Raw genomic sequence first — 115,343 nt, forward strand, 5'->3', positions numbered from 1 at the left:
GGGCGGAAAGTCATCACCCTGACAGTGTCCGACGGCCAGTCAACTGCCGAGGGCAAGGTCACGGTGGACGTGCGCGCGCCGGGAGCGCTGCCGCCCCTCGCCAATGCAGACCACTTGGTTGCCGTGGCCGGCGTGGATACCGTGATCGCGCCGCTGAAAAACGACTCCGACCCGCTGGGCGGTGCCCTCCGCCTCGCCCAGGTCACGCCGGACGGGAACTCCACCGCCACCATGGGTGCGGACCAGCAGACGTTCACGTTCAACTCCACGGCCGAGGGCGCCCACTACGTGGCGTACCTCGTCACCAATGGTCCCGCCAGCGCGCAACAGCTTGTTCGCGTGGACGTGGTGTCCGGGGGCAACGACGGCGCCCCTGTCGCCGTGCGCGACACCGCCTTGCTGCCCAGCGGCGGCAGCGTCCTGGTGGACGTTCTGGGCAACGACTCGGACCCCTCCGGCGGCGTGCTTGTGGTCCAGTCCGTCACTGCTGCCGACGGCCTGCCGGTCAGCGTCTCCGTCCTGGACCACTCCGTTGTGCGGATCACGGACATCCGGGCGCAGGGTCAGCTCAGCGTCAAATACACGATCTCCAACGGCAAGTCTTCCGCCGGCGGTGACATTGCAGTCCTCGTGGTACCCGCGCCCGCGAAGCTGCAGGCACCCCAGGCCAAACCGGACGAAGTGTCGGTCCGGATAGGCGACGTCGTCACCATACCGGTCCTGGCCAACGACACCGACCCCAACGGCGGCCAGCTCTCGCTTGAGCCTGAGCTGCCACAGAAACCGGATGACGCCGACGGCCGGATGTTCCGGGCCGGGAACACGTTGCGCTTTATCGCCGGAGACGTGCCCAAGACCGTCTACGCGATCTATAAGGTCACCAACGACTCGGGCCAGGCGGACTCCCAGCAGGTCACCATCCGGGTCCGGGCCCGCGACGACGAACGCAACACCCGCCCGGAGCCCAAGAACCTGACAGCCCGTGTGGTCTCAGGAATGGTGGTGCGGATCCCGGTGCCCCTGGATGGTATCGACTCCGACGGCGACTCCGTCCAGCTGATCGGCGTGGACAAGGCCCCCGCGATGGGAACGGCTGTGGTCAGGGACGGCTACCTGGAGTTCACGGCGACAGGAACGGCCGCCGGCACGGACACCTTCACTTACCGCGTGCGGGACCGGATCGGCGCCGAGAACACCGGGACCGTGATTGTGGGGATCGCTCCGCCCGAGCCGAACAACCAGAAACCCATCGCCGTTGACGACGCCGTGGATGTACGGCCGGGACGCAACATCGCCGTGGACGCGTTAACTAACGACTCGGATCCGGACGGGGACCCGATCGGGCTGGTGTCCAACGCCTTCGAGGCACGCCCGGAACTGCGCGTCGAGACGGCCGACGGCGGCAGGATACTGCTCACGGCGCCGGATACCGCCGGCAACGAGAGCGTCGGCTACAAAATACAGGACGACAAGAAAGCCCAGGGCGGTGCTGTCATCCGGGTCAGGGTCAGCCCAGACGCAACGCTTAAGGCACCGATCGCCAAGGACGACGTCATCACGCCCGCCGAGACACTGGGCAAATCCGCGGTGGACGTGCCGGTCCTGAAAAATGACTCCGATCCCGACGGGGTGGCTTCCGAACTCAAGCTCACCCTGCCGGACGGCAACCCGAACGCGCGCGTCGGCGGCGATGGCAACGTGGTGGTCAGCCTTGCGCCGGCGGACCAGTTGGTTCCTTACACTGTCACGGACGTCGACGGCCAGAGCGCTACCGCTGTCATCTGGGTTCCCGGGCAGGGCGAAGAGCACCCCACCCTGGCCCGCACCGACGTCGTGGAAGTGATGGCCGGGCAGGAAATCACCCTGGACCTGAACGAGTATGTCCGCGTCAGGGAGGGGCGCGAACCGCAGATCACCCAGGCGGACAAAGTCCGGGTTCAGGGCGCCGATCCGCAGAACATCATCGGCGGGGACGCCAGGACGCTGCGTTACTCCGCGCTGAAAGACTACGTCGGTCCGGGTTCAGTCACCTTTGAAGTGACAGACGGCTCCGGTCCGGAAGATCCCCAGGGCCTGAAATCGACCCTGACCATCGTCACCCGGGTCACCCCTGACCCGAACGCGAACCACCAGCCCACGTTCAGCGGCAGCGACCTTGAGGTGCCGACGGCCGAAACAGCCAGCCTTGACCTGGGCAACCTGGCCAGGGATGTGGACGCCGGGGACCAGGAGAAGCTCACCTTCGAGCTGGACGGGACCACCCCCGAAGGCTTCACCGCAACCATTGACGGGCAGACACTTAACGTCCGCTCCGCAGACGGCATCGCCGCCGGCCGCAAGGGGACCATTCCGCTGAAGGTCACGGACGGCCGCTCGGAACCTGCCAAGGCCCAGGTGACGGCCACCGTCGTTGCGTCCAACCGGCCGCTGGCCACCGCCAACGAGGACGTCCTGGACAAGGCCAACGCGGGGCGGACCGAAACCATTAACGTCCTTGCCAATGACTTCAATCCCTTTGACGGCAGCCCGCTGAAAATCGTTTCGATCGCGGTGGAAACCGGATCCGCCGCCGGGCAACCCGTCATCAGCGGAGAATCTGTCACGGTGACGCCGGCGGAAGGATTCAAGGGCGTGATGGTGCTCAGATACACCGTCGCGGACAAAACCGGGGATGCGTCACGCCAGGTGAGCGGGCGGGTCCGCATCACCGTCCGGGACGAACCGGACGCACCCTCGGCCCCCGCCGCAACCGACGTGCGCAGCCGGACGGCGGTACTCAAGTGGGCCCCGCCGTCGGACAACGGTGCACCGATCACCGGCTACACCGTCAGGTCCACCAACGGCTTCGAACAACGTTGTGCCACCACGACCTGCACCCTCAGCGGGCTGACCAACGACGTGAAGTATGTCTTCACCGTGACCGCCACCAACGAGGTGGGAGACTCTCCGGCGTCCCCGCAGTCGAACGAAATCCGGCCGGACGAAAAGCCTTCTCCACCGGAAGCGCCCACCGTGAAGGCGGGTGACAAGGACATGGTCATCAACTGGCCGCCGGCCAAGACCGAGGGCTCGGCCGTCAAAAGCTACAACCTCGAGATTTCACCGCCTCCCGCCGGTGGCGTTGCAGTCAAAAACGGCGTGACCGGCCTGACCTACACCTGGACCGGCCTGACCAACGGGGTCCGTTACAAGGTGCGCGCCCAGGCCGTCAATGAGCTGGGGGCCTCGGACTGGGGCATCTACTCCTCCGAAGACAACCCTGCCGGAGTGCCCGCCGCGCCGGCGGCACCGACCTCCGCCGTGGCCTCCGCCGTGGGAACCACCAATCAGTTGCGTGTTAACTGGACGGAACCGAACACCAACGGCGACGCGATCAGGAACTATTACGTCACCATGAGCGGAGGCGGCGCCACGCCGCAGACCCAGACGATCGCAGGTACCGTTCGCACCGCCAACTTCAGTGCGAACAATTCCGAAACCGAATACACCTTCACCGTGCAGGCCGAGAACAAGGCAGGAAAAGGTGCAGTCAGTCCGCCGTCGGCACCCCGGCGCGCCACCGGCAAACTGGGCCAGGTCTCAGGCGTCACTGTCGCTGCGGCAGACACCGGGGGAGCCGGACGGAAGGTGGCCATCGATTTCAAGGAACTCACGGCTGCCGAACGGAACGGCTCGTCGGTGAATGAGGTCAGCTACAGCTACAACGCCAGCAGCGGTGAAAGCGGTCCCATTACACGGGGGCAGACGGTTGGTGGTTTCACCAACGGCGTCCAGACCACCATCACGGTGATCGCGCACTCAACGGTTGCGCCGAGCTCCAATTCCAGCGCCGGAGCATCAACTACCCCCTATGGGTCACCCGGGACGCCGACAGCCGCAGGCGAAAACGGCCCCATGAACCAAAAGTACGCGACCATGAGCTGGTCCTCACCATCCACCAGCACCAACGATGTCGCCCAGACCAAGATCAACATCAACAACCGCGGCTGGGAGGTGGTGGCGCCCTCCGGGAGCCGGGTGGTCAACACCGAGGGCTACGGCGAGCTGGTGTCCATACAGGTCCAGACGTTCAACTCACTGGGCACCGGGGGCACGGCCCCCGCTGCGATCGCCGCATCCGGCAAACGGGGCGAGTGGATCACCACCGTTGTGAAGGGAACTGACCTGGTCCGCACATGCACGTTCGAATATGGCAAAGCCAGCTACCGGCCCGCGCCCTACTTTGACTGCCAGGGCATCAACAAGGGGGATACCCCGCCCTGGTACTACGTCAACAGTGGCGAGCACATCGTGGTCCGCTGCTACGTGATGATGAACGACCAGTGGACCAACACACCGGACCAGCCCTTCTACCGGATTGAGCCCGGCTCCAACCGGAACGTTGGCTTCTACATGGTGGCAAGGCATTCGCAGCTTGACCTGCCTTACTCCCACGGTATTCCGCTGTGTTGACGCCGGGACTAATTACGCGCTTAACGCCAGGCGGCTGCGATGGGCAGCCCTGCCCATCGCAGCCCCTGACCGGGTTGGGTAGGCTAGCGCGGGGAACAGAGAGCCCTGGACAGGGTCTTTGGACAGGTCGGCCTGGGGGCCGCCATAAATTTGAGGGAAAAGTAACGCTGTGACAACTCTGCTGGGGAAGCTTGGGCTGAAAAAGCGCCGGAACAAACTCGCCAACCGCCACAAGCGGCTGATCGCCGGAACGGCGTTTGGAGCCGCCGTGGTGGTGTTGGTCACGGGTGCTGTGTTGTATCCGGGGTTTAAGACCACTGAGGTGGAGTTGAACGATGGTGGTGTGTGGGTTGTTTCGAAGTCCAAGAATGCTGTGGGGCGGCTGAATTATCCGTCGCGTGTTCTTGATGGGGCGGTGACGCCGGCGAGTACTACGTTTGATGTTTTGCAGCATGCGGGGGATGTGTTTGTTGATGATGAGACGGGTTCGACGCTGAACCAGGTTTCTCCGGCGAACATGCGCCTGGGCGGGGACAAGCAGCTGCCCGGTGCCGCCGAGGTGAGTTTTGGCGCGCAGGTGATCTCGGTGACTGATCCGGCGTCAGGCAAGGTGTGGGCAGTGTCGCCGTCCACGGTCAATGGTTTTGATGAGGAAGCCACGGAACCGGTGATGGTGGGTTCGGAGGGCCTGGTGTCCGCCGTGGGGTCTGATGACCGTATTTACAGTGCGGATCCGAAGTCCGGGGTGGTCACTGTTACCGGCGTGGATGCCAATGGTGAGGTGTCGTCGTCGGAGTCCAGTACGTGGGGCGAGCTGAAGGGCTCGGGGGATTTGCAGATCACGGTGGTGGGGGACCGGCCGGTGGTTCTTGATGCCGGGGCCGGGAAGCTGTTTTTGCCGGGCGGGAAGCGTTTGCAGCTGGATAATGCGCGGGATGCGAAGCTGCAGCAGACTGGTCCGGCGAGTGATGTTGTGGCGATTTCGACGCAGAAGGCGTTGTTGAAGCAGCCGTTGGATGGTTCCACGGCGAAGACTGTGACCTTTGATGGTGAGGGGGTGCCGGCGGCGCCTGTGCAGTTGGCGGGGTGTGTGCATGCGGCGTGGTCTGGTGCGAACAAGTATGTGCGGGACTGCGTGAACGATGTTGATGACAAGAACGTGGATGTGCCGAAGGCGAGTGCGTCGCCGTCGTATGTGTTCCGGGTGAACCGGGATGTGGTGGTCCTGAACGATGTGAACTCCGGGAATGTGTGGCTGGTGAACCAGAACATGCAGCTGGTGAACAACTGGGACGACGTTGTCCCGCCCAAAAACGAGTCCGACGAACAGGACCAGGATTCGGCAGACAACAACACCATCAACGTGCTCCCTGACCGCACCAAACCCAACCGGCCGCCGGAAACAAAACCGGATATTGTCGGCGTGCGCCCCGGCCGTACCACCGTCCTGAGCGTCCTGGACAATGACTCCGATCCCGACGGCGACGTGCTGACCGCCGCCGTCGGAAATGCCGGTCCCAAGGCCGGAAGCCTGGAGAGCATCTATGGCGGCACCGCCTTCCAGATCTCTGTCCCGGCCACGGCAAACCCGGGCACCGAATCCTTCGACTACAACGCGGCGGACGGCCGGGGGCTGTCCGCCGGCGGCCAGGTGACGTTGAGCGTGGTGGGCCCGGACGAAAACCGGCCGCCCCAGTTCAAACGGGGCGGGGACGCCACCACCATGCTCGTCGAACAGGGCAAAACCGTCAGCCAGAACATTCTCACCGACTGGGCAGATCCCGACGGCGACGACCTGGTCCTGATGGATGCCAAGGCTGACAACGACCAGGACCAGGTCAAGGTCCGCCGTGACGGGCTGCTGACGTTCCAGGATTCCGGCGCCACGGCCGGCAAGAAGAACGTCACCGTCACCATCTGGGACGGCCGGGCAACAGTCACCGGAAAAGTAGTGGTCAACGTCCAGCCGCCCGGAGCCCTCGCACCCGTGGTCAATGCCGACCATGTCACAGCAGTGGTGGGCCAGGACCTGGTGATCGCCCCGCTGAAGAACGACGTGGACCCCAACGGTGGTGCCCTGCGGCTGGCCCAGGTGGAGGCCAATGGCCCTGCCGAACTCGGTCCTGTCACAGACGGCGGCACCTTCACGTTCCGCAGCACCACCCCGGGCCCGGTCTACCTTACGTACATTGCCAGCAACGGTCCACAGAGCAGCCAGGGACTCATCCGGGTTGACGTGGAATCGGGCAAGGACGGCGGCGACCCCGTGGCCGTCCACGACGTTGCGCTGATGCCTGTTGGAGGAAGCGTCCTGCTGGATCCGTTGGCCAACGACTCGGACCCCTCCGGCGGCGTCCTGGTCCTGCAGTCCGTCAAGCTTCCGGAGAACACCACCGCGTCCGTCAGCGTGATCGACCACAGCGTCCTGCGGATCACGGACATCCTGGGCACCAAAGACCCGTTCCTCTTTGAGTACACCATGTCCAACGGAAAGAAGTCCGCCACCGGAAGCGTCTCTGTTGTTCCGGTTCCGGCCCCCGCCATCGTGGAAGCGCCCCAGCCTAAACCTGATGAGGTGAACGTCCGCATCAACGACGTCGTCACCATTCCGGTGCTGGATAACGACACCCACCCGCAGGGCGAAAAACTGACGGTTGATCCCGTCCTTCCGCAGGGAGTGGACCAAGCTGACGGCAAGAGCTTCGTTTCGGAGAACACCCTCCGGTTCATCGCCGGACCGCAGCCGAAAACGGTCCGCGCGATTTACAACGCCGTGGATCCGCAGGGGCAGAAGAGCGCCGCGGCCGTCACCATCCATATCCTTCCGCTGGAAGGCGCCGAAAACTCCCGGCCGCAGCCCCGGAACCTGACGGCCCGGGTGGTGGCTGCGGGCACCGTGCGCATCCCCGTTCCGCTGGATGGGATAGATCCCGACGGCGACTCCGTGCAGCTGACGGGCATCGACAGCACCCCGGCCATGGGGACGGCAGCCGTGGGCAGTAATTTCATTGACTTTACGGCTGCCGGCGACGGCGCCGGAACCGACACTTTCCGCTACAAGGTGGTGGACCGGCAGGGCGCCGTCAATACCGGCACCGTAACTGTGGGAATAGCACCGCGGGGGGAAACCAACCAGAATCCCACTCCCGTGGACGACGAGGTCAAGGTCCGGCCCGGGCGGCAGATTGCCGTTGACGCCGCCGGCAACGACACCGATCCCGACGGTGACCTCATCCGGGTCCTCACCGACGGCATCGAGGCCGATCCTGCCCTCCAGGCCACCGTGAGCAAGCAGAGCGGGCGGATTATCCTGTTGGCGCCCAATGCCGCGGGAACGGTCAACGTCCGCTACTCCGTCGCCGATGACAGGGATGCGTCCGCGCAGGCGACCATCCGCATGGTGGTGGACAATGACGTGCCCCTGCAGGCACCCATTGCCCGCGACGACAGGGTGACGTCCGCCCAAACAATGGGAAAGACCGCCGTGGACGTGCCGGTCCTCAAGAACGATGAAGACCCCGACGGCGTGGGGGAGAACCTGAAAATCAGCACGGAGTTGCCGACTGCCCGCCCCGGCGCTGACGGCAACATGATCGTTGACCTGACCGAGCAGCCGCAGCTCATTCCGTACACCGTGGAAGACGTGGACGGCCAGAAGTCGACGGCCATCATCTGGGTACCGGGCATCGGGCAGCAAGTGCCCACGCTCGCGAAGGACGAAGTGATCGAGGTCATCGCCGGTCAGTCGGTCACGGTGGACCTGGACGAATGGGTGAAGGTCCGGGAAGGACGCTCGCCGCGCCTGACCCAGACGGACCGGGTCAAGCTCATTGGCTCCGACGGCAGCGACCCCGGATCCGGAGACGGTACCCAGCTTAAGTACACCGCCGGCGTTGACTATGTGGGCCCCGGCTCGATCAGCTTCGAGGTCACAGACGGAAGCGGCGTGGATGATCCCGCCGGCCTCAAGTCCACCCTGAGCATCCGCACCAAGGTGCTGCCGGACCCCAACCGCAACAACCCGCCGGAACTGCTGGGTGCCAACGTTGACGTTCCCAAGGGGGACGCAGCTACCGTTGACCTGGGCAAGCTGACGGCGGACCCGGACCGCGATGATCTCGAGAAAATGACATACGAGCTGGTGGGAGCCAGCCCCGGCGGATTCGAAGCCGGCATCGACGGCAAATCGCTTAAGGTTTCTGCCGCTGACAACAGCACCTCCGGCACTACTGGCTCAGTCCAGGTCAAGGCCAAGGATTCGCGCGGCCTGGAAGCCACCGCCACCTTCCAGCTGACAGTAACGGCCTCCAACCGGCCAAAGCCGGTGGCCAATGACGATGTGGAGCCCAGCGCCGCGGCGGGGAAGCCGGTAACCGTCAAGGTCCTGGACAACGACGCAAACCCCTTCCCGGAATCACCGCTGAAGATCCTTTCCGCCATCACCGAAACGGGCCAGGGAACTGCCGGGATTTCGGGAGATTCCGTCACGGTCACACCGTCGTCCGGATTCACCGGAACCATGGTTGTGGCCTACACGGTGGCGGACAAGACAGGGGACGATTCCCGCAACGCCACGGCACGTATACGGCTGACGGTGAAGGACGCTCCGATGGCTCCGACGACTCCCCAGGCGCAGAGCGTGGGGGACCAGACTGCACTGCTGACCTGGGGCGCCCCCGCAGACCGCGGCGCCCCGATCACCAAGTACACGGTCTTTGGCGAAAACGGCTTCCAGCAGGAATGCCCGGCGAACACGTGCACCCTGACAGGTCTTACCAACGACACCAAGTACCACTTCCAGGTCACGGCCACGAACGAATTCGGCGACTCCGACAAGTCTCCGGCTTCTGCTGAGGTCCGTCCGGACGTGAAGCCGGATACCCCCCTGGCTCCTGCCCTGAAATTCGGCGATAAGGAGCTCGCCGTCACCTGGGTGGCACCTGCCAGCAAGGGGTCACCGGTCAAGTCCTACGACCTTGAAATCTCTCCGGCTCCCGCCGGACAGAATGCGCAGATCCAGAACCTGACAGCCGTCAGCTATGTCTGGAAGGGGCTACAGAACGGTGTGGCCTACAAGGTGCGCGTGCTGGCCCGCAACGATGCCAAGGACCCGTCCGAGTGGAGCCCGTACTCCGCAGCGGAGGTGCCGGCAGGTCCGCCCGCAACGCCGGCGCCGCCCACCGCATCTGATGCGGGCTCCGTCGGGGCCCAAAGCCAGCTGAAAGTCAGCTGGACCGCACCGAACAACAATGGTGACGGAGTGTCCTCCTACACCCTCACCACGTTGCGTGGCGGAGCTGTGGTCAACAGCCAGCCGGTGACCGTCGGAACCTCGCAGAACGTCACGGTGGATAACTCCGAGGCCAACTACACCTTCACGGTATCTGCCACCAACAAGGCAGGGACCAGCGGGACCAGCAGCCCGTCGGCGGCTATCCGCGCTGCGGGCAAGCCGGGCCAGGTGAGCAGCGGAACGGTGGCGGACACCGGCAACAGCGGCCAGCTGCGTGTGACCTTCGCTCCGCTCACCCAGGCCCAGCGGAACGGATCCACCGAAAGTGAAATCCAGTACACGTACAACGCCGACGGCAGGTCGGGCACTATCCCCGCAGGCGGCGGCCCCATTAATGGACTTACCAACGGCCGCGACATCACGGTCACCATCATCGCCACGTCCACCAAGAACAACGTCTCGGGCGACGCCCAGGCTATAGGTACCGGCAACCCCTATGGACCGCCGAACGCTCCGAGCGTGGACGGCAGGACTTCGGCCACCGGCGACGGCCAGGTTCACTGGACCTGGAACAACCCCAACACGAACGGCCGTCCGCTCAGCCACTACGAGGTGAGTGTGGACGGGGGCGGCTGGCAGAACGTGGGCAAGGCCAACAGCTTTGATGCCCCCGGCGGTGGCTGGAGCAACAGCCGTAACCTGCGTGTCCGGGCCGTGTCCGTGGTGGCCGGTGGCATCGGCGGCCCGGTGAGTTCGACGTCGGGCGCAAATCCCGCTCCGCCGGCAACAACGGTCCGGGTCAAGCCCGCGGACAATAACAGCTGCCCGGGCAAGCCCGGAGTCGCGGACCGCTACAGCAATGTGGGTGGCGACGCCCGCTGCGGTTCGAGTGACGCGAACTGGGTCTCGACGTCCGACGGCTGGATTGTGAGCCAATGCTGGATGAACATCTACGGGTCCAGCGAATCATCCAACCCGCCCAGCTACTACAAGTGGTACCGGATGGAGAACGGCCCGCACCCCGGCTGGTACGTCAAGCTCGCCACCATCGACATCAATGGACCCGACGTTCCCCGGTGCTGACGCCCAGCCCGCCAGTCACTCCGCTACCGTCTCCCCAATCAAGCACCATCAGCAAAGGACCCACTTCATGACAATGACCACCGAGCAGGCCGAATGGTTTGCAGCCACCTTTGAAAAGCTCGTTGCCAACGTTGGACAGGCGGTCCTAGGCAAGGAACACGTCATCCGGCTGACCTTCACAGCCATGCTTGCAGAAGGCCACGTGTTGTTCGAGGATGCGCCGGGGACAGGCAAGACGTCATTGGCCCGCGCATTGGCCGCCACCGTCCAGGGGTCCAACAACCGCATCCAGTTCACCCCCGACCTGCTGCCCTCTGACGTCACCGGTGTGACCATCTACGACCAGAAGACGCAGAAGTTCGAGTTCCACAAGGGCCCCATCTTCAACAACATCGTGCTTGCCGACGAAATCAACCGTGCGTCGCCGAAGACCCAGTCAGCCCTCCTTGAGGTGATGGAGGAATCGCGCGTCACTGTGGACGGTGTCACGTATGAAGCGGGCAGGCCGTTTATGGTTATGGCAACCCAGAACCCGATTGAACAGGCAGGTACCTACCGGCTCCCGGAAGCCCAGCTGGACCGGTTCCTGATCAAGACATCCATCGGCTACCCGGACCACGCCTCCACGGTGAGGCTCCTGGGCGGAGCAAACTTGAAGGACCGGTCCAAGGAACTGTCGCCGGTCATCACCACCCAGGCCGTGGCCGACATGGCTGATCTCGCCGCAACCGTGCACGTGGATACCGCAGTCCTTGAGTACATCTCGCGGCTCTGCGAAGAAACCCGCAACGCACCGGAGACCCGGTTGGGCGTCTCCGTGCGTGGAGCCCTGGCGATGGTCCGCGCCGCAAAGGTGTGGGCTGCCGGACAGGGCCGGAACTTTGTCCTGCCCGACGATATCAAGGAGCTGGCAGCCGTGGTGTGGACACACCGTTTTGTCATGGACCCTGAGGCCGAGTTCTCCGGCGCCACGGCGGAAGCCGTCCTGGTCCGTGTACTTTCTGAGGTTGCTGCCCCGCAGCAGCGCGCCAGCGCCTGACTTCTCCCCAGCCAGACCCACCACCATTCAGCGCGAACGAAGGCACCATTATGTCCAGCGGCCATCCGTTGACCCGGCTCCTTGACCGGCTCCGGCAGCCCTTCCGTAAGGACGGCAGTCCCGGCAGGCTCCACCCCTCGTCCCTGTGGGCAGAAGCAACCGGCACCGCGGGGCTGGCGCTGGCTCCGCTGTGGCAGAGTGTCCGCGGCCACTGGCTGCGGTTCGTGTGGCCAGTCCTGTCGGTGGTGAGCGTCCTCGGCTGGTCGGTGCTTGCCGCCAGCATCGTGCTCTGGATGGCCGGCCAGGCTTTTGGCTGGCAGGAAGCAAAGGCCGCGGCGATAGCGGCCTTTGTCCTGTTTATCATCGCCATCGGCTTTATCCTGGGCCGATCTTCCTACGGAGTTGTCCTGGATCTGTCGCGGACCCGCGTTGCGGTGGGGGACACTGCCGTAGGCAGCATCGCCGTCTCCAACACCTCCGCCCGCCCCCTGCTGCCCGCGGCCCTGGAACTGCCGGTGGGCGCAGCCACAGCTGTCTTCCACCTGCCCAGGATGAAGCCGCAACAGGTCCACGAGGACCTTTTCACCATTCCAACAGCCCGCCGCGCGGTCATTGTGGTGGGACCGGTCCGTTCCGTCCGCGCCGACCCCCTGCACCTGCTGCGGCGCCAGGTGTTGTGGACCGAGCCCGAGGATCTCTATGTCCACCCGCGGACTGTCGCCTTGGCCGGCTCCGCCGCCGGCTTCATCCGCGACCTCGAAGGCATGCCAACAACAGACCTCTCCAGCGCCGATGTGTCCTTCCACGCCCTGCGTGACTACGTACCGGGGGATGACCGCAGGCATATCCACTGGAAGACCACGGCCAGGACCAACAAGCTCATGGTCCGCCAGTTTGAGGAGACCAGGCGGGCCCACCTGGCCATCTCGCTCTCCATCAACACCGATGAGTACGCCTCGGAGCAGGAATTCGAAATGGGCATCTCGGCGGCGGCCTCCATCGGCCGGCAGGCGATCCGCGAGCAGCGCGAGCTGGATGTCCTGACGCAGAAGGGTCCGCTGCGCTGTGAAACGGGCCGGAACATGCTCGATGACATGACAAGGATTGTTGGCGCGCCCATGCGCCGGAACGCCGTCGACCTTGCCCGGACCCTGGCGGACACCGTCCCGAACGCCTCGGTGGTCTTCTTTATCGTGGGCAGCAATGTGACTCCCACCCAGCTCCGCTCCGCCTCGGCATCCGTGCCGCCCGGCGTCCGCAGCCTTGCTGTGCGGCTCCAGACCGGAGCTGCACCGTCGCGGGCCAACATCGCAGACCTGACAGTACTGACCCTGGGCGATCTTTCCGATCTTGCCATCGTCCTGAGAAAGGCGGCCGCATGAGCACGGCGCAGGGCCTCCGCCCACGGACCCAGCGCACCCAGGAAGTGTCGGCCTTTGCCGACGGCCAGCCGGCCTGGCACTTTGTGCTCGACGCCGGTGCCCTCACCGTGCTGCTGGGGCTGGGGGTCCTCGGCTTCAGCCTCAGCTTCGGAGGTGATCCCTACTACCTCGTTTCAGGATTCGGGGGAATCATCCTGGGCCTGGCGATCGCCGCCTGCAATGCCCACCTCAGGCTGGGGCTGCTGATCACCGCAGCACTGACCCTTGCCGCATACCTTTTGTTCGGGACAGCCCTCGCGGTCCCCGGGTCGGCCATCGCCGGATTCATCCCCAGCCTGGACTCGTTGCGGACGCTTCTCCTCGGCGTGGTCTTCGCCTGGAAGGACATGCTCACGGTGGGCGTGCCGGTGGGTACTGCCGGCGGTGTCCTTATCGTCCCGTTCCTCAGTTCCATGGTGGCCGCGGCCGTTGCCGGAATCCTGATCTGGCGGGTCAAAGGCCCCTATTGGCCGCTGCTTCCGGTGCTGGCACTCTTCGTCACCGGCATTGCCTTCAGCACCAACGCCGCCTTCCTGACGGTGGAACGCGGCATCGCGCTCACCGTGGTTGCCATCGCCTGGGCAACTTTCAGGAGGGATGCGTTGCGGCGCAGCGACACGCGGAAGGTTTCGGTCAATCGTCCCGACGGCGACACCGCCACTGCCCGGCGGGCCAAGATCCGCCGGCTTGGCATGGCAGCCGCCGTCATCGCGGTGAGCGTGGCGGTCACCGCCGTGGCTGCGCCCCTGGTCACGGCAGCCGACGACAGGAAAGTCCTCCGCAACGTGGTGGTTCCGCCCTTCGACCCCAAGGACTACATCACCCCGCTTGCCAGTTTCCGGACGTTCGTCAAGGACAAAAAGGACGAAACCCTTTTTGTGGTCAAGGGCCTGCCACGCGACGGCCGCGTGCGGCTTGGTGCGCTGGACGCGTTCAACGGCACCAACTACAACATGGACCCCAACGGCTCCGGCAGCTTCAGCAAGGTGGGGGACACCAAGTCCATCAACACCCTGGCGGACACCTCGAGCGTTGTTCCCACGAACGACTACTCGATGAACATCACCATTGGGGAATACCAGGGGTACTTCGTCCCGGGCGGGCGAAAGACAACCGGCCTCAGTTTTGACGCCGGCGCCTCGGCGGCCGCCTCAGGCCTCTACTTCAACTCGGGCACGGACACCGCAGTGACCACCAAGGGACTGTCCAAGGGTGATTCCTACAGTGTCCAGGTGTCCGATCCCGTCAAGCTCGAGCACGGCCAGTTGACGCAGTACGATTTCGCCAGGGTCACCCTCCCCGATGCGCTGGAGGTCCCGCCCGTGGTGGGATCCCAGGCCAACGACCTCTCGGCAGACGCCCCCACCGCCATTGACCGCGTCCGGCAGATCGAAGCCCACTTCCAGAAAACCGGGGCCTTCAGCAACGGGCTGGTTACCGAGGGCCAGCTGCCCAGCGTGTCCGGGCATGGTTCGGCCCGGATCAGGAGCCTGCTGACCGCCAAGCAGATGCTCGGTGACGACGAACAGTACGCCGTCTCCATGTCGCTGATGCTGCGGCATCTTGGCATCCCCTCCCGGGTGGTGATGGGGTTCTACCCCGATCCCACCAGCCCGGAGAACGGTGCAGGAGAAGTGAAGATTACCGGCAAAGACGTCCACGCCTGGGTGGAGGTGGCGTTCGACCGGGTGGGCTGGGTCAGCTTTGATCCCACCCCGCCCAAGGACAACATCCCCATCCCGCCGGATCCGGAAAACAAGTCCAAGCCCAAGCCCCAGGTGCTTCAGCCGCCGCCGCCGCCGCAGGAACCTGCGGACCTGCCGCCGGACTCCTCCCCGGATGCCCTGGACGCCGACCAGAAGAAAAACAATCCATGGCTCTTTTGGGGAGCCCTGCTTGGCGCCCTGGGAATCGCCCTCATACCTTTGTCGATCCTTGCGCTGCCGCTGCTGCTCATCGCCCTGCTTAAGTCGCGGCGCCGGAAGGCCCGTTTCAGGGCGGGGCACCCGGCCGAGCGCGTCGGTGGAGGCTGGAATGAAGTGGTGAGCCTGGCCACTGACATGGGAGCCGGAATCAACACCCGCTCCACGCGCCGTGAAAGCGCAGTGGTGGTTGCTGAGGCCTTCCCCAAGTCTGCCTCCACCACCACCATGCTGGCCCACCGCGCCGATGCGTCGATCTTCGGGGCGGGGCAGCCGAGCGAGGAAGAAGTCCGGCAGTACTGGACCATCGTTGACGGTTCCCTGAAGGAAATGACCGGAACAGTAGGGTTCTGGCGCAGGCAGCAGGCCCGGTTCTCGCCGCGGTCACTGCTGGCCGATGGCCGCACTGCGCTTAAACTGCGTGGAACCCGGCCGGTCCTGGGCGGCCGAAAACTGCCCGCCGGGGCGGGTTCCGCGCTTGGTTCCGGGCCCGGTTCCGCCGCCAGGGGGCAGGCCGCCGGTAGGGTGGAGAACGGTCCGGAGGCCGCATCATCCAGCGGGTCCCGGGCTGTGGCCGAACAGGACACTGCAGGCTTTGTTGAACCTGATGAGTCCACAGTCCTCAGGAACCCTGGCAGAAAGAACAACACCGAGTCATGACCAACCACGCCGAGCGCTGCCAGCGCTGCCAGCAAGTGATCCGCAGCGGGGCCACGTTCTGTACATCCTGCGGCGCTCCACTGGCCAACAGGGCGGCCCGGAACGAGCGGAACGTGGACCACGCGCAGAGGGCGCTGATGGATCGGCCGGCTGCGCATGCAGGCCAAATTCCCGATACTATCCCGGTAGTAGATCGGGCACCGGCCGACGGCCGGCCCGGACAGCCAGGACAGCCAGGACACTCAGGACGGCCAGGCCACGCACCCGGGGCCAGCGGACACGACGCCGCCGGTCCTCTGGGCTCCGGTCCGGTCCGGAGCGGTCCGGCTGGCCACAGCCCAGGGGGAGGGACAGGCATGGCAGTGAATCTTGAGCTCGTTCCGGCCAGCGCCGGAAAGCGGCTCGGTGCGGCCGTGCTCGACTGGCTTGGTCCGCTCGCCGTCCTTGTGGTGGCATTTGCCATCGGTTTCGCCGGCATCACCCGCACCCAAAGCGGTGGTTTCATCGTCTACGACACGGGCTCGGTGGTGTTGTTCGGTGGCATCGGCCTTGGACTGACCCTGGTCTACCTGTTTGTCCAGCTGGGCATGGAAGGCCGGTCCGGGACGACTATTGGAAACACGGTCATGGGCATCCGGAGCGCCGACAACGACGGTTATGGCCCGGGTGCAGGTGGCATTTTCCTCCGTGGTCTGATCACGGGCGCCGGGATCATCCTGGCCGCCCTCACGGCCATCGCTGTTGTCGTGTTTAAGTGGTTCGATGCCGCCCTCCTGATCCTTGGTCCGCTGCTGCTCATCGGCGCCGCGTGGGCGGTCCTGGTGGTGGTCTCCAACAGGTGGGACCGGAACGGCGGGCTCCGTGGCTGGCATGACAGGGCCGCCAAGACGCTTGTCTTCGACGTCAAGGCAGGACGCAACCCCATCACCTCAGGCGGCATCCAGGGCCCCTACAGTTTCGCGCCCCTGGACCTGCCGCCGGTCCAGCCAGTGGTGTCGCCCGTGGCAGGTGCCATCAAGTCACCCCAAGTCATTAACGCCCAGCTTCCCTTGAATCAGAACCAGAACCAGAACCAGAGCCAGAACCGGCAGCAAAACCCGACGCACAATCCCAACCCGTGGCAGTCGGCATCAGCGGAGCGGCCCGCCCCGTACCAGCCCATGGCCCAGCCTGCTGCACCGCAGCTGCCTGCATCAGTCCAACCGTCCGCGTCACCGCAGCCGTTCCAGCCGGCCCAGGGCGGCGTGGTTCCCCACTCCTCTCCACAGCAGCCCCCGTACCAGGCCACGCCGGCCCTGCCGCAATCTTTCCAGCCGCAGCCGGTCCAGCCGCAGTCCTTCCAGCCGCCCGCCGTCGTCGTTCCTTCGGCTCCAGCTGCCGGCCCCTCCGCCGGAGGGCATCCGGACGATGACCACGACCGCACGCAGATGCGCGGCGGAACCCTGGAGGCCGCCCCTGTGGCCGTCCTGCGGATAAAGCTCGACGACGGCCGCGACTTCCAGCTTGACCGCAACGTCCTGGTGGGACGGAACCCGGTGGGACAGACCGGCGAGCAGCAGGCCCAGCTTCTGGCCATCGACGACCCCAGCCGCTCGATTTCCAAAACGCACCTCCACGTCCTGACCGACGGCGCAGGGATCTGGGTGACTGACAGGAACTCCACAAACGGCAGCGCTGTCACCACCGCGGACGGCCTGCGCACACCACTTCAGCCGGGCGTGCCCGCGTTTGTCAGCCCGGGATCCATTGTTCATTTTGGTGACCGTTCCTTCCACCTAGGACAGGCATGAATTCCCAGCCAGCCAGTATTTCCCCCGACGCCGACCAGGGGGCCGGGCTGAGCCTAAGCTATGGCTACGGGACGGACCGTGGCCTGCGGCGCGAACTGAATGAAGACTCCTTCATCGCGTCCGACCCCGTTTTCGCGGTCGCTGACGGAATGGGTGGCCATGAGGCCGGCGAAATTGCCAGCGGCATGTGCGTCCGTGCCTTGGCGGCGATGCCGCAGCTGGCCACCGGAGAGCGCAGCGTTACCGCGGCGGTCCTCCAGCAGTACCTGGTCCAGGCGGATGGCTCCATTCGCGAAGCCACCGGTGCACGCGCCGGAACCACCCTGACCGGGGCAGTTGTTGTTGAACAGATGGGCATGCCGTACTGGCTGGTCATGAACATCGGCGACTCCAGGACATACCGCCTGAGCCAGGGGCAGTTCGCCCAAATAAGCGTGGACCACTCCGAAGTGCAGGAACTTGTTGACGCGGGCGAAATCACGCCCGAGCAGGCAACAGTCCATCCCAGGCGCCACGTGGTCACGCGGGCGCTGGGAACGGGAACCGACACGGAAGCCGATTACTGGCTGTTGCCCGTCGAGGAGGGGGACCGCATGCTGATCTGTTCAGACGGACTCAATGCCGAACTGACCGATGAACACATGTTCCGCATCCTCAGCACCGTGGGGCATCCGCAGGACGCCGTCGACGCCCTCATCCAGGCCGCCCTCCGCAACGGCGGCAGGGACAACGTCACCGTCATAGTGGTCGACGCCAAGAACGTGATGAACGACGCCGGAATCGCCACCACCGCCCCCAGGCCGGTTGTCGATGCCGAAGACGAAATCACGTTGCCCCGTGCCCAGGTTGTTGACACGCAGGGGCCAGAGGGCGAGCAGAATGAAAGCGAGGAGCCAGCCGATGGCCGCAGGTAGTTACGCGCCGGGAACCTGGCTGGGAATTGTCCGGTCCCGGACGGCCGTCGTTCTGGGCCCCGATACGCAGCCGGCCCTGGTCCAGTCAATGTGGGAGCTGCTGGCGGACGGGCCGGAGGCGCACGAGGTGCTTCATGCCGTCACCAGCAGTTTTGGCGTTTCCCTGTCACAGATCCCTTCGTTCGGAATCGTTGACCTGCGGGACTCGCTCCATGTCTTCCTGCGCGGCGAGCTGGACCTGACCGTCCAGCTTCCAGGCGGCCCCATCGAAGTGAGCGGACGGGACGTGACCACGTGGAATGAGCGACGCTTTGGCGCCCCCGAGTGGTACCGGCTCACCCTTCCCGGCGTTGCTCCTTCAGCCCAGGAATTTCCCCTGGGGGAAGGCGTGGTGCTGCTGAAGTCATTGACGGTGGCCCTGGCCGGCGCTCCTGACGCAGCTGCCCCAAAGCCGGGCGTGGATGCACACACAGGTCTGGCTGGTACTGCGGCAACTGCGCTGGCTTCGCCTGTGCCAGCCTCGCCTGCACCACTCTTGCCTGGACCACTCTTGCCTGAGCCAGCGGCCCCTGAACTTGGCCTGTCTGAAAAGGGAACGGCTGCGGAATCCGATGCCGTTGATGAAGGACAACAGCCTGCTGCTGACGGTGGGGCCTTCGCTGAACCTACGTTGGCTGTGCCCGAAGAAAGTGACACGGTCCTGGAAACAGTCGCCCCGGAACATGGTGCGTCCGCTGAGACCGTCATGGGCGTCCTTGACGAGGATGGGTACTATTCCGCGGAGTTGGCGGATTCGGCCCATCCGGGAGCAGATCGGGTTTCCGCTGCGGAGGAACCGGCGTCCGAGCCAGACCCGGTCCCCGCGAACGAACTGACCGGCACGTACGACCACCTGTGGGAACGCACGGTGGTACGGAGCATTGAAGATGCCGCCGTCCGCGATGACCCTGAAGCGACGGAGGGCGTTGGCCCCGCTTCATCGGCGGGGAAGGTTGGCAGTGCCGCCCTGGAGCTGCCGGCGCAGATGCCGGCGGCACGGGGGCTCCAGGCCGCCGGAAAGCCTGCCCAGCCCGACGGCGCCGCTGCCCCGGAGGCCCGAAGCGCCTTGCCAGGAAATTCCACACCGCCCACCGGCGGCGGGCCGATCAGCAATGACCCGATGACGGGCGGGCTGATCGACTCGGTTCCCTGGCGCACCGGTGGGGCCAATACCAGGAAAGCCGAGGCCCCGCCAGCACTGGATATTCCTTCCGGCGGGCCAGGCCCGGAACTGGCCCCCGGCAGCCGGCAGGACTCCCCGGCGGAGGATCCGGCAGGCCTTCCCGCCGGATTCGACGGAGACCACGACGGCCACACGATCATGAAAAGCGATCTTGCCGGAATGGCTGCCCATCCTGCACCAACGGTTCTTCCGGATGCTGCCGGTCCGCTGGTGCTGGCCCGGGTCTGCAGCCGGGGCCACGCGAACCCACCCACGCATGCGCAGTGTGCCGCCTGCGGGCTGCCCCTGCCCTCCGACGGCGTCCAGGTGTCGCGGCCGCGGCTGGGCCGGATGCGGGTATCCACCGGTGAGGTGGTGGACCTTGACCATTCGTTGGTGATCGGCCGGCAGCCCTCAGTCTCCCGGGTCCAGGGTGGGGTAATGCCCCGGCTCGTCCAGGTGGCGAGCCCCGGCGGCGATATCTCCCGTTCGCACGTGGAAGTCCGGCTGGAAGGCTGGCACGTGATGCTTTGCGACCTCAAGGCCACCAACGGAACGGTCCTGGTCCGGGAAGGCCAGCAGCCGAGGAGGCTGGCCCAGAACGAGATGGCCATCGTGCTCGATGGCGATATTGCCGAACTGGGCGACAACATCTCATTGCGTTTTGAGGAGATTCTTTGAGTTCGAAACGGCCTGTTGCGCCGCCGCCCCACATCCCGGGGTTTAACTACATCAGTCTGCTGGGATCCGGCGGGTTCTCCGACGTCTACCTCTACGAGCAGGACCGGCCGCGGCGGAAAGTGGCTGTCAAGGTCCTGCTGTCCGACCTGAAAACGGACGGCGCGCGGCGGAGGTTCGAGTCTGAGGCCAACCTGATGGCCCAGCTCTCCTCCCACCCCTACATCGTGACCATCTATGAGGCTGAGGTAACCGAGGCAGGACATTCCTACCTGGCCATGGAATATTGCTCCAGGCCCAGCCTCGATGTCCGCTACCGGCGGCAGCGGTTCAGCGTGGACGAAGTCCTGGCCGTGGGCATCCAGGTGGCATCCGCCGTCGAAACCGCCCACCGGGCCGGCATCGCGCACCGGGACATCAAGCCGGCGAACATCCTGGTCACCGATTACAACCGCCCCGCGCTGACGGACTTCGGGATTTCCGGCACGCTGGGCAGCGATGCCGACGACGACGCCGGGATGTCAATCCCGTGGTCCCCACCGGAACAGTTCACCGACGGACCGATTGACGGCGTTTTGGTGGACGTCTGGGCCCTCGGGGCCACGCTGTACACCCTGCTGGCCGGCCGGTCTCCCTTCGTGATGCCCGGGGCCGATAATTCCCAGCGTGAACTGATTTCGCGCATCAGCACCATGGCACTGCCCAGGCTCGGCCGCGCCGACGTCCCGGAATCCCTGGAACTGGCACTCTCCACCGCCATGGCGAAGTCAGCGTCCTCCAGGTACTCCTCGGCCCACGCGTTCGCTCTTGCCCTGCAGCGGATCCAGGCTGAGCTGAACCTGTCAGTCACGCCCTTTGAAGTGCTCGAAGAACCCCACCAGGAGGACGGCCACCCGGACGACGGCTTCGAGGAAACCCGTGTCCGCAGCGTTGCCGCCATCGATCCGGAGCGGACCGGCAGTGCGCCCACCTTCCCGGCACGTACCCGTCCGCAGGGCCCCGGCCCATTCCCGGTGACTGGCCCGCCTGCTGTCAACCCGGCCGCTGCTGGTCCGTCTGCCCCCGTCCAAGCGGGGGACGCGGCCCGGCCCCAGGTCCCGGGCCACCTCTTTGCCGGCCAGCATCCCCAGGGAAACCCGGCGGGCGAGTGGTCGCACGCCACCATGCTCCGTGGCAGCGCCCCCGCCGCCTACGGCACACGCCAGGACGGCACACCGCAGTACGGCACCCCCCAGGACGCGACGGTCCACCGCCCTTCCCTCCTCTCGGCTGACGCAGGACAACATCCAGGACAACAGCACCCGGCAGGGCGGGCGCCGGGCCGGGGAGAACCTGAGCTTGACGCCACCGTGGGCCGGCCGGCCATGCCCCGGGGGGACGCCCCGGGTCCTGCCCCCGCCGACCACGGCAAACGCAACCTGTGGCTCGCGATCACCGGAGGGACCCTGCTGGCGGTCGCCGTCGTCGTGGGAATTGCCTTGTCAGCAACAGTCCCGCCGAAGCCGGTACCCACGGAGCAGGTCAGCAAGCCTCCGGTAGATCCCCTGGATAACGGGACTGTCCCGGACGTCGAGGCACTGGGCGGGTTCCTGGACAGTACAGGAACAGTAAGTTTCAGCTGGAACAATCCCCAGCCGAAACCCGGTGACGTCTTCAAGTGGCGGGTCTTCGCACCAGGGCAGACCGAGGGCGCCTACCAGTCCACTACCTCCTCCTCCGTCCAGGTGAAACCAAATCCCTCGGGAACCACCTGCATCGAGGTGATGTTGGTCCGCAGTGACGGGGCCTCCTCTCCCATGGAAGAAGAAGATTCGGTCCACTGCGTGCCCAACAGCTAGGAATGGCCTGGCCAGCGGACAGGCCGACGAACAACATGCAATGCCCTATGAGGAGGCACGGAAAATGGGGGATCTAGCAATAGATTTCTGTGGTGAGTGGTACGAGCCGTCGGATGAGGATATTTTCAACATCGGGCGTGAAGGCGACCTTGAAGTGGACGACAACCCCTACCTGCATCGACAGTTCCTGCAGGTGGCCCGCTACGACGGAATGTGGTGGCTCAGCAACGTAGGCAGCATGCTCTCGGCCACGGTCGCCGACGCTTCCGGCGGCATGCAGGCCTGGCTGTCGCCCGGGGCCCGCATACCCCTCGTCTTCAGCCACACCAACATCATTTTTACCGCCGGACCCACCACCTATGAGTTCGCCGTTCACCTTAAGACGCCGTCGTTCCGCCAAGAGGCGCGGGACGAAGACAGCAATGGGGACACCACTATCGGCCCCGTGGTGTTCACCGACTCGCAGAAGGCGCTCATCGTGGCGCTCGCCGAACCGATGCTCCGCCGCGAGGGGACTGGATTCAGCGCCATCCCGTCCTCGGCTGCGGCGGCCAAGACGCTCGGCTGGGCCCTGACCCGGTTCAACCGCAAGCTGGACAACGTCTGCGACAAGCTGGACAGGGTTGGGGTGGTGGGACTCCGCGGCGGAGGCGGAAAACTGGCTACAAACCGGCGGGCCAGGCTTGTTGAACATGCTGTTACGTCCCATCTGGTGACCCCTGAAGACTTGTATCTGCTCGAAAAGATGAGGGGCGTGGACGAAGGATGAGAATCCGGCTGACACTTCGCCGGGACCCGGCCGAGACCAAGGACCTCGCGGTCACCGTTGACGGCCTGGCCACCGTGGCGGACACCGCCACTCAGCTGTGGTCTGCAGACCCTGACCGCAAGGGGGTTCCGGCGCCGGAAAACCTTTCCCTGCGGATCGACGAGGCCTTTGTGGCCGGCGGGATGCGCGGCAACGTCCTGACCCGCACGGACAACCTGCTCGAATCAGGGCTGCGGCCGGGGTCGGTTGTTTCACTGACCCAGGTCAGCGCACAGTTTGACGCTCCGGGCGCCAACCGGGGGCCCGCCACGGCCACCCTGCGGATCCTGTCCGGCCCCGACGTCGGCCAGGAGTTTTCCCTCCCTTCAGGCACCAGTTACATTGGCCGGGACCGGGACGTTGACATCCGGCTGACCGATCCCATGACCTCAAAACGCCACGCCCGCATCACGGTAGGCGAAAGCGTCGAGATCGTGGACACCAATTCGGCCAACGGCCTCCTGATGGACGGCCTTCCGGTCACCAGGGCCACGCTTAATTCCTCAGACACGGTGACCCTTGGTGATACCACCGTCACGGTGGTTCCGCTGGGGCGGAACCAGGCGGCAGCGCCGACGTCGCCCCTTGTCGATTTCAACCGGTCACCGCGCGTGGTGCCCTGCTTTGAATCGCCCAAGCGGGTCCTGCCGGCGGGACCCAAACGGCCGGACAACCAGCCTTTCCCCTACATCATGCTGATGGCGCCGCTGCTGATGGGGGCCGTGATCTTCGCGACCACCCGGAACCTGATTTCTGTTGTGTTCATGCTGATGATGCCGCTGTTCGTGGTGGGCCACTACGTCGACCAGAAGATGCAGACCAAGCGCCGGCTCAAGGAACAGCTGAAGCACTTCCGGGAGTCCATGGCCGCGTTCCGCCAGGACATCACCGAACTGCAGCACGTTGAACGCTCCGTCCGGCTGCAGGAGGCGCCGTCCGTCAGCGACACCGTGGATTCCATCTACAAACTGGGGCCGCTGCTCTGGACCCACCGCCCTGAGCACAAGGGCTTCCTGGGCCTGAGGTTTGGGCTGGGCACGGCGCCGTCCCGGGTGGTCCTTGAGGAGTCGTCGAACAACGACACCGAAGTTGAATACATGCGCGAGATCCAGGACTGCCTCAAGCAGTTCAAGGACATCGAGGGCGTGCCGGTGGTCTCCCAGCTGCGGACGGCGGGATCCTTTGGCGTCGCGGGAGCACGCGGACTGGTTGATGACGTGGCCCGCGGCATGGTTTTGCAGCTGGCGGGCCTTCACTCGCCCGCCGAGGCCGTCATTACAGCCATCACGTCAGCCCAGTCCCGCGAGCGCTGGAACTGGCTGCAGTGGCTGCCGCACGTAGGTTCGGGCCACAGCCCGATCAGCGGCGACCATCTGGCTGCAGGCTCAGCGGGCGGTTCCTCCCTCCTGGCCCGGCTTGAGGACCTGGTGGACACCCGTGAGGCGTTGGCTCAGCGCTCCGGCGCTGATCTCCGCCCGGAGCTTGACCCTGCCAAGGTGGAGGTTCCCGTGCCGGTCCTGCCGGCTGTCCTGGTCATTGTGGAGGACGATGCCCCTGTTGACCGCGGACGGCTGACGCGGCTTGCCGAGCGCGGGCCTGATTCCGGGGTGCACGTCATGTGGGTGGCCACCGACATCCAGGCTCTCCCTGCAGCCTGCCGGGATTTTATGGTGGTGGACGGCGATCACGGCACCACCACCGGCCAGGTGCGGCTTGGCCAGCACACCTACCCCGTCAGCTGCGAAAGCCTTGACGCGGATCTCGCCGCCCAGCTGGCCAGGATGCTCTCCCCGGTAGTGGACGTGGGCAAGCCTATGAGTGACGACTCGGACCTGCCGCGCGCCGTTTCCTACGCCACCCTGATCGGCAAGGACTTCCTGGACAACCCGCAGGCCGTGGCGGAACGGTGGAAGGAGAACAACTCGGTCCACGCCACCGCCGTCCAGAACCGCAAGGACAACGGAACGCTCCGCGCGCTGGTGGGTTCAAAAGGCGTTGAACCGCTGTACCTTGACCTGAAGAACGAGGGGCCGCACGCCCTGGTGGGCGGAACCACCGGTGCTGGCAAGTCGGAGTTCCTGCAGTCCTGGGTCATGGGCATGGCCGCCGCCTACAGCCCTGACCGGGTGAGCTTTCTGTTTGTGGACTACAAGGGCGGGGCCGCTTTCGCCGATTGCCTGCACCTGCCGCACACCGTGGGCCTGGTCACCGATCTCTCCCAGCACCTGGTCCGCCGGGCCCTGACCTCCCTCCGGGCAGAACTCCACTACCGGGAGCACCTGCTGAACCGGAAAAAGGCGAAGGACCTGCTGGCACTTCAACGCGAAGCCGATCCTGATGCTCCGCCGTACCTGATCATCATCGTGGACGAATTCGCGGCGCTTGCCACCGAGGTGCCCGAGTTCGTGGACGGTGTTGTGGATGTGGCCGCCCGCGGGCGTTCACTGGGACTCCACCTGATCCTGGCCACCCAGCGGCCCGCCGGTGTGATCAAGGACAGCCTGCGGGCCAACACCAACCTCCGTGTGGCCCTGCGCATGGCGGACGAAGAGGACGCGACCGATATCCTCGGCGTCCCGGACGCCGCCTACTTTGACCCGTCCATCCCGGGCCGCGGCGCCGCAAAGACCGGTCCGGGCCGGATCCAGGGCTTCCAGACCGGTTATGCGGGTGGCTGGACCACGGAGAAGCCGCAGCGGCCCCAGATCGACATCGTTGAAATGGCCTTCGGCTCAGGTCCCAGCTGGGATCTGCCTGCCCCTGAACAGCCGGTGAAGGAAGACCCCGCCGGTCCGAACGATATCTCCCGGATGACCACCAACATCGTCCGGGCGGCCGAGCTCCTGGCCATCCGTCCGCCGCGCAAACCCTGGCTGGATGAGCTTGCCAAGACCTACGACTTCTCCAAGCTCCCCAATCCGCGGACGGACGAGCGGCTGCTCCTGGGAGTGGCGGACGATCCTTCCCGGCAGGACCAGCCCACGGTCTTCTACGAACCCGACAAAGACGGCAACATGGCCATCTACGGTACCGGCGGTTCCGGAAAGTCAGCGGCCCTGCGCGGTATTGCGATTGCCGCGGCCGTCACTCCGAGGGGAGGTCCCGTGCACCTCTACGGGATCGACTGCGGGTCCTCGGGACTGAAGATGCTCGAAGAGCTGCCGCACGTGGGGGAGATCATCAGCGGGGACGACGTGGAACGCGTCGGACGCCTGCTTCGCCTGCTGCGCGACATTGCTGATGAACGCTCCGCGCGCTTCGCCGAAGTCAGGGCTTCCACCATTGTTGAGTACCGGAGGCTGGCGAACCGTCCCGGTGAAAAGCGGATCTTTGTGCTGGTGGACGGAATGTCGGCGTTCCGCGAGACCTACGAGTACAGCAAACTTTCCGCACTGTGGGATATCTTCCTGCAACTGGCAACGGACGGACGTCCCCTGGGCATCCACCTGGTAGTGACCGGGGACCGCCCCAACTCGGTCCCGGCGTCGCTGCTGGCGTCCATTCAGCGCCGGCTGGTTCTGCGGCTCTCCTCCGAGGACGACTACCTGACCATGGCGGTTCCCAGGGACGTTCTCAGCAACACCTCGCCTCCGGGCCGGGGCCTGCTGGACGGCCTGGAGGTACAGCTCGCGGTCCTGGGAGGCAACTCCAACCTGGCCCTGCAGGCGAGGGAGGTCCATAAGCTCAGCCAGGCAATGCTCCGCCAGGGGCTCGACAAGGCGCCCAGGATCGAGCGGCTCCCGGAGCAGGTGGACCTCGATGTATTGCCCGCCGGCCGTCCGGACCTGCCCGTGATCGGTGTGGACAACGAAACACTGGAGCCGGCCGAGATCATGGCGAAGGGCCCGCTGCTGGTCTCCGGTCCGCCCGGCGCCGGAAGGACCGTGGCGCTGGTGACTCTCGCCTACGCGCTCAGGCGCTCCAACCCGGAGACGGAGCTCGTCTACATCGGCTCGAGGCGGTCCGCTGTGGCCTCGCTGCCCATCTGGAATCGGTCGATAGTAGGCGCGGATGACCTCGCCGAGGTGGCCGAAGACCTGATCGAGCATTCATCGGGAAATCCCGGCACGGTGGCCATCTTCATTGAGGGTCTGACAGAGTTCACCGACACGGTGGCGGAATCGCGGATAGGGCAACTGGTGACGGCGTCAATCAAAGCCGACCAGTGGGTCATCGGGGAGTCCGAAACGTCCACCTGGTCTTCAGCCTGGTCCCTTTCCCAGCCCTTCAAATCGGGGCGCCGCGGCCTGCTGATCAACCCCGGCGACATCGAAGGCGACAGCCTGCTCAACACCTCCCTGGGCAGGGTCAGCCCCGACTTCATCCCCGGCCGCGGGTACATTGTGGGCCGGGGCAAAGTGCGCAAACTGCAGATTGCGCTGCCGCCTGAAAACAGGGGCTGAGCACACCTGTATGCGGCGGGCCGCGAATTCATGGAATTTGCGGCCCGGCCGCGTGCTGTAGCAGACTACCGGGAACACCCGTTGGGCGGAGGGGGCCGCGCAAAGTCGAAAAGGTATCCATGCCCCGATCCTCCACTGTGCTCCGCGCTGTTTCTGTGATGGGGGCAGCTGCGGTCCTGGCGTTCTCGACCGGACTCACCGCAGTTCCGCCTGCGGCAGCTGACACTCCTGAGCCTGCACCCACCTGCCGGCTCATCTGCCTCCCGGGCCCATCTGAACCGGAGCCCGAGGATCCGCCCGGTCCCCAACCGACTCCCACTTCCCCAAAACCCACCGCCACGGCAGCGCCGCCGGCCCCGGCCCCGGCACCGCCGGCTCAGCCGCAGCCCGCGGACCCGGCACCCGCCCCGGTTCCCACCCTCGCCCCCGAGCCGGAAGAGACTGCCGTTGAGGAGACACCCTCCGCTGAGGCCGCGGTCATATCCACCAGCGCCCCTCCGCCCAGCGGAGCACCCTCCACAGAACCAAACTGGAACAAGCCCATCACTGGGTCAGCGAAGTCCACGCAGGCTGCCGCTGTGTCGCCGGGGGACGGGCCTGGCTTCGGAGATCCGCGGCTGCTGACCATCATGGCTGGGGTGCTTCTGGTGGGTCTCGCCGGCCTGGCGTTTGCCTGGTGGAGCAGGAACCGGGTCTCGGCCCACTGAGCAGGCAGGCGGCCCGGCATTGGCGGCACGAAGAACGCTTATAACGGCCGCGCTGTTAATTCCTGAGATTTGCGGCCCTGCGGCGTGTTGTAGCAGACTACCGGGAACAGAAGTTCGCAGCGGAGGGGGACCGCGCCCGTCCAAAGGCAACAAATGACCCCGTCCTGCGCTGCACTCAAAGCCGCCATCGCGGCGGCAGCAGCTGCAGTCCTCGCGCTGTCTGTTGGTCTTTCGGCCGTGGGGGCCGCCCATGCCGACTCACCTGAGCCCACGGCCACGGCCACCTGCGAGGAGTCCTGCGAACCCGCACCAGCGGAAGCTGCCCGGAAACCTGATCCGAAGCCGACGGCGGAAGAGCCCTCCGTCCCGGCGAAACCGCCCCAGGAACCCCCGGCGAAGCCCGCGCCCACTGCGCCACCCGCCGAGCCCACCCTGGAACCCGTGCCCACCCTGGAGCCCGAGCCAACTGAAACCATAGAGCCGGCACCGTCAACGGAACCACCCTCCAGCAGCGCTGCGGCAACCCCGTCTGCGGCAACCCCCAGCACTGAATCCAACTGGAACAAGCCGATCACCAAGTCCGCCAAACCTACCCAGGCCGCCGCCGTCTCCGGCACAGACGGCCCAGGTTTTGGAGATTCCGGCCTGCTGGCCATCCTGGCAGGGGTGCTGCTGGTGGGCATGGCCGGGGTGTCCTTCGCCTGGTGGGCCCGGCAGCGAGTCTCCAGCCACTGACTCGGCACGCGTCTTTGCATCCCCAGCAAAATGTCCGGGGTGTAGGGCAAGATAGGTCTGTGAGCACAGCACCTGGCCCCGCAGAAGAGACAGCAACCCGGACTGAAGATTTGACGGAGCCGGAGGCGGTTCCGTCCGAGTCGGTCCGTGAGGAGTACGAGAACCTGGCCGACCTCGTCCGGAAGTACAGATTCGCGTACTACCAGGAGGACGAACCCCTGGTCTCGGACGCGGAGTTTGACGAACTTTTTCGGCGCCTCGAAGAGATCGAAGCGCTGCACCCTGAACTGGTGGCCAATGACTCGCCCACCCAGGAGGTTGGCGGCGAAGTCTCAGCCGCGTTTGCCGCCGTCGAACATTTGCAGCGCATGTACAGCCTGGAGGACGTTTTCTCCCTCGAGGAGCTGGAAGCATGGATCGATAAGGCAGCTGCCAGTATCGCCAAGGTGGGTAACGGCGGAATGCCGCCGGCCTGGCTGACGGAGCTGAAGATTGATGGCCTGGCAGTCAACCTGCTGTACCGGGACGGGAAACTCGTCCGGGCGGCCACCAGGGGTGACGGCCACACCGGCGAAGACATCACCCACAACGTGCTCACCATCAAGGAAATACCGCAGGAACTGAGCGGAACGGGCTACCCCGCCGAAATGGAAGTCCGCGGCGAGGTGTTTATCCCGTCAACGGCTTTTGCTGAATTCAATGAGGCCCTGATCGCGGCGGGCAAAGCACCGCTGGCCAACCCGCGCAACGCGGCAGCGGGCTCCCTGCGACAAAAGGACCCCGCCGAAACGGCCAAACGGCCGCTGAAGATGTTCGTCCACGGGATCGGGGCGCGGGAAGGACTTCAGGCCCAGAGCCAGTCCGGGACGTACCAGCTCATGAAGGAGTGGGGGCTGCCCGTCAGCCCTTATTTTGAAGTCCTGCGAAGCCTCCAGGAGATCCTCGAGTTCATCAAGCGGTACGGCGACAAACGGCACAGCCTGATGCATGAGATCGATGGCATCGTCATCAAAGTGGACGACTTCGCCACCCAGCGCGCACTGGGCTATACGTCACGGGTGCCCCGCTGGGCAGTCGCCTATAAGTATCCGCCGGAGGAAGTCCACACCAAACTGCTGGACATCGCCGTCAATGTTGGACGGACAGGGCGCGTCACGCCCTACGGAGTGATGCAGCCGGTCAAGGTTGCCGGCTCCACTGTCGAGATGGCCACGCTGCACAACCAGGACGTGGTGAAGGCCAAAGGCGTGAAAATCGGCGACATCGTGGTCCTGCGCAAGGCCGGCGATGTCATTCCGGAGATTGTCGGGCCTGTGCTTGCCCTGCGGGAACAGCAGCAGCCGCCGGTCCGGGACTTTGTCATGCCCACCGAATGCCCTTCCTGCGGAACACCGCTGGCGCCGGCGAAGGAAGGGGATGTGGACATCCGCTGCCCCAACGCCAGGTCCTGCCCCGCCCAGCTGCGTGAACGGGTCTTCCACCTGGCCGGCAGGGGAGGCTTCGATATCGAGGCGCTTGGCTGGGAGGCAGCCATTGCGCTGACCCAGCCTGCCGAACCGGCCGTGCCGCCCCTGACGTCGGAGGCGGCGCTGTTTGACCTCACCCCAGAGGACCTTGCGGATGTCCGGATCAGGCGTGAAAAGCGCGCCAAGGGGGTGCCCACGGGCGAGTTTGAGCTGGTGCCGTACTTCTACAGCAAGGGCACGGCGAAGTCCCCGTCCAAGCCCACAGCCAACACGGAAAGGCTGTTCAGGGAACTGGAAAAAGCCAAAACCCAGCCGCTGTGGCGTGTGCTGGTGGCGCTGTCCATCCGGCACGTCGGGCCGCGGGCCTCGCGGGCGCTGGCTAACGCTTTTGGCAGCATGGACGCAATCCGCCGGGCGTCGGAGGAGGAACTGGCCGGGGTGGACGGCGTGGGCCCCACCATCGCCGCGGCGCTCAAGGAATGGTTCGCCGAGGACTGGCACCTGGAGATCATCGACCGCTGGGCTGCCGCAGGAGTCCGGATGGAGGATGAGCGCGACGAATCCATGCCGCGGACCCTGGAGGGCCTGACCATCGTCGTCACGGGTTCGCTGCCGGACTTCAGCAGGGACGAGGCCAAGGAGGCCATCCTGATCCGGGGCGGCAAGGCGGCCGGCTCGGTGTCCAAGAACACCAGCTACGTGGTGGCTGGCGAGAACGCCGGAACCAAACTGGACAAAGCGGAGCAGCTGGGAGTGCCGGTGCTGGATGAGGACGGGTTCCGCGAACTCCTTGCCAACGGGCCCGCCAACCTGACGGCCAAGGCGCCCGCCACTACAGCCGCCAAGGCAGAAGACAACCAACCCGCCACTGAATCTGCCGGGGCGGACAGCGTGATTGAGCCGGAGGCTGCTGAATGAGCAGCGCGGATCTGTTGCCTCCGGATCACCCGGCAGTGCTCCTGGAGGTGGCAAAGCAAGCGGCCGCCGCAGGTGCTTCAGTGCTTGCCTCCCGGAACGGCGATGACCTTGGGACCAGCAACAAGGGAGCGGCGGGCGACTGGGTTACCGCTTTTGACGTCGCTGCGGAGGATGCCGTCCGGGGCGCCATCAACACGGCGCGGCCGCAGGACACCATCACGGGCGAGGAACACGGAACCACGCGCCCCGCCGAGCCCAGCGGCTACCGGTGGTCCATTGATCCGCTCGACGGCACCACCAACTTCATCCGAAACATCGTCTACTACGCCACCTCCGTGGCCGTGGCCGATGCCCGCGGTGTCTGGCTCGCCGGCGTCGTTAACGCCCCGGCACTGGGGCGCGTCTACTATGCCGCCCGCGGCCAGGGGGCCTGGCTGGAGGAGTCCGGCAGGCTCACCCGGCTGCAGGGGCCGGAGCCCGGCAGGAAGGGTCAAATCCTGGCTACCGGTTTCAGCTACGATCCCCGTGTCCGGGCCGAACAGGCCGCGCTCCTGGGCAGCCTGATGGAGGACTTCGCCGACGTCCGGCGCCTGGGCTCGGCAGCGCTGGACCTGTGCATGGTGGCCGACGGAACCCACGACGCCTTCGGTGAACGCGGACTGAACGAGCACGATTTCTCAGCCGGCGCCCTGATCGCCGAGGAGGCGGGCTGCTGGGTCAGGCGTCCCCGCCTGGTCAGCCCGCTCAACGGCGGGCCAACCGATGAGGACAGGCTGGCCGCCTGGACCTGTGCCGCAAGCCTGGAGCTGTCCGGCAAGTTCCCGCTCTGAGTTAGGCCTGGAGTAGACGTTCTGCCTGGAGTGGACTTTCTGCCCCGAGTGATAGTTCCATCACGGAAACCCCCTGTTCCGGCGGTCCGCGCTCCGCATGCCACTACCATTGTCAGGTGCATCCGCAGATAACCATCCGTCCCGCCACTGCGGAAGATTTCGACGACGTTGCCCGGATCACGCGGGACTCCTACCTCGCCGCGGGCTACTTCGACAGCCCTGACCACCCCTATATCCTGCAAATCCAGGACGTGGCCCGGCGTGCACAGAGCGCCACGATCTGGGTGGCCGAGCGCCGCGGGCAGGTCGTCGGCTCGGTGACGCTGGCCCGGGCCGGTGAACCGTATGCCGACATCGCCCTGGAGGACGAGCTGGAGTTCCGGATGCTCGTGGTGGACCCGCACGTGCAGCGCAGCGGAGCCGGGAAGGCCACTGTTGAGGCCATCATCCACCACGCCAAATCGCTCGCCGGCATCAGGGCAGTTGCCCTCACTACTGGAAAAACCTGGGAGAGCGCCCACGGTCTCTACCGGAAGTTCGGGTTCCAGCGTGTCCCGGAGCGGGACTGGTTTGTTCCCGGCACCGACATAAAGCTGCTGGTTTACCGGCTCGAGGTCTAGCCACCCTAAAGTGGTGCCGACTCATTTCAGCTTTGAAAGGCCCACCATGCGCAAAACCTTCGGCACTGGCTCCGTCTGGGAACAGACCCTCGGCTACTCACGGGCAGTCCAGGTGGACAATACGCTGTACATTTCAGCCACGGCCGCCAGCGGTGAAGACGGCATCGTGGGCAACGACTTTTACACCCAGACCCAGTACATTCTGCAGAAGCTCGGGGCCGTGCTCGAAGATGCGGGTTTCAGCTTCGCTGACGTTGTCCAGTCCAAGCTGTACGTGACCGACATCAGCAAGTGGGAAGAGGCCGGGCGCGCCCACGGCGAAGTCTTCGGCGAGATCCGACCCACCCTTTCCCTGGTCCACGTGCTGCCGTTCCTGGACCCGAAGATGCTCGTGGAAATCGAGCTCGTAGCCCAGAAGAGCGCCAGCTAGAAGGGCTGTCCGCGGGACAGACATCCTCCGCGTGCTCGCTCGTTCCTCGCTTAGACGCACGCTTCCGGATGCCTCTCCCGCGTCCATACGCGTCGCAGAGTCGCTCAGTGAACTGCCGAGGGTTGTTTTAAGAGGAAGGCAGGCCGTAGCGGTGCTCCGGCCTGCCTGTGGTTCCGTAGCGCAGCTGGATGTCGACGGCGCCATCATCAGCCAGCGACGACAGGTACCGCTGCGCTGTGGCCCGGGAAACGCCCACCCGCGTGGCCACATCCACGGCCGAGTACTGCTCGCCGGGAACCAGCGATTCGAGCACGGCAGCCTCGGTGGCTGACCGCGGTTTCGCCGATGCTGCCACCTCGCCGGGAATCAATGCCCGTTTGGCGCGCTCCACCGATTCCTGGTCCAGCACCCCGGGCTGGCCCAGGATGCGGCGGTACCGGGCGTAGGAGCGCAGCTGCTGGGAGAGCGAATCCGCCGTGAACGGCTTAAGCAGGTAGCCCAGGGCGCCCCGGCGAAATGCCTTGCGGAGCGAGGCCGCGTCCGACGCCGCACTCAGGATCATGGTGTCCACATCAAGCTGCTGCAACAGGTCCAGCCCGGACGCGTCCGGCAAATAGACGTCCAGGAGCACCAGGTCCGGCCGGAGGCTGTGGATGGCCTGCAAAGCGAGCGACGCCGTTCCTACCGGCGACAGGGCCAGGAACCCCGCCACCGAGTCGACATAGGTCGCGTGCAGCTTCGCCACATGGAAGTCGTCGTCCACAATCAGCACCCTGAAATCCTCAGGCATCGTTGTCCTTTCCTGCCAAATCCGTGGCCGCGAGGTCTTTGGCTGCGAGGTCTTTGGCTGCGAAGTCTTTGGCTGCGCCGGCGGTTGTTCGCGGCAGCGTGGCCATAAACACTGCGCCCGGTCCGCCGTCGGAACCGGGTTCCAGCACCTTGACGTCGCCGCCGCGGCGGCGGGCCAGCTGCCGCGCAAGGGCCAGTCCCAGGCCGTGGCCGCCGCTGGACAGGACGGGACCTGCGCTGCCGGCAGCCGTGGTGAAGCCCTCCGCAAACACCATGTCCGGATCTACCCCGGCCCCCAGCCCGTCGCCGGAATCCGCGACGACGATGTGCAGGGTCCCGCCGGCGTCGTCCGGTTCATCCAGGACCTCCAGTTCAACCCAGCGGTCCTTTGAAGAGCCGGCCACTGCTGCATTGACCGCGTTGTCGATCAGGTTGCCCAGCACCGTGGTTACATCCTGGGGCTCAATGACCTGGCCGCGGACCAGGGTTTCCGGCCCGATCCGCAGGGTGACGCCGCGTTCATCGGCTTCCACGCCCTTCGCCCCGACGAAGGCCTGCAGATAGGGGTCCTGCAGCAGCTCGGCCTGGCCGACAGGGAACTTCAGCGGCCCCGTAGCGGCAAGCCGGGCCAGGTATTCCCGCGCTTGCTGGTGCTGGCCCATGCCCATAAAACCGGCGAGGGTGTGCAGCTGGTTCGCGAACTCGTGGCGCTGGGCGCGCAGGGCAGTAGACATGGTGCCCACGGCGTCGAGCTGCCGGGTCAGGTGCTGCAGTTCGGTGCGGTCGCGAAGCATCACCACCCAGCCCAGGTCTTCGCGCCGGTGCAGGGCCTTGCGCGCGCTTGCCACCAGTACCCGTCCTGCCGCCACAAGTTCCAGCGCCTCGGCCGTTTCGGCCTGGGCGCCGCCCGGTGCCGGACGGGTCAGGGACTTCAGCTGCGCCGGAACCGGTGCATCCTCCCAGAGCGTCCCGGCAAGGTCAGGCAGGCCAAGCAGCCGTTGGGCTGCGGCATTGAAGACGCTGATCCGGCCGTCGGCCGAAATGCCGATGACGCCGTCGTCCACTCCCTGCAGCACCGCCACCTGATCGTGGACAAGGGTGCTGATTTCTTCCGGCTCCAGGCCCAGCGTGAGCCGCTGCAGCCGGCGCCGCAGCAGGAACGATGCCAGCACGCCCGCCAACAGGGCGCCGGCCGCCGTCAGTGCTACCGGCCCGATGTCCCTGGCAACGCTCTGGCCCACTGTCTCCATGGAGTAGCCCACGCTCACTTCACCCACCACGGTGCCGGTGCCCGGGGCATATACAGGCACTTTGGCGCCGGCCGAGGGACCCAGGGTCCCGGTGTTCCGGGTGGTGATTTCCTCGCCGGAGAGCGCTTCGGAGGGGTCGGTGCTGACCTTTTCGCCCAGGCGGTCAGGGTCCGGGTGGGCGAGCCGCAGGCCTGTCTCGTCGGTGATGACCACAAAGAGGGCACCGGTGCGGATTCGGGCGTTTTCCGCCTCCACCATCAGCGGCCCGTTCCTGAGCTCGGCGGGCGGGGGAGTGCCTGTCTGCTCGCTGATGGCCTGGACATCCGCCCGCACCGAAGGATCTGACGCCACGGTGCGTGCCAGCGTCAGGGCCTGGTTTTCGGCTTCGCGGCCCACCCTGTCGTACGTCAGCCAGGCGTGGACGGCTGCGCTGAGGAGGGCCACCAGCAGCACAACCCCCAGTTGGAGGAGCAAGGTCTGGGTGGAGAACCGCAGCGGCGGCCGTGGCACAGAACGCTGCATGATCCTCCTTGAATGTCGGGGTGGGGGATGCCGTGAGCACAATGCGCAAAATGCTCCCAATAAGCAGTATGCCAATCAATTGAGCCAAAGGCACTGCCGTGACGCCGGCCACCATATCGTCTGTAGCACGCGTCACACCGTTGTGTCGCCGTTCACAAGAAGGAGCCGGCCGTGCTGGTATTACTTGGATTCGCCATGATCGCGGTATTCATGGTGCTGATCATGACGAAGAAGTTGACGCCAGTGCTGGCGCTGATCATCGTACCCACTGTTTTTGGACTGTTTGCGGGCGCCGGCCTGGGCATCGGGGACATGGTCCTGGACTCGATGAAGTCCATGACCTCCACCGCGGCCCTGCTGATGTTCGCCATCATCTATTTCGGCCTGATGATCGACGTCGGGCTGTTTGACCCGCTGGTGAAGTTCATCCTCCGCAAGCTGGGCAATGACCCCGCCAAGGTGGTGCTGGGCACTGCCATCCTGGCAGCTGCAGTATCCCTCGACGGGGACGGATCCACCACCTTCATCCTTACCACCGCAGCCATGCTGCCCATCTACCTCCGGCTGAAGATGAGCCCCGTGGTCCTCACCTGCGTGGCCGGCCTGGCTAACGGCACCATGAACATAGTGCCGTGGGGTGGCCCCACCGCCCGTGCCGCCACCGCCCTGAAGATCGACGTCAACGACGTTTTCGTCCCGATGATCCCGTCCCTCCTGGCCGGCGTCGCGGTGGTCCTCGCCTTCGCCTGGCTGCTCGGCCTGCAGGAGCGCAACCGCCTCCGCGCCACCCAGCCGGAGATCTGGGGCGTCCCCGAGACTTCCGAAGCGTTCGACGGCGGCACGCCGGCAGCTGGGAAAAGCACGCCGGGCCAGGGTCCACGGACTCCCGGAACCGGCACTCCCGCCGTCGCCAGCGACTTCCCGGGAGGTTCCTCGGTTGCCGTGCTGGAACGCACCGAAGACCTGGTGGATGACAGTGACACTGCCATGGCTGACACTGCCCTGGACCCCAACCGCAAGACTCTGCGTCCCAAGCTGCAGTGGTTCAACCTGGGCCTTACAATCGCCGTCATGGGCATGCTGATCGCCGACCTCGTGCCCCTGCCCTACGTCTTCATGGTGGGTTCGGCGATTGCCCTGCTGGTGAACTTCCCGCACGTGAAGGACCAGGCTGCGCAGATTGTGGCCCACGCACCCTCCGTTGTCGCGGTCGTCAGTATGGTCATGGCCGCCGCAGTCCTGACCGGCGTCCTCACCGGCACCGGCATGGTGGAAGCCATGTCCGCCTGGCTGGTACAGATCATTCCCACCTCTATGGGCCCGCTCCTGGCTGTCATCACCGGTGTCCTGAGCATCCCCATGACGTTCTTCATGAGCAACGACGCCTTTTACTTCGGAGTGCTTCCCGTCCTAAGCGAGACGGCCGGCCACTACGGCATCAGTGCCGCCGAAATGGCCCGCGCCTCCATCACCGGCCAGCCGTTCCACATGCAGAGCCCGTTGGTGCCGGCCATCCTGCTGCTGGTTTCACTCGCCAAAGTGGACCTGGGCGACCACCACAAGAAGGTCCTGTGGCGCAGCGCCGTGGTGTCCCTGGTCATGCTCGGAGTGGGCATGCTGACCGGAGCCATCGGTATCGGCTAGTCTGAAACTGCCTGTGTCTGGCCCTCGTGGCCAGGACCAGGCAGTGAAGGTGCCCGTCTGACGCCCGCTGGGGGTCGTCAGACGGGCATCTTCGTTTCCCCACTAGACTGGTTCGGAAAACAATTCAAACTTTGCAGGGGAGATCCATGGCTGCGATCAACCGTGACGACGTCGCGCACCTCGCGCGGCTCGCTCACATCGAGATGAATGCTGACGAGCTGGACAGGATGGCCGGCGAGCTCGCCGTCATCGTTGATGCCATCAAATCCGTCAGTGAAGCCGCCGGGGACGATGTCCCGGCGACGTCCCACCCGATTCCGCTGAACAACGTGTTCCGCGACGACGTGGTGGGCCACACCTTCACTGCGGAACAGGCAGTCTCGGGGGCGCCGGATTCCGATGAGAACCGTTTCAAGGTCCCCGCAATCCTGGATGAGGACTAACCCATGACTGAACAAAACTCCGCCGGCTCCAGCAGTTCAAACGGCGCGGACAGCCTGATCCGTTCCTCCGCCGCGCAGCTCGCCGCCAGGTTGGCCGCCCGCGAGGTCTCCGCCGTCGAGGTTACCCAGGCGCACCTGGACCGGATCGCCGCCGTGGACGGCGGCGAACGCGGCGTGCACGCCTTCCTCCACGTCAACACCGAGGAAGCACTCTCCGTGGCAGCCGAGGTTGACGTCATCCGTTCCGCCGGCGGCGCTGCTGCCGACGAGCTCCACGAGCTCGCGGGCGTCCCCATCGCGGTCAAGGACCTCATTGTGACCGTCGGCCAGCCCACCACGGCGGGTTCCAGGATCCTGGAGGGCTGGCACAGCCCCTACGACGCCACAGTGGTCAAGCGCCTGCGCGCAGCCAGGATGCCCATCCTGGGCAAGACCAACCTGGATGAATTCGCCATGGGCTCCTCCACCGAGCACTCCGCCTTTGGACCTACCCGGAACCCCTGGGACCTGGACCGGATCCCGGGCGGTTCCGGCGGCGGTTCCGCTGCTGCAGTGGCCGCGTTCGAGGCACCGCTGGCCCTGGGCACGGACACCGGCGGCTCCATCCGCCAGCCGGGTGCAGTCACCGGCACCGTGGGCGTCAAACCCACGTACGGCGGGGTTTCCCGCTACGGCGCCATCGCCATGGCTTCCTCGCTGGACCAGATCGGGCCGGTTTCGCGCACGGTCCTGGACTCTGCGCTGCTGCACCAGGTCATCGGCGGGCACGATCCGTTCGACTCCACCTCGCTGCCGGACCCCCTTGCCGACCTTGTGGCTGCCGCCAGGATCGGCAACGTCGAAGGCCTGCGGATTGGCATCATCAAGGAACTCCACGGCGAGGGCTACCAGGCCGGCGTCGAAAACCGCTTCCACGACTCGCTGGAGCTCCTCAAGGAGGCCGGAGCGCAGATCGTTGAGGTCTCCTGCCCCAACTTCAAGTACGCCCTGGGGGCCTACTACCTGATCATGCCGTCCGAGGCCTCCTCCAACCTGGCCAAGTTCGACGGCGTCCGGTACGGCCTCCGCGTCCTGCCCGAGGACGCACCCATGACCATCGAACGCGTGATGGGGGCCACCCGCGCCGCGGGCTTCGGCGACGAGGTCAAGCGCCGCATCATCCTGGGCACCTACGCCCTGAGCGCCGGCTACTACGACGCCTATTACGGCTCCGCCCAGAAGGTGCGCACTCTGGTGCAGCGCGACTTTGACGCAGCCTTCACCGTGGCCGACGTCCTGATCTCGCCCACGGCGCCCACCACGGCATTCAGGCTCGGGGAGAAGCTGGATGACCCGCTGGCCATGTACCTCAACGACGTCGCCACCATCCCGGCCAACCTCGCCGGTGTTCCGGGACTGTCCCTGCCCGGCGGTCTGGCCGACGAGGACGGACTGCCCGTGGGCATCCAGCTGCTGGCCCCGGCCCGGGAGGACGCCCGCCTGTACCGCGTCGGCGCGGTCCTGGAGTCACTGCTCGAAGCGAAGTGGGGCGGCCCGCTCCTGGACCGTGCACCCTCACTCACGGCCAACTCACTTACCGTTTCCGCGGCTGGCGCCGTTCCGAGCCATGGAGGTTCACTCTGATGACTGACGCAATCCTGACCTTCGAAGAGGCCATGGAGAAGTACGATCCCGTGCTGGGGTTCGAGGTCCACGTGGAGCTCAACACCAAGAGCAAAATGTTCTCCTCGGCGCCCAACGTCTTTGGCGATGAGCCCAACACCAATGTCAACGAAGTGGACCTTGGCATGCCCGGCGTGCTGCCGGTGCTGAACAGGACCGCGGTGGAGTCCTCCATCAAGATCGGCCTGGCGCTCAACTGCAAGATCGCCGAGAACTGCCGGTTTGCGCGGAAGAACTACTTCTATCCGGACACGCCCAAGAACTTCCAGACCTCCCAGTACGACGAACCCATCGCCTACGACGGGTACCTGGACATCGAACTGTCGGACGGCACCGTTTTCCGGGTGGAGATCGAGCGTGCCCACATGGAGGAGGACGCCGGCAAGCTGACCCACATGGGCGGGGCCACCGGCCGCATCCAGGGCGCCGACTTCTCCCTGGTGGACTACAACCGCGCCGGCGTTCCGCTGGTGGAAATCGTGACCAAGCCGATCGAGGGAGCCGGTTCCAGGGCACCGGAACTGGCGAAGGCCTACGTGGCCGCCGTCCGCGAGATCGTCAAGAACCTCGGAGTTTCCGACGCCCGCATGGAGCGCGGAAATGTCCGTTGCGACGCCAACGTGTCGCTGCGGCCCCACGGCCGTGAACGCTTCGGCATCCGTTCTGAAACCAAGAACGTCAACTCGCTGCGCGCCGTCGAACACGCCGTCCGCTACGAAATCCAGCGGCACGCCGCCGTTCTTGATTCCGGCATCCCCGTGGTCCAGGAGACCCGGCACTGGCACGAGGACACCCGCACCACCACCTCGGGACGGCCGAAGTCCGACGCCGATGACTATCGCTACTTCCCGGAACCTGACCTGGTGCCGGTGGTTGCATCGCGTGAATGGGTCGAGGAACTTCGGGCCACCCTGCCCGAGCCGCCCGCCGCCCGCCGGAAACGGCTTCAGGCCGACTGGGGGTACTCGGACCTCGAGTTCCGCGACGTGGTCAACGCCGGCGTCCTGGTCGAGATCGAGGAAACCATTGCCGCCGGAGCCTCTGCCTCCGTGGCGCGGAAGTGGTGGATGGGCGAGATTGTGGGCCGCGCCAAGAACGCCGACGTCGATCCCGGCCAGCTGGGCGTCCAGCCGGCCACCATCGTGGAGCTGGCCAAGATGGTGGAAAAGGGCAAGATCAACAACAAGATGGCCACCGAGGTGCTGGACGGCGTCCTCGCCGGCGAAGGGACCCCGGCGGAAATCGTGGAGAAGCGCGGCCTTGCCGTGGTTTCGGACGATGGACCATTGCTGGAGGCCATCGATGCCGCCCTGGCCGCGCAGCCTGACATTGCGGACAAGATCCGCAACGGAAAGCTCCAGGCCGTCGGGGCTATCGTGGGCGGCGTGATGAAGGCAACCCGCGGGCAGGCCGACGCCGGACGGGTCAAGGAACTGATACTCGAAAAGCTCGGCGTCAACGCCTGAGTACCTGTTTTAACCCCAACTGGGTCGCAGTTAACGTCGTCAAAACGCCTCATAGCGACGTTAAATGCGACCCAGTTGGGCTTTAAGTACTCACATCCAGCCGGGCAAAAGTACTCGTGTTCAGCGGCAGTTGCCGGCCGTACACTGAAATCCCCGGGGCGCCGAAGCCCTGTACGTGCTGGAAGAGGGATCCCATGTCTTTCCGTAAACCCCTGAGAATCCGCAAGGCGCTGCTGGCCGGGGTGGTGGCTTTGGCTCTGACCGGGACGGGAGCAGCACTCACCTGGGCAGCCTCGGACGAACCGTCCGGCACGCCGTCGGAATCCGCTCAGGGACAAGGCAAGAACAAGGCAGACAAGGCAGACAAGCCGGCCAAGGCCGGGAAAGGCCCCAAGGCTGACAAGGCCAACCGTCCGCAGGAACTGCACAGCGAGAGCGTGGTCAAGAAGGGCGACGGCACGTTCGAGGCGCAGGTGAGCCAGCGGGGCACGGTTGAGGCCGTGACTGAATCCTCGGTCACGGTCAAAAGTGAGGACGGCTTCACCCAAAACTACGCCGTGAACGCGGAGACCCGGATCATCAAGATCCCGGCTCCGGCAGCGGACGGCAGCCCGGCCAAGGGCCGGGATGGCAAGCGGCTGAAGCCCTCAGACGTCCCCATCTCCGAAATTGCTGTTGGTGAAGCCGTCAGGGTTTCCGGAGTCAGGACAGGCAATGACGTTACTGCCCACCAAGTGGTGGAGGGCGCAGGAACGGGACCCGGCAACGGATTGGGGCTGGGCAGGGGACAGGGCAGAGGCCTGGACAAGGGTGCATCCCCAAGTAAGTAGCGCTAACTGGCGTTTTGGGGGCCCATAACGACACTTCGCGCTACGTAGTTGGGCCAGCGTTTGGTTGGGCCAGGGGTCAGTTGGGCCGGGGGTGCTCCACCAGTCCTGTCATGATCGCCTGGAGCGCCTCGCAGACGATCATCACGGACCGGCGTTTCAGGTTCTCCGGGCGGGCCAGGATGTCGATCCGCCGCCGCGTGCTGATGCCTTCAAGGGGCCTCAGCACAATGTCCGGGTTGAGCACGGGGCGGGCCGTGTACCGCGGCAGCAGGCCCACCACCCCGCCCGCCGCCACCAGGGCGGCCACGGTGGAGTAGTCGTTGATCCGGTGGACAATGTTCAGTTCCCTGCTGGCGACGGCAGCGACGGCGGACAGCACGTCCGCGGGGGAGTAGCCGGCGTGGCTGGTCACCCAGGGTTCGCCCACGACGTCGTCCGCCGTGACCCTGGCCTGTCCGGCCAAATGGTGGCCCGCCGGAAGTGCCACATCCAGCGGCTCATGGGCGAGCGGAATCACGGCCACCCTTTCCACCGGCCAGCCGGGACTGTGGTCCATCCGGTGGGCAAGCACAAGGTCGTAACGCGCGGTGAGGGCAGGAAAGTCGTGCTGCGCCACGTCTTCGTCCGAAAGCTGGATCCGCGGCTGTCCCGGTTCATCAAGCATGCCGGCAAGTGGAGCAAACAGTGCCTGCCCGGCGCTGTGGAAGCCGCTGATGGTCACGGGGGCCACTGAGGAACCGTGATACGCGCCAATGGCGGTTCTCGCGTCCGCCATGGCGCTGACCACGGCGGCCCCGGCGTCGGCGAGTACCTGCCCGGCCTCCGTCAGCACCAGGTTCCGGCCTTCCTTCCTGGTCAGCGGCACCTCCACGCTCCGCTGCAGCAGGGCCAGCTGCTGGGACACAGCGGAAGGCGTGACCATCAGGGTCTCCGCCACGGCCTTGACGCTGCCGAGTGCTCCGAGTTCCCGAAGGATCTCCAGCTGATGAATTTCCATCAGGCCATTGTATGCATTAGCAATCACTACATCGTCGATTGAGAAGATAACTGTTGTGCTAATGTTTTTTCCTCGCTGTAATGAGACAGGCAACATGAACGCGAGTTTCTAGAGTAAGGAAGCCAATGAAGGCTCTGTACAAGGCCGGACCCCAGGCCGGGTTCGAACTGGTGGACCGGCCTGAACCGGAAGCCGGCCCGGACGAGGTCAAGATCCGGGTCATCACCACGGGCATCTGCGGCACGGACCTGCACATCCAGGCCTGGGACGCCTGGGCCCAGGGCATCATTGAGGCACCCCTCATCCCCGGCCACGAGTTCTATGGCGAAGTAGTGGAGATCGGCGCCGACGTCCGTGACGTCAAGGTGGGCGACAGGGTGTCCGGCGAAGGCCATGTAGTCTGCGGAATCTGCCGCAATTGCCGGGCCGGCCGGAGGCAGATGTGCATCCACACAGTCAGCGTAGGTGTTCAGCGCGACGGTGCCTTCGCCGAGTTCGTCGTGATTCCGGAAACCAACGCCTGGGTCCACCACGATCCCTCGGTCACGCCGGAACTGGGCGCCATCTTCGACCCCTTCGGCAACGCCGTCCACACCGCCCTGAGCTTCCCCCTGGTGGGGGAGGACGTCCTCATTACCGGTGCAGGCCCGATCGGGCTGATGGCCATTGCAGTGGCCCGGCACGCCGGTGCCCGGAAGATCGCCATCACCGATGTCTCCCAGCCGCGCCTGGACCTTGCCCGCCACATGGGGGTGGACCTGGCCATCGACGTCTCCACCACCAGGATCAGGAACGCCCAGCAGGAACTTGGCATGCGCGAAGGCTTTGACATCGGCATGGAAATGTCCGGCCACCCCACCGCGCTTCCTGAGATGATCGACAACATGAACCATGGCGGCCGCATTGCCATGCTGGGGCTGCCCAGCCAGGGCATCACCATCGACTGGGGCAAGGTAGTGACGCACATGCTCACGCTGAAGGGCATCTACGGCCGCGAGATGTTCGAAACCTGGTACGCCATGAGCGCCATGCTGTCCTCCAACCCGGTGCTCCACGCCGCCATTTCGGCCGTGGTAACGGACAGGCTTCCTGCCCAGGAGTGGGAAAAAGGCTTTGATATTGCCCGCGCCGGCGTCGGCGGCAAAGTTGTCCTCGACTGGACCGAACTCTAAGGAGCACCATGTACACCTCGATCAAGGACCAGCTGCAGACTGAGCTGGAGGAGATCCGCACAGCGGGACTCTTCAAGACCGAACGAAGCATCAACTCACCGCAGTCCAGCCACATCACGGCAGGACAGGTGGGCCAGCCGGGGGCCGGCGTCCTGAACTTCTGCGCCAACAACTACCTTGGCCTGGCCGACCACCCCGACATCATTGCGGCCGCGAAGACCGCCATGGACAGCCGGGGCTTCGGGATGGCCAGTGTCCGCTTCATCTGCGGCACCCAGGACCTGCATCTGGAACTGGAAGCCCGGGTCTCCAGCTTCCTCGGCACCGAGGGCACCATCCTGTTCTCCAGCTGCTTCGACGCCAACGGCGGGGTCTTCGAGTCCCTGTTCGGTGCCGACGACGCCATCATCTCCGATGCCCTGAACCACGCGTCCATCATCGACGGCATCCGCCTGTGCAAGGCGCAGCGGTACCGCTACGCAAACCAGGACATGGCGGATCTGGAGGCCAAGCTCCTGGAAGCCAAGGATGCCAGGCGCAAGATCATCGTGACCGACGGCGTGTTCTCCATGGACGGCTACCTGGCGCCGCTGGAAGCCATCTGCGACCTCGCGGAGAAACACGATGCTCTGGTCATGGTTGACGATTCCCACGCCGTCGGCTTTATGGGCGCCACCGGCGCCGGGACCCCCGAGCACGCCGGCGTATCCCACCGTGTGGACATCTACACCGGAACGTTCGGCAAGGCGCTCGGAGGGGCCTCGGGCGGCTACGTTTCCGGCCGCCGCGAAGTAGTGGCAATGCTTCGCCAGAAAGCGCGCCCCTACCTCTTCTCCAACTCGCTGGCCCCCGCCATCGTGGCGGCCACGATCAAGGCGCTGGACCTCGTGGTGAACTCGGGCGAGCTGCGCACCAGGTTGTTCGAAAACGCCGGACTGTTCCGCCGCCGGATGACGGAGGAGGGCTTCGAACTGCTGGACGGCGAACATGCAATTGTTCCGGTCATGTTCGGGGATGCCGTGCTGGCCGCCAAAGTGGCGGACCAGATGCTGCAGCATGGCGTCTTTGTGACCGCCTTCAGCTTTCCCGTGGTTCCCCGCGGTGCCGCCCGTATCAGGGTCCAGCTTTCGGCGTCCCACTCGACGGACGACGTCGAAGCCTGCGTGCGTGCCTTCGTCGCCAGCCGTGCCGCGGTAGCCGCTTAGGATGCAAACTGGCGGACGGCAACTCTTGGAGGCCGCCAGCTCCGCGGTGCCAATTCTGCTCCGCCAGCTCTGGTTCCCCAACCCTGCGCCCGCCAACTCTGCAAGGATGGACCCATGACAGCACAGTACGATGTCCTGATTGTGGGCGGCGGGATCGCCGGCCTGTCCCTTGCCTCGGCGCTCGCCGGCAAATGCAGCGTGGCACTGGTGGAAGCCGAGCAGGAACTGGCCTACCACACGTCCTCCCGCTCCGCCCGGAATCTGATTCCCAGCTACGGCCCTGCCGTGGTCCAGGAACTCACAGTCCGGACCCTGGAGCTGATGGCGGCCCGGGACAGTGAACTGCCTGAGCGCGTCCTGGCGCCCAGCAGTTTTATGCTCATCGGCAGCGAGGACAGCGTCAGGGCAGAGGCCAGCGGCCACATGCAGCCCATCCCGCATGCAAAAGCCCTGGAGCTTTGCCCCGCCCTGGCTCCGGACTCCTTCACGGCCGCCGGCCTGGATACCGGAGCCTTCGCCTGCAATGCGCCCCTGCTGCTGGCCGATCACCGACAGCGTGCCGAGGATGCCGGAGTCGACATCATCACGGGCGCCAGGGTGCACTCGGCCCAGCGACTGGGCTCCGGCTGGGAGATTGGTGCAGGGCAGGAAGCGTTCCAGGCCGGGGTTCTGGTCAATGCTGCAGGCGCCTGGGCGGATGAGCTGGCGGTGATCAGCGGCGTGGAAAAGCTCGGCCTGCAGCCGTACCGGCGCACCGCTGCGATAGTCGACGTCGAACACCCGCTTCCGGAGGCTTGTCCCATGGTGGCGGCAGCGGACAGCTCCTTCTACTTCCGCCGGGACGGCAGCGATGTCCTGGTCTCGCCGTCCGAGAAGGTGCCCAGCGGGCCGGAGGACTCCAAGCCCCGCCCCGGGGATGTGGAGCGGCTGATCGCCAGGCTCAACCAGGTGACCACGCTGGGGATCCGCGGTGTGCGGAGGGCCTGGACCGGGCTGCGGACCGAAGCGGCGGACGGCATCCCGGTGGCGGGATTCGATGCGGAGGCGCGGGGGTTCTACTGGCTGGCCGGGCAGGGCGGCTACGGCTTCCAGACGTCGTCGGCCATGGCGGAGCTTGCGGCGGAGCAGATCCTGGCCGGCCAGGGACCAGACGGGACGAACAGTCCGGCATCCCGGACAGCGCAGGCGCTTGCCGCCACCCGCTGGTCCATCCGGCGCTGAAGAATGGTTCCATGAGCACCCTGATCACCAACATCGCCGAGCTGATGACCCAGGACCTGGAACACCGGGTCCTCAAGGACGCCGCCGTGGTGATCGACGGCGAACGCATCGAATGGATCGGCGCCGCTTCGTCCGCGCCCGCGGCGGATGAGGCCGTTGATGCAGGCGGCCGGGCGCTGCTCCCCGGCTGGGTGGATTCCCACACGCATATGGTGTTCGCGGGCGACCGGACTGCCGAGTTCGAGGCCCGCATGGCGGGGGAGGCGTACTCGGCCGGAGGCATCGCGGTGACCAGGGACGCGACCCGGCGCGCGTCGGATTTTGACCTCACCCGGCTGGCCATGGGGCGCGTGGCTGAGGCCGTCTCCCAGGGCAGCACCTACTTTGAGACCAAAACGGGCTACGGGCTGGACATCGAGCACGAGGCCCGGAGCGCCAGGGTGGCCTCCACCGTGGCCGATGAAGCGACCTACCTTGGAGCCCATCTGGTCCCGGCCGGCATGGAGGCCGACGAGTACACGAAGCTGGTCTGCGGGCCGATGCTGGAAGCGGTCCGCCCGTACGTCCGCTGGGCGGATGTGTTCTGCGAAGAGGGTGCCTTCACCGCCACGCAGTCCCGTGAGGTGCTGCAGGCCTGCCGGGACGCCGGCCTGGGCCTGCGCGTCCATGGAAACCAGTTGGGCGAAGGACCCGGCGTCCAGCTTGCCGTGGAGTTTGAAGCGGCCAGCGTGGACCACGTGAACTATCTGTCGGATGCCGACATCGCGGCGCTGGCCGGAACCTGGTCCGGCTGGGACGCCGGCCAAGGCAGCGGAAACCGGGGCACGGTGGCAACGTGCCTTCCCGCCTGCGATCTGTCCACCCGGCAGCCACTTGCCCCCGGGCGGCAGCTCCTGGATGCGGGAGTCCAGCTGGCGCTGGCCTCCAACTGTAACCCGGGGACCTCGTACACCAGTTCCATGGCGTTTTGTGTGGCCACCGCCGTGCTTCAGATGAAGCTGACAGTTCATGAGGCGGTCAGAGCCGCCACCTACGGCGGGGCGCTTGCGCTGCACCGGGACACCGGGAACGACGCCGACGGCGAGCGGGCGGTGGGCTCCATTGCGGTAGGACACAGGGCTGACCTGCACCTGCTGAACGCGCCTTCCGCCACCCACCTCGCCTACCGTCCGGGCATGCCGCTCACGTACGCTGTATGGCGGGCAGGAATCCGGCAACGTTAAGCGGGAATCTAAATTTGACGGAAGCTGATCATTTGAGGTCTGTTATGATCAACAAACGTCACATTAGGTGGCTTTTGACGCTGAGAGGCCTGCATGACCCGCAACGACAGACTGACCGCCATTCTGGACCTCCTTGCCGAGACCGGGCAAGTGGAGGTGGACGAAATTGTTGCCAAGCTTGGGGTTTCGCCCGCCACCGTCAGGCGGGACCTGGACAGCCTGGCCAAGCGGAGGCTCCTGACACGGACCAGGGGCGGAGCCACCACGGGCGCCCTCGCCTACGATCTTCCTGGCAGATATAACCGGGACGACCACGCACAGGCCAAGGAAGAAATCGCCCAGGCGGCCTCGGCCCTGATCAGCCCCGGTGCCGTGATCGGGCTCTGTGGCGGCACCACCAGCACGGCGCTGGCCCAGATCCTGGCAACCCGCGAAGACCTCAACGCTCCGTCGAACCAGCCCACCCTGACGGTGGTCACCAACGCCATCAATATCGCGGCGCAACTGGCCGTCCGGCCCAACATCAAGGTTATGGTGACCGGCGGCATCCTCAACCCGCGTTCCTACGAACTGGTGGGACCTTACACGGACATCATCATGCAGAAGGTGGTCCTGAACATCGCCTTCATCGGCGTCAACGGCATCGACCCCGTGGTGGGACCCACCAACACCGGCGAGGCCGAAGCGTCCGTCAACGCGCTCCTGGCCAGCAGGGCCCGGGTGTCCTACGTGCTGGCCGATTCCTCCAAGGTGGGCGTGCGCGCCTTCGCCACCATGGACGGCTACGAGTTCACCCGGCTTATCACCGATGCCGGTATTTCAGCCGAGGACAAAGCGGCCTTTGAGGCCACCGGCACGGAAGTCATTGTTGCGCCGCAACTCGCCTAGGGCCCCCGAAGTTCCGCTGTCTCGACAGCTGCTTCCTGGAACATTGGCTGCCTGAGAAACCGGCGGCCCCGGAGCGCCGCTAAAAGATGACCGGCGGAGCGTCCAGCACCGTCTCGTCCACCCTGCGGTCCACCCACTGGCTGAACGGGATGTCGAGTTCGTACTTGTCCAGGTCGGTCCGCACCAGCGTCCGCACCGCCGCGTTGCCCGGGTTGTTGAGGGACTCGAAGTACTCCACTGACCAGTGGAACCACCGCATGCAGAACAGGCGCATGGTGAGCCCGTGCGTCACCAGCAGGGTATTGGGCGCATAGTCCGGCTTGGACCAGTGGCGGTAAAGCGTTTCCATAAACGAGGAAATCCGGTCGTAGACGTCCGAGCCGGATTCGCCTTCGCGGAAACGGTAGAAGAAATGGCCGTAAGCGTTGCGGAGTTCCTTCTGGTCTTCAATATCGCCGCTGATCTGGAAGTTGGCCCAGTCCTGCTCGCGCAGCCGCGGCTCCTCGATCACCCGCTCCGTGAGGCTTCCGAGGTTGAGGGCCTCGAGGGTCTGATGGGCCCTCAGGTAGGGCGAGACGTAGACGCAGACCTGGCGGCCGTCCAGCTCATCCCGGATCTGCTCGCCGGCTGCCCTCGCCTGCTCCACACCCAGGGTGGTCAGGGGAATCCGATAGTCCGGGACCCTGTTGTAGATCGAGGTATCGGCGTTGGCTGCAGACTGGCCGTGCCGGATCATGATAATTTTCCCGGGCGCACTCATAAGCCCCAAGCATAGGTGGCGCCGGCGCGGCGCAGCTCTTTGACCGGGTAATGCACCAGCAAAGAACCAGAAACTACAGGCAAGATGGGAGCATGTTGGTTCCCTCCCGCCGTCGGCTGCGCCTTGAAGTCTGGATCGTCTTGGGGCTGTCCCTGGGCCAGTCCGCCGTCTACTCCGTGGTCCAGCTGCTGGATAAGATGACGCGCGCCCCGCTGGCGGAAGGCACCTCAACGCTCAACCGCTCGCAGAGCACCCGCGAATACTTCGATCTCACCTACCAGTTGCTGGACATCGTCTTCGCGCTGGTGCCGGTCCTGCTGGTGATCTACTTCCTGTCCGACCAGCGGCAACCGGGGGCGGGGGACGGCGCACATGCAGGTTCGGCCTTCCGGAAGCTTGGCTTCAACTTCGCCAGACCCGGAAGGGACATGCTGCAGGGTCTAGGACTTGCGGCCCTGATCGGTATCCCGTCACTTGGCCTCTACGCGGCAGGGCGGGCCTTGGGCATCACCACTGCCATCATTCCCAGCGCCCTGGATTCCTACTGGTGGACAGTGCCGGTGCTGATCCTGTCTGCCATGCGGCATGCTGTGGTGGAGGAAGTCATCGTGGTGGGCTACCTGATGGACCGTTTGGGGAAGTTTGGCTGGAGCATGCCATTGGCAATCTTCGCCAGTTCCATGCTGCGCGGCAGCTACCACCTCTACCAAGGCTTTGGGCCCTTCATCGGCAACGCGGTCATGGGTGTGGTGTTCGCCTGGCTCTACACCCGCACAAAGCGGGTGATGCCGCTGGTCATTGCGCACGCACTGTTGGACATTGTGGCGTTCGTTGGCTTCAGCCTCTTTGGGTCTGCCATAGGCCTCGGGTGAAAAACCAAGGAACGACGGCGGCGTTAAAGTAATTCGGCCGCCATCGGCAGGTGGCGTCATTGGCACCCGCTGATGGCGGCCGAAGCTTGTTCCCAACGGCCGTTGACCGGCCGGGGGAGGGCTTAGATGGTGACTGCCCCGGAGGCGGTTTCGAAGGTGACGGAAAGGATTCCCGGGGTTCCATGCGGAGCCACCCATTCCACCGCTACATCCTCAAGCGGCTTTTCGACAGGTTCGCCGAGCCATTCGGTCACCCGCTCCGCCGAGCCTGCAATGGTCAGGCAGGACATCTTGACATTGCTTTCGTAGGCGTTGGACGGGTGCAGGGCGGGATCGCCTTCCCACTTGAGCATGTACGGGACCTGGGGATCAGCGATGAGGCCCAGGATTCCGATCTGCTTCCATACAAGTTCGCGGCCGTCGGGGAACTTCCGGTTGCCGTTGACGGCGGAGCGTCCCAGCCGGCGTTCGAAGGGGGCGAGGTCGTCCACTTCGACGCACCAGCCCATCCAGCCGCCGCCGGCAGCAGAGCGTGCCCGGACGGCCTGTCCGAACGGCGCTTTATCCGACGCCGGGTGGTCAAGGACCTCCACTACTTCAAGGTATTTGTGGCCCGCGAGTGGAATGATCATGTTCCGGGTTCCGAAACGGGGGTGCACTCCACCCTTCACGGCTTCGACGCCGAGGGCGGACGAAATTCGTTCGGTTGTGGCAGCCAGGCCATCGTGTTCACAGGCGTAAGAGACGTGATCCATGCGCATGCCCTTCATCTTGGCACTTTGTGATCGGGCTCTCAGCTAAGGGTAGCCTTACCCACTTTTTACTTTGTGTCATGAGTGGACATTAAGCCCGAAACCATGGTTAGGAAGTCTGCTGACTATGGCCTTGGGGAGGCAGCTGACGCCCCTCCTGCTTTCCATCGGTATTAGCGAAATGGCCGACGTCGTGGATGCAGCCGGGCAGTTGCGGGCACCGTAGCCGCAGGCCGGGAAAGTCATAACCAGTCACACTCTTGGTCAAGAGGCATGGCTGTTTCGTACACTCGAAGCAGGTCATGAGTGCCAGTGACAGCCCCGGCTTGCTGGCCGGCAACCCTCCTTCCGCGGTGGGGTGCCCCGGGTGAAGACCTGGCCTGCCGGTCATTTGACGGCGGGCAAGCGCGTAGAAAAGGTCCTCACATGACGATTACCGTCTCCCGCACCGCCGTACCTGAAAACGGAGTGGTCCAGTTCGCCACTATCGGCGGACTCGAGCTCGAAGCCGGAGGCTTCCTGCCGGATGTCACCCTGGCGTATGAAACCTGGGGCACACTCAACCATGATGCCTCCAACGCCATCCTGATCGAGCACGCCCTGACAGGCAGCACCCACGTCACGCGGGGCGACACCGATGAACCGGGCTGGTGGGAACAGCTGGCCGGGCCCGGTGCGCCGGTGGATACTGACAGGTTTTTTGTGGTCTCCGTGAATATCGTGGGCGGATGCTATGGCTCCACCGGACCTTCGTCGCCTGCCCCTGACGGAAAGCCGTGGGGCTCCCGCTTCCCCCTGGTCACCCTCCGGGACAGCACCGTTGCCGAAGCCCGGCTGGCTGACCTGCTGGGCATCCAGAGCTGGTTCGCCGTCCTGGGCGGCTCAATGGGCGGCGCGCGTGCCCTCGAATGGGCTCTGACCTACCCTGAGCGGGTAGAACGGTGTGCCGTAGTATCGGTCGGCGCCGCGAGCACGGCGGAGCAGATTGCCTTCGCCCAGGCCCAGACCCTGGCGATCCGCCAGGATGCCAACTTCAACAACGGCGATTACTATGGCGGTCCCTGTCCGGAGGACGGCCTGGCGCTGGCTCGCCGGATAGCCCACATCACCTACCGCTCGGCCCGGGAACTGGACGGCAGGTTCGGACGCCTGGCCCAGGCGCCGGAAACACCGTTCCAGGCACCGGCGCTGGGCGACCGCGGCCGCTATCAGGTGGAAAGCTACCTGGACCACCAGGGCAACAAGCTGGTTCGGCGCTTTGACGCCAACAGCTACATCGCCATCACAGAGGCCCTGATGAGCCACGATGTTTGCCGGGGGCGCGGCTCCCTGGACGAGGCCCTGGCCAAGGCGACAGCCCGGTTCTTTGTGGCGGCCGTGGACAGCGACAGGCTCTACTTCCCGTCCCAGTCACACGAGTTGGCGGCAGCCCTGCCGGGCGACGTTGATGTGCACATCATTGAATGCCCCATCGGCCACGACGGCTTCCTCACCGAAATCGGACAGCTGGGCAACCAGCTCAGGACGACATTCCTGGTTTGAAGAAGTTCCTGCTCTAGAAAATATCCCTGGTCCAGAAAGTCTTCCTGGTCCAGAAAGTCCTGGCCTGGAAAGTTCCCGGCCTCAGAACCTCGCCGGGACAGTTCTTGCGTCAGCCGTTCATGATTTCGGCCCGGCGCGCCATGTACTCATCCATGGCCATTTCGCCGTTGCTGTACTGCTGGTCAAGTTCTGCAAGCTTGCGGGCACGGTAGCCCTGCGGGGCCGACGGCGGCGGGGGAGTCGAGGGGGCCGCCGGCTTCTGCGGTTCCTGTCCCCGGTCCCGGGGAGGCACTGCCTGGCCGTACGGCGGGCGCTGCTGGTCCGGCGTCGGAAGCTGCTGGCCCGGCAGTGGCTGGAACGGGGGAAGGGGCTGGCTGGGCGGCAGAGGCTCCGGGCTGCTGATCTGGCGGAAGCCGCCGCTCATGTAGTCCTGCTGCGTGTAGCCGTCGCGGGGCTGGTTGCTCTGCGGTCCCGGACGCGGGCCGGGGAAGTAGTCCGGGTACCGCCCGGAGAAGCTCTGTTCCTGGTTCCGGCGGTGGACGTATTTCCGGTACATCCGCATCCCCATCGGAATCAGGAACGACAAAACGATGATCCAGAAAAACAGGTTGTTCACGGTGCTGCGCCTCTCATATGTGTCCTTCCAGCTTAGCCCCGGACGCCTTCCGGACTGTGGGGATGCCAAGAAAGGCTCCATAGCCAGCCACGGCGGCCTCCACCGCCTGCTCCACGTCAGTGTTTTCGCCCGCACCGGCAAAAGCGGCGTGTGACCCTGCCGGTGTGGACAGACGGATGTCCAGCTCGCACCGGCCGGGCAGCATGGTGTGCCGCCAGGAACCGGCCATCCTTCCGTTGAGCAGCACCACGTGTATCAGGGCGCCGTCGGCGGGGATCGCGGGAGCGCTTCCTCCCAGGTAATGCCTGGTGGCGGAATACCCCATCACGTATTCGTCGTAGCACTGGATCAGATCGATCCGGGGCTCCGCCCCCTGAGCGGGTCCGCGGCCTCCCAGCGTCGAATCCGGCTCCGGTCCCGGCCCGGCTCTGAAGTAGAAGACGACGCCGTCAATTTCCTGCGTTTCCAGGGCGTCCGGTTCGTTCTCCAGGACGTGCTGAACGCCCTGCCGGACGTCAGCCATGGTCAGCCCGGACCAGTCGGCGCAGTCCCTGACCGTGGCCGGACCGCGGCTACTGAAATAGCGCCGGGCCAACGCGGCAAGGGCTTCTGCCCGGCTCACTTCGGGAGCGGCCGGAATGCGCTCGTCGAACAGGGCATACGTCTGTTTGAGCGCCCCACTTGGACTGCGAACAGGTGTGCCGCTGACCAGAACTGCGCTGATCTCCGCATGCATGATGAGGTAGGCAAGTTCCACACCCTTTGCCGTGAAGCCGGCATCCTGCAGCCTGGCGGCTAGCTGCTCCCTGGTCAGATGCTTGCCGCCCCGGACAGCGTCGGCCAGGACGTCTGCGCTCCGGGCCGCGGCCGCCGCATCGATGCCTGTCTGCCGGTACATTCCGGCGTTCCCCTGATGGAGCCTGGGTGCGGACAGGGCCATCAGCCAACGGAGGTCGTCGCGATGGACAAAATGCCACGTTGGCCGGAGGATATGGGTCCGCAGGATCCGCCCGTCGGCCACGGCATCTTCCACCTGGGCCGCTGTGGCCCTTGGCGGCTGCCGGGCTGACTCCTGGGCTGTCTCCTTGGCTGACTGCCGGGGAGCCTGCTGGGCTGTTTCCTGAGTCTGCTGAGTCTGCGGGAAAGCAGTACGCTGCGCCAAACTCCAGCGGGCATAGGGAAACTCCTGGGCCTGCACTGCCAGCAGGTTCCGGAGTGCTTCCTCGGGCGAAGCGGCGCCCGGTCCGCGCAGCATCTGGGCGTGCAGCCTCTTCCGCACCACGCCGTCCGGGTCTATGGCCACAGAAATCGGTCCCTTCCTGTCCAAGGTTCTTGTCTGGGTCTTCTCCGGCGGGCGCGGGTCAGCGCCGCGCTTCAGTGGTTCCCAGCGGACCCTCCCCGGAACCCAGCGGGACGCCAGGACCGAACACGGGACCCGCCGTCGGACGTTTTGCCGTGATGCCATCGCCCGACGAGCGGTGACGGAGCCGCCTGACCACCCACGGGACAAAATACTCGCGGGCCCAGACGAGATCGCCGGTGCGTGCTTCCCGCCAGGTGCGCGGCGGGAGCGGCTTGGGCATCAGCGGTTCCAGGCTGTGGCTGACGTTCAGGGAGTCAAGGACCATGGCGGCGATCGTGTGGTGGCCCAGCGGTGAAAAGTGCAGCCGGTCCTGGTCCCACATCTGTGGATCGCTGAGCTGCCGCAGTGACCACATGTCGGCGATGATGGCGTCGTGGCGGGCCGCCACGGTCCGCAGGTTCTCGTTATAGATGGCTACTTTGCTTCGGACCCGGCCCAGCACGGAAGAGCCGGTGTCGGGCCCGTTGAAAAGCACCACCGTGGCGCCGCTCAGTGACAGGATCTGCACCACGGAATCGAGCTTTTCGGCGAGTGCGTCAGGATCGCCGCCGGGCCGGATGAGATCGTTGCCGCCGGCGGACAGTGTCACCAGGTCAGGCTTCAGGGCCAGGCACGGTGCCAGTTGCTGGTCCACGATCTGCTGCAGGAGCCGGCCGCGGACGGCAAGGTTCGCGTAGGCGAAATCGGTATGGCCGCGGCCAAGTTCCTCGGCCACCCTGTCGGCCCAGCCACGATACCCGCCGGGGCTTGAGGGCTCGGGATCGCCGATGCCCTCGGTAAAGGAATCCCCCATGGCCACGTACCGGCTCCAAGGGTGGGATTCCACGGTTGCCGCGGGGTTCTGCATTGCTCTTGCTTCGCTCACGGTCTTATCCTGCCTTCTCCCTTTCAAGCTACGCCAACGTAGGTTGCTACCGATGGGTAACTGTAAGAATGGAAACCATGACTGACGCCCAAGTATTTCCTGCCCCCGTTATTTTGTGGTCCCAGCCGGAGGCCCAGCGCATCGGAAAGCCGCTGCTGGTCCTGCTTCACGGCTATGGCGCCAACGAGCGGGATCTCCTGAGCCTGGCGGACATGCTTCCCGGGGACTTTGCCGTGGCCTCCGTCCGTGCCCCTCTGGCGATGGGTGAGGGATTTACCTGGTTTCCGCTGACCGGGTCCGTTGAATACTCCGTCGACGCCGTCAAGAAGGCATCCGGTTACGTGCTGGAGTGGATCGACAGCATCAAAGAGGACCACCCGTCGGTCACACTGCTGGGCTTTTCCATGGGAATGGCCATGGCCACCACGCTGCTGCGGGAGCGCCCCGCTGACTTCGCCGCCGTCGTCGGGCTTTCCGGTTTTGTTGTGGACGGAGGCGACGATCCCGCGTTCCGGGACGACGAACTGGACGGGACTGTGCCGATGTTCTGGGGCCGGGACCAGCAGGACCCCGTGATCACACCGGACAAGATCGACTACACCATGGCGTGGGTCCGCAAGCACGTCAAGCTCACCAAGGTGCTCTATACCGGAATGTGGCATGGCATCAACCAGCAGGAAATCGGGCACGTGTCCGAGTTCCTCACCCATGAGGTCCTGAACAAGTAGGTCAGGAAGCTTCCGCCGCCACCACCCGCACGGTCTGGTTGTTCACTGTCACGGTGTCACCGTTATGCAGTTGGCGGCCACGCCGGTCATCGATCTCGCCGTTGACCTTGACCAGGCCGTTCTTGATGAGCTCCGCGGCTTCCACGCCGTCCTCCACGAGGTTTGCGAGCTTCAGGAGCTGGCCAAGGCGGATCATGCTGTCGCGGATGGGGATCTCTTCGATGTCCTGGTTGCTCATACAAGCAATAATGCCTGACGTAAGGTGAATTCAATGACCCACCCTCCCCGGCTGCCCCTGCTCGCAGGGCTGCCGCTGGCAGTAGGAGCGGGCCTTGCCATCCCCGTCCAGGGCCGGATCAACGGCGCCCTGGGCGCCCGGCTCGACGACGGCTTCGCGGCTGCGCTGGTCAGTTTCGGTACCGGCCTGGTGCTGATGATCCTGATCTCCCTGGTTCTGCCGAAGGGCCGGGCCGGCCTGGTGAGGATCATCCCCGCCGTCCGCAACCGTGCCTTTCCCCGCCTCTACGTCATGGCCGGCGGGATCGGGGCACTGTTTGTGATCGCACAGTCCTCCACCATCGGTGTCCTGGGCGTGGCGCTGTTTACCGTGGCTGTCGTGACGGGCCAGACGCTGAGCGGTCTCCTGGTGGACCGGCTGGGGATCGGGCCTGCCGGCAAGCGGCCTGTGACAGGGATCAGGGTGATCGGCTGCATCCTGACCATTGCAGCTGTGGCCTGGGCCGTTTCGCCGAGGTTTGCCGGCGGCGGGGCTGCCGGCGCTGCCGGTGTGTCCGGCGGGCCGGAAACGCTCATCCTTCCCCTCCTGCTGCCCGTCCTGGCCGGCTTCCTGATGAGTTTCCAGCAGGCCATGAACGGAACCGCCACCGTCACCTACGGCACGCCCATCGCCGCCACCCTGGTGAATTTTGTGGCGGGCTCCTTAGTGCTCACCATCGTCTGGGGGCTCAAGGTTGCCTGGTGGGGGACCGGTAACCCGTTGCCGCCGGACTGGTGGTACTACCTTGGCGGGCCGATGGGCTGCATCTTCATTGGCCTGGGGGCGCTGCTGGTCCGCAGCCTGGGTGTGCTCATCACCGGCCTGGGCATGATCGCCGGGCAGCTCCTGGGTTCCCTTGGCCTTGACCTGCTGTTTCCCGCGCCGGGAACCGTGGTGGCCGCGGCCACCGTCCTGGGTACGCTGCTGACCCTTGCCGCCATCGTGCTGGCCACCCTGCCCTGGCCCCGGGGCGCCTTCCGGAGGTAGTGGCCGGTAGGCTAGGACACGCAGCTTTCTGCAACTTTTTCCTTCGCCCGCCCCGCAGGCAACCAGAGGTGCCCACCAACGGTGCAATCGGGGCCAGATAACCGCGGACCGCACCCAGCGGCCTGTAGAAATTGGAGTTCCACCATGGCAGCAAAATCCGTTCTCGACCAGGTCATTTCCCTTTCCAAGCGGAGGGGCTTTGTATTCCAGGCCGGTGAGATCTACGGAGGTTCCCGTTCTGCCTGGGACTATGGACCCCTCGGTGCCGAGCTGAAGGAAAACATCAAGCGCCAGTGGTGGCAGTCCGTGGTCCGCGGCCGCGAAGACGTGGTGGGCCTGGACTCCTCGGTCATCCTTCCCCGCCAGGTCTGGGAAGCCTCCGGCCACGTGGATGTCTTCTCCGATCCGCTGGTGGAGTGCCTGTCCTGCCACAAGCGCTACCGGGCGGACCACCTCGAGGAAGAGTACGAGGAGAAGAAGGGCCGCCCGGCGGAAAACGGCCTGAAGGACATTGCCTGCGCCAACTGCGGCACCCGCGGCGAGTGGACCGAACCGCAGGAATTCTCCGGCCTCCTGAAGACCTTCCTGGGTCCGGTAGCCAGCGAGGAAGGCCTGCATTACCTGCGCCCCGAGACGGCCCAGGGCATCTTTGTGAACTTCAGCAACGTCCTCACCACCTCCCGGAAGAAGCCGCCGTTCGGCATCGGCCAGATCGGCAAGTCCTTCCGCAACGAGATCACGCCCGGAAACTTCATTTTCCGCACCCGTGAATTCGAGCAGATGGAGATGGAGTTCTTCGTCGAGCCCGGCACGGATGAAGAGTGGCACCAGTACTGGATGAAGGAGCGGATGTCCTGGTACACCGGCCTTGGCATCCGGGAGGAGAACCTGCGCTTCTTCGAGCACCCGCTGGACAAGCTCAGCCACTACTCCAAGGGCACCACGGACATCGAATACCGCTTCGGCTTCCAGGGCTCGGAATGGGGCGAGCTTGAAGGCATCGCCAACCGCACCGACTTCGACCTCTCCACCCATGCCAAGGCCTCCGGTACGGACCTGAGCTACTTCAACCAGGCCACCAACGAGCGCTACACGCCCTACGTGATCGAGCCCGCTGCCGGCCTCACCCGTTCCTTTATGGCCTTCCTGGTGGACGCCTACACGGAGGACGAAGCCCCCAACGCCAAGGGCGGCGTGGACGTCCGCACGGTCCTGAAGCTCGATCCGCGCCTGGCCCCGGTCAAGGCCGCTGTGCTGCCGCTGAGCCGCAACGAGGACCTCTCACCCAAGGCCAAGGACCTGGGAGCCCAGCTGCGCAGGAACTGGAACATCGACTTCGACGACGCCGGTGCGATCGGCCGCCGCTACCGCCGCCAGGACGAGATCGGCACGCCGTTCTGCATCACCGTGGACTTCGACACCCTGGATGACCAGGCCGTGACCATCCGTGAGCGCGACACCATGACCCAGGAACGTGTGTCCCTGGACAAGGTGGAAGGCTACCTGGCCGCACGCCTGATCGGCGCCTAGCCATGGCCATCGAGTACCGCGAATGGCGCGACGGCGACGACCTGGCGCTGCTGGAAATCTGGGGTGATCCGGAAACGTTCCAGGCAGGCCAGTTCCGCGGCGCGCTTACAGTCTCCTCCGCCGGCACCGACGGCACGCCCTGGCGCCGCTGCATTGTGGCCGAGGACGTTGTGGACGGCGTTGGCATTCCCGTGGCCGCAGGTGTGGTTTACGAGGCGTCGCTGCATCCGGAGCGGTTGTGGACCTACATTGAAGTGGCACGGGACCACCGACGCGCGGGTATTGGGGCCACGCTCCTGACCATGCTGCGCCGGGAAGCGGAACAATCGCCGTCGGGCGTTTCCAGGCTCCGCGCCAAAGTCCAGCCGGACACTCCCGGGGCTGCCTTCGCCGGCGCGTTCGGGCTTTCGCCCATCCAGCGCTCGCGGCTGGTGGTAGTTGAGCCCGGCGCCCTGAAGCTGCCTGTGTTCCCCGGCAAGGACGACGCCGGCAGGCCCGCCAACGATGAAAACGCCGGCTCCGACGTGGTGATGGACCTCGCCACGGGTTCGGTGGAGCTGACCGATGTGGTGGGACGGTACTACTCGGCCATCCACGGCTGGGATTCGCCCGGGGTGCTTTCGGTGGGACAGGTCCAGAAGCTGTTCCTGGACGATCTGACGGGTGCGCACGGGGCCATCGTGCTGCGGGCCGAGCCGGAGTCGGCTTTTGGCGCCGGTGTGGCCCCCACCAGGAAGGGCCGGATCCGCGCCTTTGCCGTCAGCTATGCCGAGGCAGCCCAGGATCCGCTGGCTCCGGAGGGTGCCTCGCCGGGTGCGGCGGCCACGGACGTTTTCCTGGGCCACGAACCGGCCCTGGAACCGGAGGATGCCGCGGCAGCCGTCCGGGACCTGCTCGCACTCATCGCGTACCAGCACCCAGTCATGCTGGAACTGGACGATTCGATGACAGCCCTGCGTGCCGCCGTCGAGCCTTTGCTCGAAAGCGGCAAAGCACGCCTGGCCGGTGCGGAAACCCTCATCGTCTCGGACTGACCCCGTCCCCCCAACCAGGTAGCGCCATATGTCGTTTTGGGGGCCCAAAACGACACTTAGCGCTACCTGGTTGGGGGAAGGGAGTACGACGGCGGCGGGAGGCACCCGCTCTGGGCTGGCGTTTCTTTGGTGGCCACCCCTTACAGGGTCACCTCCACTGCGGTTGCCGGGAGCAGTTGATCCAAGGCGCGGGAAGCGGGGACGGCGGCGCCGGTGTGAGCGCCGAGCTCCTGCATCACAAATCCGGTGGCCAGAGCATGCCAGAACCTGACCCGGCGGAACATGAAGTGCCCTGCGCCCTTGAGGGAGACGTACTGCATCGAGGCGGCCTCGTGGGCGGCGCGGCGGGCGAATTGGAGGGACTCCCAGGGGCTGGTCCAGCGGTCACCGGTGCCGTGCACGATGAGCACCCGCCGGCCGGCAACCCGTGAGGCGGGGGTCGCCGCGTTCAGCCAGGGGGCGAGCGCCACGACGGCGGCCACTTGGGGATCGTCGGCGGCGCAGATGGCGGTCAGCCCTCCCATCGAGTGCCCCAGCAGGTAGACAGGGACCCCGGGATGCTGCTCCCTGATCCGGTTGAGGGCCCAGCGGGCATCCTGCAGGGGCACCATGGCCTCACCGTTCCAGCCCCGCACACTGTTCCGCAGCGACCATACCGCCAGTCCGTGGCTCTTACCGGCCCGGTGCAGGTGCCTGGCGAAGGGAACCATCCTGGCCGGGCTCAGGTGGTGGGTCTGCACGGGCTCATAGCTGTGGGACTTGCCGCCGTGCAGCACCAGCGCCACGCCCAGCGTGGGTCCGGAGGCCGGGAGCACGGTGAGGACAGCCTGCCTCGCCGGGATGGCGGCGGCACTCCCATCGTTTGGCCCGCTCCTGCGGTCGGTTATACGGGCTTCTTCGAGTTCCCCGTGGTCCTCTTGGTCCATTTATCAACACTAAGGTGCCGGACGTAGAGTTCAAGGTATGAGGTTTAACTGCTGATGGGTTCCGGTCACTCCCACGCTTCCACAGGTCATTCGGAGCCGACGGCCCAGGCTGTTGCCGCCCGCCGCAAAGCCAACCGCATCCTCGCGGCCGTGCTGATTCCGCTGACACTGCTGACCCTCGCGGGAATGGCCATGCTGTGGCCCTCCGGGACCAAGGAAGGCATTTCCCTGGCCAACCCGTATTCGGCGGCGCCCGGCGTGACCTTCGACACCGGGAAGATCCAGAGCGTGGTGGTCGAAAGCTGCATGCAGGGCGCGCCGTCGTCAGGTTCTTCCGGCGGCGGCCAACCGGAGCCGGGCCAGCCGGGCCAACAGGCGCCGGGCCAGCAGGGCTCCGACTGCACCTTCGCCTTCACCGAGCCCGATCAGGGCGGCAGTCCCGTCAAGGTAGTCATTAACCCGGATGTGGCCAAGTCGCACGGTGTAAAGGCCGGGGACCAGATCAGGTACCTGAACCTTTCCAACGCCCAGGGCGCATCGGCGTCGCAGGGGTCTCCTGCCTACATCTTTGTGGACTTTGTCCGGACCATGCCCATTGTGTTTTTGGCGCTGCTGTACGCCCTTGTGGTGATAGCAGTGGCGCGTTGGCGCGGGCTCCGTGCCCTGATCGGACTGGTGGGCGCGTACTTTGTCCTGGTCAGCTTTATGCTGCCCGGCCTGGTGGAGGGAAAGCCGCCCCTGCTGCTGGCGTTGGTGGGGTCAACAGTGATCATGATCGGGGTCCTGTACTTTGCCCACGGCTTCTCGGCCAGGACGTCCACTGCGCTCCTGGGAACCATGTTCGGCCTGGGCATCACCGCACTGCTCGCGGCCTGGGCCACGGATGCCGCCAACCTTGCCGGGGTGGGCAGCCATGACGCCACCACGCTGGTCAATACGTCCGCCAGCATCTCCATCAGCGGCGTGATTCTTTGCGGGCTCATCATCTCCGGCCTGGGTGTCCTCAACGACGTCACCATCACGCAGTCCTCAGCCGTATGGGAACTCTACGAACTCGCCCCCGGCACCAGCGCCCGCAAACTCTTCACCTCAGCCATGCGGATCGGCCGCGACCACATTGCCTCCACTGTCTACACCATCGCCTTCGCCTACGCCGGTGCAGCCCTTCCCATCCTCATCATTGTGATGCTGTACAACCGTCCGCTGGGGGAAACCCTGACCAGCGCCGAGCTGTCCGAGGAGGTCATCCGGACCCTGGTGGGCTCCATTGGACTGGTCCTGGCCATTCCCGTCACCACCCTGATTGCCGTGCTGGTGGTCAAGGCCACCGGTATCCGGACGGCGGGCCAGCCGGAGGCTGCGCTTCCAGCCAACGGCGCAACGGGGGAGAAGGGCACTCCCAGCCCCGGTGCCATCAGCCCCGGCGCCATCAACCCCGACGATGTCGACGATACGGGCGCGCTTGCGGCGGCGGCAGCCAGCAGCCGCTCCAGGCGGGCACCGTCAGATCCTGCCGAGGCGGCCGGCACCCGCCGCGGCCGGCGGGCAGACCGCGGCTGACGGCCCGGCCGGTTCCCCGGGCGGTTCCAGAAGAGCAGCGCCGATTTGCCCGGCTTTGCAACAATGGTGAGGTGACTGTTGTAGCAACGCCTCCCGCCCCCAAGCTGGAACTCCCGCCCCTGAAACTGGGTCCCATCACGGTGGATACCCCCGTGATCCTTGCCCCGATGGCCGGCATCACCAACTCCGCTTTCCGCAGGCTGTGCCGCGAGTACGGCGGCGGCCTGTATGTGGCAGAGATGGTCACCTCGCGCGCCCTGGTGGAGCGCACCCCGGAATCCCTGCGGATCATTTCGCACGACGACGACGAAAAGGTCCGCTCCGTCCAGCTGTACGGGGTGGACCCGGTCACCGTGGGCCAGGCTGTACGGATGCTGGTAGAGGAAGACCGTGCGGACCACATCGACCTGAACTTCGGCTGCCCGGTGCCCAAGGTCACCCGCCGCGGCGGAGGCTCTGCCCTGCCTTGGAAGATCGACCTTTTCACCTCAATCGTCCAGACCGCTGTCAGGGAGGCGTCGAAGGGCGGCGTGCCGTTGACCATCAAGATGCGCAAGGGCATTGACGAGGATCACCTGACGTACCTCGACGCCGGCCGGATCGCCCGTGATTCAGGAGTGGCCGCCGTCGCGCTTCACGGCCGCACGGCGGCGCAGTTCTACTCCGGCCAGGCCGACTGGGATGCCATCGCCCGGCTGCGGGAAGCGCTGCCGGACATCCCCGTCCTGGGCAACGGAGATATCTGGTCGGCCGAGGATGCTGTCCGCATGGTCCGTGAAACCGGCGTCGACGGCGTGGTGGTGGGCCGCGGCTGCCAGGGCCGTCCATGGCTGTTCGGGGATTTGATGGCCGCTTTCGAGGGCAGCGATGAACGCCACAAGCCTGCCCTGCGCCAGGTGGCGGAAGGCGTCTACCGTCATGCCCAGCTGATGATCGAAACCTTCGGCGACGAAGGCAAGGCGCTCCGTGAGATCCGCAAGCACATGGCCTGGTACTTCAAGGGCTACGTGGTGGGCAGCGAACTGCGGACCCGGCTTGCCATGGTGGCCACCCTTGAGGGCCTCAAGGAGACCCTGGACGAGCTGGACCTGGACTCGCCCTATCCCGGCGTTGACGCCGAAGGGCCCCGCGGCCGTGCGGGTTCACCCAAGAAGCCGGCACTGCCCAAGGACTGGCTTGACTCCCGTGCCCTCAACGACGCCCAGTCCCAGGACATCTCCGCCGCGGAACTGGACGTCTCCGGTGGCTGAAACCAGGACTACCGCACCTGTCCTGCCCGGCTATGAAGTCCATGACTTCGCCCGCTGGGTGGAGGAACCGCCCAAAAACACCTACCGATCTGACTTCGAGCGGGACCGCGCCCGGGTGCTGCACTCCTCCGCGCTGCGCCGCCTCGGCGCCAAGACTCAGGTGGTGGCACCGGACACCGATGACTTTGTCCGGACCCGGCTGACCCACAGCCTGGAGGTGGCGCAGGTGGGCCGGGAACTGGGCCGTGCCCTGGGCTGCGACCCGGACGTGGTGGACACTGCCTGCCTCAGCCACGACCTGGGCCATCCTCCCTTCGGGCACAACGGCGAGTCCGCCCTGAACGAGGTGGCCCACGGCATCGGCGGGTTCGAAGGGAACGCCCAGACGCTCCGGCTGCTGACGCGGCTGGAGCCCAAGGTCCTGGCCCTGGACGGCCGCCCCGCCGGACTCAACCTCACCCGCGCCAGCCTCGACGCGGCGGCCAAATACCCCTGGTCCGCTTTGGAGGCGCCCGTCATCCATGGGCAGCGCACCAGCAAGTTTGGCGCCTACGAGGACGACCTGCCCATCTTCAACTGGATCAGGGAGGGCGCCCCGGTACGGCGCTCCTGCCTGGAGGCCCAGGTCATGGACCTCGCCGACGACATCTCCTACTCCGTCCACGACGTCGAGGATGCGATCGTTGCCGGGCACTTCCAGCTGCGCTGGATGGATAACCCGGACCACCGGGCCCGAGTGGTGGGCTACGCCAAACAGTGGTACCTCCCGCACAATGACCCCGCGGCCATCGACGCCGCACTCGGCCGGCTGGAGGCAACCGAGGTCTGGGTACGGGAGGCCGATGGCAGCCGCAAATCCATGGCCGCACTGAAGAACATGACCAGCCAGCTCATTGGCCGGTTCTGCCAGAGCGCCCTGGAGACCACCCGCGCGGTATATGGTCCGGAAGACCTCACGCGGTACAACGCCGAGCTGATGGTCCCGGACGAGACCGTGATGGAAATCGCGGTGATGAAGGGCCTGGCCACCACCTTTGTGATGACCACCGAACACCGCCAGCCCATTTACGAGCGCCAGCGGGAAGTGCTGCATGCGCTTGTCACGGCGCTGAGCGCCACCGGCGACCGGCACCTGGAACCGATGTTCGCGGCGGACTGGCGGGACGCGGCCGACGACGGCGCACGGCTCAGGGTGATTATTGACCAGGTGGCTTCGCTGACCGACGGTTCCGCTCTGGCCATGTACGAACGGCTGGTGGGCAGCCTGCCCTCGCTGTGGTGACGAACGCCGGAAAGTGGCCATCGCCGTCGTACCCCCGCATTAGGATGGCTTTGTGGCTGGCCTGATCAAACGTGAAGATATCGACGAAGTACGCCAGCGCACGGACATCAAGGAAGTGGTTGACGGCTACGTCACGCTCAAGAGTGCCGGCCTGGGAACGTTCAAAGGACTGTGCCCATTCCATGACGAGCGCTCGCCGTCGTTCACTGTCCGCCCGCAGGTAGGCAGGTACCACTGCTTTGGCTGCGGCGAGGACGGGGACGTCATTGCGTTTGTCCAAAAGCAGGACCACACCTCCTTCCACGAGGCCGTGGAAAAGCTGGCCGCGCGCATCGGCTACGAGCTCCGCTACGAAGACGGCGGCACCGGCCCCAACCGGGAGGAAGTGGGCAAGCGTCAGCGGCTCCTGGACGCGCACAAGATTGCCGACGAGTTCTTCCGCGCCCAGCTGCTCACCCCCGGCGCCGCAGAGGGCCGCAGCTTCCTGCACGGCCGCGGCTTTGACCGCGCCGCCGCCGAACAGTTCGGCGTCGGCTATGCGCCGCAGGGCTGGGACGCCCTGCTCAAGCACCTCCGCGGCCGCGGCTTTACGGACCAGGAACTGAAATTGACGGGGATGTTTTCCGAAGGAAACCGTGGCATCTATGACCGGTTCCGCGGCCGCCTGATCTGGCCCATCAGGGACATCGCGGGCGACACCATCGGCTTCGGCGCCCGCAAGCTCTACGAGGACGACCAGGGCCCCAAATACCTGAACACCCCGGAAACCACGCTCTACAAAAAGTCCCAGGTCCTCTACGGGATCGACCTCGCCAAGCGGAACATCGCCAAGGACCGCCAGTTGGTGGTGGTGGAGGGCTATACCGACGTCATGGCATGCCACTTGGCGGGAATCCCGACGGCGGTGGCCACCTGCGGTACAGCGTTCGGCACCGAACACATCAAGATCGCCCGCCGCCTGCTGTCTGACGACGGCACCGGCGGAGAAGTGGTCTTCACCTTCGATGGCGACGCTGCCGGGCAGAAGGCGGCCCTGCGGGCCTTCGACGAGGACCAGCGCTTTACCGCCCAGACCTACGTGGCCGTGGAGCCCACCGGTGCGGATCCCTGCGAGCTGCGCCAGAGCAAGGGTGACGCCGCGGTCCGGGACCTTATCAGCGCACGCCGTCCGCTGTTCGAGTTTGCCATCCGGGCAACCCTGAAGCGGCACAACCTGGACACCGTTGAGGGCCGCGTGGCGGCACTTCGTGAATCCGCTCCCGTGGTGGCCCAGATCCGGGATGCCGGCATCAGGCCCGCCTACGCGCGGGAACTTGCGGGTTGGCTCGGCATGTCCGTCGAGGATGTCAGCAGGGCGGTCGGCGTGGCTATGAAGCGGGCCACGGAGGCTCCGCCGGCCGCACCGGGAGCTTCGGCCGCCGCGGGAGGTGGCCAGGCCCAGGGGAGGCCGGCGCAACCCGGCGGCCCCGGCGTAGCTGCCGGACCGGCGTCGGGCGCTGTTCCTTCCTATCACCGTCCGGACCCGCGGGATCCCGTTGCCTCCATGGAGCGGCAGGCGCTGGAGGTGGCGCTGCAGGAGCCCGCGCACCTCGGCGGCGGCATCTGGGAGCGTTTCGCGGCCGTGAGGTTCGCCACACCGGCTTTCCAGGCAGTCCACGACGCCATGCGGGCAACGGGCCCTGGCCTCACGGAAGATCCCGTCCGCTGGGTGGAACAGATCATGCATGAAGTGCCTGAGCCGCTTCGAGGGCTGGTATCGGAGCTTGCCGTGGTTCCGCTGCCGGCCAGCACCGCGGAAGCCGTCCAGAAGTACTGCAAGGACATTCTGTCGAGGCTGTTCGAGCTGCAGATCACGCGGGTGAAGGCGGACAAGATGGGCCAGCTGCAGCGGCTCGATCCTGCCTCTGACCCGGAGGCATTCCAGCGCTTGAACCGGGAACTGATGATGCTTGAGATGGAGCGCCGGGCGCTGCGCTCGGATGCCTGACGTTCCCTTGCCTGACCTTCCCTGCCAGGGGCCGGGATCGGAAGCGGCACCAGTTTTTCCCGATTTCACGTCCCCATTTCATGTCCCGATTTCACTTCCCGATTTCACTTCCCTTCGGGAGCTTGCTAGGCTAGTAGCCGCTTCATTCCTCCTTAGCTCAATTGGCAGAGCATTCGACTGTTAATCGAAGGGTTGCTGGTTCAAGTCCAGCAGGAGGAGCGCACAATCCCCGTTCCGGTCCGCCGGAACGGGGATTTTTTCATACCCGGGGCGGGTATTTAGCCCCGACTGATCCTCGATTTCCCTTACCCCCGAAACCTTTGCTAGTGTCGTACCTGCTTCCTTCCTCCTTAGCTCAATTGGCAGAGCATTCGACTGTTAATCGAAGGGTTGCTGGTTCAAGTCCAGCAGGAGGAGCAACACACAAGAAAGATCCCCGTCCTCTGCTGTGAGGGCGGGGATCTTTCGTTGTTTCGGGGATGGCACCTGAGTCAGACGAAGTCCATTTCAACCTGCAGGAAACGCTCGGCCTCGGCTATTGCCGCCAGGAAAGCCTCCTGCTCGGTGGGGGACTTACGCGGCTGGCGCGGATGCCATTCGTGGTGAGCAGAATGGACCCGGACAAAACCGGAATCCGGGGGAGCGTAAAAGATGCCGAACCGCTGCACAGGCCACTCCGGCGAGGTCTCAGGCGCCACCAAGAGCGCGGCATTGAAGGCGGGGTTGTACCACTGGGCGATGGGCCGCCTCCGGTCTTCGGTGAAGAGCCCGGCCGCATAGAGCGCTGCTGACTGTTCGCCGGTCTGGGCGCACAACCGTTCCCACCACAGAGGCAAAATGCCGGAGTCGCACCGTTGCCACGTGGCCGGGAGTGGCGGTTGGTCCTGCCAGCTGGGCACGGTCCCATTTTATCCCGGGAACGGGCCCCGCGGGGAGGTCAGCGGGAGGTCAGGGGGAGGTCAAGGGAGGTCAGGGCCGGTTCCACGGGCCAGGGTTGACGCGGTACAGCAGGGCAGCGCCGGCCAGCATTCCCAGGATGATCCCGATGGCCGGGTTGCCCAGGGCACGGCCGGCAAAATAGCCTGCGACGGCGCCCAGCACCGCTCCGAGGAAGAGTCCCCTTCGGTTCCGGTGCGGTGTGTGTTTCATCGTTCCACCTTACTGGCGGCCTGAGTAGTGGTTGGCCTGGTCAATTGATGGCGGGGTCAGTGGATGGACGGGACGGTGCGGGGCCTGACCACCAGCCACAGCGCGGCGATGGAGAGCAGGATGCAGGCGGCCTGGACCGCGCCCATGGGAGTGGAACTTTCAATCCCCAGCCAGCCCACCACCGGTGAGATCAGCCCGGCCATCAGGAACGTCGCGGCCCCCAGGAGGGAGGCCGCGGTGCCGGCCTTGTCGCCGTGGTTTGCCAGCGCCAGCACCTGCACACAGGGAAAAGTAAAACCCGTCCCGAGGATGTAGAACCACAGCGGCACCATCACGCCCCACAGCCCCAGTCCCATTTGATCGAAAATCACGATCAGCAGGGCCATTATGAACATCCAGGCGGTGGAACAGGCGAGGATCCATTGCGGCGGGATTCGCCTGATCAGCCTGGAACTTGTCTGCACGCCGGCCACGATGCCCAGCGAGTTGATGCCGAAGAGGAGTCCGTACTGCTGGGGAGAGAAGCCGAAGATGTCCTGGAAAAGGAACGGTGAGGCGGAGAGGTAGGTAAACAGGCCGGCAAAGTTCATTCCGCCCAGGAGCAGGAGGCCCACAAAGATCCGGTCCGTGAAAAGGACCCGGTAGCGTTGGCCGGCCGTCAGGCCTGACTGGCCGCGCTTTTCGGGCGGCAGGGTTTCGCGGACCAGGAAGAGGGCAGCGATGACCACCAGCGTGCCGTAGGCGGCCAGGAACACAAAAATCCCCGGCCAGGGCATCACCAGGAGGAGTTGGGAGCCGATGACCGGAGCCAGGATGGGTGCCAGCCCGTTGACAAGTGCCATCCGGGAGAACATCCGCACCATCGCATACCCGGAGAACAGGTCGCGGACCATTGCCATGGCAACAACTCCACCGCCGGCGGCGCCCACCCCCATCAGGACGCGGAAGAGTCCCAAGGAGGCGATGTCTGTGGAGATGGCTGCCCCCAGTGAGGCGGCGATGTGCACGGCTGTGGCCAGGATCAGGGGAAACCGCCGGCCAAACTTGTCGCTAAAGGGGCCCACCACCAGCTGGCCCAGGGCAAAGCCCACCGTAGTACCCGCGAGGGTCAGCTGAACCTCCGCCTCGGATACCCCCAGGCTGGCCTCGAGCGCGGGAAAGGCCGGAAGATACAGATCGATGGTGAAGGGGCCCAAAGCGGTGAGTGCACCGAGCAAAAGGATGTACAGAAGTTTCCGCCGGCGGCTCAGCGAATCGCCCGGGTTGGTGGGAATGGTCACGGAGATCCATCCTAGGCCCGAAACAACCAGCATCTACAGCGTTGGAGGGCACGCCGCGGCAGATGACCGAAGTTCGGCCTTAACCTGAATGATAGTTTTGGGGGCGGGGGCGGTGCAGCTGCACTCTCCCGCAGCACAGGGAAGCTGAATCGACCATGAAACCAGTTAGGCGGAACCGATGAGCGGACGTCACAGCGGGCGGACCAGCCAGGGGCTGCGCCTCACCGCGCTGCCCAAAACGCTAAAACTCCTCGTCCGGCTGGCGCCCCGCCAGCTCAATGATGAGATCGCCCTCGCCAAGGTGGAGATCAAGCGCAAGGGCGTGCAGCTCGGAGTTGCCGCGGCGTTTATGGCCGTTGCCGTTATTTTTGTCGCGTTCCTTGTGGTGGGGCTCATTGTTGCCGCCATCATGGGGCTGGCCACCATCATGCCCGCCTGGCTGGCCGCCCTGCTGGTCTGTGCAGCCTTCCTGCTGATTGCTGCGATCGGGGGCCTGATCGGCCTCCGCAAATTCAAGAAGGCCATGCCACTGATGCCCGAGGAAACCCTTCGCGGAATCCGGCATGACATCGGTGTAGCCAAGGAAGGGTCAGACTTCAATGCCGCCATCCTTGATCCCGCCAGCCCGGAGGCAAAGGCCGCCAAGGCGGCCAAGGATGAAGCCGCAGCCAAGGCCAAAGCAGAGAAGAAAGCCAAGGCAGAGGCCCACGACAAGGAATACCCGCACGCTTCCGAACCTGAATTGCACCGCCGCCTGCATCAGCGGCGCAACCACCTGGCCCAAGCCCGCGACGAGCTCGACACGGAGCTCGACGTCAAGACGCAGGCCAGCTTCCTCTTGGCCGCAGCGCAGGACAAGCTGAGGGAGGGCCAGTCGCTGGTTGACCACGGCAAGGACTTCGCCGGCCAGAAGTTGGCCGCACTTTCCGAAAAGACAGGCGGGGCCGCGCCCCGGTGGAAGCCCCTGGCAGCCTTTGCTGCCGCCGCCACTGTTTTTGCTGTGCTGCTCCGCAAGCTGCTGAAGGATTTGTAAGGACCAGCCGAAACGGGCCCGCGGAACGGACATCTCTGCAGCCTTTCACCCCCGGACAAGAGAGACAGCCGGACGCTACAGACCAGACAAAAAAGGAAACCTACGCCCTGACAGGCACGCGGGAAGGAAGGGGACGGGATGAGGATTATTGGCGCTGGCTCCCGTCCGGGCCGCCCGCACGTTGACCACGACCGCGTGTTGACCGTGCCCAACGTGCTCACCGTCCTGCGCTTTATGGGTGTGCCGATCTTCATTTGGCTGGTCCTGGCCCGGCAGGAGTACGGCTTCGCGGTCCTGGTGCTGGCGATCATGGCCGGCACGGACTGGGTGGATGGCTATGTGGCCCGCCGTTTTGACCAGGCTTCCAAGCTGGGCCGCGTGATGGATCCGATCGCTGACAGGCTGGCACTGATTGCAGTTGCCATCACGCTGGTGATCGCCGGCGTTGTCCACTGGCTTTACCTTGCCGCACTCGTGGTCCCGGATGCTGTTCTTCTGGTCCTGACGCTCTCCTACTTCCACGGCCACCCCGACCTGCCAGTGAGCCTGATCGGAAAGATCCGGACCGGCCTCCTGCTCCTGGGCACACCCCTGCTGGTCCTGTCCCGGCTGGACGTCCCGTTTGCAGATGCTCTTTTCGTTGCAGCCTGGGTCGTGCTGGGCCTGGGCCTGACCGGTCACTGGATTGCCGCGTACAACTATTTCTGGGCCATCCTGCGGAAGGGCAGAATGCAATCACATCACGACGGCGGCACCGCCTGATGGTCTGGGTAGCTGTCCTGCTCGCGGTGCTTGGCGCTTTTTTCCTTGCGTTCGGAGCCCAGAAACAGGGGAGTGCTGTCAAGGCCGATACGGGCGGCCTGGCGCTGAGCTCCAACGGTTTTCTTCGCCTGCTGCGCAATCCGCGGTGGATGCTGGGCCTGCTCCTGCTGTGCACCGGAATGGGCATGAACGCGATTGCCCTGGTGTCCGCACCGCTGACGGTTGTCCAGCCCATCGGCGCCATCGCACTGGTCATCACCACCGTTGTCAACGCCAGGGACCAGGACCTGACCATTAACCGCGCCACGGTGGTAGCCATCGCAGCCTGCGTCACGGGGTCCGCGCTCTTTGTGCTCCTTGCCGTGAATGCGACCCAGGAAAACCATCACGTCGGCCAGGCGGACGAGCTCACCATTGTGCTCCTGCTGGCACTGGCGGTCGGTCTGTTCGGCACGCTTGCGGTGATGTTCAGGCATCGGATGAGTGCCTTCATCTACATTATTGGCGCCGGCGTCCTGTTCGGCTTCGTGGCAGTGCTGACACGGATTATCGGCAAGCACCTCCTGGACCCCAACGGCCTGGCACTGCTTAACGTCCCTTGGTATTCGGTGGTGGCCATCGCCGCGGCCGGCGGGCTTGGTTCCTGGTTTGTGCAGAACGCCTATTCCGGCGGACCGCCGGACCTGGTCATTGCCGGGCTCACTGTCATCGATCCGATTGTGGGCATCGCGATAGGCATCGTTATCCTCGGTGAACTGCGTCCGGACGTCCATGCCGTAACGGCAATTGCGATGGCCGCTGCTGCTTCGCTTGCTATCGTTGGGGTAATCGCCCTCTCCAGGCACCACCCCGAGGTCACCAAGCGCAGGAAAGACGCGCGGAAGGCCGTGGGCAGGGCGTCCCGCTAGCCGATGTCCCCTCAATGTCGATCCACCCAGCCGATTTTCCACTGATTCAACCCGTACCAAGCCGATTTATGCCGGTATTTACCAGACCGATTTTCACTCTGCCGATTTTCACTAAGAGGCCCGGCCACCGTGCCAGCGGCCAACCGGTGCTGCAGCGTTAGCTGACAGTGCCCTGACCATCAGGAGCTCTCCACGTGACAACGCCCGCTGACCAGCCACCCCTGACTATCCTGATTGCCGCGGATACGTATCCGCCGCACATCAACGGAGCCGCCACCTTCGGCTATCGCCTGGCCAAGGGTATGACCGGGCGCGGGCACAACGTGCACGTACTGGCCTGCCGCGCTGACGACGGCAAGAGCTTCACGGAGTTCCGGTCTGAAGGCACCGTGCACCGGCTTCGCTCACACGGGGTGTGGACCCATGAGTACTTCCGCATCTGCTTTCCGTGGGAAATCAAGAAGGAAATCAGCCTCCTGTTTGACCGCATCAAGCCGGACGTTGTGCATATCCAAAGCCACTACATGATCGGCGAGCATGTTCTCTACGAGGCCAAAAAGCGTGGCATCAGGATCGTGGCCACCAACCACTTTATGCCGGAGAACCTGAATCCTTTCCTGCCCTTCCCGCAGTGGTTCAAAGACATCATCGGCCGCATCTCGTGGAAGGACATGGGCAAGGTCATGGAGAAGGCAGACGTCATCACCACGCCCACGCCGCTGGCGGCGAAGGCCATGCACCAGCACGCCTTCCTTCGTAAGGTCCTGCCGCTGTCCAACGGGATCGACTCTTCGGCCTATGAACTGAAGCCGGGGGAGGTCATCGAACGCAATCCCTACCCCACCGTGGTGTTTGTTGGACGTCTCGCCGAGGAAAAGCATGTGGATGTGCTGATCAAGGCTGTCTCCAAGACGCCGCCCGAGCTCAACGTCCACCTCGAAATCGTGGGCGGCGGCGAGGTGCGCCCGGCGCTTGAGGCCTTGGTTGACAGGCTGGGCCTGGGGGAGCGGGTGAAGTTCCTGGGGCTTGCCAGCGACGAGGAGCTTCGCGAGACCTACATCAAGGCGGACCTGTTCTGCATGCCCGGCACGGCCGAGCTGCAGTCACTGGTGACCCTGGAGGCGATGTCGGCGTCAACGCCTGTGCTGCTGGCGGATGCCATGGCGCTTCCACACCTGGTACGGGATGGGGAGAACGGCTTCCTGTTCACGCCCAACGACAGTGACGACCTCTCGGCCAAGGTCACCAAGATCCTCCAGCTGCCGCCCGAGCAGCTTGCCGCCATGGGCCGGGCCAGCCGCAGGATGGTGGAACCTCACAGCATGCAGGGCACCCTGCAGACCTTCGAGGATCTCTACCGGGGTGCCGGCTTCGAGGACAAAGTGGTCTAGAGGGGTTCCTCTGTTTGCTAGAGTGTTTTTGCCCCGCGGGCGCCGAAGTCCCCAGGACCAGGTCCCGCCGGGGCACAAGGGGCTATAGCTCAGCTGGTTAGAGCGCGGGACTCATAATCCTAAGGTCCTCGGTTCAAGTCCGAGTAGCCCTACCGCAGGATCCATTGCCAAAAGTGAACAACACCAAAGAAACCATGACCGATGCACCGTCGGCCCTGGTTTCTTTTGTTTTCAGCCGCAATTGCGGTATGTTACTGACCAGTAACTTATCGACGCTGCTAGGCCCGGGTCCCAGCCCCGGCACTGCTGATCCTTGTGTGAGGAAACCATGTCCAAAGCCGCTTTTGACATCAACAGCCTTCCGTACGCCGACGGTGACTTCTTCGCCTTCGAGCAGCTGCTCACCGCAAAGGAGCAGGACCGGCTCGCCGAGATCCGCGGGTTCCTGGAGCGTGAAGTCCGCCCCATTGCCGTGGACTGCTGGAACCTGGGCGAATTTCCGATGGAGCTCATTCCCAAGCTTGCCGAGATTGATCTCGTCAGTCCGGTCAGGCGGCAGGGGAATTCGAACCTCTTCGCCGGCCTGGTCCATGCCGAGGTCACCCGGGCTGATACGTCCATTGCTACCTTTATGGGTGTCCACGACGGCCTGTTCACGGGGTCCATTGAGGCGCTTGCCTCGCAGGAGCAGCAGGAAGCCTGGCTTCCGGACATCTATTCGTTGAAGAAGATCGGTGCATTCGGGCTCACTGAGCCGCTCGGTGGTTCCGACGTCGCCGGCGGTACCCGGACCACCGCGCAGAAGGACGGGGACACCTGGATCCTGAACGGTGCCAAACGCTGGATCGGCAACGCCACTTTCTCCGACTGGGTGGTCATCTATGCGCGGGACCTGGCCGACAATCAGGTCAAGGGCTTTCTGGTGGACACCTCGCTCGAAGGATTCAGCACAACAAAGATCGAGAACAAGATTTCCCTGCGGACCGTCCAGAACGCGGACATCGTCCTGGACAACGTGGTTGTTCCCGAATTCTTCAAGCTTGCCAACGCCAATAGCTTCCGCGACACCAACAAGGTACTCAAGGTCACCCGCCTGGGGGTTGGCTGGCAGGCCGTAGGGCAGCAGTTGGCCGCGTTCGACGTAGCCCGGCGCTATGCCGTGGAGCGCCATCAGTTTGGCCGTCCGCTGGCGTCCTTCCAGCTGGTCCAGAGCCAGCTGGTCCAGATTCTCGGCAACGCCGTGAGCTCCATGGGCATGATGGTGCGGCTTTCCCAGCTTGAGGACGCAGGCCTGGCGAAGGATGAACAGTCCGCGCTGGCCAAGGCCTTCACCACCGCCAGGATGCGCGAAAGCGTCGCGATCGGGCGGAGCCTGCTGGGTGGCAATGGCATTGTCACCGACTTTGAGATGGCCAAGATCTTTGCGGATGCGGAAGCCATCTACTCCTATGAGGGGACCCATGAGGTCAACACCCTGGTGACAGGCCGAGCCATCACCGGCATCTCCGCGATCGTCTAGCGGACTTACGCGCGCGTTGTTGGCGGCGCGGCCACCCTGGATTGAGTCGCATCCGCCATCGTTGGAGCCGTATCCGCCTTGGTTGGAGCCGCATTAGGGAGCTCCGCTGCGGGGAAGCAGGACGGATGGGCGGAGGTCCATGACGAACTGCAGCGGATTGACATACTCATCCCCCTCCCTGACGCCCCAATGGACGCACGGGCCGGACCTGCAATGCCCCGGGAGTACGGTGCCTATAGGTTGGCCCTTGGCGACTACAGCCCCGGCGGCCAGATCGCTCTGCACGGGTTCAAAACTGCTGCGCAATCCGTTCCCGTGATCGATGGTGATGACCGGGCGGTCAACCACCACACCTACAAAGCTGACCGTTCCGGGCGCCGGGGAGGTGAGCTGGGCGCCGTCGTGGATTGTGGCTAGGTCCACTCCCCGGTGGCCGCTCATCCACGGCTTGTCCGGTGGGTCGAAGGTCCGCAGCACCTCCGGCTTCGGAGCGAGCGGCCAGGCCCAGGAGGGACGTGCCGCGCCCGGACCGGTACCTTGACGCAGCTCTGGGGACTGCGTTCCGGATGTGATTCCGCCCGGTGAAAGGACTTCGCCGGAGGGCGCCACCGATGCAGGCAGCAGAAGCAGGGCGGCGAGGAGTGCTGGTGCTTTCATTGGCCCAGCTTCCCGCGGCTGAAGAGGCACCGCGAGCATTCATCTGCCCCATGTGGAAAACCTCTGCCGCCGGAGCCAAAGCGGTGGTCCCGCTGTCCGGCGGGCGGGAGTGCCTGTAGTACACTTGGTGGAGCAGTTTGCTGTGCCCTCAACGCATTTCGCGTCAGCACGTCTCATTCAGAAGTGCGGGGGAGCAGCGGCTGACTACGCGCATCCAGCCCTCCTCGTCTAAAGCCAATGGCTTTGTCTGAGGAGGATTGTGCCTCTTGCGGTCAGGGCCCGTGTCCTGATGAGAAGCGCAATGGATGCCAGGAGCACGGCCCGCCTTGGGCCAGGCTAAACAACCGTCAACTATTGGCAGGGTAAGAGAGCCTCCGGGTTTTCTCATGAATGACCTGCCGGAAGGAGCGCCGGCATGCCCGTCGTAACTATGCGCCAGCTGCTTGACAGCGGCGTCCACTTTGGACACCAGACCCGCCGTTGGAACCCGAAGATGAAGCGATTCATCTTCACGGAGCGCAACGGCATCTACATCATTGACCTTCAGCAGTCGCTGTCCTACATCGACCGCGCCTACGAGTTCGTGAAGGCCACCGTTGCGCACGGTGGCACCGTACTCTTCGTCGGCACCAAGAAGCAGGCTCAGGAATCCATTGCTGAGCAGGCAACCCGTGTTGGCCAGCCCTACGTGAACCAGCGCTGGCTCGGCGGTATGCTGACCAACTTCCAGACCGTTTCCAAGCGCATCCAGCGCATGAAGGAACTGGAAGAGATCGACTTCGACGACGTCGCCGGCTCCGCGTACACCAAGAAGGAACTGCTGCTCCTTCGCCGTGAACTCACCAAGCTGGAGACCAACCTCGGCGGTATCCGCAACCTGACCAAGGCACCCTCCGTGCTGTGGATCGTGGACACCAAGAAGGAACACCTCGCCGTTGACGAGGCAAAGAAGCTGAACATCCCGGTTGTTGCCATCCTGGACACCAACTGCGATCCCGACGAAGTCGATTTCCCGATCCCGGGCAACGACGACGCCATCCGTTCCGTGAACCTGCTGACCCGCGTTGTTGCTGACGCTGTTGCCGAGGGCCTGATCGCCCGCAACCAGCGTGCAACCGGCACCACTGAAGCTCCGGAAGAGCCGCTGGCCGAGTGGGAGCGCGAGCTCCTCGAAGGCAGCAAGGCTGAAGAGGCCGCTCCGGCTGCTGAAGCTGCTCCCGCTGCCGAGGAAGCTCCGGCTGCCGAGGAAGCTCCGGCCGCTGCCGAAGCTCCCGCTGCCGACGCCGACAAGTAACAAGTAAATCCGGATTCTCAGGCGCTCCAGCAGCGCTTGGAACACCTGACAGGATGGCGGCTCACCGGGTGAGCCGCTGTCCTGTCGGTCCGTACACCACATACATTTTCTAGACAGAGGGGTTCACATGGCGAACTACACTGCCGCTGATATCAAGGCTCTGCGCGAGCGCACGGGCGCCGGCATGATGGATGTCAAGAAGGCTCTTGACGAGGCCAACGGTGACGCCGAGAAGGCCATCGAAATCATCCGCATCAAGGGCCTGAAGGGCGCTACCAAGCGCGAAGGCCGCTCCACCGCCGAAGGCCTGGTGGCCGCCAAGGTCAACAACGGCGTCGGCGTGATGATCGAAGTCAACTGCGAGACCGACTTCGTTGCCAAGGCTGACAAGTTCATCCAGCTGGCCGACCGCGTTCTGGCCGTTGCCGTTGAGTCCGGCGCTGCCGACCTCGACACCCTTCTGGCCACCGAAGTTGACGGCAAGCCGCTGTCCGAGGTCGTCGTCGAAGAGGGCGCAGTACTGGGCGAAAAGGTTGTTGTCCGCCGGATCTCCCGCATTGAGGGCGGCACGGTAGATGCTTACCTGCACAAGACCTCCAAGGACCTCCCGGCCCAGGTTGGCGTCCTGTTCGCTGTTGACGGCGAAGGCGAAGCTGCCACCACCGCAGCCCACGACGTTGCAGTCCACATCGCAGCCATGGCGCCGAACTACCTGACCCGCGAAGACGTTCCGTCCGAGCTGGTTGAGTCCGAGCGTCGCATCGCTGAAGAGACGGCCAAGGCCGAAGGCAAGCCCGAGGCTGCCCTCACCAAGATCGTGGAAGGCCGCGTGACCGGCTTCTACAAGGGCGAGGTCCTGGTTGACCAGGCATTCGCCAAGGATGCCAAGAAGTCTGTGGCCCAGGTCCTCGAAGAGGCCGGCGTCAAGGCAACTGCGTTCTCGCGTTTCCGCGTCGGCTCCTAGTCGAATCTGCAAGGGGGTGGCCACTTCGGTGGCCGCCCCTTTTGCATGCACCGGCTAAACGTCAGATGAGACCTTTGGCCACCCAGCACGATAACCTAGCTCAGAGTTAACCCAACGGGAAGGCACCATGGAAGCCGTCAATAGTTCAATCCAGCCAGAGAAGAGCAGGCGACGCGTCCTGCTTAAGCTGTCCGGTGAGGTCTTCGGCGGCGGAAAGCTGGGCGTTGATCCCGAAACCGTCCGCGACGTCGCCAAGCAGATCGCTGCAGCCATCCCGGAAGTGGAGGTAGCCATCGTCGTTGGCGGCGGCAACTTTTTCCGCGGTGCCGAACTGTCCCAAAGCGGTATGGACCGGTCGCGGGCAGATTACATGGGCATGCTCGGCACAGTGATGAATTGCCTGGCCCTGCAGGATTTCCTGGAGCAGGCCGGCGTCGAAACCCGTGTGCAGAGCGCCATCACCATGGGCCAGGTCGCCGAGGCCTACATTCCCCGCCGCGCCATCAGGCACATGGAAAAGGACCGGGTAGTCATCTTCGGTGCGGGTGCCGGGCTTCCCTACTTCTCCACTGACACCGTGGCTGCCCAGCGCGCCCTGGAAGTCCACGCGGACGTGGTGCTGATGGCCAAGAGCGGCGTGGACGCCGTGTACACCGCCGATCCCAAAAAGGACCCCACCGCCGAGAAGCTGGACACCCTGAGCTACGACGACGCCCTCAGGCGCGACATCAGGGTCATGGACCAGACCGCCATGACCATGTGCAAGGACAACAATCTCTCCATGGTTGTCTTCGGAATGGAAGGCGAAGGGAACGTCACCCGCGCCATTCTCGGCGAAAAGCTGGGAACGCTGGTCACCCCCTAGCTACGGCTAGGATGTTTTTAGGACAGTTCCTCCCCGCCATCCGGCTAAGGATGGAACGGGGATCAAGAAGGAACATTGAACCGAGATTGTGCATGGACCCGGCACCGACGGACTGCACCAACTTCTGAGGAGAGACCGTGATCGAAGATACCTTGCTCGAAGCCGAAGACAAGATGGACAAGGCTGTTGAGGTAGCCAAGGAAGATTTTGCCTCGATCCGCACCGGACGGGCCAACCCGGGACTCTACAACAAGGTGCTGGTGGACTACTACGGTGCACCCACCCCGCTGCAGCAACTGGCATCCTTCGCCATTCCTGACGCCCGCACCATCCTCATCACCCCGTTCGACAAGACTGCCCTCCGGGACATTGAACGTGCCCTGAGCGACTCCGAGGTGGGCGCTAACCCCTCCAACGACGGCAACGTCATCCGGATCACCATTCCGGACCTGACCCAGGAACGCCGCAAGGAGTACGTCAAGATCGTCAAGACCAAGGGCGAGGACGCGAAGATCTCCATCCGCAACATCCGGCGCAAGGCCAAGGAAACGCTTGACCGGCTGGTCAAGGACGGCGAAGCCGGCGAGGACGAGGGCAGCCGGGCCGAGAAGGAACTGGACGCTTTGACCAAGGCACACGTGGACGGCATCGACGAACTGCTCAAGCGCAAGGAAGCGGAGCTGCTCGAAGTCTAATGAGCCAGGCAGAGCAGGCTCCCGCTCAACGGGCGCGCATGAAGGGGAGGCAGCCCCGGAGGAACCCGACGCCCAAGGCTGGACGGAACCTCCCTGCGGCCACCGTGGTGGGGCTGGCAATGCTCTTTGGGGTCCTGGGCGGCCTCGTCTTCCTGCCGCTCGGCTTTGTGGCGGTGACCACCGGCTTCGCTGTTTTTGGGGTCTGGGAAATTTACCGCGCCCTGGAGGCAAACGGCACCAGGATGCCCATCGTGCCGGTGATGACGGGCACGCTGGCCATGCCTTTCGCTGCCTACTTCGGCGGGCTGGAGAGCCTTCTCTTCGCCATGCTGCTGAGTTGCGTGGCAGTGCTTCTTTGGCGGTCGGTGGAATCAGCAGCGGGATCGGCCAACAGCATCTTCGCCGGCGTCTTCACCCTGGGCTGGGTTCCGTTCTTCATCAGTTTCGCGGCCCTGCCCCTTCATGCTTCGGGCGGCGCGGCCACCGTGGGCCTGTGGCCGGGTGGAACTGTGCCGCACGGGGCCTGGCAGGTGGCAGTGATGCTCCTCCTGGTTGTCTCCAATGACACGTTTGGCTACCTCGTCGGCGCGTCGCTCGGAAAGCACCCCATGGCGCCAAAAATCAGTCCCAAAAAGTCCTGGGAAGGCTTCGCCGGATCCATTGCCGGCGCCATGCTGATCGGGATCCTGGCAAGCATCTTCCTGCTCGGCAAACCGTGGTGGGTAGGCGTGGTACTGGCGGTGGGCCTTGTTGCCGCCTCCACAGCGGGAGACCTGGCGGAATCCATGGTCAAACGCGAGCTGGGAATCAAGGATATGAGCAGCATCCTCCCCGGTCATGGCGGGGTGATGGACCGGCTGGATTCCATCGTTTTCGCAGCACCAGTGGCGTTTGTGCTCTACGGGCTGGTCGCAGCAGCCTGACTGAAGCACCAAGCCCGCATGCCCCAACAGAACGCCGGCGGCGCCATAGACTGGTGCCACAGCGATCCGGCTGAAGAACATTGAAGGAACGTACAGTGGCAGTGGATTTTCAACGGCAGATTCCCGCGTCCTTTGAACGCGTGCAGCGCAACGACTACGGCTATAACGCCAAGCAGGTGGACCAGTTCCTCCAGCGCGCCCGCGTCTCGCTGGAATCGCCGAAGGCGGCCGTCCACGTCATTACGAGTTCCGATGTGCGTTCAGTCTCCTTTGACCCCGTCAAGGGCGGGTACTCTGCCGCCGTCGTGGATGCCGCCCTTGACCGGCTGGAAGACGCTTTCGCGCGCCGTGAACGCGACGAACTGATTGCCTCGAGTGGCGAAGAAGCCTGGCTGCGCCAGATCGGACGGCTCTCCGGGATCCTGCGCGGCAGGCTGCACCGGCCCGACGGCGACCGCTTCCGCCGGCCGTCGAAGAACAAGGCCCGCAGTTACAACATCGCGGACGTGGACAAGCTCTGCCACCAGCTGATCGGCTACCTGGAGGAGGACAAGCCGCTCAGCGTGGACAACGTCCGCCGGGCCGTCTTCCGGCCGGCAACAGGCCAGGACGGGTACGAGGAAAACCAGGTGGACGCGTTCCTGGACCGCGTGGTTGAACTGATGGCGGCCATCGACTGACCAACGCCCCGCCGTCATGCCACCTGCAGTGCAAATCGGCGCAAACCTGCCTCGGCCGGCCAAACCTAGCGTTCGGTGACCAAAGGCCTCTCCGGGGTGTGCAGGCGGGTCATGATCCGCGACATCGTCCGGGGTACGCGGCCCTTGGTGGCGCGGGAGACGAGTACCATCACGGCAAAGGCGGCCGGCACAGTCCATGCCGCCGGCTGGGCCAGCCAGGACGGAGTGCCGGCAGCCCCCGCCAGTGCGCCGTAAATCATGGCACCGCCGCAGAGCAGGGCGCCAGTCACCATCCCGGCGATGGCACCGGCGTCGGTAAGACCCCGCCACCAAATGCCCAACAGCAGGACGGGGCAAACGGTGGAGGCGGTGAACGCGAACACCAGGCCAACGCTGCCTGCGAGCGCAAACGAGTCCGTCATCAGGGCGAAACCCAACGGGACCACTGCAGAAATGACGGCGGCCAACCGAAACCCGTGGACATTGCCACCGAGCACGTCCTGGCTGATGACACCGGCCAGCGAAACCACCAGTCCGGACGTGGTTGAGAGGAAGGCGGCAAAAGCGCCGCCCACCACGAGTGCAGACAGCAGATCGCCGGCCGTTCCGCCCACCAGCTGGCCCGGCAGGAGGAGCACCACGGCGTCGGCCTGTCCCGATCTGGCAAGCTCCGGGGCGAACATCCGGCCCGCCAGACCGTACACGGTGGGAAACAGGTAGAAGACGGAGAGCAGGCCCAACACGATCAGGGTGGTCCGCCGGGCAGACTGCCCGTCAGGATTGGTGTAAAAGCGCACCAGGACGTGTGGCAGCCCCAGCGTCCCAAAGAGGAGCGCCACCAGGAGCGAGATGTTCTGGTAGGGGCCGGCGGGTGACAGCCCGGTGGGGTTGACGGCGGCTTGGGCAACAGCGGGCGTCCCGTTTCCGGCAAGGACGAACATGATGAAAACGGCGGGCACCGCCAGAGCCGTGAGCTTGAGCCAGTACTGAAAGGCCTGCACAAACGTGATGGAGCGCATGCCGCCGGCCACAACCGTCAGGCACACAACAAACACCACGGAGACCGAACCCACCCAGGATGGCAGGCCGGTGGCAATCCGGATGGTCAGGGCCGCGCCATGGAGCTGGGGAACGATGTACAGCCACCCCACCACAACCACCACCAGGCTGGTGACCCTGCGGACCGCCCGCGAATCCAGCCGTGCCTCGGTGAAGTCGGGGATGGTGTAGGCTCCCGAACGCCTCAGCGGGGCGGCCACAAAAAGCAGCAGCATCAGGTATCCGGCCGTGTAGCCCACGGGGAACCACAGCGCATCGGTTCCCGACAGCAGGATCAGCCCGGCAACGCCCAGGAAGCTGGCCGCGGAGAGGTATTCGCCGCCGATCGCTGAGGCATTCCACCATGGCGGCACGGTCCGGGAGGCGACGTAAAAATCGCCGGTGGTGCGTGAGATCCGGAGGCCGTAGAAGCCGATCACCGCAGTGGCCAGCGAAACGACCACCAAGGCCACCACGCCAACGGCAGGATTAACGGCGGGATTTACGGCAGGATCAGCGGCCGGAATCACGGGAGCCTCACGCGTCCTCGGCCAACTCTCGGTACCTGGCTTCATTCCGGGCTGCTGACCGGATGAACAGCCAGGCGCTCAGGCCGATCAGCGGATAGATGCCGGCGCCGATCAGCAGCCAGTCGAACGGGATGCCGGCCACCCGCATTTCTGCAAGGCCCGGAACAGCAATCAGCAGCAACGGAAAAGCGGAGAGGATCAGCAGGAACCCCAAACCCACCACCAGGGCCAGCCGCAGCTGGGAGCGGATGAGCGACCTGACAAACACCTGGCCCACTTCTGACTCCTGCGCGGCCTCGGGCGTCTCACGCGGCGGCCGGGCGGCTGATGGGGGCGCGGTGACCCGGATGCGCGTCATGCCTGTGGCCGGAGCCGGGTAGCTTCCAGCTTTTCCCGGACCGTGGGAAGGTGGCGGCGGCTGATGGGCAGCCCGGCGCCCGCCACGGTGACGCTGGGCTTGTCCGCGGCAAGCTTCATGGAGGTGACATGCTTCAGTGCAACCAGGTAGGACCTGTGGGTGCGGATAAAGCCGGCTTCGGCCCACTGCTGCTCCAGGTCGGCCAACGGAATCCTGATCAGGAAGCTGGCCTCGGACGTGTGCAGCCTGGCGTAGTCGCCCTGGGCCTGGACATATGTGACATCGTCCCGCCGGATCATCCGGGTGGTGCCGCCCTGGTCCACGGTGATCATCTCAGGTGCCTCGCCGCCGTCGCGCATCAGTTCACTGATCCTGCCCACCGAACGGGCCAGCCGTTCGGCGCGCACCGGCTTGAGCAGGTAGTCCACGGCGGCGAGCTCGAAGGCTTCCAGGGCACAGTCCTCATCCGCCGTCACAAAGACCACTACCGGCGGGTTGCTGCTGCGGGCGATGGCGCGGGCAATGTCGAGGCCCGAAACGGCAGGCATATGGATGTCCAGGAAAACCGCATCAACGGCATGGGTGGCGAGCGCGCGCAGGGCCTCGCTGCCGGAGGAGGCCCGGTGGATGACCCCAATCCGGTCATCCCTGCCCAGGAGGTAGGCCAACTCCTCGATGGCCGGCAGCTCGTCGTCCGCGACGAGGACATTAATCATGGTTCCTACATTAGCTGCGTCAGCCAAACAGCTCAGGCGTCATGGCCCGGCTGGGATTTGGGCACACGCATGGTGATGAGGGTCCCCTCGCCGGGGGCGGTTTCGATGACCAGGCCATGGCCTTCGCCGTAAACCTGCCGGAGGCGGGCGTCCACGTTGCGCAGTCCCACATGCTCGCCGTCGCTGTGCCCCGCCAGCACTGACCTGAGCTGCGCCGGATCCATGCCTACGCCGTCGTCCTCGATGGTGACTTCCGCGTAGGCGCCGGAGTCATGCGCCGCAATGCTGATCCGGCCCGGCCCTTCCTTCGCCTCCAGACCGTGGCGGACGGCGTTTTCCACCAGCGGCTGGAGGCTCAGGAACGGAATAACAGTGCTCAGGACTTCCGGTGCGATCCGGAGGCTGACCTGCACGCGGTCCCCGAAGCGCGCACGCTCCAGCAGCAGGTACCGGTCGATGCAGCGGAGTTCTTCGGCGAGCGTGGTGAAGTCCCCGTGCCGCCGGAAGGAGTATCTGGTGAAATCGGCAAACTCGACCACCAGCTCCCGGGCCCGGGCCGGATCTGTGTTGATGAACGAGGCGATGGCGTTGAGCGAGTTGTAGATGAAGTGCGGGCTGATCTGGGCCCGGAGGGCGCGGACTTCGGCTTCCATCAGGAGTGTCCGGGATGCGTCCAGCTCCGCCAGTTCAACCTGTACCGAAACCCAGTCGGCCACCTCACTGACAGCCCGGACCAGGCCGGCACCCACTGACGGGGCAAACGCCGCCACCACGCCAACCACCCGTGCGTTGGCCCGGATCGGGGCTATCACGGCTTCCAGGCGGACCGGGGGACCGCCGGCCGCCGGATCCGCATCACGAGCCTGGACTATGGCTGTCGCCTGGACCATGGCTGTCCTGCCGCCGGCAAGGACGCCTGCCGCCAGGTCCATCAGGTGGGGCTTCAGGTCCTCGGCGGAACCGTCCCAGGCCAGCACCCCCGCAGTGTCGGTGATGGCCAGGGCGTCGCAGCCCAGCAGGTTGCGCAGCTGGCGTGCGGCCTTGGCTGCCCCCGCAGGGTTGAGGCCGGCACGCAGATGCTGCCCCGCCCGGGACGCGGCGTGAAGGGTGGTGTAGGTTGCGCGTTCTGCGTCGGTACCCAGCTCACGGAATGACCGCAGCACCTTCAGTCCCACACCGACGACGGCGGCAATCGCCAGCGCTATCACGGCAAGGGCGGCGGCGGTCAGGAGAGGGGAGTCCGGCATGCTGCCCAGCGTAGCGGCGGGCGCCGTTTGCCGCAGCATCACAACCGTTGAGCGACCGGTCCGGCGCCGGGTATGGTCGCGGCGCCTCCCGCAGCGCACAGTGATTGCAGTCACATCGGCCGCCGCAATCCTCCTGCGCAGTGCCACTCCTGTCTGCAGGGCCGGCCGATGTGAACCAGGCAAATCTCAACGAGGAGGAACGATGGGTCACGATGCCCACACCCCGGACGCTGCGGCGGCCGTGGACTTCGAACAGGTCCAGTCGACTGAGCGGTTCCAGGAACTGCGCAAACGTCACCGGAGCTTTGTTTTTCCCATGGCCATTGCATTTCTGCTGTGGTACTTCGCGTACGTCCTGCTGGCCGACTATGCCGTCGGCTTCATGTCCACCAAGGTGTGGGGCAACATCAACATCGGCCTCATTCTGGGGCTGCTGCAGTTCGTCTCCACGTTCGCGATCACCGGCTGGTACGTCAGCTACTCCAACCGGAGGCTTGACCCCATCGCCGCGGAGATCCGGAACGAAATTGAAGGCCATGAGTTCGACAGGCACGGCAACGTCATCGCAGGAGTGAGCAAATGATCGGGATACCCGCGGCGGTTGATGTTGCCGCCCTCAAAGACACCACCCTTCTTAACATGGGGATCTTCGGACTGTTCGTCGCGGTGACCATGGTCATTGTGTTCAGGGCCAGCCGGAACAACAAAACCGCCGCCGACTACTACGCCGCGGGCCGCTCCTTCACCGGATCCCAGAACGGTACCGCTATCGCAGGCGATTATCTTTCCGCGGCATCGTTCCTGGGCATTACAGGCGCCATTGCCATCAACGGCTACGACGGCTTTATGTACTCCATCGGCTTCCTGGTGGCGTGGCTGGTGGCGCTGCTGCTGGTGGCTGAACTGCTCCGGAACACGGGCAAGTTCACCATGGCCGATGTGCTTTCCTTCCGGCTGAAGCAGCGGCCCGTCCGCATCACAGCAGCCATCTCCACGCTTGCCGTCTGCTTCTTCTACCTGCTGGCGCAGATGGCCGGAGCGGGCAGCCTGATTTCACTGCTTTTGGGTATCAGCGACTGGGGCGGCCAGGCCCTGGTGATCATGGTCGTCGGCGCCCTGATGATCATGTACGTGCTGATCGGCGGGATGAAGGGCACCACCTGGGTCCAGATCATCAAGGCGATCCTGCTTATTGCCGGCGCCGCAGTGATGACGTTCTGGGTGCTGGCCATCTACGGGTTCAACCTCTCCAGCCTCCTCGGGGCGGCAGTGGACACAGCCAACTACCCCGCTGTGCTGAATCCCGGACTGCAGTACGGCAAATCCGAAACCTCCAAGCTGGACTTTATGTCCCTGGGCCTCGCACTGGTCCTGGGCACTGCAGCCCTTCCGCACGTGCTGATGCGCTTCTACACCGTCCCCACGGCCAAGGAAGCCCGGAAGTCCGTGGTCTGGTCCATCTGGCTGATCGGCCTGTTCTACCTGTTCACACTGGTTCTCGGGTACGGCGCCGCAGCGCTGGTGGGTGCAGACACCATCAAGTCCGCTCCAGGCGGCGTAAATTCCGCCGCGCCGCTGCTGGCCTTCCACCTCGGCGGGCCGCTCCTGCTGGGCTTCATCTCGGCCGTCGCCTTCGCCACCATCCTGGCCGTGGTGGCCGGCCTGACCATCACCGCGGCAGCCTCCTTTGCCCACGACATTTACGCCAGTGTCATCTCCAAGGGCAAGGCCGACGCCGACACGGAAGTTAAGGTGGCCAGGCGCACCGTTGTGGTCATTGGAGTCATGGCTATCCTGGGCGGCATTCTTGCCAACGGGCAGAACGTTGCCTTCCTGGTGGCCCTGGCTTTCGCGGTGGCCGCCTCGGCGAACCTCCCCACCATCATCTACTCGCTCTTCTGGCGCCGGTTCACCACCCAGGGTGCGGTGTGGAGCATGTACGGCGGTTTGGGATCGGCCATTGTCCTGATCATCTTCTCGCCCGTGGTTTCGGGGGCGGCGACCTCCATGATCAAGGACGCCAACTTTGCCCTCTTCCCGTTGAGCAACCCCGGCATCGTTTCCATTCCGCTCGCCTTCCTGCTGGGCTGGCTTGGCACGGTGCTGGATAAGAAGCGCGAGGACAGCGGCAAGCAGGCCGAGATGGAAGTCAGGTCACTCACCGGGGTTGGGGCCGAGAAGGCCTCCAACCACTGACCACCAGTAGTGTCCGCAGAAACTGAGTCGCCCAGCGGCTAAGGCTGTTCACAACGGAAAGGAGTCCCTGTGCCAAGGCACGGGGACTCCTTTTGCGCGTTTAGTGCTGATGCTGGCCTGGCTGATTGTGGTCGACAGGGGCTGCAGGCCCGCTGTCCTGACCATGCTGACCGTGCCCGCTGTCCTGACCATGCTGACCGTGGGGGACCGCAAACTGTCCAGCCGTGGAGGCTGCAAGGCCCGGCGTCGCGATTCCTGCCACCAGCACGGCACCGGCGAAAGCACCGAGCAGGAGGCGTCCCGGCCGGACGACGACGGGAGCCCCGCCCTCGTCCGCGCCGTTAACCCTCCCGCGGCCCAGCCGTCGATCCTGCCGGCGCAGCCAGGCGAGGGATCCAACCATCATGAGTGTGAGCAGCAGCGCCGTCAGATGGCTCAGGCTGAGGCTCGATCCGGTCTCCCCTCGCCAGATAGTGGCCACCGCGTGGACTGCGGCGGCAACCATCAGCATCATCAACGACAGGCCCGGCGCCGGGATCCGCCCCCGGCTCAGGGCGAGGACCGTCCCGCCGATCAGTGCCGTTCCCCACAGCCCGGCCAGGACTCCGAAGAGGACCTGGCCCGAATCGCCGGATCCATCCGGACCGGCAAGCAGGCTTGAGGAAACGGCGAGATTTACCGAACCCGCCCCGAAACCTGCAAAGCCCGCGAAGAGCCGGACCACGGCCGTGGAACCGGCGGCGGGATCGAAGGCCACAGGTTCCCTGGCCACAGACTGGGACGTTGCAGGCTGGGAAACGGCAGCTGTGTCCATGACAGTTAGGCCCGGGCGGTGGCGGGGGACTTGTCCAGCGAGAGGCCCACGCCAAGGAGCAGTACGGCACTGGCCAGGTGCAGCACATTGTCCGCGCCGTTAAGGGCAATGATGTTCAATGGCGAACTCAACAGGAACAAACCAAGAACGCCCACCAGGAGGTACACGGCCCCAACGCCGGCGTTCACGGTGCGTGCGAGCGTGGTGCTCTTCAGCCCGGCATAAAGCAGAGCCGCACCGATGGCCAGGTGGATGACGTTGTGCAGAGGGTTGACCTCGAAGATGATGAGGTTGGCGCCTTCGGTGGCGAAAAAGCCTATCCCGGAGGTCACGGCGAAGCCGAGGAGACCAACAAGGAGGTAGACAGCGCCGAAGACGGTGGCGATAAGGCGGTTCGGTGATGTGCGCATGGCCCGAAATCCTTCCGGTAGGGCAGGGATATGCCATCCCAGCCAGACTGCGGGATCCCGGACGGGACCCTCAGAAGGCAATTCGGACCATGCGTTGATGCGGATGGGTGGGAATGCGGTTTTCCTTCGAACTATTCCTGGGTGTCAGTCGCAGCCATAAAATGGCGGAAGCTTTCGCAGCAATAAATGGCCTCGCCTGACCGCCTGCTGGCCCAAACCCTCTACAGGACGTGTTGGCGACTGAAGAAGAGGCAACTCTGCTATTACGGCCTACGCATGAGCGGCTGCGGAAGCAAAACGCCCACACCTGCAGCAACCGATAGATGGTCGGCTTGCGCTCGTTCGGTTGTTGCGGCAATGCTCGATACGTGAAGGACAAAATGATCGTTAGACCGGCCCGGCCCGGAGACGTTACGGGGCTGGCCGCATTGAAGGAGGCTTGGGCCCAACTGTCCCGCCCAGTATCCGAATCCGAGCGGCGAGAGTTTGCTGAAGACCTGGCCGCCTGGATGCGTTCACAAGGGCAGGCGCTAATGTGCCATGTGGCCGAGATCGACGGTCAGCTCGTCGGCATGGCGTGGCTGGTGCTCTTCGAACGGGTTCCCGACATTCATGATCGAACCCGCCTCACAGGTGACCTTCAGAGCGTGTACGTGCTTCCACAACACCGGGAACGAGGGATCGGCCGCGCGCTCGTGCGCTCATTGATCGACAGGGCGGATGAGCGAGGCGTTCCGAGAGTGACTGTGAGCGCGAATGCCGCCGCCGCTGGGATGTATTCAGCAGAGGGCTTTGGAACTGCACCCTACCTACTTGAACGTCCTCGTCGGTAAGGCCCTGCGGTTCGATCATGGGTTCAAGGCGCGTCCGCTGGACGTGCCCAGCGATGCCCGCCGTTCCAACGGCGCTCCAGCTGCTATTCCTGGGGACGCAGTTTGATGTTGATCATCTTGAGCTCGTCCTGGCCTTCGAAGCGGTAGGCCAGGTCAATTTTTTTGTCGTTGTCGCAGGTGATGAGGCCGGCGATATCCGCAGAATTGGTGCCGTTCTCTGACGTAACCTGGACGTCGTTGTACGAAGGCTTGCAGGAGTCATTCAGTTCCAGGGTGGCTATCCCCTCAATAAAGGACTCCTTCGTCAGCTGGTCATGCAGGGCAGGATCAAGGTAGCCATACGCCTGGTCGGTGTCGCCGGAAATGACCAGCTTGGTGAAGTCGTCTGCGAGTCCCCGGGCCTGGTTCGTGGCACTGCCCACAACGTTGACCAGAATGATCAGGCCAATGATGACCAGCAGCAGGACCCCGCCGGCGCTTCCCAGGATGATCCACAGCTTCCTGCGGCTTTTGACGGGAGGCTGCTGGCCGGGGAGTCCGAAGGGGTTAGAGTCGTGGCCCGCGATCCCGCTTTGAGCCGTGGCCGGATACCCGCCGCCAGGCTGATGCTCTGGAGGCGCAGGCTGCGTCTGGGGCGATGCCGGTGCCACCGGAGCTGCCGGCGATGCCGGCGCTGCCTGCCCCGCCGCTGATCCGGCGTCGGGCTGGTACGGTTCCCGAGGAATGCTCAAGATGGAGCCTTTCCGGCAGCATACGTTCGCACTGCCTTTTTGCAGGGACCCGCTGACCGGCGCCCCATCGATTCAACTGGGACCAGCCTATAACCCGGCATCGAGGGTCCCGTACACGGTGGGGACGTGTGAAGCGGCAGCACGAAGCGCCATGCGCAGCAGTGAACTGCCGAGGTTTCACCCCTCGCCCGATCCCCGGTCCAGCAGGGGCTGGATGCGGAAAGGAATGAGCTCGCCCATGGCCAGGGCAGTGTCCGTACGGTCTACGCCATCACAGGCCAGGATCTTGCCATTGATCCTGAACAGGTCCTCGGCGTCCAGGGCCACAACGCGGAGGAGAAGATCGGCGGAACCGGTGAGGCCATACCCTTCCAAGATCTCGGGAACGCCGGCAAGGTCATGGGCCAGCTGACCCAGCTTCTGCTGCTGGACATGGACTGAGATAAAGGCCATCAGGGGGTAACCCAGTGACGCCGGGTTGATGCGCCGCTCGAAGGAGAGGAAGACGTGCTTTTTCTCCAACTGCGCCATCCGCGCCTGCACGGTGTTCCGGGACAGTCCCAGCTTCTGCGCGAGTGCCACAACAGTGCGGCGGGGGTCGTTCGCGAGTGCTGAAAGCAGGCGAGTGTCTGTGCCATCCAAAGCTTGCATAATGCGCAACGCTAGCACGGTCTCAGAGGCCCGAACAGAGCATTATGCTCAGTTTTTGCCGCAGTGGTTGTACCCCTTGAGCATTGTGAGTATGGTCACAATTATCCGGGGCAACGGCGCCCGGGGGCCGGCTCCGGCGGGACCACAAGTTCACAAGGAGCGGGTCAAACGACGTGAGAAGGTGCGGGCGATCGTGTCTACAGACGAAGCGGGCCAGGGCGGACCAAGCTCCCGCGGCCAGGGCAGCAGTGCAGAACACCACGGCGGATCCGGCAGGAGTCTGATCCAGCTGATCACCCCGGCGGGGGAGCGGATCAGCCATCCGGAATTCGATCCCTGGGTACAGGACATCACGGACGAGCACTTGTGTTCCCTCTATGAGGACATGACGGTGATCCGCCGGATCGACGTCGAGGCCACCGCCCTCCAGCGGCAGGGTGAACTGGCCCTCTGGCCTCCGCTGCTGGGCCAGGAGGCATCGCAGATCGGTTCGGGCAGGGCCCTGCGCCAGGACGACTTTGTCTTTTCCAGTTACCGGGAGAACGGCGTGGCATATTGCCGGGGCGTTGACCTGACCAGCATCATCCGGGTGTGGCGGGGAAACGCGTCATCCGGGTGGGATCCGTACACCATCAACATGGCAACCCCACAGATCATCATCGGCGCCCAGACCCTTCACGCCACGGGGTATGCCATGGGGATCCAGAATGACGGCGCGGACGCCGTGGCTGTGACCTACTTTGGCGATGGCGCAACCAGCGAGGGCGACCTCAACGAGGCCATGGTTTTCGCTGCCAGCTTCCAGGCGCCGGTGGTCTTCTTCTGCCAGAACAACCACTGGGCCATCTCGGAACCCGTCCGGCTGCAGTCCCACGTACACCTTGCGGACAGGGCCACCGGCTTCGGCATTCCGAGCCTGCGGGTGGACGGAAATGATGTCCTGGCCGTGATGGCAGCGACACGCGTAGGCCTGGACCGGGCCAGGCGCGGGGGCGGGCCCACCTTCATTGAAGCCGTCACTTACCGCATGGGCCCGCACACCACCGCCGATGACCCCACTCGCTACCGGGATGCCAACGAGCTCGAGGACTGGGCCGCCAAAGATCCCATCAGACGGGTCAAATCCCTGCTGGAACGCAAGGGCCTCCTGACTGATGAACTGCAGCGGCAGGTCGAGGAAAAGGCCGACTCTGTGGCCCGCCAGATGCGCCTGGCCTGCACGTCCATGCCAGAACCGGAGCCCCTGGACGTCTTCAAGCACGTCTACAGCTCGCCCAACACGTGGCTCGACCGGCAGCAGGACCACTACTCCCGTTACCTGGCTTCCTTTGGCGACCCCGCAGGAGCCCCGTCAGAAGAAGGTGCACGCTGATGACCCAGATGACCTTTGCCCGCGCCATTAATGCCGGCCTGCGCAAATCCCTCGAGAACGATCCCAAGGTCATCCTGATGGGGGAGGACATCGGTACCCTCGGTGGTGTTTTCAGGGTGACGGACGGGCTCCAAAAAGATTTTGGCAAGCATCGTGTGGTGGATACTCCGCTGGCCGAATCCGCGATCATCGGCACCGCCGTCGGCCTGGCCTACCGGGGCTACCGCCCGGTGGTGGAAATCCAGTTCGACGGTTTCATCTACCCGGCGTTCGACCAGATCGTGAGCCAGGTGGCCAAGCTGCATTACCGGACCCAGGGTGCGGTCAAAATGCCCATCACCATCCGCGTACCTTTTGGCGGCGGCATTGGCTCGCCCGAGCACCACTCGGAATCGCCGGAGGCGTACTTCACGCACACCTCCGGCCTGCGGGTGGTCAGCGTATCCAATCCGCAGGATGCGCACACGGTCATTCAGCAGGCCATTTCCTGCGATGATCCGGTGCTTTATTTCGAACCCAAGCGCCGCTACCACGACAAGGGCGAGGTGGATGAGTCCGTCGATCCGCGGACCGCGCTGCCGATGGACACGGCCCGGGTGCTCACGCAGGGCACGGATGTCACCCTGGTGGCCTACGGCCCCCTGGTCAAGACCGCGCTGGATGCCGCCATCGCCGCCGCGGACGAAGGAGTGTCCATCGAAGTCATCGACCTGCGCTCGCTTGCGCCCGTGGATTACGCCACGCTGGAGGCCTCGGTGCGGAAGACTGGCCACCTGGTCATTACCCATGAAGCAGGCCAATCTGGCGGGGTGGGGGCCGAGGTTGCGGCCAGTATCACCGAACGGTGTTTCTACCACCTGGAGGCAGCGCCGGTCCGGGTTACCGGCTTTGACATTCCCTACCCCTACTCCAAGCTGGAAATGCATCACCTTCCGGGGCTGGACAGGATTCTTGACGGTGTGGACCGCGCCCTGGGCCGCCCCAACTCGCTCAGCGGGCTGGAAGGGTGAGCGCCACCATGATCAAGGAATTCAGGCTTCCGGATCTCGGCGAAGGACTCACCGAATCCGAAATCCTTAGCTGGAAAGTCGGCGTTGGGGACACCGTCAAACTCAACCAGGTCATCGCCGAGGTTGAAACCGCCAAAGCCGTGGTTGAACTGCCTTCCCCGTTCGCCGGCGTCATCACCGCCCTCCACGAGCAACCCGGCACCATCGTGGAGGTGGGCAAGCCTATCGTCTCCTTTGAAGTACCGGACGACGCCGGTGGGTCACCTCCTGCGGGTACGCCCCCTCAGCGGGACACCGGGGGCGTACCTGCGGAATCGGGCGTCAATGGGAATCCCGGACCCAGGGTGACTGAACCTGCGACGGCGGGAACGGCTGAGGCGGGCCCCGCCAAGCGGCAGGCGAACCTGGTTGGCTACGGCGCCGTCGTCGAAAGTTCCAGCCGCCCGGCCCGGCGGCCACGGACCATGATTTCAAAACATCCGGTCGCCCACGTCCCCGCAGTTAACGCCCCTGTGCCCCCACAGCCTGCCGTTGAAACGTCGGCACCTGCGGCCGGTGCCCCCGGTGCAAGTGGCGAACGGCCCAAATCCACTCCTCCCGTCCGCAAGCTGGCCAAGGACCTCGGCGTTGAGCTGGACACTGTGACGGGAACCGGACCCGGCGGACTGATCACCCGGGAGGACGTGCAGAACTTTGTGGACGGCGGCGGTCTGGCGGCAGCCCACCATGCCGTCAGGGTCCCCGAGGGAGAAATCCGCGACGGAGAAGTTCGCCATGGCGAAGTAGCAGCGCGGCAGGCGGGTACACCAGGCGAGCGGGAAGTCCGGATGCCCATCAAGGGCGTCCGCAAGTTCACAGCCGCTGCAATGGTCTCCAGCGCATTCACAGCACCACACGTGACCGAGTTCCTGACGGTGGATGTGACGCCCGGCATGGAGCTGCTCGACAAGCTGAAGGCCAGCCGAACTTTTGCCGGGCACAAGCTCACGCCGCTCACGCTCGTCGCAAAGGCCGTGCTGATTGCGCTGCGGCGGAATCCCTCGCTGAACTCACGGTGGGACGAAGAACGCCAGGAGATCGTGCAGTTCAACTATGTAAACCTGGGAATCGCAGCCGCAACCCCGCGCGGCCTCACAGTTCCCAATATCAAGGATGCTGACAGGCTGTCCCTGCTGGAACTCTCGGAGGCCCTGACCGGATTGACCGAGACGGCGCGGGCGGGCAAGACAACGCCCGCTGAGCTGTCCGGGGGAACTGTCTCCATCACCAACATCGGGGTTTTTGGGATCGACGCCGGAACGCCCATCCTGAACCCGGGCGAGGCAGCCATCCTGGCCATGGGTGCCGTCCGGAAAACGCCGTGGGAGTACCAGGGGGAGGTTGCCCTCCGCCAGGTCATGACGCTGAGCCTGTCCTTTGACCACCGGCTGGTGGATGGGGAGCAGGGCTCCCGCTTCCTGGCCGACGTCGGCGCCATCCTGGCCGAGCCCGGTATGGTCCTCACCATGGTCTAGGCGGACATGAACGCACCTGGCCCGCATAACCGCTGCTGCCCGGCACCGGTTATGCGGGCCAGAGCCGTCCTAGCCCCTAGTTAGTCCGGACGTCCGCGGTCAGAGCCGCCAGTGCCATGCCCTCCAGGAGCGGGCGGGCGGTCTTGGGGGCCACCCGGCGTCCGTGGCTGCGAACAGAGTGCGGCGTGGAGTTGATGAGGCCGAAGGTGGCATGGGCCCGCATCCGCAGCTCCGCGGCATCAGTGGAGGGGTGCAGCGCGGCGAGCACCTCAACCCAGAGCTCAACGTAGCTGCGCTGCAGGGCCCGGACCTCCGCCTGGTCCTGCTCGGTGAGGCTGCTGAAGTCCCGGTCCTGGACTCGGATGACGTCAGGCTTGCCCAGCGCAAAGTCCACCTGGAAGGCCACCAGGCGGCCCAAGGCGGCCAGCGGATCCGTGGTCTCGGCCAGCACATGCCGGCCGCCGTCGAGGAGGTCACGGCTGACAGTAAGGAGCAGGTCACCCAGGACTGCCTGCTTGCCGGTGAAGTGGCGGTACACCGCCGGACCGCTGACCCCCGCCGCAGCACCAAGGTCCTCCAGGGAGACTCGGTTGTAGCCGTTCAGCGCAAAAAGGGACGCGGCAGCGGAAAGCAGGGCCTGCCGCCGGTTTTCCTTGGCCTGGCTCCGCTGGGTGGCCTGGGTGCGCTGGCTGGCCTGGCTGCGCTGCTTTGACGGGGTGAGCTGGACAGATTGCGCGGCCTGTGTGGTGGGCACATTTCCTCCTCGGACCTGGAAATTCTAGCAAGGCCGCCCTGTGTTGGACATCACAGTTAATACAGACTAACCTAAATCTCAGTTACGAAACACTAACCCAGTCTGCTTGTGGGCGCTGCGAAAACAGGAACGGACCCGTCGATGGAGACCCTCGTCAGCCGGCTAGATGCCAGCAGTGAAACGTTTGCCGCCAACCATGCCGCCCAGGCCGCGCTCGCTGCCGAACTGCGGGACACGCTGGCCCAAACGGCGTTGGGTGGTCCAGAGAAGTCGCGTGAGCGGCATGTGGCCAGGGGCAAGTTGTTGCCGCGTGAACGGATCGACCAGTTGCTGGATGATGGCAGCCCGTTTTTGGAGATTGCCCCGCTTGCGGCCAACGGCATGTATGACAATGAGTCGCCGGGGGCCGGGGTCATTGCCGGGATTGGTTTGGTGCATGGCCGGCAGGTGCTGGTGGTTTCCAATGACGCCACGGTCAAGGGCGGCACCTACTATCCCATGACGGTCAAGAAGCACCTCCGGGCCCAGGAGATCGCCCTCGAAAACCGGCTGCCGTGCATCTATCTGGTGGACTCCGGCGGGGCGTTTTTGCCGAAGCAGGATGAGGTGTTTCCGGATAAGGAGCATTTCGGCCGGATCTTCTACAACCAGGCCAGGCTGTCCGCCGCCAAGATCCCGCAGATCGCGTCGGTGATGGGGTCCTGCACTGCCGGGGGTGCGTATGTGCCGGCGATGAGTGATGAGACGGTGATCGTGCGGAACCAGGGGACTATTTTCCTGGGTGGGCCGCCGCTGGTGAAGGCGGCGATCGGGGAGATCGTGACCGCGGAGGAGCTTGGTGGCGGGGAGGTTCATTCGCGGGTTTCCGGGGTGACGGATCACTTGGCGGAGAACGACGAGCACGCGCTCCAGATTGTCCGTGACATTGTGGCCACACTGCCGAAGCCGGCGGCCCCGGCGTGGGACGTGGAGGCTTCCGTTGAGCCCGCGGCGGATCCGGAAGGACTCTACGGGGTGGTGCCTACGGATGTTAACGCCCCGTATGACGTCCACGAAGTGATTGCCCGGCTGGTGGACGGCAGCAGGTTCCATGAGTTCAAGAAGGAGTACGGCACCACCCTGGTGACGGGCTTTGCGAGACTGCATGGGCATCCGGTGGGGATTGTGGCCAATAACGGGGTGCTTTTCAGTGAGTCGTCGTTGAAGGGCGCGCATTTCATTGAGCTGTGTGACCAGCGCGGGATCCCGCTGGTGTTCTTGCAGAACATCTCCGGTTTTATGGTGGGCCGGGATTCGGAGCAGGGCGGGATCGCGAAGAACGGAGCGAAGATGGTCACGGCGGTGGCCACGGCGCGGGTGCCTAAGCTGACGGTGGTGATCGGCGGGTCCTTCGGTGCCGGGAATTATTCGATGTGCGGGCGGGCGTATTCGCCGCGGTTTTTGTGGATGTGGCCGGCGTCGCGGATCTCGGTGATGGGCGGGAACCAGGCCTCCAGTGTGCTTGCCACGGTGAAGCGGGACCAGTATGAGGCTGCCGGGCAGGACTGGTCCGAGGCGGATGAGGAGGCGTTTAAGGCTCCGATCCGGCAGCAGTACGAGGACCAGGGCAGCCCGTACTACTCCACCGCCCGCCTCTGGGACGATGGCGTGATTGACCCGGCCGATACCCGTACCGTGCTGGGTCTGGCGCTTGACGTCGTCTCCCGCACCCCGCTGCCGGAAACCTCCTTCGGCCTCTTCAGGATGTGAACCCAGCAATGACTGAAGCACCCCAACTGACTCAACCGGCCGTGAAGCAGGCTCTGTTCGATACCGTCCTGGTGGCGAACCGGGGCGAGATCGCCTGCCGGGTGATCCGGACCCTGCGTGCCCTGGGGATCCGCTCTGTGGCGGTTTACAGCGATGCCGACGCCGGTGCCCGGCACGTGCGCGATGCCGACGTTGCTGTCCGGATCGGTCCGGCCGCAGCGGCCGAGAGCTACCTGAAGATCGAGGCCATCATCCAGGCGTGCCGGGAGACCGGTGCGGAGGCGGTCCACCCCGGGTACGGGTTCCTGAGTGAGAATGTCGACTTCGCGCGTGCCCTTGAAGCCGCGGGCATCACGTTCATCGGGCCTGGGGTGGAGTCCCTGAACGTGATGGGGGACAAGATCCGGTCCAAGAACCACGTGTCCGGCTACGGCGTCCCCGTGGTTCCGGGAATCGCCAAACCGGGCATGACCGACGCCCAACTGGTCGAGGCCGCGGACGCCGTCGGGTTCCCCCTGCTGATCAAGCCGTCCGCGGGCGGCGGCGGGAAAGGCATGCATGTTGTGGAGCGGCAAGAGGAGCTGGCAGCAACGCTGGCTACTGCACGGCGCGTGGCCGCGAGTGCGTTCGGGGACGACACGCTGTTCCTGGAGCGGCTGATCCGGACGCCGCGGCATATCGAGGTCCAGGTCCTGGCGGACAACCACGGCAACGTGATCCATCTGGGGGAGCGTGAGTGCTCGCTGCAGCGCCGGCACCAAAAGGTCATCGAGGAGGCACCGTCGCCGCTGCTGGAATCCCTTCCCGACGGCGCCGCGGTGCGGGAACGGATCGGTTTGGCTGCCTGCCAGGCGGCCCGAAGCGTGAACTACAGCGGCGCCGGCACGGTGGAGTTCCTGGTCTCCGACGAGGCCCCGGACGAGTTCTTCTTTATGGAGATGAACACCCGCCTTCAGGTCGAACACCCCGTCACCGAAATGGTCACCGGCGTGGACCTGGTCGAGTGGCAGGTCCGGATCGCCGCCGGTGAGATGCTCACCGTAGCCCAGGCCGACGTCGAACTCACCGGCCACGCCGTCGAAGCCCGCGTCTACGCCGAAATCCCCGAACGTAACTTCCTGCCCTCCACCGGCACCGTCCTGCTGCTGGACGAACTGCCGGCCCGGCCGCAGCGCTCTGGCGCCCCGGCCCGGACGGAAGTGGCTACCGCCCAGGGCCGCGTCCGGGTGGATTCCTCCCTGCGCGAGGGCCTGGAAATCTCGTCGAACTACGATCCCATGATGTCCAAAGTGGTGGCCTGGGGCGGGGACCGGACGGCCGCCCTGGACACGCTGGATGGAGCACTTGCCGGCTATACGGCGCTCGGGCTGGAGACAAACCTTGAATACCTCCGGCTCCTGATCAACGATGACGACGTCCGCGCCGGGCACCTGGACACCGGCCTGATCGAGCGCAAGCTGCCGGGCTTCACCTTTCGGCGGGTGAACGACGCCGAACTGGTGGCCGCGGCCCTTTACGCCATGGCGAAGGAAGAAGAGGACACGGGCCAATCTCCATCGGATCTTTGGCATACCCGCAACGGCTGGCGCCTGGGCGCGCCGGCGCCCCGGCCGATCAGCCTCGGAACGCCCGACGGCGGTGCCGCAACAGTGCGCGTATCCGGCGGCCGGGTGCTGGATGGGCCAGTCATGGTCACCGTGGACAACGGGCCGGAGCGCGAAGCATCACTGGAGTTCCGCTCCCGCCGGGAAGCGGTGCTGACCCTTGCGGGGGAGACGGCGCTGTACTCGCTCGCGCCGGCCTACCGGGGTCCGGTAACTCCCACGTGGGACACGCCCGCTCCTGCCCGGCCCACCGAACTCTTCCTGGGAAACGGCGGCTGGTCGTGCCGCCTGGAGGTCCTGACCCGGGAGTCGCGGCTCGCCCGGGTGCTCGCGGCCATCCAACGCCAGGAAGGCGCCGCGGATCCGGCCGTGCGCTCCCCGATGCCTGGCACCGTGGTGTCCGTTTCCGTCGGCGAGGGAGAACACGTGGAGACCGGCCAGGTGCTGCTCTCGGTGGAAGCCATGAAGATGGAGCACCAACTGCTGGCGCCGCTGGCGGGCACTGTCCACCTCGGCGTGGGCCCGGGCGACCTGGTGAAGGTGGACCAGGTCCTCGCCACCATCCACCCGGACCCCGAGCAGGAGATTGAGCCACCGCCGGCCCCGGGGCAAACCCATCACGATTCCATGATTACTGGCAAGGGAGCCTAGACATGACAAATTTTGAACTCAGCGAGGAGTACCAGGACCTCAGCGACACCGTCCGGGACTTCGCGGACACGGTAGTGGCCCCGGTATCGGCAAAACACGACGAGGAGCACAGCTTTCCCTATGAAGTGGTGAAGCAGATGGCCGAGATGGGCCTGTTCGGATTGCCTTTCCCGGAGGAGTTCGGCGGGATGGGCGGGGACTACTTTGCCCTCGCCCTGGCGCTGGAGCAGCTGGGCAGGGTGGACCAGTCCGTGGCCATCACCCTGGAAGCCGGTGTCTCCCTGGGAGCCATGCCCGTGTACCGCTTCGGTACTGACGCCCAGAAGGAGGAATGGCTGCCCATCTTGGCATCGGGGCAGGCGCTCGCCGGCTTCGGGCTGACGGAACCGGAAGCCGGGTCCGACGCAGGCGGCACCAAGACCCACGCCCGGCGCGAGGGCGGACAGTGGGTGATCAACGGGAACAAGGAGTTCATCACCAATTCCGGGACGGACATCACCCGCCTGGTGACAGTCACGGCCGTGACCGGCCAGAAGGAACGCAAGGACGGGAGCGTCAAGAAGGAGATCTCCACCATCCTGGTGCCCACGGACACGCCCGGGTTCAAGGCCGAGAAGCCGTACAACAAGGTGGGCTGGAACGCCTCGGACACGCACCCGCTGACGCTGAAGGATGTCCGCGTTCCGGAAGAAAACCTGCTTGGGGCGGAGGGCCGCGGCTACGCGAACTTCCTGTCCATCCTGGACGAGGGCCGGATCGCGATCGCCGCGCTGGCCACCGGGGCGGCGCAGGGCTGCGTTGACCTGTCGGTCAAATATGCCAAGGAACGCAGCGCTTTTGGGCACCACATCGGCAAGTACCAGGCCATCTCGTTCAAGATCGCCCGGATGCAGGCCAGGGCCCACACAGCCCGGCTGGCCTACTACGACGCGGCCGCGAGGATGCTGGCGGGTAAGCCGTTCAAGACGGAGGCGGCCATCGCTAAGATGGTCGCAGGCGAGGCAGCCATGGACAACGCGCGGGATGCCACCCAGGTGTTCGGCGGCTATGGCTTCATCAACGAGTTCACCGTGGCACGCCACTACCGCGACTCCAAGATCCTTGAAGTGGGGGAGGGCACCACGGAAGTCCAGCTGATGCTGATCGCCCGCGAACTGGGACTGTAGCCGGCCTGAAAGGATCACCGATGATTAACAAGGTTGTTGCCAGCGCGGAGGAAGCAGTTGCGGATATCCCCGACGGCGCGTCCCTGGCCGTGGGCGGGTTCGGCCTGTGCGGCATTCCGGTGGCCCTGATCGATGCCCTCCACCGCCGCGGCACCACGGACCTGGAAACGGTAAGCAACAACTGCGGGGTGGACGACTGGGGGCTTGGCATCCTGCTCCGCGACGGCAGGATCCGCCGCACCATCAGCTCCTATGTGGGTGAAAACAAGGAGTTTGCCCGCCAGTTCCTTGCCGGTGAGTTGGAGGTGGTGCTGACGCCGCAGGGAACCCTTGCTGAAAAACTCCGGGCCGGCGGCGCCGGCATCCCGGCCTTCTACACCAAGGCGGGAGTCGGCACCCAGGTGTCCGACGGCGGGCTGCCGCAGAAATACGACGCCGACGGCGGCATCTCCGTTGCGTCCGCTGCCAAGGAAGTGCGCACCTTCGACGACGTCGATTACGTCCTGGAGGAGTCACTCACGCCCGACTTCGGCCTGGTCCACGCCTGGAAGGGGGACCGCCACGGGAACCTGGTCTTCCACGCCACGGCCATGAACTTCAATCCGCTGTGTGCCATGGCGGGCCGGATCACCATTGCCGAGGTGGAGGAACTCGTGGAACCCGGAGAACTGGACCCCGAGCACGTCCACACGCCCGGCATTTTCGTCCAGCGCGTGGTTCTGGTGCCTGGCGTTGAGAAGCGCATTGAAAAGCGGACCGTGGCGCTGACTGCCCCGTCCGGATACGGTCCCGGCGCGTCAGGATCAGGACCAGCCCAGGCAGAACCGGGACAGCAACAGCAGCAACAGGCAGAACCGGGACAGAAGCAGCAGCAGCCACAACAGACACCACTGCAAGGAGCGTAGCCATGGATCCGAACAGCCCGCAGGCTCCCCGTCCCGAAGGCGTCCGCCCCGAATACCGGCGGTCCGCTGCCGCGCAGCAGGACGAAACTGCTGCCGATACTAAGGGCTGGACGCGGAACCAGCTCGCGGCCCGCGTCGCACAGGAACTCAGCAACGGCCAGTACGTCAACCTCGGCATCGGCATGCCCACGCTCATTCCCAACTACATTCCGGCCGGTGTGGAAGTGGTGCTGCACTCAGAAAACGGGATCCTCGGCGTCGGTCCATATCCCGCGGAGGACCAGGTTGACCCGGACCTGATCAACGCAGGCAAGGAAACAGTCACGGTTAAGCCGGGTGCAGCTTTCTTTGACTCAGCGTCGTCCTTCGGCATGATCCGCGGCGGCCACGTGGACGTGGCCGTGCTGGGCGCCATGGAGGTGGCCGCCAACGGGGACCTGGCCAACTGGATGATCCCGGGAAAAATGGTCAAGGGCATGGGGGGTGCCATGGATCTGGTGTTCGGTGCCAAGAAAGTGATCGTGATGATGGAGCACGTGGACCGCAGCGGCAGGCCCAAGATCGTGCAGCAGTGCACGCTGCCGCTGACGGGAAAAGCGTGCGTGGACCGGATTATCACCGATCTGGCCGTGATCGACGTCGTGAATGAGGGAGGCGGGCCCCGGCTGGTGCTTCGCGAACTGGCGCCCAATGTTTCCCTTGAGGACGTGGCAGCTGCGACCGGCGCAGAGCTTTTTGAAGAGGACCGGGAACTGACCGTATGAGCGATACTTCAGGGCCGGACCCCTACACGGCCGGCGGCTCTGACGCGCGCGTGATCCAGCAGCGCGGCCTCTACTTCGATGAAATCGAGGAAGGCGTGGTGTACGCCCACCGGCCTGGCCGGACGGTGACGGAAGCAGACAACGTCCTGTTCACCACCCTCACCATGAACACCCAGGCCCTGCACCTTGACGCCGCCTGGAGCGCCGGCCAACCGTTCGGCCAGCGGCTGGTCAACTCCATGTTCACCCTGGCCACGATGGTAGGCCAGTCTGTTTCCCAGCTGACCCAGGGCACCATCATTGCCCAGCTGGGACTGACCGATGTCTCCTTCCCGAACCCGCTCTATCACGGCGATACGCTCTATACGGAGACGGTGATTATCCTCAAGCGGGCTTCGGAATCACGGCCCGGACAAGGCATTGTCACCATGATGCACACAGGCAGGAACCAGGACGGAACGCCGGTGGCCCTGGCTACGCGGAGCTGCCTGATGTGGATGCGGGAAGCCCACGGCGCCAGCCAGCAGGAGCGCCTGCAGGAGCGCCTGCAGGAGCGCCGCGAGGAGCCTCCAAAGGGGGACCAAAAGGCTCCCGAAAAGGGGAGTCAGCAGGGGGACGAAAAGGGGACAATGTCCATATGAGCTTTGTGATGGGACCTGCCCTGCTGTTCTGCCCGGCCGACAGGCCCGAGCGCTACCAGAAGGCCGCCGAACGCGCGGATGCCGTCATCCTTGATCTGGAAGATGCGGTGGCCCCGGCTGACAAGCAAAGGGCCCGCGGCGCCATCCTTGCCCAACTGGGAGCGGGCGCCGACGTGCCCGAGCTGAATCCCAGCCGCACCATCATCCGGATCAATCCGGCCGGCACAGAAGAGTTCGAAAAGGACCTCCACTGCCTGGCCCACACGCCCTACCGGACCGTGATGCTGGCCAAGGCGGAGAGCGCCGCGCAGCTGGAAGCACTCCGGGATTACCACGTGGTGGCCCTGTGCGAGACTGCCGTCGGGGTCCTGAACGCCCCGGCCATCGCTGCTGCCCCCAATGTTGTGGCGCTGATGTGGGGGGCGGAGGATCTTTTGGCCTCCCTGGGCGGGACCTCCAGCCGGAAGGACGACGGCGGCTACCGGGCCGTCGCCCTGCACGCCCGCTCCGCGGTACTGCTGGCCGCACGGGCCCTTGGCAAGGAAGCAGTGGACGCCGTGTACGTCAATATTCCGGACCTCGCCGGGTTGGCAGTTGAAGCGGCAGATGCTGTGGCTTCAGGATTCAGCTCCAAGGCCTGCATCCACCCCACCCAGGCGAATGTTGTCAGGGGCGCCTACGCCCCTTCCGAGGCCGACGTTGCGGCGGCCACCAACCTGCTGCAGGCGGCTGCCTCGGCGGGATCAGGGGTCTTCCAATACAACGGCAAAATGATCGATGGCCCCATCCTCAAACATGCGGAAGCCACCATCCGCCGCGCCGGAGCCCACGCCTGATTCACCTGGCCCAGACCCAAGCGCAACCACCACAAACCTCCTGCTTCCAGCCGCGCCTACCTCTTTTGCCCGGGTGTGCGCCGGAGGGAGAGCGGGGGGATGGCTTGCGGGAGCGGAGTCCGTACCCAGCGCTCGCCGGTTTCACGGAACTCGGCCCGGGTGGAGAAGCGGTAGAGGTACCTGCGGGCGCGTACCCACCGGGGCGGTTCGCCGTCGAACGGATCGTGCCGCAGCAGCCGCAGCGTCTGCCGGTCCGCTTCCAGCAGCCTGGTGAGGAAGGCGTAGAACCATTCCTCGTGGACCGTGCGGAGCGGCAGAAACCACATCAGCCAGTCCAGGCGCAGGTGGTACGGGGCCCACTGCCGGGGCAGCCGGCGCACGTCCCCGGGTTTTCCCTTGAAGCCGTACTCGTGCCATTCCGCACCGTCGTTCGGGTCCTCGTCCAAAGTGCCTTCCACCACAATCTCGATCCGGTGCTTCGTGACGGTGCCAAACGCGCCGTACGTGTTGACGAGTTGCCAGCGGTTGAAGCTGGCATTCATCAGCTGCTGCCTGGAGAACAGGTTGCGCACGGGCCAGTAGCTGAGGACCACCAGCAGGAGCGTTACCGCCAGGGTGAGGATGAGCCACCACAGGGGAGTCTCCCGGCCCGCGTTGTCGGGATGCCAGTCCAAGGGCAGGACGGGAAATACCGCATGGGCCACCGGATCACTGACGGCTGCGAAGGCCAGCACTATGGCAATCCAGTTCAGCCAGGCGAAATTTCCGCTGGCTACAAGCCACAGCTGGGTGAAGATGATGATCCCGGCGGCAGCGCTGGCGAGAGGCTGCGGGGCGAAAAGGAAGAAAGGCACCACCAGCTGGGCGAAGTGGTTGCCCAGGACCTCCAGGCGATGGAAGGGCTTTGGCAGGAGGTGCGCCTGCCGGCTCAACGGCCCGGGCATCGGCTGGGTCTCGTGGTGGTAGTACAGGGCCGTGAGGTCCCGCCACTCCTGGCCGCCACGGATCTTGATCATTCCCGCGCCGAACTCCAGCCGGAACACCAGCCAGGCAATCAGGATCAGGATGGTGCGCGGCGGATCCGTCTGGTCCGAACCCAGGAAGGCTACGGTGAAGCCTGCTTCCAGGAGCAGCATCTCCCAGCCGAAGCCGTAGAACGTCTGCCCCACGTTCACGATGGACATGTACAGCACCCAGAGCGAGAGGAACGCAATCAGGGGCAACCAGGGTGGCCCCAGCTGTGGAAGTCCAGCCACCAGCAGTGCTGAGATCACCAGGCCGGTTGCGCAGACTGTACGCAGCAACCGGTCTGAGTAGCGCCAACGGAACAGGGTAGGCCGCCCCCGTGTGCCAAATCTCTCCAAATAGTCGGGAACGGGTACAAGCCCCCGCTCGCCCAGGAGGGCCGGGAATTGGTTGAGGGATGACAGGAACGCAACAAAGTACAGTGCCGCGACGCCACGCTGCAGCACCTGCCGGGCGAATTCGTAGTCCGGCGCATCGAACCAGGAAACCCAGTCCACCATTCCACGGTACGCCCGCCAATCCCGGCGTCGCCACTAGGATCGAGTGATGTTTGCTCTGGTGCTCATCGCCGTTGTAGCAGGGGCCCTGGCGCAACGCCTGGCGGGTCTTGGCTTCGGCCTGCTCGTGTCCCCTGTCCTGGTGGTGCTCCTGGGCCCGTTTGACGGCGTGCTGATCATCAACCTCTGCGGGGCTGTCTCCTCCCTGCTGATCCTGTCCCGGGTCTGGCGGTTTGTGGACTGGCAGCGATACTTCCGCCTGGCGCTCGCGGCCGTTGCAGGCGTGCTGCCCGGGGCGTGGCTGGCCAGCAACGTCCCCGAGGCGCCCCTGGAGATCTGCATCGGTGTGCTGCTCTTCATCGCTTTGCTGGCGTCGCAGCGGCTGACCCGCAGTTCGTGGCACGCCCGGGGGCCGGTTCCCTTGGTGTCGCTGGGATTCTCCAGCGGACTCATGAACGCCGCCGCCGGTGTGGGCGGACCGGCCATCACTGCCTATGCCATTGCCACGCGCTGGGACCAGAAGAGCTTCAGCGCCACCCTTCAGCCCTACTTCATGACCACCGGCTTGAGCTCCCTTGTGAGCAAGTACGTCCTGTCCGGCGGGCACGTCCCCGCCCTTGAGGGCTGGCAGTGGTTGGGAATCCTGGCGGCGATGGTGGCCGGCATCGTCGCCGGCGACCTGCTCTCGGGCCGGGTGCGTCCCGGCTCGGTCCGCAGGATTGTGGTGGGCATCGCGTATCTGGGAGCCGCCTCCACCCTGGTCAAGGGTGTTGTGGAACTGGCCGCAGCCTAAGTACCCCTGGCCGGTCTTGCCCTGCCCCCCAGCCTGACCAGGCACCCCCGCCCGGTGCGGGATACTTAACCAATGCAGCCACGCAGAATCGTCCTCCTCGGATCCACCGGCTCCATTGGCACCCAGGCGATTGACGTCGTCGACGGCGCCCCGCACCTTTTTGAGGTCGTGGCGCTCAGCGCCGGTGGAGGGAACCTGGAGCTTCTGGCCCGGCAGGCCGTCCACACCGGGGCCCATGCTGTAGGTATTGCTGCCGGGGATCAACGGCGCCTGCGGGAGCTGATCGCCGCGGCGGCACAGGCCGCGGGACGGCCCGGGTACAGCCCGGAAATCATTGCCGGTCCGGATGCTTCCACCCGGATCGCCGAGGTGGAAGCTGACGTGGTGCTCAACGGCATCACCGGCTCCATCGGACTTGCCCCCACCCTGGCTGCACTGAGGTCGGGTGCGACGCTCGCCCTGGCCAACAAGGAATCCCTCATTGTGGGCGGCGCCCTGGTCAAGGCATCTGCACGGGAAGGCCAGATCGTACCGGTGGATTCTGAGCACTCAGCCATCGCCCAGTGCCTGCGCTCGGGCTCGGCTGAAGAAGTCGAAAAACTGATCCTGACAGCATCGGGCGGGCCATTCCGGGGCCGGAGCCGCGAAGAACTCCACCACGTCTCACCCCTGGAAGCGCTCGCGCACCCCACCTGGGACATGGGACTGATGGTGACCACCAACTCGGCAACCCTGGTGAATAAGGGCCTTGAGCTGATTGAAGCGCACCTGCTGTTCGACGTCCCGCTGGACCGGATCGATGTAGTGGTGCACCCGCAGTCCGTTGTCCATTCCATGGTCCAGTTTGTGGACGGCTCCATCATCGCCCAGGCCTCGCCGCCGGACATGCGGCTTCCGATCGCTCTGGGACTTGGCTGGCCGGACAGGGTGCCCAAGGCCGCATCGCCCTGTGACTGGACGCAGGCCACGAGCTGGACGTTCGAGCCCCTGGACACTGGAGCCTTTCCGGCCGTGTCCCTGGCCAAGGACGCCGCCAAGCAGGGGAGTACCTACCCGGCTGTGTTCAACGCCGCCAATGAGGAAGCGGTGACGGCCTTCCATGCCGGCCGGATCCGGTTCACGGAGATCGTGGATACGATCGACTCCGTACTCAGCGAACATTCAGGTTCCTCCGGGCTGACGGTTGAGTCAGTGTTGGATGCTGAGAGGTGGGCACGCGCCCGAGCCCATGAACGTTTAGCAGTCAGTAGCCTCTAGGAAGCAGCAGAACCACCCATATGAACCCCGTTCTCCTCTTTATCCTCGGTGTCGTCTTTGTGGCGATCGGCATAGCCGCGTCCATTGCACTGCACGAATTAGGGCATCTGGTTCCGGCCAAGCTGTTCAAGGTCCGTGTCACCAAGTACATGATCGGCTTCGGTCCCACGCTCTGGTCAAAGCGCAAAGGCGAAACCGAGTACGGGTTCAAAGCCATCCCGCTGGGCGGTTACGTGTCCATGATCGGCATGTACCCGCCCAACAGCCAGGATGGAACGGTCCGCCCCTCAAGCACCGGGATGTTCCAGACCCTTGCCAGTGAGGCACGATCCCTCGCCCATGAGGAGGTGGGGCCCGGAGACGGGAACAGGGTGTTCTACCGGCTGCCGGTGTGGAAAAAGATCATTGTCATGCTGGGCGGCCCGGCCATGAACCTCTTGATCGGACTGGTCCTCACTGCCGTTCTGCTGATGGGTTTTGGCATCGCCACAGCCACCACCACCATCTCCGACGTCTCCAAATGCCAGGTGGCAGCCGGCCAGACAGTGGATCCGGATTCCCCGGACTGCCAGCCAACCCCGGCCGCGGCGGCGGGACTGAAACCCAACGACGTCGTCACGTCCTTTGATGGAAAAGCCGTGACCGGCTGGGAGCAGCTGACCGAATGGATCCGGGCTTCGGCCGGCAGGGAAGTCAGCATCACCGTTGAACGGGATGGCACACCGGTCACCACTACCATCACACCGGTACTCTCGGCCCGGCCCATCGTGGGTGTGGACGGCCGCCAGGCAAAGGACGACGCCGGAAACCTGCTGTACCAGGACGTCGGCTTCCTGGGCATCGGCGCGCAGACTGAACTGGTGCCCCAACCGGCGTCGTCCGTGTTGCCCATGGCCGGAGAAAACATCAGCCAGGTGGCTGGCGTTGTCTTTAACCTTCCGGCCCGGGTGGCTGGGGTGGCCAAAGCAGCCTTCAGCGAGGAGCCCCGTGATCCGAATGGGCCCATTAGTGTGGTGGGGGTGGGACGCGTGGCCGGCGAGGTAGCCGCCATGGAGGAAGTGCCGGTGCAGTCCAGGCTGGCGGCCCTCGTGGGGCTCCTGGCCGGGCTTAACTTTGCGCTGGCAGTGTTCAATCTCATCCCGTTGCTTCCCCTTGATGGTGGCCACGTCGCGGGCGCGCTGTACGAAGGTGCCCGCCGCCGCGTGGCCAAGCTCTTCGGCAAGCCCGATCCAGGCGCGTTTGATATTGCCAAGCTCCTTCCGGTGACCTATGTTGTGGCGGCATTGCTCATGGGCATGGGTGCGCTCCTGATCTATGCAGACATCGTCAAACCGGTGAATCTCTTCGGCTAGGACGCTTTCCAACGCCCGGGCTTACATCAGCCGTTTCCGGCTTACTTAGCAAACTCAGCCAGAAATGATTGATTATCTGATATCAGACGTTTATGGTTGATACATGTACGTCATGACCATCGACCAGCGCGGAAGCAGAACGGACCTTGACCGGGTCCCCGGGCTCATCTCAGAGTTGATCGATTTGAGTTCGGCCCGCTTCGAGCGCTCGGTGGGCGATGAACTCCAGGGCGTGGTGGAACATGCCGCGGAAGTCGTAGACATCGCTTTGCATGCTCTCCGCAGCGGCTACTGGTACGTCGGAATTGGAATAGGCACGGTACACCTTGCCCCCGGCGCCGGGCCCCGGGAAGGAACGGGAACCGGGTTCGTGGCTGCCCGGAATGCGGTAGAGCAGGCCAAGAGTGCCGCTGGCCACGTTCCATTGTCAGTGGTGTCCGGCAGTATTGGGCGTGGAAGGGACATTCCCAGGCATGCAGTGGAAGGAGTCAACACCTGCGCCAACGCCGAGGCAGTCCTCCGCCTCATCGGCCGGCTCATCCAGGAACGCACCGAAGCCCAATGGAGAATTGTGGACCGGCTCCGGAGTATCCAGGGCAGCGGCGAAAGGCACGGCAGCCAAAAGCAGGTGGCCAAAGAACTGGGAATAACAGAACAGTCGGTGAGCCGCGCCGTGCTCAGATCCGCCTGGCAGGAAGAATGGGCTGCCAGACCCGCGGCGGCGATGCTGCTCGACTACGCCCATACCCGGATCCTGGCAGCGCCGGCTGCCGGGAAACAGGGAACACCTAACAAGGGAGACCGGTGAACGCACTCTGGATTGCAGCTGCCTTACTGGTGGCAGGATTTGCCGGCTGGCCGGTGACAGCCCTCGTCTTCCGGCTGGCCAGGACCATCGACGACAAAGCCGATGCCGCTACCGCAAGCGACGAGGCAGCGAGGAGGGCGGCGGAGGATCCGTCCGCCGACGTCACGGTGGACACCGTGATTCCGGGCGCCGGTCAGACTGTCGACGGCGAGCTGACGGCGGAACCCGCGCACCCGACGTCGGGCGTTCCCGGTACTGAGCCCGCCCCCAGCCAGCGGATCCTGCGCGGCGGCGCCATCATCGGCGTCCTGGAGCGGCTGGGCGTATGCCTTGCCATCCTGACCGGTCAACCCGTGGCCATCGCCTATATCGTGGCCATCAAGGGCCTGGGCAGGTTCGCGGAGCTGAAGGAAACCCCGGTGGCTGCGGAACGCTTTATCATCGGAACGCTCACCTCGATGCTCTGGGCTGCGGGAATCGCGGCCACCGTCAAGGTGATGTTTCTTGGCTAGGTGCTGTTCCCTTCGCCGGATGGGAAGGAAGGCAGCCAGGGCGATAGGGTAGCGGTATGACTGTTTTTGCCGTTGAGTACGTTTACGCCCCCGAATCCACCGCAGCCCGCGATGAAAACCGTCCCGCGCACCGCGCGTGGCTCTCAGATCTGGCCGAGGATGGCCGGCTGCTCACCAGCGGACCCTACGGTGACGGTGCAGGCGCACTGCTGATCTTCAAGGTCCAGGACGAATCACGGCTGAACGAACTGCTCAAACAGGATCCCTTTGCCGCCGCAGGCACCATCGCAGGCATCAGGACCACCGAATGGACTCCCGTGATCGGCATCCTGGCCGCCCACACGTCCTGATCACGGACCCGCCACACCACCGAACCATTTCACTACCCAAGGAGTCCACGTGACCTCGGTCAGCCTGGGAATGCCGTCAGCACCGCCGCCCGTCCTTGCACCCCGCCGCAAGACGCGCCAGATCAAGGTCGGTTCGGTGGGCGTCGGCTCGGACTCGCCCATCAGCGTTCAGTCGATGACCACCACGCCCACCACGGACATCAATGCCACGCTCCAGCAGATCGCGGAACTCACCGCGTCCGGCTGTGACATTGTCCGGGTGGCCTGCCCGTCTGCCGACGATGCCGAGGCACTGCCCATCATCGCCCGCAAGTCCCAGATCCCCGTGATCGCTGACATCCACTTTCAGCCCAAGTATGTGTTCGCGGCCATCGAAGCAGGCTGCGCCGCGGTCCGTGTCAACCCCGGCAATATCCGCAAGTTCGATGACCAGGTCAAGGAAATCGCCAAGGCGGCCAAGGACCACGGCACGTCCATCCGAATTGGTGTCAACGCCGGTTCCCTTGAACCCGGCATCATGAAAAAGTACGGCAAGGCCACGCCCGAAGCCCTGGTGGAATCTGCTGTCTGGGAGGCTTCCCTCTTCGAGGAACACGGCTTCCACGACTTCAAAATCTCTGTAAAGCACAACGACCCCGTCATCATGGTGGCTGCCTACGAAATGCTGGCAGAACAGGGTGACTGGCCGCTGCACCTCGGTGTCACCGAAGCCGGGCCGGCTTTCCAGGGAACCATCAAGTCTGCCGTAGCCTTCGGTGCCCTTCTCTCCAAGGGCATCGGGGATACCATCCGCGTTTCACTTTCGGCTCCTCCGGTAGAGGAAATCAAGGTGGGAAACCAGATCCTCCAATCCCTGAACCTGCGTCCGCGCAAGCTGGAGATTGTCTCCTGCCCCTCCTGCGGCCGCGCCCAGGTGGACGTCTACACCCTGGCCGAGCAGGTGACGGCAGGCCTTGAGGGGATGGAGATCCCGCTGCGCGTGGCGGTGATGGGTTGCGTCGTCAACGGGCCCGGGGAAGCCCGCGAAGCTGACCTCGGCGTAGCTTCAGGGAACGGCAAGGGGCAGATCTTTGTGAAGGGCGAAGTCATTAAGACTGTCCCTGAGAGCGAAATTGTTGAGACACTGATCGAAGAGGCCATGCGTATCGCGGAAGAGATGGGGGAGGCCGATGGCGAAGATGCTGTCAAAGGTAGCCCCGTGGTTAGCGTCTCGTAAGGACGAAACCCCAGATGAGGGCATTACCGTCCGCACGTTGGGCGGATCGGACACCAACGCCCTGCGCAGCCTTGCCCTCCAGGACCCGGTAGCCAACGTCTTTATCCTCGCCCACCTGCGGGCAGCAGGGACCGTTGCGCCCACCAGCGGCGGAGCCGCTGTTCTGGGCGTCTTCGACGACGGTGTGCTGGTGGGTGCCTGCTGGACTGGGGCCAACCTGGTCCCGATCCAGCTGGACCCGGCCTTTGCCGGGCAGGTGGCTGCCGCGGCCAACAGGTCCGGGCGCCGTTATGCCTCGGCCTTTGGCCCTTCCGAGCCCGTCCTGGCGCTGTATGCAGAATTGGCGGAGCTGGGACACCTGGCGCACGAGGTCAGGGCGGAACAGCCCCTCATGACCCTGGCAGGTCCTCCCCTGGTGGAACCCAACAGGGACCTCGTGCTGGGCCGGCTGGCAGATTTTGACCGCATCCTCCCTGCCTGCGCCGCCATGTTCGAAGAGGAAGTGGGCTATTCGCCGTTCCTGGGCGGCCGGGAGTTCTACAGCCGGCGTGTGGAGGGCCTGATCAAGCAGGGCCATTCGCTCGTTCACCTCAACCCTGCGGGGGAGGTGGTGTTCAAAGCTGAGCTGGGAGCGGTCACTGCGGACGTCACCCAGATCCAGGGCGTGTGGATGAACCCCCTGTACCGCGGGCAGGGCCTGAGCGCAGGGTACATGGCTGCGGTGGTTGAGCACGCCAGGAAAATTGCGCCGGTCACCAGTCTTTACGTCAATGGCTTCAACTCGCGCGCCAGGGCTTCATATCAGCGGGTCGGATTCCGGGAAGTCGGAACATTCGCTACAGTTCTCTTTTAGCGGGGCAGGTGTTGCCCCTTTCTTACTTTGGGGGACCAACTTGAACACGTCAGCGCTGCTCGGATTCTCGGCGTCAATACTTCTAGCGGCAGGGCTGACGGGCTGCGCCGGCGCACCTGGCGAGAGCGGGCCGCAAAGTGCAGTCAACTCCTCCACGCCGTCCCCGAGCGAGACGCCTTCGCCCACCAAAACCCCGGCAAAGTCCTATACGAGTGATGAACTGGCCGCTTTGGTGGGCCAGCTGACGGATGCAAAGGGAGTCAAGCTCGCGGTGATGTCCAGCACTGACCTGACCGGAGCCGCCGAGCAGGTCAAGACCCTTCTCTCCACCATGACTGTGGAGCCGGCAGTGTGCCAGGAAATGGCCATCTCCGGCGCTGCACCTTCGGTTGACGGCGCTACGGCTGCGATGGGGACAAGCCTTGACGCGGCTGAGGGAGCATCCACAGCAGTGGCCATGACTTCGGGGCTGGACCCCGCGTACCTGGCGCAGGCAATGGCCCAGTCGGATGAACTGTCCAAATGCGCGAACATGACCATTGGTATGGCAGGAACAAAGGTGGACGTCGCACTGACGCTGATCGATGGAGTGGGCACGCTTCCCGGAACGCTCGCGTACCGCACGGACAGCACGCTGCCTGATGGACAGAAGCAGTCAATGATCACGGCGCAGGCTGTAGTCCACGGCGTGCTTGTTACCGTGATTTCATCGGGTGGGACCACCGAGGAAGGAGCGTTGTCCCGGACGGGGGCAATGTTGGACCAGGCGGGTGCCCAGATTAAGTAGGGCCAGATTTAGTAGGGGACTGCTCCGTCACCGTGAGTTCGCCCGTCAGATAGTGCTGGATATTGGGTGCGATGAGGGCCACTACGTCCTCTGGTGAGGCTGAGGCCAGGGGCTCCAGCCTCACCACGTAGCGGACCAGCATGAGACCCACCATTTGCGTCGCCACAAGGTTTGCCCGCAGGGCGACGTCCTGGGGCGGTCCGGGAACGCCTGCCATAATCCTGCTCAGGATGGTGCGGGTCACCATTTCCCTGAGCAGCAGCGTCTTTGCCTTTGAACCGATGGTGCCGCGAAGGAACGCCACCAGGCTGTGCTGGGCGGGGCTTTCCCAGAGCCGCAATACGGCCCAGACGATCGCTTCGGCCCGGTGCCCGGGTTCGTGGCGGTCCACGCCTTCCAGCACCTTTGCACGGTCGGCGGGAAGGGCGACGCTGAGGGCAAACAGTTCGTCCTTGCCCTTGAAGAAGTGATGGATCATGGCCGGATCCACTTCTGCCTCACGGGCTACCTGGCGCAGGCTGGTGCCCTCGAAACCGTGCTCGGCGAACAGCCTGCGGGCTGTGTTCAGGATGTGGGCCCTGGAGGCCGTCACGCCACCGCGCCGGCCCCTCCTCGCGGGGTGGGCCCGCCGGCCTTCAGCCTCCGGACCGGCTTGCTGGCTGGCGTGCGGGCCGGCCTTCCGGCCGCGTTCCGGACCGGCCTCCGGGCCGCCGTCGGCCGGTTTTTCCTGGCTGCGCCGTGGGCCTGCGCCATGTGCCCGATGATTTGTCAGGGGCGGCGTCCCGGTCATGCCGTTCGCCTGCGCAAGGTCAGCGAGGCAAGGATCAACACCCCAAGGACGATGGCAACCATGATCCCGGCGTCCTGCCACAGCCGGTCGGTGGCGTCCGCGTTGGCTGCGATCTCCTGCAGCGCTTCGACTGAGAACGTCAGCGGAAGAACGTTTGAGATCGCTTCCAGGACCTCGTTCATCCGGTCGCGGGCAACAAAGAGCCCGCAGAGCAAAATTTGCGGCACCACCACAACTGGCATGAACTGGACGGCCTGGAATTCTGTCCGGGCAAAGGCGGAACAGAGCAGTCCCAGGGCGACGCCCAGGACGGCGTTGATCACGGCGATGACGACCACCAGCGCCGGGCTGCCCTGGATGTCCAGCTCGAAGACCCAGTAGGACACTGCGGTGGCAACCAGTGACTGAAGGGCGGCCATGATGGAAAAGGCCAGCCCGTAGCCGAAAAGCAGATCGGCCTTGTGGACGGGTGTGGTCAGCAGCCGCTCCAGGGTGCCGGACGTCCGCTCGCGAAGCATGGTGATGGACGTGACCAGGAACATGACCACAAACGGGAAGATGGCCAGCATCATCAGGCCTACCCGGTCAAAGGTTCGCGGCATGCCCGGCGGCAGCGTCTCATTCTCGAAGAGAAAATAGACGGCCGTCAGCAGCAGTGCCGGAACAACCAGGATGAGGGCAACGCTGCGGTGGTCGTGGCGCAGCTGTTCCAGGACGCGGCGGGTGGTAGCTAACATCATCAGCACATTCATGACCGAACCCTGCTTTCGGGAGTCGCTTCGCTTTCGGGCGGGAGGTCCGGAACCGGACCGGTTTCTGCCGTGTGACCTGAACCGGACGCGGCGCCGTGCGCTTTGCCTGCATCGCGGATGACCTGGAGGAAGGCCTTTTCCAGGTCCGTGCTGCGGCCCCGCCGGCTCAGCTCCTGCGGTGTCAGCTGGGCAAGCAGCTCTCCCTCCCTCAACAGCAGGAGCGAAGCACAGTGGCTCGCTTCCTCCATCACATGGCTGGAGACCAGCAGTGTTGTTCCGGACCGCGCCATGGCGCGGAAGCGGGCCCAAAGATCCGCCCGGAGCACAGGGTCAAGGCCGACGGTGGGTTCGTCCAGCACCAGCAGCCTGGGATGTGAGACCAGTGCGCAGGCGAGGGACACCCGGCTGAGTTCTCCGCCGGACAGGTCAGCAGTTTTCTGCCGGGCCTGCCGCTCCAGTCCGACGGCGGCAATTGCTGCTGCGGCATCGGTCCGGCCTTTCCGGTACATGGCCCCGAAGTACCGGACGTTTGCCTCCACGGTCAGGTCGGGGTAGACACTGGGGGACTGGGTGACATAGCCAACGCTGTGCCGCAGGGTCGGATGCCCGGCGGGAAGGCCCAGGACCTCGACCGTTCCCGACGTCAGCCGCTGGACTCCGACAATTGCCCGCATCAGGGTTGTCTTTCCGCTGCCGGATGGCCCCAGCAGTCCCGTGATCTGGCCCGGCGGAATGGAGAAATCCAGCCCCCGCAGAATTTGCACCCTGCCCCTGGTCACCTGCAGGTGGCGTGCCACCACCGCCGGGCCGTGTTCCGCCACGGCGGGTGCTGCTGCTGAGTGTGACATGAGCGCCTCGATTCTGGGAACCATGCAGACCCGGGAGCCTTGCGGGCCTCCGGACCCTGCAAGCTTACGGACCCTGCAGGCTTACGGACCCTAGAAGAATT

General features: G+C 65.0%; 96 protein-coding genes, 3 tRNA genes, 1 pseudogene and 1 riboswitch (1 of these 101 cut by a window edge). Of the genes and pseudogenes, 73 read left to right on the plus strand and 27 right to left on the minus strand.

The window, feature by feature from the left end; all coding sequences use genetic code 11:
* The 17 genes from M1E17_RS07165 to M1E17_RS07245 all read left to right on the plus strand — a co-directional run.
* A protein-coding gene (locus tag M1E17_RS07165) for an Ig-like domain-containing protein (protein ID WP_457966436.1) crosses the window boundary here: on the plus strand, positions 1–4,452 show its 3' portion. It extends 1,713 nt beyond the left edge of the window; the window shows 4,452 of its 6,165 coding nt (coding positions 1,714–6,165); the start codon falls outside the window, past its left edge; it ends in the stop codon at positions 4,450–4,452.
* 169 nt (positions 4,453–4,621) lie between these two features.
* On the plus strand, positions 4,622–10,768 hold the full coding sequence (locus M1E17_RS07170; protein WP_457966437.1) for an Ig-like domain-containing protein: 6,147 nt from the start codon (positions 4,622–4,624) through the stop codon (positions 10,766–10,768).
* Positions 10,769–10,835: 67 nt separating this feature from the next.
* Complete coding sequence (locus M1E17_RS07175; RefSeq protein WP_457966439.1) at positions 10,836–11,807, plus strand: AAA family ATPase; 972 nt, start codon at positions 10,836–10,838, stop codon at positions 11,805–11,807.
* A 50-nt stretch (positions 11,808–11,857) separates the two neighbouring features.
* On the plus strand, positions 11,858–13,189 hold the full coding sequence (locus M1E17_RS07180; RefSeq protein WP_457966441.1) for a DUF58 domain-containing protein: 1,332 nt from the start codon (positions 11,858–11,860) through the stop codon (positions 13,187–13,189).
* A complete protein-coding gene (locus M1E17_RS07185; RefSeq protein ID WP_457966442.1) occupies positions 13,186–15,810 on the plus strand; it encodes a transglutaminase-like domain-containing protein in 2,625 nt (874 codons plus the stop codon). The genes M1E17_RS07180 and M1E17_RS07185 overlap by 4 nt, the downstream gene beginning before the upstream one ends.
* Positions 15,811–16,166: 356 nt before the next feature.
* Positions 16,167–17,600 carry an RDD family protein gene (locus M1E17_RS07190; RefSeq protein ID WP_457966444.1) on the plus strand — a complete coding sequence of 478 codons (1,434 nt, stop codon included), beginning with the start codon at positions 16,167–16,169 and terminating at the stop codon, positions 17,598–17,600.
* Positions 17,597–18,514: a PP2C family protein-serine/threonine phosphatase gene (locus tag M1E17_RS07195; RefSeq protein WP_457966446.1), complete on the plus strand. Its 918-nt coding sequence runs from the start codon at positions 17,597–17,599 to the stop codon at positions 18,512–18,514. Before M1E17_RS07190 ends, M1E17_RS07195 begins: the two co-directional genes overlap by 4 nt.
* Entirely contained in the window at positions 18,501–20,396 is a 1,896-nt protein-coding gene (locus tag M1E17_RS07200) for an FHA domain-containing protein (protein ID WP_457966448.1), read from the plus strand. The genes M1E17_RS07195 and M1E17_RS07200 overlap by 14 nt, the downstream gene beginning before the upstream one ends.
* Positions 20,393–22,231 (plus strand): protein kinase domain-containing protein, encoded by a 1,839-nt coding sequence (locus tag M1E17_RS07205; RefSeq protein ID WP_457966450.1) that lies wholly within the window; start codon positions 20,393–20,395, stop codon positions 22,229–22,231. The genes M1E17_RS07200 and M1E17_RS07205 overlap by 4 nt, the downstream gene beginning before the upstream one ends.
* A 64-nt stretch (positions 22,232–22,295) precedes the next feature.
* Complete coding sequence (locus M1E17_RS07210; protein ID WP_457966452.1) at positions 22,296–23,000, plus strand: hypothetical protein; 705 nt, start codon at positions 22,296–22,298, stop codon at positions 22,998–23,000.
* Positions 22,997–27,442, plus strand: a complete 4,446-nt coding sequence (locus M1E17_RS07215) for an FtsK/SpoIIIE domain-containing protein (RefSeq protein WP_457966453.1) — start codon at positions 22,997–22,999, stop codon at positions 27,440–27,442. The genes M1E17_RS07210 and M1E17_RS07215 overlap by 4 nt, the downstream gene beginning before the upstream one ends.
* Before the next feature lie 119 nt (positions 27,443–27,561).
* Positions 27,562–28,149 (plus strand): hypothetical protein, encoded by a 588-nt coding sequence (locus M1E17_RS07220; RefSeq protein ID WP_457966454.1) that lies wholly within the window; start codon positions 27,562–27,564, stop codon positions 28,147–28,149.
* Positions 28,150–28,302: 153 nt separating this feature from the next.
* Entirely contained in the window at positions 28,303–28,884 is a 582-nt protein-coding gene (locus M1E17_RS07225) for a hypothetical protein (RefSeq protein ID WP_457966455.1), read from the plus strand.
* 110 nt (positions 28,885–28,994) lie between these two features.
* Entirely contained in the window at positions 28,995–31,268 is a 2,274-nt protein-coding gene (ligA, locus tag M1E17_RS07230; protein ID WP_457967619.1) for an NAD-dependent DNA ligase LigA, read from the plus strand.
* On the plus strand, positions 31,265–32,098 hold the full coding sequence (locus tag M1E17_RS07235) for an inositol monophosphatase family protein (protein ID WP_457966457.1): 834 nt from the start codon (positions 31,265–31,267) through the stop codon (positions 32,096–32,098). Before ligA ends, M1E17_RS07235 begins: the two co-directional genes overlap by 4 nt.
* Before the next feature lie 116 nt (positions 32,099–32,214).
* Positions 32,215–32,718, plus strand: a complete 504-nt coding sequence (locus tag M1E17_RS07240) for an N-acetyltransferase family protein (protein WP_457966458.1) — start codon at positions 32,215–32,217, stop codon at positions 32,716–32,718.
* 46 nt (positions 32,719–32,764) lie between these two features.
* A complete protein-coding gene (locus M1E17_RS07245; RefSeq protein WP_457966460.1) occupies positions 32,765–33,148 on the plus strand; it encodes a RidA family protein in 384 nt (127 codons plus the stop codon).
* Positions 33,149–33,275: 127 nt separating this feature from the next.
* Here M1E17_RS07245 and M1E17_RS07250 read toward each other — a convergent pair whose 3' ends face one another.
* Both M1E17_RS07250 and M1E17_RS07255 read right to left on the minus strand, forming a co-directional pair.
* Positions 33,276–33,938: a response regulator gene (locus M1E17_RS07250; protein WP_457966462.1), complete on the minus strand. Its 663-nt coding sequence runs from the start codon at positions 33,936–33,938 to the stop codon at positions 33,276–33,278.
* The gene (locus tag M1E17_RS07255) at positions 33,931–35,709 is read right to left on the minus strand and encodes an ATP-binding protein (RefSeq protein ID WP_457966463.1); all 1,779 of its coding nucleotides are present in this window, start codon (positions 35,707–35,709) and stop codon (positions 33,931–33,933) included. The genes M1E17_RS07250 and M1E17_RS07255 overlap by 8 nt, the downstream gene beginning before the upstream one ends.
* Before the next feature lie 171 nt (positions 35,710–35,880).
* Here M1E17_RS07255 and M1E17_RS07260 point away from each other — a divergent pair, with 171 nt between their 5' ends.
* The 5 genes from M1E17_RS07260 to M1E17_RS07280 all read left to right on the plus strand — a co-directional run bounded on the left by M1E17_RS07260 (position 35,881) and on the right by M1E17_RS07280 (position 41,754).
* Entirely contained in the window at positions 35,881–37,353 is a 1,473-nt protein-coding gene (locus tag M1E17_RS07260; RefSeq protein ID WP_457966464.1) for a CitMHS family transporter, read from the plus strand.
* A gap of 146 nt (positions 37,354–37,499) precedes the next feature.
* The gene (gene gatC, locus M1E17_RS07265; RefSeq protein WP_457966466.1) at positions 37,500–37,796 is read left to right on the plus strand and encodes an Asp-tRNA(Asn)/Glu-tRNA(Gln) amidotransferase subunit GatC; all 297 of its coding nucleotides are present in this window, start codon (positions 37,500–37,502) and stop codon (positions 37,794–37,796) included.
* Positions 37,797–37,799: 3 nt separating this feature from the next.
* Positions 37,800–39,419, plus strand: a complete 1,620-nt coding sequence (gene gatA / locus M1E17_RS07270) for an Asp-tRNA(Asn)/Glu-tRNA(Gln) amidotransferase subunit GatA (protein ID WP_457966467.1) — start codon at positions 37,800–37,802, stop codon at positions 39,417–39,419.
* Positions 39,416–40,924, plus strand: a complete 1,509-nt coding sequence (gene gatB / locus M1E17_RS07275; RefSeq protein WP_457967621.1) for an Asp-tRNA(Asn)/Glu-tRNA(Gln) amidotransferase subunit GatB — start codon at positions 39,416–39,418, stop codon at positions 40,922–40,924. The genes gatA and gatB overlap by 4 nt, the downstream gene beginning before the upstream one ends.
* Positions 40,925–41,118: 194 nt before the next feature.
* Entirely contained in the window at positions 41,119–41,754 is a 636-nt protein-coding gene (locus M1E17_RS07280) for a hypothetical protein (RefSeq protein WP_457966468.1), read from the plus strand.
* A 76-nt stretch (positions 41,755–41,830) separates the two neighbouring features.
* On the opposite strand, the gene M1E17_RS07285 is transcribed toward M1E17_RS07280, so the two are convergent.
* A complete protein-coding gene (locus M1E17_RS07285; protein WP_457966469.1) occupies positions 41,831–42,751 on the minus strand; it encodes a LysR family transcriptional regulator in 921 nt (306 codons plus the stop codon).
* A 125-nt stretch (positions 42,752–42,876) separates the two neighbouring features.
* Here M1E17_RS07285 and tdh point away from each other — a divergent pair, with 125 nt between their 5' ends.
* The 5 genes from tdh to M1E17_RS07310 all read left to right on the plus strand — a co-directional run bounded on the left by tdh (position 42,877) and on the right by M1E17_RS07310 (position 48,460).
* Positions 42,877–43,923 carry an L-threonine 3-dehydrogenase gene (tdh, locus tag M1E17_RS07290; protein WP_457966470.1) on the plus strand — a complete coding sequence of 349 codons (1,047 nt, stop codon included), beginning with the start codon at positions 42,877–42,879 and terminating at the stop codon, positions 43,921–43,923.
* A gap of 8 nt (positions 43,924–43,931) precedes the next feature.
* The gene (locus M1E17_RS07295) at positions 43,932–45,128 is read left to right on the plus strand and encodes a glycine C-acetyltransferase (protein WP_457966471.1); all 1,197 of its coding nucleotides are present in this window, start codon (positions 43,932–43,934) and stop codon (positions 45,126–45,128) included.
* 114 nt (positions 45,129–45,242) lie between these two features.
* Positions 45,243–46,349, plus strand: coding sequence for an NAD(P)/FAD-dependent oxidoreductase (locus M1E17_RS07300; RefSeq protein WP_457966472.1), 1,107 nt, complete (start codon positions 45,243–45,245; stop codon positions 46,347–46,349).
* A gap of 11 nt (positions 46,350–46,360) precedes the next feature.
* Positions 46,361–47,572, plus strand: coding sequence for an imidazolonepropionase (gene hutI, locus M1E17_RS07305; RefSeq protein ID WP_457966473.1), 1,212 nt, complete (start codon positions 46,361–46,363; stop codon positions 47,570–47,572).
* 93 nt (positions 47,573–47,665) lie between these two features.
* A complete protein-coding gene (locus M1E17_RS07310; RefSeq protein WP_457966474.1) occupies positions 47,666–48,460 on the plus strand; it encodes a DeoR/GlpR family DNA-binding transcription regulator in 795 nt (264 codons plus the stop codon).
* Positions 48,461–48,539: 79 nt separating this feature from the next.
* Here M1E17_RS07310 and M1E17_RS07315 read toward each other — a convergent pair whose 3' ends face one another.
* The gene (locus M1E17_RS07315; RefSeq protein ID WP_457966475.1) at positions 48,540–49,196 is read right to left on the minus strand and encodes a histidine phosphatase family protein; all 657 of its coding nucleotides are present in this window, start codon (positions 49,194–49,196) and stop codon (positions 48,540–48,542) included.
* A 116-nt stretch (positions 49,197–49,312) separates the two neighbouring features.
* Between M1E17_RS07315 and M1E17_RS07320 the strand changes: the two genes are divergently transcribed.
* The gene (locus tag M1E17_RS07320; RefSeq protein WP_457966476.1) at positions 49,313–50,092 is read left to right on the plus strand and encodes a CPBP family intramembrane glutamic endopeptidase; all 780 of its coding nucleotides are present in this window, start codon (positions 49,313–49,315) and stop codon (positions 50,090–50,092) included.
* A gap of 122 nt (positions 50,093–50,214) precedes the next feature.
* On the opposite strand, the gene M1E17_RS07325 is transcribed toward M1E17_RS07320, so the two are convergent.
* On the minus strand, positions 50,215–50,853 hold the full coding sequence (locus M1E17_RS07325; RefSeq protein WP_267279152.1) for a VOC family protein: 639 nt from the start codon (positions 50,851–50,853) through the stop codon (positions 50,215–50,217).
* Positions 50,854–51,142: 289 nt separating this feature from the next.
* Positions 51,143–51,258: riboswitch (SAM riboswitch) on the plus strand.
* A gap of 12 nt (positions 51,259–51,270) precedes the next feature.
* Here M1E17_RS07325 and metX point away from each other — a divergent pair.
* On the plus strand, positions 51,271–52,386 hold the full coding sequence (gene metX / locus M1E17_RS07330; RefSeq protein ID WP_457966477.1) for a homoserine O-acetyltransferase MetX: 1,116 nt from the start codon (positions 51,271–51,273) through the stop codon (positions 52,384–52,386).
* Between the two features lie 109 nt (positions 52,387–52,495).
* Here metX and M1E17_RS07335 read toward each other — a convergent pair whose 3' ends face one another.
* The 3 genes from M1E17_RS07335 to M1E17_RS07345 form a co-directional block, all read right to left on the minus strand.
* Entirely contained in the window at positions 52,496–53,002 is a 507-nt protein-coding gene (locus tag M1E17_RS07335) for a hypothetical protein (RefSeq protein ID WP_457966478.1), read from the minus strand.
* A 13-nt stretch (positions 53,003–53,015) separates the two neighbouring features.
* Positions 53,016–54,299, minus strand: a complete 1,284-nt coding sequence (locus M1E17_RS07340; protein ID WP_457967623.1) for a winged helix DNA-binding domain-containing protein — start codon at positions 54,297–54,299, stop codon at positions 53,016–53,018.
* A 64-nt stretch (positions 54,300–54,363) separates the two neighbouring features.
* Positions 54,364–55,212: an SGNH/GDSL hydrolase family protein gene (locus M1E17_RS07345; protein WP_457967625.1), complete on the minus strand. Its 849-nt coding sequence runs from the start codon at positions 55,210–55,212 to the stop codon at positions 54,364–54,366.
* 95 nt (positions 55,213–55,307) lie between these two features.
* On the opposite strand from M1E17_RS07345, the gene M1E17_RS07350 reads away from it, so the two are divergent.
* Positions 55,308–55,958 (plus strand): alpha/beta hydrolase, encoded by a 651-nt coding sequence (locus tag M1E17_RS07350; RefSeq protein WP_457966480.1) that lies wholly within the window; start codon positions 55,308–55,310, stop codon positions 55,956–55,958.
* Between the two features lies 1 nt (position 55,959).
* Here M1E17_RS07350 and M1E17_RS07355 read toward each other — a convergent pair whose 3' ends face one another.
* Positions 55,960–56,196: an RNA-binding S4 domain-containing protein gene (locus M1E17_RS07355; protein WP_267278360.1), complete on the minus strand. Its 237-nt coding sequence runs from the start codon at positions 56,194–56,196 to the stop codon at positions 55,960–55,962.
* A 33-nt stretch (positions 56,197–56,229) separates the two neighbouring features.
* Between M1E17_RS07355 and M1E17_RS07360 the strand changes: the two genes are divergently transcribed.
* The 3 genes from M1E17_RS07360 (at position 56,230) to M1E17_RS07370 (ending at position 59,786) form a co-directional block, all read left to right on the plus strand.
* Positions 56,230–57,222 carry a DMT family transporter gene (locus tag M1E17_RS07360; RefSeq protein WP_457966482.1) on the plus strand — a complete coding sequence of 331 codons (993 nt, stop codon included), beginning with the start codon at positions 56,230–56,232 and terminating at the stop codon, positions 57,220–57,222.
* A 144-nt stretch (positions 57,223–57,366) separates the two neighbouring features.
* Positions 57,367–58,752, plus strand: coding sequence for a glycine--tRNA ligase (locus M1E17_RS07365; RefSeq protein ID WP_457966484.1), 1,386 nt, complete (start codon positions 57,367–57,369; stop codon positions 58,750–58,752).
* A gap of 2 nt (positions 58,753–58,754) precedes the next feature.
* On the plus strand, positions 58,755–59,786 hold the full coding sequence (locus M1E17_RS07370) for a GNAT family N-acetyltransferase (protein ID WP_457966486.1): 1,032 nt from the start codon (positions 58,755–58,757) through the stop codon (positions 59,784–59,786).
* A gap of 140 nt (positions 59,787–59,926) precedes the next feature.
* Here M1E17_RS07370 and M1E17_RS07375 read toward each other — a convergent pair whose 3' ends face one another.
* Positions 59,927–60,712: an alpha/beta hydrolase gene (locus M1E17_RS07375; protein ID WP_457966488.1), complete on the minus strand. Its 786-nt coding sequence runs from the start codon at positions 60,710–60,712 to the stop codon at positions 59,927–59,929.
* Between the two features lie 54 nt (positions 60,713–60,766).
* On the opposite strand from M1E17_RS07375, the gene M1E17_RS07380 reads away from it, so the two are divergent.
* From M1E17_RS07380 to M1E17_RS07405, 6 genes are all read left to right on the plus strand, one after another.
* Complete coding sequence (locus M1E17_RS07380; protein ID WP_457966490.1) at positions 60,767–62,272, plus strand: YibE/F family protein; 1,506 nt, start codon at positions 60,767–60,769, stop codon at positions 62,270–62,272.
* A 71-nt stretch (positions 62,273–62,343) separates the two neighbouring features.
* A complete protein-coding gene (dusB, locus tag M1E17_RS07385) occupies positions 62,344–63,522 on the plus strand; it encodes a tRNA dihydrouridine synthase DusB (protein WP_457966492.1) in 1,179 nt (392 codons plus the stop codon).
* The gene (locus M1E17_RS07390; protein WP_457966494.1) at positions 63,515–64,804 is read left to right on the plus strand and encodes a deoxyguanosinetriphosphate triphosphohydrolase; all 1,290 of its coding nucleotides are present in this window, start codon (positions 63,515–63,517) and stop codon (positions 64,802–64,804) included. The genes dusB and M1E17_RS07390 overlap by 8 nt, the downstream gene beginning before the upstream one ends.
* A 52-nt stretch (positions 64,805–64,856) precedes the next feature.
* Positions 64,857–66,791: a DNA primase gene (gene dnaG / locus M1E17_RS07395; protein ID WP_457966496.1), complete on the plus strand. Its 1,935-nt coding sequence runs from the start codon at positions 64,857–64,859 to the stop codon at positions 66,789–66,791.
* Between the two features lie 146 nt (positions 66,792–66,937).
* Positions 66,938–67,010 (plus strand) — tRNA-Asn (locus M1E17_RS07400).
* 125 nt (positions 67,011–67,135) lie between these two features.
* A tRNA-Asn gene (locus M1E17_RS07405) sits at positions 67,136–67,208 on the plus strand.
* A gap of 74 nt (positions 67,209–67,282) precedes the next feature.
* On the opposite strand, the gene M1E17_RS07410 is transcribed toward M1E17_RS07405, so the two are convergent.
* The 3 genes from M1E17_RS07410 to M1E17_RS07420 form a co-directional block, all read right to left on the minus strand.
* Positions 67,283–67,690 (minus strand): hypothetical protein, encoded by a 408-nt coding sequence (locus M1E17_RS07410; RefSeq protein WP_267278369.1) that lies wholly within the window; start codon positions 67,688–67,690, stop codon positions 67,283–67,285.
* Between the two features lie 70 nt (positions 67,691–67,760).
* Entirely contained in the window at positions 67,761–67,940 is a 180-nt protein-coding gene (locus tag M1E17_RS07415; protein WP_457966498.1) for a hypothetical protein, read from the minus strand.
* A gap of 56 nt (positions 67,941–67,996) precedes the next feature.
* Entirely contained in the window at positions 67,997–69,220 is a 1,224-nt protein-coding gene (locus M1E17_RS07420) for a multidrug effflux MFS transporter (protein WP_457966500.1), read from the minus strand.
* 178 nt (positions 69,221–69,398) lie between these two features.
* On the opposite strand from M1E17_RS07420, the gene M1E17_RS07425 reads away from it, so the two are divergent.
* The 6 genes from M1E17_RS07425 to M1E17_RS07450 all read left to right on the plus strand — a co-directional run bounded on the left by M1E17_RS07425 (position 69,399) and on the right by M1E17_RS07450 (position 74,833).
* Positions 69,399–70,253 (plus strand): phage holin family protein, encoded by an 855-nt coding sequence (locus tag M1E17_RS07425; RefSeq protein ID WP_457966502.1) that lies wholly within the window; start codon positions 69,399–69,401, stop codon positions 70,251–70,253.
* A 138-nt stretch (positions 70,254–70,391) separates the two neighbouring features.
* On the plus strand, positions 70,392–71,015 hold the full coding sequence (locus tag M1E17_RS07430; protein WP_457966504.1) for a CDP-alcohol phosphatidyltransferase family protein: 624 nt from the start codon (positions 70,392–70,394) through the stop codon (positions 71,013–71,015).
* On the plus strand, positions 71,015–71,923 hold the full coding sequence (locus M1E17_RS07435; RefSeq protein ID WP_457966505.1) for a DMT family transporter: 909 nt from the start codon (positions 71,015–71,017) through the stop codon (positions 71,921–71,923). Before M1E17_RS07430 ends, M1E17_RS07435 begins: the two co-directional genes overlap by 1 nt.
* A 194-nt stretch (positions 71,924–72,117) precedes the next feature.
* Positions 72,118–73,314 (plus strand): glycosyltransferase, encoded by a 1,197-nt coding sequence (locus M1E17_RS07440; RefSeq protein WP_457966507.1) that lies wholly within the window; start codon positions 72,118–72,120, stop codon positions 73,312–73,314.
* A gap of 78 nt (positions 73,315–73,392) precedes the next feature.
* A tRNA-Ile gene (locus tag M1E17_RS07445) sits at positions 73,393–73,466 on the plus strand.
* Between the two features lie 176 nt (positions 73,467–73,642).
* Positions 73,643–74,833, plus strand: a complete 1,191-nt coding sequence (locus M1E17_RS07450; RefSeq protein ID WP_457966509.1) for an acyl-CoA dehydrogenase family protein — start codon at positions 73,643–73,645, stop codon at positions 74,831–74,833.
* 93 nt (positions 74,834–74,926) lie between these two features.
* Here M1E17_RS07450 and M1E17_RS07455 read toward each other — a convergent pair whose 3' ends face one another.
* Complete coding sequence (locus M1E17_RS07455; RefSeq protein ID WP_457966511.1) at positions 74,927–75,490, minus strand: murein hydrolase activator EnvC family protein; 564 nt, start codon at positions 75,488–75,490, stop codon at positions 74,927–74,929.
* A gap of 415 nt (positions 75,491–75,905) precedes the next feature.
* Between M1E17_RS07455 and rpsB the strand changes: the two genes are divergently transcribed.
* The 6 genes from rpsB (at position 75,906) to M1E17_RS07485 (ending at position 80,911) form a co-directional block, all read left to right on the plus strand.
* Positions 75,906–76,784, plus strand: a complete 879-nt coding sequence (gene rpsB / locus M1E17_RS07460) for a 30S ribosomal protein S2 (protein WP_267278398.1) — start codon at positions 75,906–75,908, stop codon at positions 76,782–76,784.
* A 127-nt stretch (positions 76,785–76,911) separates the two neighbouring features.
* Positions 76,912–77,748 (plus strand): translation elongation factor Ts, encoded by an 837-nt coding sequence (tsf, locus tag M1E17_RS07465; RefSeq protein ID WP_457966513.1) that lies wholly within the window; start codon positions 76,912–76,914, stop codon positions 77,746–77,748.
* A 127-nt stretch (positions 77,749–77,875) separates the two neighbouring features.
* The gene (pyrH, locus tag M1E17_RS07470; RefSeq protein WP_267278400.1) at positions 77,876–78,613 is read left to right on the plus strand and encodes a UMP kinase; all 738 of its coding nucleotides are present in this window, start codon (positions 77,876–77,878) and stop codon (positions 78,611–78,613) included.
* 137 nt (positions 78,614–78,750) lie between these two features.
* On the plus strand, positions 78,751–79,308 hold the full coding sequence (frr, locus tag M1E17_RS07475) for a ribosome recycling factor (RefSeq protein ID WP_457966515.1): 558 nt from the start codon (positions 78,751–78,753) through the stop codon (positions 79,306–79,308).
* A complete protein-coding gene (locus M1E17_RS07480; protein WP_457966516.1) occupies positions 79,308–80,231 on the plus strand; it encodes a phosphatidate cytidylyltransferase in 924 nt (307 codons plus the stop codon). Before frr ends, M1E17_RS07480 begins: the two co-directional genes overlap by 1 nt.
* A gap of 95 nt (positions 80,232–80,326) precedes the next feature.
* Positions 80,327–80,911, plus strand: coding sequence for a DivIVA domain-containing protein (locus tag M1E17_RS07485; protein ID WP_457966518.1), 585 nt, complete (start codon positions 80,327–80,329; stop codon positions 80,909–80,911).
* A gap of 65 nt (positions 80,912–80,976) precedes the next feature.
* On the opposite strand, the gene M1E17_RS07490 is transcribed toward M1E17_RS07485, so the two are convergent.
* The 4 genes from M1E17_RS07490 to M1E17_RS07505 are packed head-to-tail and all read right to left on the minus strand — an operon-like array spanning position 80,977 to position 84,800.
* Complete coding sequence (locus M1E17_RS07490) at positions 80,977–82,524, minus strand: sodium/solute symporter (RefSeq protein WP_457966520.1); 1,548 nt, start codon at positions 82,522–82,524, stop codon at positions 80,977–80,979.
* Positions 82,487–82,837, minus strand: coding sequence for a hypothetical protein (locus tag M1E17_RS07495; RefSeq protein ID WP_457966522.1), 351 nt, complete (start codon positions 82,835–82,837; stop codon positions 82,487–82,489). The genes M1E17_RS07490 and M1E17_RS07495 overlap by 38 nt, the downstream gene beginning before the upstream one ends.
* Complete coding sequence (locus M1E17_RS07500) at positions 82,834–83,553, minus strand: LytR/AlgR family response regulator transcription factor (protein ID WP_457966524.1); 720 nt, start codon at positions 83,551–83,553, stop codon at positions 82,834–82,836. The genes M1E17_RS07495 and M1E17_RS07500 overlap by 4 nt, the downstream gene beginning before the upstream one ends.
* Before the next feature lie 32 nt (positions 83,554–83,585).
* Positions 83,586–84,800 carry a sensor histidine kinase gene (locus M1E17_RS07505; protein WP_457966526.1) on the minus strand — a complete coding sequence of 405 codons (1,215 nt, stop codon included), beginning with the start codon at positions 84,798–84,800 and terminating at the stop codon, positions 83,586–83,588.
* Positions 84,801–85,002: 202 nt separating this feature from the next.
* Here M1E17_RS07505 and M1E17_RS07510 point away from each other — a divergent pair, with 202 nt between their 5' ends.
* Both M1E17_RS07510 and M1E17_RS07515 read left to right on the plus strand, forming a co-directional pair.
* Positions 85,003–85,383, plus strand: coding sequence for a DUF485 domain-containing protein (locus tag M1E17_RS07510; RefSeq protein ID WP_267278407.1), 381 nt, complete (start codon positions 85,003–85,005; stop codon positions 85,381–85,383).
* A complete protein-coding gene (locus M1E17_RS07515) occupies positions 85,380–86,996 on the plus strand; it encodes a solute symporter family protein (protein WP_457966527.1) in 1,617 nt (538 codons plus the stop codon). Before M1E17_RS07510 ends, M1E17_RS07515 begins: the two co-directional genes overlap by 4 nt.
* 100 nt (positions 86,997–87,096) lie before the next feature.
* Here the strand turns inward: M1E17_RS07515 and M1E17_RS07520 are convergent, their stop codons facing one another.
* Together M1E17_RS07520 and M1E17_RS07525 are read right to left on the minus strand one after the other, a co-directional pair.
* Positions 87,097–87,810, minus strand: a complete 714-nt coding sequence (locus tag M1E17_RS07520; protein ID WP_457966528.1) for a hypothetical protein — start codon at positions 87,808–87,810, stop codon at positions 87,097–87,099.
* A 5-nt stretch (positions 87,811–87,815) separates the two neighbouring features.
* Positions 87,816–88,220 (minus strand): DUF4383 domain-containing protein, encoded by a 405-nt coding sequence (locus tag M1E17_RS07525; RefSeq protein ID WP_457966530.1) that lies wholly within the window; start codon positions 88,218–88,220, stop codon positions 87,816–87,818.
* Positions 88,221–88,588: 368 nt separating this feature from the next.
* Here M1E17_RS07525 and M1E17_RS07530 point away from each other — a divergent pair, with 368 nt between their 5' ends.
* Positions 88,589–89,053 (plus strand): N-acetyltransferase family protein, encoded by a 465-nt coding sequence (locus M1E17_RS07530; RefSeq protein ID WP_457966531.1) that lies wholly within the window; start codon positions 88,589–88,591, stop codon positions 89,051–89,053.
* Between the two features lie 83 nt (positions 89,054–89,136).
* Here the strand turns inward: M1E17_RS07530 and M1E17_RS07535 are convergent, their stop codons facing one another.
* Positions 89,137–89,784: a hypothetical protein gene (locus M1E17_RS07535; RefSeq protein ID WP_457966533.1), complete on the minus strand. Its 648-nt coding sequence runs from the start codon at positions 89,782–89,784 to the stop codon at positions 89,137–89,139.
* Between the two features lie 177 nt (positions 89,785–89,961).
* Complete coding sequence (locus M1E17_RS07540; protein ID WP_457966535.1) at positions 89,962–90,435, minus strand: Lrp/AsnC family transcriptional regulator; 474 nt, start codon at positions 90,433–90,435, stop codon at positions 89,962–89,964.
* Between the two features lie 193 nt (positions 90,436–90,628).
* Here M1E17_RS07540 and pdhA point away from each other — a divergent pair, with 193 nt between their 5' ends.
* From pdhA to M1E17_RS07555, 3 genes are read left to right on the plus strand one after another with little or no spacing between them, the layout of a single operon-like run.
* Positions 90,629–91,807: a pyruvate dehydrogenase (acetyl-transferring) E1 component subunit alpha gene (gene pdhA / locus M1E17_RS07545; RefSeq protein WP_457966536.1), complete on the plus strand. Its 1,179-nt coding sequence runs from the start codon at positions 90,629–90,631 to the stop codon at positions 91,805–91,807.
* Complete coding sequence (locus M1E17_RS07550; protein ID WP_457966538.1) at positions 91,807–92,817, plus strand: alpha-ketoacid dehydrogenase subunit beta; 1,011 nt, start codon at positions 91,807–91,809, stop codon at positions 92,815–92,817. Before pdhA ends, M1E17_RS07550 begins: the two co-directional genes overlap by 1 nt.
* Before the next feature lie 8 nt (positions 92,818–92,825).
* Positions 92,826–94,331 (plus strand): dihydrolipoamide acetyltransferase family protein, encoded by a 1,506-nt coding sequence (locus M1E17_RS07555; RefSeq protein ID WP_457967627.1) that lies wholly within the window; start codon positions 92,826–92,828, stop codon positions 94,329–94,331.
* A gap of 76 nt (positions 94,332–94,407) precedes the next feature.
* Here M1E17_RS07555 and M1E17_RS07560 read toward each other — a convergent pair whose 3' ends face one another.
* Complete coding sequence (locus M1E17_RS07560; RefSeq protein ID WP_457966540.1) at positions 94,408–95,085, minus strand: SACE_7040 family transcriptional regulator; 678 nt, start codon at positions 95,083–95,085, stop codon at positions 94,408–94,410.
* A gap of 141 nt (positions 95,086–95,226) precedes the next feature.
* Here M1E17_RS07560 and M1E17_RS07565 point away from each other — a divergent pair, with 141 nt between their 5' ends.
* From M1E17_RS07565 to M1E17_RS07595, 7 genes and pseudogenes are all read left to right on the plus strand, one after another.
* A complete protein-coding gene (locus M1E17_RS07565; protein WP_457966542.1) occupies positions 95,227–96,834 on the plus strand; it encodes a carboxyl transferase domain-containing protein in 1,608 nt (535 codons plus the stop codon).
* 8 nt (positions 96,835–96,842) lie between these two features.
* Complete coding sequence (locus M1E17_RS07570; protein ID WP_457966544.1) at positions 96,843–99,089, plus strand: acetyl/propionyl/methylcrotonyl-CoA carboxylase subunit alpha; 2,247 nt, start codon at positions 96,843–96,845, stop codon at positions 99,087–99,089.
* 2 nt (positions 99,090–99,091) lie between these two features.
* Positions 99,092–100,255, plus strand: a complete 1,164-nt coding sequence (locus tag M1E17_RS07575) for an acyl-CoA dehydrogenase family protein (RefSeq protein ID WP_457966546.1) — start codon at positions 99,092–99,094, stop codon at positions 100,253–100,255.
* 20 nt (positions 100,256–100,275) lie between these two features.
* Complete coding sequence (locus M1E17_RS07580) at positions 100,276–101,160, plus strand: CoA transferase subunit A (protein WP_457966548.1); 885 nt, start codon at positions 100,276–100,278, stop codon at positions 101,158–101,160.
* Between the two features lie 2 nt (positions 101,161–101,162).
* Positions 101,163–101,924, plus strand: a complete 762-nt coding sequence (locus M1E17_RS07585) for a CoA transferase subunit B (RefSeq protein ID WP_457966549.1) — start codon at positions 101,163–101,165, stop codon at positions 101,922–101,924.
* A pseudogene (locus M1E17_RS07590) lies at positions 101,921–102,445 on the plus strand (MaoC family dehydratase); the annotation flags it as partial. The gene M1E17_RS07585 and the pseudogene M1E17_RS07590, both read left to right, overlap by 4 nt.
* Positions 102,446–102,561: 116 nt before the next feature.
* Positions 102,562–103,401, plus strand: a complete 840-nt coding sequence (locus M1E17_RS07595) for an HpcH/HpaI aldolase/citrate lyase family protein (RefSeq protein ID WP_457966551.1) — start codon at positions 102,562–102,564, stop codon at positions 103,399–103,401.
* A gap of 56 nt (positions 103,402–103,457) precedes the next feature.
* Here M1E17_RS07595 and M1E17_RS07600 read toward each other — a convergent pair whose 3' ends face one another.
* Positions 103,458–104,924 carry a lipase maturation factor family protein gene (locus M1E17_RS07600; RefSeq protein ID WP_457967629.1) on the minus strand — a complete coding sequence of 489 codons (1,467 nt, stop codon included), beginning with the start codon at positions 104,922–104,924 and terminating at the stop codon, positions 103,458–103,460.
* A gap of 49 nt (positions 104,925–104,973) precedes the next feature.
* Here M1E17_RS07600 and M1E17_RS07605 point away from each other — a divergent pair, with 49 nt between their 5' ends.
* The 9 genes from M1E17_RS07605 to M1E17_RS07645 all read left to right on the plus strand — a co-directional run bounded on the left by M1E17_RS07605 (position 104,974) and on the right by M1E17_RS07645 (position 112,852).
* Positions 104,974–105,717 carry a sulfite exporter TauE/SafE family protein gene (locus M1E17_RS07605; RefSeq protein ID WP_457966553.1) on the plus strand — a complete coding sequence of 248 codons (744 nt, stop codon included), beginning with the start codon at positions 104,974–104,976 and terminating at the stop codon, positions 105,715–105,717.
* Between the two features lie 72 nt (positions 105,718–105,789).
* Positions 105,790–106,974, plus strand: a complete 1,185-nt coding sequence (gene dxr / locus M1E17_RS07610) for a 1-deoxy-D-xylulose-5-phosphate reductoisomerase (RefSeq protein ID WP_457966555.1) — start codon at positions 105,790–105,792, stop codon at positions 106,972–106,974.
* Between the two features lie 20 nt (positions 106,975–106,994).
* A complete protein-coding gene (locus tag M1E17_RS07615; protein WP_457966557.1) occupies positions 106,995–108,326 on the plus strand; it encodes a M50 family metallopeptidase in 1,332 nt (443 codons plus the stop codon).
* Between the two features lie 103 nt (positions 108,327–108,429).
* A complete protein-coding gene (locus tag M1E17_RS07620; protein ID WP_457966559.1) occupies positions 108,430–109,134 on the plus strand; it encodes a MarR family transcriptional regulator in 705 nt (234 codons plus the stop codon).
* Positions 109,131–109,646, plus strand: a complete 516-nt coding sequence (locus M1E17_RS07625; RefSeq protein WP_457966561.1) for a hypothetical protein — start codon at positions 109,131–109,133, stop codon at positions 109,644–109,646. The genes M1E17_RS07620 and M1E17_RS07625 overlap by 4 nt, the downstream gene beginning before the upstream one ends.
* A 56-nt stretch (positions 109,647–109,702) precedes the next feature.
* Positions 109,703–109,996: a YciI family protein gene (locus tag M1E17_RS07630; RefSeq protein ID WP_457966563.1), complete on the plus strand. Its 294-nt coding sequence runs from the start codon at positions 109,703–109,705 to the stop codon at positions 109,994–109,996.
* A 49-nt stretch (positions 109,997–110,045) separates the two neighbouring features.
* Positions 110,046–111,212, plus strand: coding sequence for a flavodoxin-dependent (E)-4-hydroxy-3-methylbut-2-enyl-diphosphate synthase (ispG, locus tag M1E17_RS07635; protein WP_457966565.1), 1,167 nt, complete (start codon positions 110,046–110,048; stop codon positions 111,210–111,212).
* Positions 111,175–112,065: a GNAT family N-acetyltransferase gene (locus M1E17_RS07640; RefSeq protein ID WP_457967631.1), complete on the plus strand. Its 891-nt coding sequence runs from the start codon at positions 111,175–111,177 to the stop codon at positions 112,063–112,065. Before ispG ends, M1E17_RS07640 begins: the two co-directional genes overlap by 38 nt.
* Before the next feature lie 40 nt (positions 112,066–112,105).
* Positions 112,106–112,852, plus strand: a complete 747-nt coding sequence (locus M1E17_RS07645) for a hypothetical protein (protein WP_457966567.1) — start codon at positions 112,106–112,108, stop codon at positions 112,850–112,852.
* Here M1E17_RS07645 and M1E17_RS07650 read toward each other — a convergent pair.
* The 3 genes from M1E17_RS07650 to M1E17_RS07660 are packed head-to-tail and all read right to left on the minus strand — an operon-like array spanning position 112,845 to position 115,242.
* Positions 112,845–113,642, minus strand: a complete 798-nt coding sequence (locus M1E17_RS07650; protein WP_457966569.1) for a TetR/AcrR family transcriptional regulator — start codon at positions 113,640–113,642, stop codon at positions 112,845–112,847. The two genes, M1E17_RS07645 and M1E17_RS07650, sit on opposite strands and share 8 nt — an antisense overlap.
* Entirely contained in the window at positions 113,639–114,382 is a 744-nt protein-coding gene (locus tag M1E17_RS07655; RefSeq protein WP_457966571.1) for an ABC transporter permease, read from the minus strand. Before M1E17_RS07655 ends, M1E17_RS07650 begins: the two co-directional genes overlap by 4 nt.
* Positions 114,383–114,390: 8 nt before the next feature.
* The gene (locus M1E17_RS07660; protein WP_457966573.1) at positions 114,391–115,242 is read right to left on the minus strand and encodes an ABC transporter ATP-binding protein; all 852 of its coding nucleotides are present in this window, start codon (positions 115,240–115,242) and stop codon (positions 114,391–114,393) included.
* Between the last annotated feature and the right edge of the window lie 101 nt (positions 115,243–115,343).

It is taken from the genome of Arthrobacter sp. D1-29 (assembly GCF_054130585.1).

Coding starts and splice junctions, on each gene's coding strand:
- M1E17_RS07320 (WP_457966476.1), top strand. CDS start 49,313: ATGTTGGTTCCCTCCCGCCGTCGGCTGCGCCTTGAAGTCTGGATCGTC.
- M1E17_RS07415 (WP_457966498.1), bottom strand. CDS start 67,940: ATGAAACACACACCGCACCGGAACCGAAGGGGACTCTTCCTCGGAGCG.
- M1E17_RS07620 (WP_457966559.1), top strand. CDS start 108,430: ATGTACGTCATGACCATCGACCAGCGCGGAAGCAGAACGGACCTTGAC.
- M1E17_RS07450 (WP_457966509.1), top strand. CDS start 73,643: ATGTCCAAAGCCGCTTTTGACATCAACAGCCTTCCGTACGCCGACGGT.
- M1E17_RS07655 (WP_457966571.1), bottom strand. CDS start 114,382: ATGATGTTAGCTACCACCCGCCGCGTCCTGGAACAGCTGCGCCACGAC.
- M1E17_RS07345 (WP_457967625.1), bottom strand. CDS start 55,212: ATGCAGAACCCCGCGGCAACCGTGGAATCCCACCCTTGGAGCCGGTAC.
- M1E17_RS07295 (WP_457966471.1), top strand. CDS start 43,932: ATGTACACCTCGATCAAGGACCAGCTGCAGACTGAGCTGGAGGAGATC.
- M1E17_RS07640 (WP_457967631.1), top strand. CDS start 111,175: ATGCTGTCAAAGGTAGCCCCGTGGTTAGCGTCTCGTAAGGACGAAACC.
- M1E17_RS07215 (WP_457966453.1), top strand. CDS start 22,997: ATGAGAATCCGGCTGACACTTCGCCGGGACCCGGCCGAGACCAAGGAC.
- M1E17_RS07490 (WP_457966520.1), bottom strand. CDS start 82,524: ATGAAGCCAGGTACCGAGAGTTGGCCGAGGACGCGTGAGGCTCCCGTG.
- M1E17_RS07585 (WP_457966549.1), top strand. CDS start 101,163: ATGGATCCGAACAGCCCGCAGGCTCCCCGTCCCGAAGGCGTCCGCCCC.
- M1E17_RS07525 (WP_457966530.1), bottom strand. CDS start 88,220: ATGCGCACATCACCGAACCGCCTTATCGCCACCGTCTTCGGCGCTGTC.
- M1E17_RS07630 (WP_457966563.1), top strand. CDS start 109,703: ATGACTGTTTTTGCCGTTGAGTACGTTTACGCCCCCGAATCCACCGCA.
- M1E17_RS07190 (WP_457966444.1), top strand. CDS start 16,167: ATGGCAGTGAATCTTGAGCTCGTTCCGGCCAGCGCCGGAAAGCGGCTC.
- M1E17_RS07500 (WP_457966524.1), bottom strand. CDS start 83,553: ATGATTAATGTCCTCGTCGCGGACGACGAGCTGCCGGCCATCGAGGAG.
- M1E17_RS07280 (WP_457966468.1), top strand. CDS start 41,119: ATGTCTTTCCGTAAACCCCTGAGAATCCGCAAGGCGCTGCTGGCCGGG.
- M1E17_RS07325 (WP_267279152.1), bottom strand. CDS start 50,853: ATGCGCATGGATCACGTCTCTTACGCCTGTGAACACGATGGCCTGGCT.
- M1E17_RS07565 (WP_457966542.1), top strand. CDS start 95,227: ATGGAGACCCTCGTCAGCCGGCTAGATGCCAGCAGTGAAACGTTTGCC.
- rpsB (WP_267278398.1), top strand. CDS start 75,906: ATGCCCGTCGTAACTATGCGCCAGCTGCTTGACAGCGGCGTCCACTTT.
- M1E17_RS07315 (WP_457966475.1), bottom strand. CDS start 49,196: ATGATCCGGCACGGCCAGTCTGCAGCCAACGCCGATACCTCGATCTAC.
- M1E17_RS07605 (WP_457966553.1), top strand. CDS start 104,974: ATGTTTGCTCTGGTGCTCATCGCCGTTGTAGCAGGGGCCCTGGCGCAA.
- M1E17_RS07355 (WP_267278360.1), bottom strand. CDS start 56,196: ATGAGCAACCAGGACATCGAAGAGATCCCCATCCGCGACAGCATGATC.
- M1E17_RS07225 (WP_457966455.1), top strand. CDS start 28,303: ATGACCCCGTCCTGCGCTGCACTCAAAGCCGCCATCGCGGCGGCAGCA.
- M1E17_RS07255 (WP_457966463.1), bottom strand. CDS start 35,709: ATGCAGCGTTCTGTGCCACGGCCGCCGCTGCGGTTCTCCACCCAGACC.
- M1E17_RS07370 (WP_457966486.1), top strand. CDS start 58,755: ATGGCCATCGAGTACCGCGAATGGCGCGACGGCGACGACCTGGCGCTG.
- M1E17_RS07480 (WP_457966516.1), top strand. CDS start 79,308: ATGAGCCAGGCAGAGCAGGCTCCCGCTCAACGGGCGCGCATGAAGGGG.
- pyrH (WP_267278400.1), top strand. CDS start 77,876: ATGGAAGCCGTCAATAGTTCAATCCAGCCAGAGAAGAGCAGGCGACGC.
- M1E17_RS07455 (WP_457966511.1), bottom strand. CDS start 75,490: ATGAAAGCACCAGCACTCCTCGCCGCCCTGCTTCTGCTGCCTGCATCG.
- M1E17_RS07580 (WP_457966548.1), top strand. CDS start 100,276: ATGATTAACAAGGTTGTTGCCAGCGCGGAGGAAGCAGTTGCGGATATC.
- M1E17_RS07540 (WP_457966535.1), bottom strand. CDS start 90,435: ATGCAAGCTTTGGATGGCACAGACACTCGCCTGCTTTCAGCACTCGCG.
- M1E17_RS07250 (WP_457966462.1), bottom strand. CDS start 33,938: ATGCCTGAGGATTTCAGGGTGCTGATTGTGGACGACGACTTCCATGTG.
- gatA (WP_457966467.1), top strand. CDS start 37,800: ATGACTGAACAAAACTCCGCCGGCTCCAGCAGTTCAAACGGCGCGGAC.
- M1E17_RS07660 (WP_457966573.1), bottom strand. CDS start 115,242: ATGTCACACTCAGCAGCAGCACCCGCCGTGGCGGAACACGGCCCGGCG.
- tsf (WP_457966513.1), top strand. CDS start 76,912: ATGGCGAACTACACTGCCGCTGATATCAAGGCTCTGCGCGAGCGCACG.
- M1E17_RS07380 (WP_457966490.1), top strand. CDS start 60,767: ATGGGTTCCGGTCACTCCCACGCTTCCACAGGTCATTCGGAGCCGACG.
- M1E17_RS07310 (WP_457966474.1), top strand. CDS start 47,666: ATGACCCGCAACGACAGACTGACCGCCATTCTGGACCTCCTTGCCGAG.
- M1E17_RS07195 (WP_457966446.1), top strand. CDS start 17,597: ATGAATTCCCAGCCAGCCAGTATTTCCCCCGACGCCGACCAGGGGGCC.
- gatC (WP_457966466.1), top strand. CDS start 37,500: ATGGCTGCGATCAACCGTGACGACGTCGCGCACCTCGCGCGGCTCGCT.
- tdh (WP_457966470.1), top strand. CDS start 42,877: ATGAAGGCTCTGTACAAGGCCGGACCCCAGGCCGGGTTCGAACTGGTG.
- M1E17_RS07520 (WP_457966528.1), bottom strand. CDS start 87,810: ATGGACACAGCTGCCGTTTCCCAGCCTGCAACGTCCCAGTCTGTGGCC.
- M1E17_RS07570 (WP_457966544.1), top strand. CDS start 96,843: ATGACTGAAGCACCCCAACTGACTCAACCGGCCGTGAAGCAGGCTCTG.
- M1E17_RS07350 (WP_457966480.1), top strand. CDS start 55,308: ATGACTGACGCCCAAGTATTTCCTGCCCCCGTTATTTTGTGGTCCCAG.
- M1E17_RS07245 (WP_457966460.1), top strand. CDS start 32,765: ATGCGCAAAACCTTCGGCACTGGCTCCGTCTGGGAACAGACCCTCGGC.
- hutI (WP_457966473.1), top strand. CDS start 46,361: ATGAGCACCCTGATCACCAACATCGCCGAGCTGATGACCCAGGACCTG.
- M1E17_RS07510 (WP_267278407.1), top strand. CDS start 85,003: ATGGGTCACGATGCCCACACCCCGGACGCTGCGGCGGCCGTGGACTTC.
- M1E17_RS07375 (WP_457966488.1), bottom strand. CDS start 60,712: ATGGACCAAGAGGACCACGGGGAACTCGAAGAAGCCCGTATAACCGAC.
- M1E17_RS07505 (WP_457966526.1), bottom strand. CDS start 84,800: ATGCCGGACTCCCCTCTCCTGACCGCCGCCGCCCTTGCCGTGATAGCG.
- M1E17_RS07360 (WP_457966482.1), top strand. CDS start 56,230: ATGACCCACCCTCCCCGGCTGCCCCTGCTCGCAGGGCTGCCGCTGGCA.
- M1E17_RS07285 (WP_457966469.1), bottom strand. CDS start 42,751: ATGGAAATTCATCAGCTGGAGATCCTTCGGGAACTCGGAGCACTCGGC.
- M1E17_RS07235 (WP_457966457.1), top strand. CDS start 31,265: ATGAGCAGCGCGGATCTGTTGCCTCCGGATCACCCGGCAGTGCTCCTG.
- M1E17_RS07435 (WP_457966505.1), top strand. CDS start 71,015: ATGGTCTGGGTAGCTGTCCTGCTCGCGGTGCTTGGCGCTTTTTTCCTT.
- M1E17_RS07200 (WP_457966448.1), top strand. CDS start 18,501: ATGGCCGCAGGTAGTTACGCGCCGGGAACCTGGCTGGGAATTGTCCGG.
- M1E17_RS07575 (WP_457966546.1), top strand. CDS start 99,092: ATGACAAATTTTGAACTCAGCGAGGAGTACCAGGACCTCAGCGACACC.
- M1E17_RS07555 (WP_457967627.1), top strand. CDS start 92,826: ATGATCAAGGAATTCAGGCTTCCGGATCTCGGCGAAGGACTCACCGAA.
- M1E17_RS07430 (WP_457966504.1), top strand. CDS start 70,392: ATGAGGATTATTGGCGCTGGCTCCCGTCCGGGCCGCCCGCACGTTGAC.
- M1E17_RS07365 (WP_457966484.1), top strand. CDS start 57,367: ATGGCAGCAAAATCCGTTCTCGACCAGGTCATTTCCCTTTCCAAGCGG.
- M1E17_RS07425 (WP_457966502.1), top strand. CDS start 69,399: ATGAGCGGACGTCACAGCGGGCGGACCAGCCAGGGGCTGCGCCTCACC.
- M1E17_RS07550 (WP_457966538.1), top strand. CDS start 91,807: ATGACCCAGATGACCTTTGCCCGCGCCATTAATGCCGGCCTGCGCAAA.
- M1E17_RS07220 (WP_457966454.1), top strand. CDS start 27,562: ATGCCCCGATCCTCCACTGTGCTCCGCGCTGTTTCTGTGATGGGGGCA.
- M1E17_RS07615 (WP_457966557.1), top strand. CDS start 106,995: ATGAACCCCGTTCTCCTCTTTATCCTCGGTGTCGTCTTTGTGGCGATC.
- metX (WP_457966477.1), top strand. CDS start 51,271: ATGACGATTACCGTCTCCCGCACCGCCGTACCTGAAAACGGAGTGGTC.
- M1E17_RS07515 (WP_457966527.1), top strand. CDS start 85,380: ATGATCGGGATACCCGCGGCGGTTGATGTTGCCGCCCTCAAAGACACC.
- dxr (WP_457966555.1), top strand. CDS start 105,790: ATGCAGCCACGCAGAATCGTCCTCCTCGGATCCACCGGCTCCATTGGC.
- M1E17_RS07495 (WP_457966522.1), bottom strand. CDS start 82,837: ATGACGCGCATCCGGGTCACCGCGCCCCCATCAGCCGCCCGGCCGCCG.
- M1E17_RS07595 (WP_457966551.1), top strand. CDS start 102,562: ATGAGCTTTGTGATGGGACCTGCCCTGCTGTTCTGCCCGGCCGACAGG.
- M1E17_RS07650 (WP_457966569.1), bottom strand. CDS start 113,642: ATGACCGGGACGCCGCCCCTGACAAATCATCGGGCACATGGCGCAGGC.
- M1E17_RS07185 (WP_457966442.1), top strand. CDS start 13,186: ATGAGCACGGCGCAGGGCCTCCGCCCACGGACCCAGCGCACCCAGGAA.
- M1E17_RS07210 (WP_457966452.1), top strand. CDS start 22,296: ATGGGGGATCTAGCAATAGATTTCTGTGGTGAGTGGTACGAGCCGTCG.
- M1E17_RS07175 (WP_457966439.1), top strand. CDS start 10,836: ATGACAATGACCACCGAGCAGGCCGAATGGTTTGCAGCCACCTTTGAA.
- M1E17_RS07180 (WP_457966441.1), top strand. CDS start 11,858: ATGTCCAGCGGCCATCCGTTGACCCGGCTCCTTGACCGGCTCCGGCAG.
- M1E17_RS07300 (WP_457966472.1), top strand. CDS start 45,243: ATGACAGCACAGTACGATGTCCTGATTGTGGGCGGCGGGATCGCCGGC.